Source organism: Streptomyces sp. NBC_01255, assembly GCF_036226445.1.
In the GTDB taxonomy this organism is placed as follows: domain Bacteria; phylum Actinomycetota; class Actinomycetes; order Streptomycetales; family Streptomycetaceae; genus Streptomyces.
The window spans coordinates 5,069,745-5,179,277 of sequence record NZ_CP108474.1; the positions used below are offsets into that span (position 1 = coordinate 5,069,745).

At 72.0% G+C, this 109,533-nt stretch carries 125 protein-coding genes and 1 tRNA gene (2 of these 126 running past the window's edge); 49 read left to right on the top strand and 77 right to left on the bottom strand.

Features of this window, described 5'->3' with window-relative positions:
• The 23 genes from OG357_RS22900 to OG357_RS23010 all read right to left on the bottom strand — a co-directional run.
• On the bottom strand, nt 1–351 hold the 5' portion of the coding sequence (locus OG357_RS22900; protein ID WP_329622917.1) for a hypothetical protein. Its footprint begins 2,343 nt before the window's first position; only the first 351 of its 2,694 coding nucleotides appear in the window; it begins with the start codon at nt 349–351; its stop codon lies off the left edge, out of view.
• 146 nt (nt 352–497) lie between these two features.
• A complete protein-coding gene (locus OG357_RS22905; protein WP_329622918.1) occupies nt 498–956 on the bottom strand; it encodes a hypothetical protein in 459 nt (152 codons plus the stop codon).
• A complete protein-coding gene (locus OG357_RS22910; RefSeq protein WP_329622919.1) occupies nt 953–1,429 on the bottom strand; it encodes a phage tail tube protein in 477 nt (158 codons plus the stop codon). Before OG357_RS22910 ends, OG357_RS22905 begins: the two co-directional genes overlap by 4 nt.
• Nucleotides 1,430–1,495: 66 nt before the next feature.
• Nucleotides 1,496–1,930 (bottom strand): minor capsid protein, encoded by a 435-nt coding sequence (locus OG357_RS22915; protein WP_329622920.1) that lies wholly within the window; start codon nt 1,928–1,930, stop codon nt 1,496–1,498.
• A complete protein-coding gene (locus tag OG357_RS22920) occupies nt 1,923–2,279 on the bottom strand; it encodes a hypothetical protein (RefSeq protein ID WP_329622921.1) in 357 nt (118 codons plus the stop codon). Before OG357_RS22920 ends, OG357_RS22915 begins: the two co-directional genes overlap by 8 nt.
• Complete coding sequence (locus OG357_RS22925; RefSeq protein WP_329622922.1) at nt 2,276–2,596, bottom strand: hypothetical protein; 321 nt, start codon at nt 2,594–2,596, stop codon at nt 2,276–2,278. The genes OG357_RS22920 and OG357_RS22925 overlap by 4 nt, the downstream gene beginning before the upstream one ends.
• A complete protein-coding gene (locus OG357_RS22930; RefSeq protein ID WP_329622923.1) occupies nt 2,590–3,012 on the bottom strand; it encodes a hypothetical protein in 423 nt (140 codons plus the stop codon). Before OG357_RS22930 ends, OG357_RS22925 begins: the two co-directional genes overlap by 7 nt.
• A gap of 16 nt (nt 3,013–3,028) precedes the next feature.
• Nucleotides 3,029–3,538 carry a hypothetical protein gene (locus OG357_RS22935; RefSeq protein WP_329622924.1) on the bottom strand — a complete coding sequence of 170 codons (510 nt, stop codon included), beginning with the start codon at nt 3,536–3,538 and terminating at the stop codon, nt 3,029–3,031.
• Nucleotides 3,522–3,815, bottom strand: coding sequence for a hypothetical protein (locus tag OG357_RS22940; protein WP_329622925.1), 294 nt, complete (start codon nt 3,813–3,815; stop codon nt 3,522–3,524). The genes OG357_RS22935 and OG357_RS22940 overlap by 17 nt, the downstream gene beginning before the upstream one ends.
• Before the next feature lie 6 nt (nt 3,816–3,821).
• Nucleotides 3,822–5,021 carry an SU10 major capsid protein gene (locus OG357_RS22945; protein ID WP_329622926.1) on the bottom strand — a complete coding sequence of 400 codons (1,200 nt, stop codon included), beginning with the start codon at nt 5,019–5,021 and terminating at the stop codon, nt 3,822–3,824.
• Nucleotides 5,022–5,035: 14 nt separating this feature from the next.
• Nucleotides 5,036–5,830 carry a hypothetical protein gene (locus OG357_RS22950; protein WP_329622927.1) on the bottom strand — a complete coding sequence of 265 codons (795 nt, stop codon included), beginning with the start codon at nt 5,828–5,830 and terminating at the stop codon, nt 5,036–5,038.
• Between the two features lie 106 nt (nt 5,831–5,936).
• Complete coding sequence (locus OG357_RS22955; RefSeq protein ID WP_329622928.1) at nt 5,937–6,188, bottom strand: Rmf/CrpP fold protein; 252 nt, start codon at nt 6,186–6,188, stop codon at nt 5,937–5,939.
• On the bottom strand, nt 6,106–7,173 hold the full coding sequence (locus OG357_RS22960; protein WP_329622929.1) for a hypothetical protein: 1,068 nt from the start codon (nt 7,171–7,173) through the stop codon (nt 6,106–6,108). Before OG357_RS22960 ends, OG357_RS22955 begins: the two co-directional genes overlap by 83 nt.
• Nucleotides 7,174–7,194: 21 nt before the next feature.
• Nucleotides 7,195–8,343, bottom strand: coding sequence for a phage minor capsid protein (locus tag OG357_RS22965; RefSeq protein ID WP_329622930.1), 1,149 nt, complete (start codon nt 8,341–8,343; stop codon nt 7,195–7,197).
• A 4-nt stretch (nt 8,344–8,347) separates the two neighbouring features.
• A complete protein-coding gene (locus OG357_RS22970; protein ID WP_329622931.1) occupies nt 8,348–9,892 on the bottom strand; it encodes a capsid protein in 1,545 nt (514 codons plus the stop codon).
• Nucleotides 9,892–10,083, bottom strand: coding sequence for a hypothetical protein (locus OG357_RS22975; protein ID WP_329622932.1), 192 nt, complete (start codon nt 10,081–10,083; stop codon nt 9,892–9,894). The genes OG357_RS22970 and OG357_RS22975 overlap by 1 nt, the downstream gene beginning before the upstream one ends.
• A gap of 15 nt (nt 10,084–10,098) precedes the next feature.
• The gene (locus OG357_RS22980) at nt 10,099–11,334 is read right to left on the bottom strand and encodes a PBSX family phage terminase large subunit (RefSeq protein WP_329625669.1); all 1,236 of its coding nucleotides are present in this window, start codon (nt 11,332–11,334) and stop codon (nt 10,099–10,101) included.
• On the bottom strand, nt 11,297–11,872 hold the full coding sequence (locus OG357_RS22985) for a helix-turn-helix domain-containing protein (protein ID WP_329622933.1): 576 nt from the start codon (nt 11,870–11,872) through the stop codon (nt 11,297–11,299). The genes OG357_RS22980 and OG357_RS22985 overlap by 38 nt, the downstream gene beginning before the upstream one ends.
• A 47-nt stretch (nt 11,873–11,919) precedes the next feature.
• The gene (locus OG357_RS22990) at nt 11,920–12,156 is read right to left on the bottom strand and encodes a hypothetical protein (protein ID WP_329622934.1); all 237 of its coding nucleotides are present in this window, start codon (nt 12,154–12,156) and stop codon (nt 11,920–11,922) included.
• Nucleotides 12,157–12,387: 231 nt separating this feature from the next.
• On the bottom strand, nt 12,388–13,044 hold the full coding sequence (locus OG357_RS22995) for a DUF4352 domain-containing protein (protein ID WP_329622935.1): 657 nt from the start codon (nt 13,042–13,044) through the stop codon (nt 12,388–12,390).
• 124 nt (nt 13,045–13,168) lie between these two features.
• A complete protein-coding gene (locus tag OG357_RS23000; protein ID WP_329622936.1) occupies nt 13,169–13,531 on the bottom strand; it encodes a helix-turn-helix domain-containing protein in 363 nt (120 codons plus the stop codon).
• A gap of 78 nt (nt 13,532–13,609) precedes the next feature.
• Nucleotides 13,610–14,188: a hypothetical protein gene (locus OG357_RS23005; RefSeq protein ID WP_329622937.1), complete on the bottom strand. Its 579-nt coding sequence runs from the start codon at nt 14,186–14,188 to the stop codon at nt 13,610–13,612.
• Nucleotides 14,189–14,285: 97 nt separating this feature from the next.
• Nucleotides 14,286–14,441 (bottom strand): hypothetical protein, encoded by a 156-nt coding sequence (locus OG357_RS23010; RefSeq protein ID WP_329622938.1) that lies wholly within the window; start codon nt 14,439–14,441, stop codon nt 14,286–14,288.
• A 113-nt stretch (nt 14,442–14,554) separates the two neighbouring features.
• Here OG357_RS23010 and OG357_RS23015 point away from each other — a divergent pair, with 113 nt between their 5' ends.
• Nucleotides 14,555–14,740, top strand: a complete 186-nt coding sequence (locus OG357_RS23015; protein WP_329622939.1) for a hypothetical protein — start codon at nt 14,555–14,557, stop codon at nt 14,738–14,740.
• Between the two features lies 1 nt (nt 14,741).
• Here the strand turns inward: OG357_RS23015 and OG357_RS23020 are convergent, their stop codons facing one another.
• The 23 genes from OG357_RS23020 to OG357_RS23130 all read right to left on the bottom strand — a co-directional run bounded on the left by OG357_RS23020 (nt 14,742) and on the right by OG357_RS23130 (nt 27,931).
• The gene (locus tag OG357_RS23020) at nt 14,742–15,548 is read right to left on the bottom strand and encodes a hypothetical protein (RefSeq protein ID WP_329622940.1); all 807 of its coding nucleotides are present in this window, start codon (nt 15,546–15,548) and stop codon (nt 14,742–14,744) included.
• Nucleotides 15,545–16,561 (bottom strand): hypothetical protein, encoded by a 1,017-nt coding sequence (locus OG357_RS23025; RefSeq protein ID WP_329622941.1) that lies wholly within the window; start codon nt 16,559–16,561, stop codon nt 15,545–15,547. Before OG357_RS23025 ends, OG357_RS23020 begins: the two co-directional genes overlap by 4 nt.
• Nucleotides 16,558–16,824: a hypothetical protein gene (locus OG357_RS23030; RefSeq protein ID WP_329622942.1), complete on the bottom strand. Its 267-nt coding sequence runs from the start codon at nt 16,822–16,824 to the stop codon at nt 16,558–16,560. The genes OG357_RS23025 and OG357_RS23030 overlap by 4 nt, the downstream gene beginning before the upstream one ends.
• A complete protein-coding gene (locus tag OG357_RS23035) occupies nt 16,821–17,162 on the bottom strand; it encodes a hypothetical protein (RefSeq protein WP_329622943.1) in 342 nt (113 codons plus the stop codon). Before OG357_RS23035 ends, OG357_RS23030 begins: the two co-directional genes overlap by 4 nt.
• A 20-nt stretch (nt 17,163–17,182) precedes the next feature.
• A complete protein-coding gene (locus OG357_RS23040) occupies nt 17,183–17,605 on the bottom strand; it encodes a hypothetical protein (RefSeq protein WP_329622944.1) in 423 nt (140 codons plus the stop codon).
• Between the two features lie 26 nt (nt 17,606–17,631).
• Nucleotides 17,632–18,645 (bottom strand): hypothetical protein, encoded by a 1,014-nt coding sequence (locus OG357_RS23045; RefSeq protein ID WP_329622945.1) that lies wholly within the window; start codon nt 18,643–18,645, stop codon nt 17,632–17,634.
• Nucleotides 18,642–19,442: a hypothetical protein gene (locus OG357_RS23050; protein WP_329622946.1), complete on the bottom strand. Its 801-nt coding sequence runs from the start codon at nt 19,440–19,442 to the stop codon at nt 18,642–18,644. Before OG357_RS23050 ends, OG357_RS23045 begins: the two co-directional genes overlap by 4 nt.
• On the bottom strand, nt 19,439–19,624 hold the full coding sequence (locus OG357_RS23055; RefSeq protein WP_329622947.1) for a zinc finger domain-containing protein: 186 nt from the start codon (nt 19,622–19,624) through the stop codon (nt 19,439–19,441). The genes OG357_RS23050 and OG357_RS23055 overlap by 4 nt, the downstream gene beginning before the upstream one ends.
• 85 nt (nt 19,625–19,709) lie before the next feature.
• Nucleotides 19,710–20,183 carry a single-stranded DNA-binding protein gene (locus OG357_RS23060; protein ID WP_329622948.1) on the bottom strand — a complete coding sequence of 158 codons (474 nt, stop codon included), beginning with the start codon at nt 20,181–20,183 and terminating at the stop codon, nt 19,710–19,712.
• Entirely contained in the window at nt 20,183–20,650 is a 468-nt protein-coding gene (locus OG357_RS23065) for an HNH endonuclease signature motif containing protein (protein WP_329622949.1), read from the bottom strand. Before OG357_RS23065 ends, OG357_RS23060 begins: the two co-directional genes overlap by 1 nt.
• 140 nt (nt 20,651–20,790) lie before the next feature.
• Nucleotides 20,791–20,979: a hypothetical protein gene (locus OG357_RS23070; RefSeq protein ID WP_329622950.1), complete on the bottom strand. Its 189-nt coding sequence runs from the start codon at nt 20,977–20,979 to the stop codon at nt 20,791–20,793.
• Nucleotides 20,976–21,515 (bottom strand): hypothetical protein, encoded by a 540-nt coding sequence (locus tag OG357_RS23075; protein WP_329622951.1) that lies wholly within the window; start codon nt 21,513–21,515, stop codon nt 20,976–20,978. Before OG357_RS23075 ends, OG357_RS23070 begins: the two co-directional genes overlap by 4 nt.
• Nucleotides 21,512–22,231, bottom strand: a complete 720-nt coding sequence (locus tag OG357_RS23080) for a zinc finger domain-containing protein (protein ID WP_329622952.1) — start codon at nt 22,229–22,231, stop codon at nt 21,512–21,514. The genes OG357_RS23075 and OG357_RS23080 overlap by 4 nt, the downstream gene beginning before the upstream one ends.
• 10 nt (nt 22,232–22,241) lie before the next feature.
• Nucleotides 22,242–22,592, bottom strand: a complete 351-nt coding sequence (locus tag OG357_RS23085) for a hypothetical protein (protein ID WP_329622953.1) — start codon at nt 22,590–22,592, stop codon at nt 22,242–22,244.
• A 608-nt stretch (nt 22,593–23,200) separates the two neighbouring features.
• Nucleotides 23,201–23,806: a hypothetical protein gene (locus OG357_RS23090; protein WP_329622954.1), complete on the bottom strand. Its 606-nt coding sequence runs from the start codon at nt 23,804–23,806 to the stop codon at nt 23,201–23,203.
• 205 nt (nt 23,807–24,011) lie between these two features.
• The gene (locus OG357_RS23095) at nt 24,012–24,551 is read right to left on the bottom strand and encodes a hypothetical protein (RefSeq protein WP_329622955.1); all 540 of its coding nucleotides are present in this window, start codon (nt 24,549–24,551) and stop codon (nt 24,012–24,014) included.
• 44 nt (nt 24,552–24,595) lie between these two features.
• Nucleotides 24,596–24,970, bottom strand: coding sequence for a hypothetical protein (locus OG357_RS23100; RefSeq protein ID WP_329622956.1), 375 nt, complete (start codon nt 24,968–24,970; stop codon nt 24,596–24,598).
• 65 nt (nt 24,971–25,035) lie between these two features.
• A complete protein-coding gene (locus OG357_RS23105) occupies nt 25,036–25,635 on the bottom strand; it encodes a hypothetical protein (RefSeq protein ID WP_329622957.1) in 600 nt (199 codons plus the stop codon).
• Complete coding sequence (locus OG357_RS23110) at nt 25,632–26,690, bottom strand: ERF family protein (protein WP_329622958.1); 1,059 nt, start codon at nt 26,688–26,690, stop codon at nt 25,632–25,634. The genes OG357_RS23105 and OG357_RS23110 overlap by 4 nt, the downstream gene beginning before the upstream one ends.
• Complete coding sequence (locus tag OG357_RS23115; protein WP_329622959.1) at nt 26,687–27,064, bottom strand: hypothetical protein; 378 nt, start codon at nt 27,062–27,064, stop codon at nt 26,687–26,689. The genes OG357_RS23110 and OG357_RS23115 overlap by 4 nt, the downstream gene beginning before the upstream one ends.
• The gene (locus OG357_RS23120; protein WP_329622960.1) at nt 27,061–27,456 is read right to left on the bottom strand and encodes a hypothetical protein; all 396 of its coding nucleotides are present in this window, start codon (nt 27,454–27,456) and stop codon (nt 27,061–27,063) included. Before OG357_RS23120 ends, OG357_RS23115 begins: the two co-directional genes overlap by 4 nt.
• 62 nt (nt 27,457–27,518) lie before the next feature.
• Nucleotides 27,519–27,707, bottom strand: coding sequence for a hypothetical protein (locus OG357_RS23125; RefSeq protein ID WP_329622961.1), 189 nt, complete (start codon nt 27,705–27,707; stop codon nt 27,519–27,521).
• Nucleotides 27,704–27,931 (bottom strand): helix-turn-helix transcriptional regulator, encoded by a 228-nt coding sequence (locus OG357_RS23130; protein ID WP_329622962.1) that lies wholly within the window; start codon nt 27,929–27,931, stop codon nt 27,704–27,706. The genes OG357_RS23125 and OG357_RS23130 overlap by 4 nt, the downstream gene beginning before the upstream one ends.
• 366 nt (nt 27,932–28,297) lie before the next feature.
• On the opposite strand from OG357_RS23130, the gene OG357_RS23135 reads away from it, so the two are divergent.
• From OG357_RS23135 to OG357_RS23150, 4 genes are read left to right on the top strand one after another with little or no spacing between them, the layout of a single operon-like run.
• Nucleotides 28,298–28,651, top strand: coding sequence for a helix-turn-helix domain-containing protein (locus OG357_RS23135; RefSeq protein ID WP_329622963.1), 354 nt, complete (start codon nt 28,298–28,300; stop codon nt 28,649–28,651).
• 17 nt (nt 28,652–28,668) lie between these two features.
• On the top strand, nt 28,669–29,058 hold the full coding sequence (locus tag OG357_RS23140) for a hypothetical protein (protein ID WP_329622964.1): 390 nt from the start codon (nt 28,669–28,671) through the stop codon (nt 29,056–29,058).
• Nucleotides 29,055–30,668, top strand: a complete 1,614-nt coding sequence (locus OG357_RS23145) for a recombinase family protein (RefSeq protein WP_329622965.1) — start codon at nt 29,055–29,057, stop codon at nt 30,666–30,668. The genes OG357_RS23140 and OG357_RS23145 overlap by 4 nt, the downstream gene beginning before the upstream one ends.
• 28 nt (nt 30,669–30,696) lie before the next feature.
• Complete coding sequence (locus OG357_RS23150; RefSeq protein ID WP_329622966.1) at nt 30,697–31,500, top strand: exodeoxyribonuclease III; 804 nt, start codon at nt 30,697–30,699, stop codon at nt 31,498–31,500.
• 11 nt (nt 31,501–31,511) lie between these two features.
• Here OG357_RS23150 and OG357_RS23155 read toward each other — a convergent pair whose 3' ends face one another.
• Nucleotides 31,512–32,135, bottom strand: coding sequence for a MerR family transcriptional regulator (locus OG357_RS23155; protein ID WP_329625670.1), 624 nt, complete (start codon nt 32,133–32,135; stop codon nt 31,512–31,514).
• Nucleotides 32,136–32,323: 188 nt separating this feature from the next.
• On the opposite strand from OG357_RS23155, the gene OG357_RS23160 reads away from it, so the two are divergent.
• The 4 genes from OG357_RS23160 to OG357_RS23175 all read left to right on the top strand — a co-directional run bounded on the left by OG357_RS23160 (nt 32,324) and on the right by OG357_RS23175 (nt 36,010).
• Entirely contained in the window at nt 32,324–33,886 is a 1,563-nt protein-coding gene (locus tag OG357_RS23160) for a flavin-containing monooxygenase (protein ID WP_329622967.1), read from the top strand.
• Entirely contained in the window at nt 33,883–34,788 is a 906-nt protein-coding gene (locus tag OG357_RS23165) for an alpha/beta fold hydrolase (protein ID WP_329622968.1), read from the top strand. Before OG357_RS23160 ends, OG357_RS23165 begins: the two co-directional genes overlap by 4 nt.
• Nucleotides 34,785–35,675, top strand: coding sequence for an SDR family oxidoreductase (locus OG357_RS23170; RefSeq protein ID WP_329622969.1), 891 nt, complete (start codon nt 34,785–34,787; stop codon nt 35,673–35,675). Before OG357_RS23165 ends, OG357_RS23170 begins: the two co-directional genes overlap by 4 nt.
• 149 nt (nt 35,676–35,824) lie before the next feature.
• A complete protein-coding gene (locus tag OG357_RS23175) occupies nt 35,825–36,010 on the top strand; it encodes a hypothetical protein (protein WP_329622970.1) in 186 nt (61 codons plus the stop codon).
• A 67-nt stretch (nt 36,011–36,077) separates the two neighbouring features.
• On the opposite strand, the gene OG357_RS23180 is transcribed toward OG357_RS23175, so the two are convergent.
• Entirely contained in the window at nt 36,078–36,863 is a 786-nt protein-coding gene (locus OG357_RS23180; RefSeq protein WP_329622971.1) for an IclR family transcriptional regulator, read from the bottom strand.
• Nucleotides 36,864–36,990: 127 nt separating this feature from the next.
• Here OG357_RS23180 and OG357_RS23185 point away from each other — a divergent pair, with 127 nt between their 5' ends.
• Complete coding sequence (locus OG357_RS23185) at nt 36,991–37,485, top strand: GNAT family N-acetyltransferase (RefSeq protein ID WP_329622972.1); 495 nt, start codon at nt 36,991–36,993, stop codon at nt 37,483–37,485.
• Nucleotides 37,486–37,500: 15 nt separating this feature from the next.
• Here the strand turns inward: OG357_RS23185 and OG357_RS23190 are convergent, their stop codons facing one another.
• Nucleotides 37,501–40,863, bottom strand: a complete 3,363-nt coding sequence (locus OG357_RS23190) for a S41 family peptidase (RefSeq protein WP_329622973.1) — start codon at nt 40,861–40,863, stop codon at nt 37,501–37,503.
• A 198-nt stretch (nt 40,864–41,061) separates the two neighbouring features.
• Between OG357_RS23190 and OG357_RS23195 the strand changes: the two genes are divergently transcribed.
• Together OG357_RS23195 and OG357_RS23200 are read left to right on the top strand one after the other, a co-directional pair.
• A complete protein-coding gene (locus OG357_RS23195; RefSeq protein ID WP_329622974.1) occupies nt 41,062–41,634 on the top strand; it encodes a TetR/AcrR family transcriptional regulator in 573 nt (190 codons plus the stop codon).
• A 97-nt stretch (nt 41,635–41,731) separates the two neighbouring features.
• Nucleotides 41,732–43,891, top strand: coding sequence for an MMPL family transporter (locus OG357_RS23200; RefSeq protein ID WP_329622975.1), 2,160 nt, complete (start codon nt 41,732–41,734; stop codon nt 43,889–43,891).
• Between the two features lie 47 nt (nt 43,892–43,938).
• Here the strand turns inward: OG357_RS23200 and OG357_RS23205 are convergent, their stop codons facing one another.
• Nucleotides 43,939–44,304: an SsgA family sporulation/cell division regulator gene (locus tag OG357_RS23205; protein WP_329622976.1), complete on the bottom strand. Its 366-nt coding sequence runs from the start codon at nt 44,302–44,304 to the stop codon at nt 43,939–43,941.
• Nucleotides 44,305–44,447: 143 nt separating this feature from the next.
• Here OG357_RS23205 and OG357_RS23210 point away from each other — a divergent pair, with 143 nt between their 5' ends.
• The 6 genes from OG357_RS23210 to OG357_RS23235 all read left to right on the top strand — a co-directional run bounded on the left by OG357_RS23210 (nt 44,448) and on the right by OG357_RS23235 (nt 49,955).
• Entirely contained in the window at nt 44,448–45,479 is a 1,032-nt protein-coding gene (locus OG357_RS23210; RefSeq protein ID WP_329622977.1) for an energy-coupling factor ABC transporter permease, read from the top strand.
• A 1-nt stretch (nt 45,480) separates the two neighbouring features.
• Nucleotides 45,481–46,242: a cobalt ECF transporter T component CbiQ gene (gene cbiQ / locus OG357_RS23215; protein WP_329622978.1), complete on the top strand. Its 762-nt coding sequence runs from the start codon at nt 45,481–45,483 to the stop codon at nt 46,240–46,242.
• Nucleotides 46,230–46,985 carry an energy-coupling factor ABC transporter ATP-binding protein gene (locus OG357_RS23220; protein WP_443066718.1) on the top strand — a complete coding sequence of 252 codons (756 nt, stop codon included), beginning with the start codon at nt 46,230–46,232 and terminating at the stop codon, nt 46,983–46,985. Before cbiQ ends, OG357_RS23220 begins: the two co-directional genes overlap by 13 nt.
• 36 nt (nt 46,986–47,021) lie before the next feature.
• The gene (locus OG357_RS23225) at nt 47,022–48,233 is read left to right on the top strand and encodes a serine hydrolase domain-containing protein (protein WP_329622980.1); all 1,212 of its coding nucleotides are present in this window, start codon (nt 47,022–47,024) and stop codon (nt 48,231–48,233) included.
• Nucleotides 48,234–48,399: 166 nt separating this feature from the next.
• Entirely contained in the window at nt 48,400–49,395 is a 996-nt protein-coding gene (locus OG357_RS23230; protein ID WP_329622981.1) for a helix-turn-helix domain-containing protein, read from the top strand.
• Between the two features lie 74 nt (nt 49,396–49,469).
• The gene (locus OG357_RS23235; protein ID WP_329622982.1) at nt 49,470–49,955 is read left to right on the top strand and encodes a YbaK/EbsC family protein; all 486 of its coding nucleotides are present in this window, start codon (nt 49,470–49,472) and stop codon (nt 49,953–49,955) included.
• Between the two features lie 79 nt (nt 49,956–50,034).
• On the opposite strand, the gene OG357_RS23240 is transcribed toward OG357_RS23235, so the two are convergent.
• Entirely contained in the window at nt 50,035–50,652 is a 618-nt protein-coding gene (locus tag OG357_RS23240) for a LysE family translocator (RefSeq protein ID WP_329622983.1), read from the bottom strand.
• A gap of 90 nt (nt 50,653–50,742) precedes the next feature.
• Nucleotides 50,743–51,483, bottom strand: coding sequence for a 2OG-Fe dioxygenase family protein (locus OG357_RS23245; protein WP_329622984.1), 741 nt, complete (start codon nt 51,481–51,483; stop codon nt 50,743–50,745).
• Nucleotides 51,484–51,661: 178 nt separating this feature from the next.
• On the opposite strand from OG357_RS23245, the gene OG357_RS23250 reads away from it, so the two are divergent.
• The 6 genes from OG357_RS23250 (at nt 51,662) to OG357_RS23275 (ending at nt 55,193) form a co-directional block, all read left to right on the top strand.
• Nucleotides 51,662–52,480, top strand: coding sequence for an SDR family NAD(P)-dependent oxidoreductase (locus tag OG357_RS23250; RefSeq protein WP_329622985.1), 819 nt, complete (start codon nt 51,662–51,664; stop codon nt 52,478–52,480).
• 133 nt (nt 52,481–52,613) lie between these two features.
• Complete coding sequence (locus OG357_RS23255; RefSeq protein ID WP_329622986.1) at nt 52,614–52,883, top strand: hypothetical protein; 270 nt, start codon at nt 52,614–52,616, stop codon at nt 52,881–52,883.
• Nucleotides 52,884–52,979: 96 nt separating this feature from the next.
• Complete coding sequence (locus OG357_RS23260; RefSeq protein ID WP_329622987.1) at nt 52,980–53,594, top strand: SigE family RNA polymerase sigma factor; 615 nt, start codon at nt 52,980–52,982, stop codon at nt 53,592–53,594.
• Entirely contained in the window at nt 53,591–53,944 is a 354-nt protein-coding gene (locus OG357_RS23265; RefSeq protein WP_329622988.1) for a hypothetical protein, read from the top strand. The genes OG357_RS23260 and OG357_RS23265 overlap by 4 nt, the downstream gene beginning before the upstream one ends.
• Nucleotides 53,945–54,108: 164 nt before the next feature.
• Entirely contained in the window at nt 54,109–54,762 is a 654-nt protein-coding gene (gene lepB, locus OG357_RS23270; protein WP_329622989.1) for a signal peptidase I, read from the top strand.
• Nucleotides 54,763–54,923: 161 nt separating this feature from the next.
• On the top strand, nt 54,924–55,193 hold the full coding sequence (locus tag OG357_RS23275; RefSeq protein ID WP_317596151.1) for a DUF7848 domain-containing protein: 270 nt from the start codon (nt 54,924–54,926) through the stop codon (nt 55,191–55,193).
• A 13-nt stretch (nt 55,194–55,206) separates the two neighbouring features.
• On the opposite strand, the gene OG357_RS23280 is transcribed toward OG357_RS23275, so the two are convergent.
• The 5 genes from OG357_RS23280 to OG357_RS23300 form a co-directional block, all read right to left on the bottom strand.
• A complete protein-coding gene (locus OG357_RS23280) occupies nt 55,207–56,058 on the bottom strand; it encodes a DMT family transporter (protein ID WP_329622990.1) in 852 nt (283 codons plus the stop codon).
• Complete coding sequence (locus tag OG357_RS23285) at nt 56,055–56,546, bottom strand: YbaK/EbsC family protein (RefSeq protein WP_329622991.1); 492 nt, start codon at nt 56,544–56,546, stop codon at nt 56,055–56,057. The genes OG357_RS23280 and OG357_RS23285 overlap by 4 nt, the downstream gene beginning before the upstream one ends.
• Nucleotides 56,547–56,617: 71 nt before the next feature.
• Entirely contained in the window at nt 56,618–58,258 is a 1,641-nt protein-coding gene (locus tag OG357_RS23290) for a penicillin-binding transpeptidase domain-containing protein (RefSeq protein WP_329622992.1), read from the bottom strand.
• 78 nt (nt 58,259–58,336) lie between these two features.
• Nucleotides 58,337–58,543 (bottom strand): hypothetical protein, encoded by a 207-nt coding sequence (locus OG357_RS23295; protein ID WP_329622993.1) that lies wholly within the window; start codon nt 58,541–58,543, stop codon nt 58,337–58,339.
• Between the two features lie 263 nt (nt 58,544–58,806).
• The gene (locus OG357_RS23300) at nt 58,807–60,555 is read right to left on the bottom strand and encodes a dolichyl-phosphate-mannose--protein mannosyltransferase (RefSeq protein ID WP_329622994.1); all 1,749 of its coding nucleotides are present in this window, start codon (nt 60,553–60,555) and stop codon (nt 58,807–58,809) included.
• A gap of 52 nt (nt 60,556–60,607) precedes the next feature.
• Between OG357_RS23300 and rsmI the strand changes: the two genes are divergently transcribed.
• The 7 genes from rsmI to OG357_RS23335 all read left to right on the top strand — a co-directional run bounded on the left by rsmI (nt 60,608) and on the right by OG357_RS23335 (nt 66,697).
• The gene (rsmI, locus tag OG357_RS23305; RefSeq protein WP_317596145.1) at nt 60,608–61,468 is read left to right on the top strand and encodes a 16S rRNA (cytidine(1402)-2'-O)-methyltransferase; all 861 of its coding nucleotides are present in this window, start codon (nt 60,608–60,610) and stop codon (nt 61,466–61,468) included.
• Nucleotides 61,469–61,643: 175 nt separating this feature from the next.
• Nucleotides 61,644–62,144 carry a hypothetical protein gene (locus OG357_RS23310; protein ID WP_329622995.1) on the top strand — a complete coding sequence of 167 codons (501 nt, stop codon included), beginning with the start codon at nt 61,644–61,646 and terminating at the stop codon, nt 62,142–62,144.
• 52 nt (nt 62,145–62,196) lie between these two features.
• Nucleotides 62,197–63,066, top strand: a complete 870-nt coding sequence (locus tag OG357_RS23315) for a TatD family hydrolase (RefSeq protein ID WP_317596141.1) — start codon at nt 62,197–62,199, stop codon at nt 63,064–63,066.
• Nucleotides 63,067–63,267: 201 nt separating this feature from the next.
• A complete protein-coding gene (locus OG357_RS23320; RefSeq protein ID WP_329622996.1) occupies nt 63,268–64,521 on the top strand; it encodes a ubiquitin-like domain-containing protein in 1,254 nt (417 codons plus the stop codon).
• Between the two features lie 40 nt (nt 64,522–64,561).
• Nucleotides 64,562–65,434 carry a 16S rRNA (adenine(1518)-N(6)/adenine(1519)-N(6))-dimethyltransferase RsmA gene (gene rsmA / locus OG357_RS23325; protein WP_329622997.1) on the top strand — a complete coding sequence of 291 codons (873 nt, stop codon included), beginning with the start codon at nt 64,562–64,564 and terminating at the stop codon, nt 65,432–65,434.
• Nucleotides 65,431–66,342 carry a 4-(cytidine 5'-diphospho)-2-C-methyl-D-erythritol kinase gene (locus OG357_RS23330; protein ID WP_329622998.1) on the top strand — a complete coding sequence of 304 codons (912 nt, stop codon included), beginning with the start codon at nt 65,431–65,433 and terminating at the stop codon, nt 66,340–66,342. Before rsmA ends, OG357_RS23330 begins: the two co-directional genes overlap by 4 nt.
• 67 nt (nt 66,343–66,409) lie before the next feature.
• Nucleotides 66,410–66,697 (top strand): hypothetical protein, encoded by a 288-nt coding sequence (locus OG357_RS23335; protein WP_329622999.1) that lies wholly within the window; start codon nt 66,410–66,412, stop codon nt 66,695–66,697.
• A 6-nt stretch (nt 66,698–66,703) separates the two neighbouring features.
• Here the strand turns inward: OG357_RS23335 and OG357_RS23340 are convergent, their stop codons facing one another.
• Nucleotides 66,704–67,678 (bottom strand): hypothetical protein, encoded by a 975-nt coding sequence (locus OG357_RS23340; RefSeq protein ID WP_329623000.1) that lies wholly within the window; start codon nt 67,676–67,678, stop codon nt 66,704–66,706.
• A gap of 219 nt (nt 67,679–67,897) precedes the next feature.
• Here OG357_RS23340 and OG357_RS23345 point away from each other — a divergent pair, with 219 nt between their 5' ends.
• A complete protein-coding gene (locus OG357_RS23345; RefSeq protein ID WP_329623001.1) occupies nt 67,898–69,199 on the top strand; it encodes an acyltransferase family protein in 1,302 nt (433 codons plus the stop codon).
• A 10-nt stretch (nt 69,200–69,209) separates the two neighbouring features.
• Here OG357_RS23345 and OG357_RS23350 read toward each other — a convergent pair whose 3' ends face one another.
• Both OG357_RS23350 and OG357_RS23355 read right to left on the bottom strand, forming a co-directional pair.
• Complete coding sequence (locus OG357_RS23350; protein ID WP_329623002.1) at nt 69,210–69,623, bottom strand: PIN domain-containing protein; 414 nt, start codon at nt 69,621–69,623, stop codon at nt 69,210–69,212.
• A complete protein-coding gene (locus OG357_RS23355; protein WP_329623003.1) occupies nt 69,620–69,892 on the bottom strand; it encodes a CopG family transcriptional regulator in 273 nt (90 codons plus the stop codon). The genes OG357_RS23350 and OG357_RS23355 overlap by 4 nt, the downstream gene beginning before the upstream one ends.
• Before the next feature lie 94 nt (nt 69,893–69,986).
• Between OG357_RS23355 and OG357_RS23360 the strand changes: the two genes are divergently transcribed.
• The 8 genes from OG357_RS23360 to OG357_RS23395 all read left to right on the top strand — a co-directional run bounded on the left by OG357_RS23360 (nt 69,987) and on the right by OG357_RS23395 (nt 80,999).
• Nucleotides 69,987–71,795 (top strand): ABC-F family ATP-binding cassette domain-containing protein, encoded by a 1,809-nt coding sequence (locus OG357_RS23360; protein ID WP_329623004.1) that lies wholly within the window; start codon nt 69,987–69,989, stop codon nt 71,793–71,795.
• A 136-nt stretch (nt 71,796–71,931) separates the two neighbouring features.
• Nucleotides 71,932–73,875 carry a hypothetical protein gene (locus tag OG357_RS23365; protein ID WP_329623005.1) on the top strand — a complete coding sequence of 648 codons (1,944 nt, stop codon included), beginning with the start codon at nt 71,932–71,934 and terminating at the stop codon, nt 73,873–73,875.
• Nucleotides 73,876–73,888: 13 nt separating this feature from the next.
• Nucleotides 73,889–75,721, top strand: a complete 1,833-nt coding sequence (locus OG357_RS23370) for an outer membrane protein assembly factor BamB family protein (protein WP_329623006.1) — start codon at nt 73,889–73,891, stop codon at nt 75,719–75,721.
• Between the two features lie 210 nt (nt 75,722–75,931).
• Nucleotides 75,932–76,618 (top strand): response regulator transcription factor, encoded by a 687-nt coding sequence (locus OG357_RS23375; protein WP_329625671.1) that lies wholly within the window; start codon nt 75,932–75,934, stop codon nt 76,616–76,618.
• Nucleotides 76,619–76,738: 120 nt separating this feature from the next.
• Nucleotides 76,739–77,782 (top strand): galactose-1-phosphate uridylyltransferase, encoded by a 1,044-nt coding sequence (gene galT / locus OG357_RS23380; protein ID WP_329623007.1) that lies wholly within the window; start codon nt 76,739–76,741, stop codon nt 77,780–77,782.
• Nucleotides 77,779–78,777 (top strand): UDP-glucose 4-epimerase GalE, encoded by a 999-nt coding sequence (galE, locus tag OG357_RS23385; RefSeq protein ID WP_329623008.1) that lies wholly within the window; start codon nt 77,779–77,781, stop codon nt 78,775–78,777. Before galT ends, galE begins: the two co-directional genes overlap by 4 nt.
• Nucleotides 78,774–79,913, top strand: coding sequence for a galactokinase (gene galK, locus OG357_RS23390; RefSeq protein WP_329623009.1), 1,140 nt, complete (start codon nt 78,774–78,776; stop codon nt 79,911–79,913). Before galE ends, galK begins: the two co-directional genes overlap by 4 nt.
• A gap of 261 nt (nt 79,914–80,174) precedes the next feature.
• Entirely contained in the window at nt 80,175–80,999 is an 825-nt protein-coding gene (locus OG357_RS23395) for a response regulator transcription factor (RefSeq protein ID WP_329623010.1), read from the top strand.
• On the opposite strand, the gene OG357_RS23400 is transcribed toward OG357_RS23395, so the two are convergent.
• Nucleotides 80,958–81,455, bottom strand: a complete 498-nt coding sequence (locus OG357_RS23400; protein WP_024754861.1) for a MarR family winged helix-turn-helix transcriptional regulator — start codon at nt 81,453–81,455, stop codon at nt 80,958–80,960. The two genes, OG357_RS23395 and OG357_RS23400, sit on opposite strands and share 42 nt — an antisense overlap.
• Before the next feature lie 163 nt (nt 81,456–81,618).
• On the opposite strand from OG357_RS23400, the gene OG357_RS23405 reads away from it, so the two are divergent.
• Nucleotides 81,619–82,452 (top strand): trans-aconitate 2-methyltransferase, encoded by an 834-nt coding sequence (locus tag OG357_RS23405; protein WP_329623011.1) that lies wholly within the window; start codon nt 81,619–81,621, stop codon nt 82,450–82,452.
• 82 nt (nt 82,453–82,534) lie between these two features.
• Here OG357_RS23405 and OG357_RS23410 read toward each other — a convergent pair whose 3' ends face one another.
• The 4 genes from OG357_RS23410 to OG357_RS23425 all read right to left on the bottom strand — a co-directional run bounded on the left by OG357_RS23410 (nt 82,535) and on the right by OG357_RS23425 (nt 87,921).
• Complete coding sequence (locus OG357_RS23410; protein ID WP_329623012.1) at nt 82,535–84,247, bottom strand: VCBS repeat-containing protein; 1,713 nt, start codon at nt 84,245–84,247, stop codon at nt 82,535–82,537.
• A gap of 70 nt (nt 84,248–84,317) precedes the next feature.
• Nucleotides 84,318–86,015: an FG-GAP repeat domain-containing protein gene (locus OG357_RS23415; RefSeq protein ID WP_329623013.1), complete on the bottom strand. Its 1,698-nt coding sequence runs from the start codon at nt 86,013–86,015 to the stop codon at nt 84,318–84,320.
• Between the two features lie 212 nt (nt 86,016–86,227).
• A complete protein-coding gene (locus OG357_RS23420; protein ID WP_329625672.1) occupies nt 86,228–86,929 on the bottom strand; it encodes a TetR/AcrR family transcriptional regulator in 702 nt (233 codons plus the stop codon).
• Nucleotides 86,929–87,921 carry an acyl-CoA desaturase gene (locus tag OG357_RS23425; protein ID WP_329623014.1) on the bottom strand — a complete coding sequence of 331 codons (993 nt, stop codon included), beginning with the start codon at nt 87,919–87,921 and terminating at the stop codon, nt 86,929–86,931. Before OG357_RS23425 ends, OG357_RS23420 begins: the two co-directional genes overlap by 1 nt.
• A 248-nt stretch (nt 87,922–88,169) precedes the next feature.
• Between OG357_RS23425 and ppc the strand changes: the two genes are divergently transcribed.
• Nucleotides 88,170–90,899, top strand: a complete 2,730-nt coding sequence (gene ppc, locus OG357_RS23430) for a phosphoenolpyruvate carboxylase (RefSeq protein WP_329623015.1) — start codon at nt 88,170–88,172, stop codon at nt 90,897–90,899.
• Between the two features lie 69 nt (nt 90,900–90,968).
• On the opposite strand, the gene OG357_RS23435 is transcribed toward ppc, so the two are convergent.
• The 5 genes from OG357_RS23435 to OG357_RS23455 form a co-directional block, all read right to left on the bottom strand.
• The gene (locus OG357_RS23435) at nt 90,969–91,748 is read right to left on the bottom strand and encodes an LPXTG cell wall anchor domain-containing protein (RefSeq protein ID WP_329623016.1); all 780 of its coding nucleotides are present in this window, start codon (nt 91,746–91,748) and stop codon (nt 90,969–90,971) included.
• Between the two features lie 122 nt (nt 91,749–91,870).
• On the bottom strand, nt 91,871–92,314 hold the full coding sequence (locus OG357_RS23440) for a hypothetical protein (protein ID WP_329623017.1): 444 nt from the start codon (nt 92,312–92,314) through the stop codon (nt 91,871–91,873).
• 42 nt (nt 92,315–92,356) lie between these two features.
• Nucleotides 92,357–92,953 (bottom strand): aminoacyl-tRNA hydrolase, encoded by a 597-nt coding sequence (gene pth, locus OG357_RS23445; RefSeq protein WP_329623018.1) that lies wholly within the window; start codon nt 92,951–92,953, stop codon nt 92,357–92,359.
• A gap of 94 nt (nt 92,954–93,047) precedes the next feature.
• The gene (locus OG357_RS23450) at nt 93,048–93,635 is read right to left on the bottom strand and encodes a 50S ribosomal protein L25/general stress protein Ctc (RefSeq protein ID WP_329623019.1); all 588 of its coding nucleotides are present in this window, start codon (nt 93,633–93,635) and stop codon (nt 93,048–93,050) included.
• A gap of 234 nt (nt 93,636–93,869) precedes the next feature.
• On the bottom strand, nt 93,870–95,492 hold the full coding sequence (locus OG357_RS23455; protein WP_329623020.1) for a penicillin-binding transpeptidase domain-containing protein: 1,623 nt from the start codon (nt 95,490–95,492) through the stop codon (nt 93,870–93,872).
• A gap of 86 nt (nt 95,493–95,578) precedes the next feature.
• Between OG357_RS23455 and OG357_RS23460 the strand changes: the two genes are divergently transcribed.
• Both OG357_RS23460 and OG357_RS23465 read left to right on the top strand, forming a co-directional pair.
• Nucleotides 95,579–96,526, top strand: coding sequence for a LysR family transcriptional regulator (locus OG357_RS23460; protein WP_329623021.1), 948 nt, complete (start codon nt 95,579–95,581; stop codon nt 96,524–96,526).
• Nucleotides 96,523–97,398, top strand: coding sequence for a serine hydrolase (locus OG357_RS23465; protein WP_329623022.1), 876 nt, complete (start codon nt 96,523–96,525; stop codon nt 97,396–97,398). Before OG357_RS23460 ends, OG357_RS23465 begins: the two co-directional genes overlap by 4 nt.
• A gap of 108 nt (nt 97,399–97,506) precedes the next feature.
• Here OG357_RS23465 and OG357_RS23470 read toward each other — a convergent pair whose 3' ends face one another.
• The 3 genes from OG357_RS23470 to OG357_RS23480 form a co-directional block, all read right to left on the bottom strand.
• Nucleotides 97,507–98,481, bottom strand: coding sequence for a ribose-phosphate diphosphokinase (locus OG357_RS23470; protein WP_056649212.1), 975 nt, complete (start codon nt 98,479–98,481; stop codon nt 97,507–97,509).
• A 121-nt stretch (nt 98,482–98,602) separates the two neighbouring features.
• Nucleotides 98,603–100,048, bottom strand: a complete 1,446-nt coding sequence (gene glmU, locus OG357_RS23475; RefSeq protein ID WP_329623023.1) for a bifunctional UDP-N-acetylglucosamine diphosphorylase/glucosamine-1-phosphate N-acetyltransferase GlmU — start codon at nt 100,046–100,048, stop codon at nt 98,603–98,605.
• A 109-nt stretch (nt 100,049–100,157) separates the two neighbouring features.
• Nucleotides 100,158–100,229, bottom strand: a tRNA-Gln gene (locus tag OG357_RS23480).
• Between the two features lie 160 nt (nt 100,230–100,389).
• On the opposite strand from OG357_RS23480, the gene OG357_RS23485 reads away from it, so the two are divergent.
• On the top strand, nt 100,390–101,715 hold the full coding sequence (locus tag OG357_RS23485) for a sensor histidine kinase (RefSeq protein ID WP_329623024.1): 1,326 nt from the start codon (nt 100,390–100,392) through the stop codon (nt 101,713–101,715).
• A 21-nt stretch (nt 101,716–101,736) separates the two neighbouring features.
• On the opposite strand, the gene OG357_RS23490 is transcribed toward OG357_RS23485, so the two are convergent.
• Both OG357_RS23490 and OG357_RS23495 read right to left on the bottom strand, forming a co-directional pair.
• Nucleotides 101,737–102,231: an SUKH-3 domain-containing protein gene (locus OG357_RS23490; RefSeq protein ID WP_317596084.1), complete on the bottom strand. Its 495-nt coding sequence runs from the start codon at nt 102,229–102,231 to the stop codon at nt 101,737–101,739.
• A gap of 10 nt (nt 102,232–102,241) precedes the next feature.
• Complete coding sequence (locus OG357_RS23495) at nt 102,242–102,754, bottom strand: YwqJ-related putative deaminase (protein WP_329623025.1); 513 nt, start codon at nt 102,752–102,754, stop codon at nt 102,242–102,244.
• A 263-nt stretch (nt 102,755–103,017) separates the two neighbouring features.
• Between OG357_RS23495 and OG357_RS23500 the strand changes: the two genes are divergently transcribed.
• The 3 genes from OG357_RS23500 (at nt 103,018) to OG357_RS23510 (ending at nt 107,525) form a co-directional block, all read left to right on the top strand.
• Complete coding sequence (locus OG357_RS23500; protein ID WP_329623026.1) at nt 103,018–104,016, top strand: SMI1/KNR4 family protein; 999 nt, start codon at nt 103,018–103,020, stop codon at nt 104,014–104,016.
• 7 nt (nt 104,017–104,023) lie between these two features.
• Complete coding sequence (locus tag OG357_RS23505; protein WP_329623027.1) at nt 104,024–106,486, top strand: SUKH-4 family immunity protein; 2,463 nt, start codon at nt 104,024–104,026, stop codon at nt 106,484–106,486.
• A gap of 124 nt (nt 106,487–106,610) precedes the next feature.
• Nucleotides 106,611–107,525 (top strand): cellulose-binding protein, encoded by a 915-nt coding sequence (locus OG357_RS23510; RefSeq protein ID WP_329623028.1) that lies wholly within the window; start codon nt 106,611–106,613, stop codon nt 107,523–107,525.
• A 74-nt stretch (nt 107,526–107,599) separates the two neighbouring features.
• On the opposite strand, the gene OG357_RS23515 is transcribed toward OG357_RS23510, so the two are convergent.
• Nucleotides 107,600–107,983, bottom strand: coding sequence for a VOC family protein (locus OG357_RS23515; RefSeq protein ID WP_329623029.1), 384 nt, complete (start codon nt 107,981–107,983; stop codon nt 107,600–107,602).
• Nucleotides 107,984–108,119: 136 nt separating this feature from the next.
• Here OG357_RS23515 and OG357_RS23520 point away from each other — a divergent pair, with 136 nt between their 5' ends.
• Nucleotides 108,120–108,293, top strand: coding sequence for a VOC family protein (locus OG357_RS23520; protein WP_329623030.1), 174 nt, complete (start codon nt 108,120–108,122; stop codon nt 108,291–108,293).
• Between the two features lie 856 nt (nt 108,294–109,149).
• Here the strand turns inward: OG357_RS23520 and OG357_RS23525 are convergent.
• Nucleotides 109,150–109,533, bottom strand: partial view of an alpha/beta fold hydrolase gene (locus tag OG357_RS23525; protein WP_329623031.1) — the end only. 447 nt of this gene lie beyond the right edge of the window; 384 of the gene's 831 nt are visible here — the last part of the coding sequence; its start codon lies off the right edge, out of view; the stop codon is at nt 109,150–109,152.

A 109,533-nucleotide genomic window follows, 5' to 3' on the forward strand; every position in this document is an offset into this window, starting at 1 on the left:
CCAGGCCTCGCGAACCTGGCTGAAGGAGCCGGAGAGCGACGACGCCACGCGGCGGCCGGCGGCCTGCATCCGCTCCATCCGGGCCTGGAAGGTCAGGGCCTGGGCGTCGGCCACGGAGGAGTAGACGGTGGTGATCCGCGTACCGGCCTGCTCGGCCTCGCTGAAGCTGTCCGAGAGCGCGCGCCCCATGACGGCCGTGTCGCGGACGAAACGGCCCCGAAGGTCCCGCAACTGTCCGTTGACGTCGAGGCGGAACCCCTGCATCTGAAGCTGGCCCCGGGCAAGGTTCCGCTCGAAGTCGCTGCCGTCGGCGCGGATGTAGCCGACAAGGTCGCCGATGGTCAGGGACATCTCAGACCCCCTTCAGTGTCAGGTGGATCGGAGAGCGGCCCGGATCTCGTCCGGGTCGTCGACGATGGCGATCTCCTCGCCTGCAAGGCGCCAGAAGATCGCCTCGGGTGAGAGGCCGCGGAGGAGGGTCTCGAAGCGGCGCTGGGTCAGTCGCGCGATGCCGCGGGGGTCGAGCCCGTACTCGCGGGCGTAGTCCGCCTCGACCGCCCACCAGTGGTTCTCGACCGCGCGCGCCGTTCGGCTCGGTTCTGGGGCGGGGCCAGCGCTTTTCCCGGGTCTTCGCTCGTGAGCGCGGCGTAGGCGTCCTGGAACGTGAAGTCGGTCTGGCCGGAGCCCTGCGCCATGCCCCAGGTGAGGATGGTCATCAGGCCCATGCTGCCGATGCCGGCCTCGATCCACTGGTCGAGCACTTCGGGGCCGAAGAGGGCGTCGACCAGGTCCTCCACGTCCTGGCGGTCCGAGGATGTGGAGAGGTCGGCGAGCCGGTCGCCGAAGCCGAACGGGAGGTCGCTCGGCACGCGAACGGTGACGCCTTCGATGTCCTCGGTGCGATTGCCGAACGCCTCGCGCTTGAAGTCGTCCCACGACGACCCAGCCGCGGTCACGCCTTCACCGCCGTGGTGGCGGCGCCGGAGCGGGTGACGGTGGCGGACCAGGAGACCTTGTCGTTGTTGCCGCCGCCCTGGTCGCCGAGCTGCCACGTGGCCTGCCAGACCTCCCACGTGGTGTCGCCGGGGGCCGCGAAGCGGAACCCGCACAGGCTGTCGTTGCCGAGGCGGCCGGCCTGGAGTTCGGCGAGCGCCATGGCGGGGTCGAGGGCGCCGGTCGTGGGGTCCTTCAGGCGGAAACCCTCCAGGCTCATCGACATGCCCTCCTGCATGTTCTGGGTCTCGGCCCGGCCGTTCGATCCGAAGGTCGTGGTGTCGGTGGCCTCGTACTCGAAGCTGCGGGAGAAGGTGTTGATGCCGCCCTCGCCCGAGCCCGCGTCCGCGGTACGGAACGCGACCCAGGTACCGGGGTTGAGGAAGTCCTCGATCTCGAACTCGCAGTCGCGAGCGTTGTACTTGCGGGGTGCCATGGGCTCCTCCTGGGCATGACGAAGAGCCCGCGGCCGGAGGGGCGCGGGCTCGGGAAGTGGGTGGGGTCAGGCGCGGTGCGCCGTGGGGCGGTGGATCTCCATACGGAAGTTCGCAACGTGCTCGTGCCGCTGGGTTTCGTCGACGCCCATGGACGCGGCGTCGCCCTGGGTGCAGACGGAGAGGATCAGGTCGGTCCCGTCCGGGAGTGTGACCGGGCCGAGGCCGTGGAGCGCCGACCGGATCGCGCGGCACCGGCGGCGGGACACTCGCGGGTCGGTCGTACCGCGCACCCGTACCTGAACGCGAGGTTCGTCGTACGGGAGCAGGGAGTCGGGCTCGGGCCCGTCGTACACGGTGAGGGCGACTGCCTCGTCCGGTTCGGGCGGCAGGAACTCCAGAAAGCAGGTGTCCGTGGGGTCGCCGCCGCTGGTGTAGGTGACGAGACCGCGCTCGGCCAGGTAGCGGGCGAGGCCGTCGAGGAGGTCAGGGCCGTCATCCACGGAGCCACCGCCGCATGTCCACGGCCATGAGCTGTAGGACGACGTCCCGCTCCGAGTTCATGGGCTTTTCCAGGTACTTCGCGGTCCGGCCGGGAAGGTGCTTCCAGGTCAGTTCCTCGTGCTGCCTGACTGCGTAGATGGTGTCGAAGACCACCGCGCCGTTCAGGCCGTCCCGGACGACGCGGCCGGACCGTTCGAGGGTGCCCTCGTCGAGCGGCACAATCTTGCGGGCCTCGGCGAGGACGTGTTCGAGGCCTCGTTGCAGCCCTTCGCCCGCGAGGCGCCGGCCGCGCACGGTCCACTGGGATCGCGCGTTCCCCGGGCGAAAGCGGGTGTACTGCGGGCTCATGAAAGCTGCACCTCCACGTGATCCGGGGTCGGCATGCCGCCGCCGGATCGTTCGAGGCGGACAATCACGGACGTCTTCCGGCCGGACGGCAGGGTGACGCGGGAGTCCGGCGGGCAGTCGAGACCGGGCCGGGCGTAGAACGTCGACGAGGACACGACCTCGCGGCCGTTCGGGTCCCGGACCGTGCGGGTCTGCTCGTCGACGAAGCACTGCACGGTCACGGCCGGGCCGTACCGGGGGCCCACGGAGGTACGCCCGAGGTACGGCTCGACGGTCACGGAGTGCCCAAGCAGGAACGAGGGGAGCGGCGTCAGCATGTGCCCACTGCCCCGATCACCAGGAGGTCTGGTGTCAGGTCGGGCGAGCGCAGTGCGTCCCACACGGCCGGGGCGATCTGTCGGCCGGGTGCTTCGTCGCCGCTGGTCGCGGTGACCGACCGGCTGAGTGTGGCTGAGCCGATGGTTACCGTTCCCCATCCGACTCCGGCGGCGCCGGTAGTGTCGCCGACGTCGATGCCCCACTCGACCTGTGCGCAGCACGCGTCAGCGAACGCGTCGAGCACCAGCTCGTTGGAGGGCATCCCGGTGTCGTCGACGTCGTACGCGCACAGCCGGAACACTTGGCTGTCGAGGAACGTAGAGGCGCGCCGGAGCCGGGCCGTAATGTCGGCCGGCGCCGGGGACGTCCCGGTGTACGCCTCGAACTGGGAGCTGGTCGCGTAGATGCGGGTCATGGCGACCACCCCCTCTCTACGCGGACGCGCCGATGACGACCAGGTCGTACGACACGGACGTCCCGGCACCGGAGTTGGCGATCTTGAGGAGGTCGGCCGTGCCCGGAGTGACCGCGTAGCCGGTCGCGTCGGCCGCGCCGGTCAGGAGCGCCACGGACGCCCCGGGGCGGAGCGTGAGCGTGCCTGCCGCGCCAAGCAGCGAGGCCCACGCGTTCGCCGCAGCCCCGCCAACGATGACGTTGTTCGTGTTCGCGGCCGACGCGGCGATGACCAGGCCCTTGATCCGGGCGAAGGTGAGCGTCGCCCCGAAGGAGTCGGTAAGGACGCCCGCGAGGTCGAGATCCTCCGTCGCCGACGCGACGAGCGTCCGCGTGTCGGTGAACCTGATGTCGGCCTTCCCGGCGCCCGTACCGGACTCCAGGTGAAGGCCCCGCCGCCACGCCAGCTTGTCCGCCGGCGTGGAGAGGTCGCCAGCCTTCGTCAGCGTGCCGGACACGCTGACGCCGAGGTCACTCGTCAGAGCCACCGCCGTCACCTCCGTATGTCGTAATCAGGTCGTCCTTCGTGGCGGCCTCGGCCTCGGCCTGCTCGGCACCCTGGGCGACCGCGTAGGCGACCCACTCGGCCTTGACCGCGGTCTTGGCCGGCGGCCCGACAGGCGCGGGCGACTTCTCGGCCACCGCGCGCCAGCCGGACTCGGGGTCGGCCGCGAGCTTCTCCAGCTCGACGGCCTCGGAGCTACCCTCGATGGGGCGCAGGGACTCGGCGACGTGGCCGCCGTTCGAACGCTGGTAGATGGTCACGGGCGATCAGACCTTCAGGCCGGTCATGGCCGCGTGGGCCTTCTCGTTGCCGTACTCCAGGCCGATTTCGCCGTAGAGCTGCACCTCGTCCGAGGCGCCCGTCTTGGCGAGCGGCTCCTCGAACATGACGCCCTTGCCCGGGACGTTCAGGAACACCGGCCGGCACTGCTCCAGGGAGGCGACGGTGATGGTGTCCTGCGGGGCGTGGCGGTCCATCATCACGTTGAGGGTGCCGAAGTCCGTGATGATCGTGTCGACCGCGACACCGCCGACAGTCCGGGACGTCTCGGTGAACTGGCCATACGCGGAGGCGAAGGCCTTCGTGACCGCGCGGCGCTGCGCCGAGTTGACGATCAGCGTCGCGGTCTCCTGCTCGCTGATGCCGCCGTTGTCGTAGGCGAGCTGGAGCAGGTCGGACACGTGGTCCGTCGTGAGAGCGGTCTCCCACGGGTTGGTGTACGCGATGCCCGTGGCGGTGCCGAGGGTGATCGCGGTGCCGCCGCTGGAGGTGGCCACCTTGAAGGTGTTCGCGTCGATGGCGTCGACGTAGTAGATCCGGCCGGCCACGATGCCGGTCGCGGTCGACGTCGCAGTGAACACGATCTTGTCGCCGTCGACCAGGCCGTGAGCGGTCGCCGTGATGGTGTCGGTGGCCGACGTCGCGCCGGTCGTGGTGACGCCCTTCGCGATCCGGTTGGACACGATCGCAGCGAGCAGACCGCGGGTCTTGCGGGCGGTCGCGTTCGTCGTCGGGTTGGCGTACGTCCCGTTGATGAACGACCAGTTGACGTCGAGAGCGATGCTCTTGAGCGCCTGGGCGACCTGCCAGTCGAGTTCGTTGCTCACCGGGTTGGAGCCGTCGGCACCCCGGAACGGCGCGGCGCCCGGGGTCGCAAGCATGCCCATGGCGGCCTGCTTGGTGTAGGAGACGGACACCTTCTCCTGGTGGATCTGAGCCACGTTCCGTACACCCGCCCTGATACGCCCCTCGGCGGTCGGCGCGGTCGCGCCCTCGACGCGGGTGCGCTGCGACGGGTCGCGCAGGTCGTAGGTCTGCCACTCGAACTCGACGCCGCCGGTCATGCCGCCGCCGGTGAGACCGCCGATCGCGGACAGGAACGGGGTGTCGGCGGGAGTGAGGGCGAACAGCTCGTTCGCATAGTTGGGGAGATCGAAGGTGGTGCCCATTCCGGTGATGCCGGCCATGAGGTTCTCCTAGGTCAGGTCGCGGCCTTCTGCCGCTTGAGTCGGATGACGGTTGCGAAGTCCCGTCGGGCGGTGGCTTCGGCGATCTGCTTGTCGATGGAGGGCTGATCTCCGGATCCCCCGGAGCCGCCCAGGTCGCCGCCGGAGCGGCCGGCGCCGCGGGCGCGAAGGCCCGGGTTGCGGTGCAGCGCGGCTTCGATGGCCTGCTGCACTGCCGCGTTGAACTGCTCGGGGGGCTGGGTCGGGTCAAGGGCGTCGACCGTGTCGCAGAACGTCCGGGAGTCGAGCAGTGCATCCGCGTCCGCACCCAGTCGGGACGCGGTCTTATAGACGTGCAGCTCGATACGGGCCGAGGCCGCGTCCTCCTGAGCTACGGTCCGTTCGGTGTGGGATTGGGTGAGCTGCTGTGTCAACTGCTCCGGCGTCGGCGGCGTGTCGCCGGCGTCGATCCCTACGGCCTTGCTGATCGTGGCGAGGAGCTCTCGACGGGCCTCCTCGGCCGCGTTCTGCTTGGCCACGGTGCGGGACTTGCCGGCCTCCTCGCGGGCGTCCCGGATGACCTTGGCGACCGGGTCGGGCAAGGAGTCGACCTTGCCGTCCCACTGGAAGCCGTCCCACGGGGAGCCGGATTGTCCGGACGGCTGCCCGCCCTGGTCACCGGCGGACTGTCCGCCGCTGCCCTGCTCGGCTCCGGAGCCGCCGCCGTCCCCTCCGTCGGCGTAGAACACCGGGGAGAACGGGGCACGGCCGTAGGGGTGTGCCCATCCGGCGCCGTCGAGACGCGTGCGGGCGAGGGTGGTGCGGTGCATGGCTGCCCTCCTGGGGCATAGGGGGTTGGGGCCCGCGCCAGGCGGGACCGTCGAACATGCGGAAGGCCCGCACAAGGCAGGCCTAGAGATCGGGAGCCGACAGCGACTACTCGCCCGGTAGGGGTCTGTTCTTGGCGAAGGCACGCAGCCAGGCAGAGCGCCGAAGGTCGCCACGCGGGTACGGGCAGGTCGTAGGCCGGTCACCGCGACGCCCGGCCGCAGCACCCTCGTTGAGCGCCTTCACAAGTTGCTCTCGTGGCCCCATGCCAGCCTCCTCAGAGTCGGTTCTGCTGGTCGTCGCGGCTCTTACGTGCCGTGTTGCCGGCCGCGGACCGCTGCCCGGTGACTTGCTCCTCATACTCGGCCAGGGTCGTACGCGGGTTGACCTGCCACCAGCGCTTGAGTTCCTCGGAAGCGCGGGCGTACGCGACATGTGAAGGGCCGGTGAACAGCGAAATGGGGTCGATGCCGTGGCGGTCGGCGTCTCGGCTCAGGAGCACGCCGCGGAGTTCATCCTCGGCAGTCAGGAACTGGGCGTAGACGTGCTCGCGGTACATCTCGCGAACCTGGCCGCGGGTGTAGGCACCCCGGGCGGACTCGGCTTCAGCTTCCCGTTCGGCAAGCCATCGCTCCGTGCCCGACATCCCCGCAAAGCGGTCGGGAACATCGTCGGCCAGGTGCGCCCACCCGTCTGGATCGGACCCAAGAAGCTGGTCCATCGCAGACCGGTCTGCGAACTGACCGGCAACGGTGCTTGCCCCGGCCGCAGGCGTCTGTGGCGTAGGGGGGTGTCGGCGGTCCATCTCGACAGCGATGCGGGACGCCTCGTCGGGCTGGGCGTAGCGCAGGGCCCAACCGAGGGTGTCCTCGTCCATTCCAGAAAGGTCGTCGGCAAGGGAGCCGTCGGGGAAGACCTCTCCGAGTTTTTGCCGCCGATCGGACTCCTCAGCGATAGCCGCGAGCTCCGAGCCGGACGCGCTGCCCGCCCTTTGACCCAGTTCCTCATCGGAGAGACCGATCAGGTCCGCGCGGGCGCCGGGAAGGCGCGCTGCGGTGTCACGGCGGTCCATCTCGACGGCGACGCGTGCTGAGTCCTGCGCGGATAGCTCCCGCAAGGCGCGGCCCAAGTCTCTATCGGAGAGGCCCGTGAGATCCCTGGACAGGCGCCCGAAGGGACGCACCCGGGTCATGATGCCGCGCTGCTCCTTGGCGTCGTCCCGGCCGGCTTGCGCCAGGCGTTGGAATGCTGCCTTGCCGTGCTTGTGCCGGCCGATCCAGGCGGCCAGCGCTTCCGGGTTACGGGCCCCCTGCCTCGCCAGCTTGGCGACGAACGCTTTCCCCATGGCTGCCTCCCTCCTCGCTGGTCAGCGGGCGCCGCCAATCTGCTCGCGCGCGGGCTTCCGTCGCAGGACGTCGTGAGCAGCCACGTGGGCGCGCTGGGCGGCCTGCCACTTCCGTACGAAGGCCCCGGCGCGGTGCCGTGCGGTGTCGTCCATCGCAGCGGCTTGGACGCGCTTCCACCTGCGGATGTTCCGCTCGATGGCGCGTTGCCGCTGCGTGTCCTCATACGTCGTGTTCGGGGTGGGGTGGTGCGGCGGCCGGGTGGTGACGCCCGGCAGGTACGCGGCCAGGGAGTGCCTGCAATTCGGGTGGAACAAGCCGCTCGCGCGAGCTTCGACGAGCGACCCGGCGACGTGCACCGCGACAGTCTCGGGCGGCCGGAGCTGCGCACGGAGCCCGGTCGGCTGTATGGCCTTCTCCGCCCGGATCGTGTGCGGCCCGGACTCCGGGCCGAGGGTGAGGATCTCGCCTTCCCACGGGCGGCAGAGCGGGCATTCGAGGGGGGCGTCGGACACGATGACCAGGCCGACGCGGATCTCGGCGAGGGCGTCGATGTGGCCCTCGACCGCCGCGCGCGCGGTCACGGACCGTACGGCCATCTCGGCGTACGAGGCCATCTCCCAGCGGCGGCCGGCGGAGTCGATGAACCCGGTGACGCCCTGCTGCGCGAACTGGTCGAGGGCGCGCTGCGAGGCCTGCCTGCGGGTCATGCCGGTGAGCAGCTGCGTGCCGGAGGCGCGGCCGATGATCCGCCGGTAGGTGTCGACGACGGCCCGGGTGATCCGCTGGTAGACGGGTCGGGTGTCCTCGGCCATGCTCGCGGCGAGCCGGTCGACGGCCGGCGCGTTCGGGACGGTGTCGCGGGCGACCAGCTCGCGGCCGATATCGAGGGCGCCGAGTTCGGCGACGGCGGCCTGACGCCCGCGGTTGTACGCGGTCACCAGGGCGCGCCGTACGGCACCGGTCGTGTCGGTCTGGAGCGCTGCCGCGACCTGCTCGACGGCCGTTCGCAGGTTGCCGATGCTGGCGAGCTTGAGTTCGGCCCAGCGGGGCGACTCGATGTCGGCCTCCAGGGCGCGCGCGAGCAGCTCCAGGAGCGCGCTCTCGGCGTCCCGGTACAGGGCGCCTACCTCATGGGCGAGGTCCTCCGCCATCGCTGGGGAAACCGGCATCGGGTCACTCCGCTCCGGTCTGGTCCGGGTCGGCGAGCGGGCCGATGCCGAACTCCTCGCGGATCTGCTTGGCTTCGGCGCCGACCTGCTTGTCGTCCCAGTCGGGATGCATCAGGCGTACGCGCGTGTCGACCGAGGCGGCAGCAGCACGGTTGATCACTTCGACGGTGGTCGCCAGTTCGCCGGCCGACTCGCTGATCGAGTCCTCGAACTCGACCCGCGGCGGTTCAGAGAGGTCGAGCCCCTGCGCTCGGAAGCGGAATCCGGCCTCGACCGCCAGGAGCGCGGCCGTGATGTCCGCCAGTGCCGGGCCCGCGTACAACGCCTTACGGGAGCGGGTGATGAGGGTGCGGCGCTGTCGGGCCCGGATCTCCGTCGCGGTCACGGCTGTGCCCTCGGAGGCCTCGCCGAACGTCGATGCGGAGTATCCGGCCTGTCGGGCGGCCTCGTTGACGAGGGCGGCGCACGTGTCGGCGTGCTCCTTGACGCGGATCGCGAACTGCACGACGTCGAGAGGGGCACGGGTGCCGCTCATATCGGGCGGCAGGTTCAACCCGGTGAAGACGCGCTTTTCCTCCTCCCACGTGGCGCCCTTGCCGGGGCCGGCGGACTGGAGCAGGGAGTCGGCGACGATCACGCGACCCTTGCCGTTCTGAATGTCGCGCATCCAGGAGGACCAGGACTCGTCGAGGGAGTCGAGGATGCCCTCGATGCCCTGGAAGTCGGACTGTCCCCAGTACGCCGCGCTCGGGACGTGGCGCCAGCCGCGCGAGGGGCGCACGTTGGGCATGTATGAGGCGGTCAGGTGGTCGGGCGCGCCGGTGTTGAGGCCGCCGGACGCGTCGACCTCGCCCGCAAGGGGCGCAGTGGCCGGGTGGTCGGCGAGCGGGCGCACGGCGCCGAGCGTGGTGCCAGTGCCCTCGTACAGGCCGTGGTAGATCCGGCCCTTCTCGTGCTTCTCCAGGTGCCGGAAAACCCGACGGTCGTCGATGCCGTCCGGGCCCGGCAGCACGGTCCAGAACGTGACCGCGAACAGCTTCCCGTATCGGAACTCAGGGACCGCGCGGTCGGCGGCGACGGTGTCGATCCAGGGCAGGTTGGATACCTCCTCGTCCCAGACGACGCGGAAGTAGGAGCCGCCGAGCGCGGCGCACAGTTCGCCGGCCTCAAGCAGGGTGGGGTGCAGGCCGCCGACGACGAGCTTGTCGAGGCGCTCCTGCGTCCCCTGGTGGTCGCTGATCAGCTTCGGCGGCTCGGAGAACAGCAGGCCCGAGCTGGTGCGCGCAATGTCGCCCGCGAGGGGAATGTGAAGCTTGTCCCGCTTCTCTCCGGCCGGGGTCGGCGCGCCCCAGAACCAGCGGGCGACGCGTCCGCGGACACCGCCGGCGTACTGCGACGGCCGGTTGGTCGCGCCAGCGGCACCGCGGTCGGCGTAGCGCTGCTCCAGGCGGTCAGGCTCGGCGGAGTACCAGGCGTCCCAGTCGGCGAGGTCGGACTGCACGACCGGGTCGATGGGCGGCCACGTGGTACCGGAGTCGGGGAGCGGCATCAGCTGCTCACCTCCCCTCGGGTCAGGGCGCGCCACATGGCCCACAGGCGGGCGCGGTAGGTGACGCGGGCGGCGACGATGACGTGCAGCTCGCGGCGGCTGGCGCCGAGGTCGGTGGGCAGCGGGCGGCGGGTGCTGATGACGACGTGGGCGCCGGTCCAGTGGGGGAACGGCGGCAGGGGTGCGCGCATGGCGGCGGGGCCTCCTTACGCGGCGAGGGTGAGTAGGTGGCGCCACTCGTGGGCGGTGGAGTGCACGGCGTACCGGAGCGCGTCGACGGAGTGGTCGGCGATCTTGACGGGCTTGTCCTCGCCCTTCTCGGAAGCCTTCTCGTCCCACACGTAGCCGGGCATCTCCTCGATGAGACCGGTGCAGGAGCGGTGGACGCGGAGCAGGCCGGCGGCGAGGAGGGAGGCCACGCTGCGGATGCCGTCGACGACCTCGTTATGGGCGCGCGCGATGTTCGGGAGCGACCGGTCGTCGAAGGCCTGGGCGATGAACGACGCGGCGGAGGGGTCGACGAATGACCACTCGGGTCTGACGCCCTGGTCGACGATCCAGGCGCCGATGGCTTCGGAGTACTGGGAGTCGGTCATCTGCCGCATGGCCTTGCGGGAGTCGTAGCGCCACTCTGCGCAGGCGTACAGCTTGTTGTCGTCGCCGAGGCCGAGGAGGATCACGGAGGTCGGGTTGACCGTGCCGTAGTCCATGCCGAGCCAGTAGCGGCGCATAGGCGGCAGCTCGTCGACGACGTGTTCGGCTTCGTCCCACGCTTCGTAGATCGCGCCCTCGGCCATGACCCACAGGCCCAAGATGTTTCTCTTGTAGAAGAGCCCGCGATACGAGGCCTTGGTGCGGGCCTTGTATGCGTCGGACAGGCCCGGGTTGTCGTCCATCTGGAAGTGCCACGACTTGAGCCGGGTCTCGCGGGGGCGCAACAGGTACTCCTGGCGCGCCCAGTGCTGCGGGTTGTCGGGGTTCGTGGTCGCGTAGATCTTCGATCCGGTGACGCTGCATCGTGCGTTGAGCTGGTCGTAAAAGGTGCGGGGGAGGGTGGTCAGCTCGTCGACGTAGGCGCCGGCGCAGGTGAGGCCGCGGACCTTCGGTTCGGCCTGGGCGTCGTTGGCGCCGAGGCAGTGGACGACGCGGCCGAGGACGTTCGCGGTGGGCGCGCCGTTGGTGTAGTGGATGTCGCGGGTGAGCGTGCCGAAGATCGTTGGGTCGGTGAGCGGCCCGAAGACGTTCCGGGCGAGGCTGTCGCGGGTGCGGCCGACCATGACCAGTTCGCCGCCGTCCGGGCGATCGGACACGAACCCGAGCCACGCGAGCAGGGACGCGATCGTCTTCCCGCTACGGACGCTGCCCTCCCAGATGTTCTGGAAGGCGCGGGCCTCGACGATCGAGTCAATCTGCTTCGGGGACAGTGCCTGCTTCGGCCGCATCATCGGTGTCCCCCTCTGGCTCGATGGGGTCGGTTGGTGGTGCGCCGTGGCGGGCGGTGTAGTCACCGACGAGGCCGGCGAGGAGGTCGCCGATGACCGAGCGGGACTCGGCGGCGCCGTCGTCCTTCGGAGGGACGAGCTTGAGGGAGCGGTCGAGGGCGGCGGATGCGGTCGCCATCATGGTGCGTCGGTCGGCCGGGGTCGGCTCGGGCTGCCACCGCTCGTCGTAGTCGTGCTCCTTGCCGCCCCACTCGAAGTAGAGCTGCGGTTGTGTCATCCGGGCGATCTCGCGCTCGGCGACGTCCTGGAGCGTCTCGGCCATGGTGGCGCGGCGGGCGGAGAGGTCGGCCTTGCGGGCGGTGGTGGCCGCGGCGACTTGGGCGGCACGGTCGAAGGACAGGCCCATGTCGGCGGCGAGCTTGGACACGGTCGAGGGGGAGCGGCTGATCTTGCGGGCGATGTCGTTGCGGGACATGCCCTCGGCGTGGAGTGCGCGGACCTGCTTCCGGTCCTTTTCGGTGATGGGTCGGGCGGCCACGACTCACCTCCTCGCCGAGGGCGGTCTCTGGGCGCCCCGGGGGAGCGTCAGGTGCGCTCGGGCCAGTGCCAGGAGCCGCCGAGCGTCGCGGTCTCGTCGTACTCCGAGCTGTTGAAGAACATGCCCGTGGGGTTGAGGACGGCGAGATTCGCGGTCGTGTCGGTCCAGACCTCGGTGACGAGCGCGGCGCGGCACTGGCTCTCGTGAACCTGGGTGCCGTCCGGCTGGACGGGGCTGCCGTGGCTGACGTAGTGGACGATCCGGCCAACGGTGGGCGGCTGCATGGCGGGCTCCTTCGGGCATGCGAACACCCCGCCACAGGGGGGTGTGTGGCGGGGTGTTGGGACGCGCGCAGCGTCCGGATCGTCAGCCGACTTGAGCCGCGCGAGGCGGGTGTCGAGGTTCCCCACGACAGGCGACCGTCCGATTCCGGGCACGCCGGGGTCGCCCCCGATTAGATCACGGAACGATAACGGCGTCCACCGGGCTTGAGCAGGGCTCCGACCGGGCGCCGGTCACTTCACCGCGACGCGATGGGAGTCGCCGATCAGGCCCTCGGTGAACGTCACGTACGCGGGCGTCCAGCTGCCCTCGCCGGTGATGGTGCCGGTGATTTTCTCGCCGGGTGCGAGGTCGGTGGTGCCGATCTGGCCTTCGTCCATGCCGAGGGTGGCGACGTGCTTCTCCCCGCTGCTGTCCGTGAGGCTGAAGTACAGCGGGTTGACGCTGAGCTTCTCGCTGCCGGTGTTGGTGATGGTGACCTTCACGCTGGTGTAGGCCCCGCTGCTGTGCAGGACGCTGGGCGTGAACGTGGCCTTCGACGCGACGACCTTGACCGCGCCGTCGACCGCGGGCTCCTGCTCCTCCTCCTTGGCCGGCGCCTTGCTCGGCGGTGCAGCCGTGGCGGGCGCGCTGGTCTTCTGTCCGGCGCGCGGCTTGTCCGTGGTCGTGCTGTCGCCGCCGGAGAGGAGTGCGACAAGGACGATCAGCAGCACCAGGCCAAGGACGATGACGCCGAAGATGATGCCGAGGATGGCGCCAACGCCGAGGCCCTTCTTGGGCGGCGGGGGGCCGTACGGGCCGCCGGGGCCGCCGGGGTACGGCTGGCCGGGCGGGGGTCCCCAGCCGGGCGGCGGGGTCTGCGGGGGGCCGTACTGGGGCGGCTGGGACATGGTGATCTCCGGTGGTTCGTGTGATGACCACGTGAACCTATCGGGCGGGGGCGGGTGCTGGGAGGGGTATGGGAAAGCCCGGCCGTGAGGGTGCGGCCGGGCTTCGGGGCGGGGTGTTGCGGGGTTAGGTCTGTTCGGCGGCGAGCTGGCGGAGTTGGTGTATCCAGGCGGCGCGGTGGCGGTCGGCAGCGGCATGAATGGCGCGCACCAGTGGCGCCGGGAGGTCGCCACTCTGCTTGTCGGCGATCACGTTCAGGTCCTGAACCAGCGTCGGGGGCAGGTTGAAAAGGATCCGTGGCGCTGAGGGGTCGCCGCTGGTCGGAACGGGTGGCGCAGCGGGCGGCGCGGGGGTGAGTTCCAGGTCGCGCGCCACGGTGCGGTGGTGGATACCGAGCTGGCGCGCAATGGCGCGGTTGGAGTGGCCATCGTCGGCGAGCTGGCGCGCGCGGGTGCGCCGTTCGGCGACGGATAGGGTGGGCGTAGCCATGACGGGGGTTGCTCCTGTCGCGGTGAGGGCCCGCTCGGCCGTCAGGAAGCCGGGCGGGCCCGTTCTGCGTTTCCGGGGTCAGACCGGCGAGGTGCCGGCGGTGGGCTGGTCGCCGATCCACTCGCCCCGCCAGGTGCCGTCGGTGGCCTCGGCCTCGGTGACCAACTCGGCGGCGTAGCGGGCCTCGATGTCGACGATGTCCTCCACGGCGGCGTTCTCGTCGCAGGTGGTGTAGCGCTGCAAGGCGCTGTCCACGTCGGCGGCGAGGAGGTCTCGCTCCCACTCGGTGAGCGCGGCCTCGGGGGCGACGGTCTCGGCGGGGCGGTGGGCGTGCAGGCAGAGGGACGTGCGGAGCATCGGTTCGACGGTCCAGCCCTCGCGGGTGAGGTGGTCGGCGAGGCGGTCGAGGGTGTTGCCGCGCCAGGTGTCGCGGCGGACGGCGCGGCCCTTCTCCAGCCAGTACACGGCGACGAGGTCGCCCGCTCGCGGCTCGACGATGTAGCCGCGTACGGCCTTCTCGTCGGGGGCGGGGTCGGTGATGTCATGGCGGTCGGTGATCTCGGCGGCGAGCTTGCCGCAGAGGGCGTGTCGTGCGGCGATGACGCTGGGGTGTGCCGAGTGGGCGGGGGTGCTGCCCGGGGTGGTGCGCTCGTTCATCGGGGGTTGCTCCCTTGGTGGGGCCGGGTCAGGAACCGGCGAAGGGTGTTCAGGTGGGGCGAAGGGGCCCGCCCCCGGGCGGGGGTGGGCGACGGGGCTACTTGTCCTTCAGGGACTTGAGGCGGCGCTCCCACCACCCGAGCTCCTGGGCGGCCCAGACGCGCTGGTCCTCCATGCCGCACGCCTCGTAGCGGCTCTGGTCGTTGGCGAGTCCGGCGATCATGTCCTCGGCGAACTTGATCTCGTTCTTCATGGGGGTTGCTCCCTTGGAGTGTGGTGACCGGGTCAGGACCGGTCAGGGGTGGCTTGCCACCCCAGAATGACACACCCTTTGACGGGTGGCAAGCCACCTGAGAGGATCAACCCATGGCGAACCAGCACAAGCACAAGCAGCGCGTAATCCGCGGCATCCCTGACGACCTCGTCGAGGCCTTCGACACAGCGGCGCGTACGGCCGGCAGCGACCGCTCGGCCGTCACCCGGCAGCTCTGGGCCTGGTACACCGGACAGCCGGACGCCGAGCTACCCCAGCGACCGGCCGACCAGGGCTGACCTACGCGGCTTTCGCCCGCGCGGAGTCGAGCGCGGCCCACAGGGCGGCGAGATCCGCACCCCGCCATACGCGCCGGCCCCGGTCGAGGGCGACGGGCGCGGTGCACGGCTCGCCGGTGTCGCACGTGACGGACGGTTCGCCGCCGGGCACGGTGCGGGCGAGAAGCAGGCCGCGGCACCAGGGGCACGGGTCGGCGAGGTCGGTGCGGCGGCCGGCGCGGGCGAGGGCCCGCTCAACGCGGCGCCGGGCCGTTCGGGCGACGTGGGCGATCTCGTGGAGCGCGCTGTCGTCGAGCGAGGAGAACAAGCCGTCGTGCTGCTCCCCCTTAGCGCGTCCCTCCAGCCACACAGCGGCCCAGTGCAGCCCGTACCGGCGGGATCCGGGGGCGAGCACGGCGCCCTGGGTCGTGACCGGGGTCCAGCGGTTCGGATCGTCGCGGTCGGCAGGGTCGGGCTGGTAGCGGTGGCGACCTCGCTGCGCGGTGGCGGTGAACCGCACGGGCCGCTGGTAGTAGGAGGCGATCGTGTCGCACGCGGTGAAGATCTCCCGCTCGGTCTCGACCGCGGCGTCGAGGGCGTCGAGGTTGGCCGGCGCGGGGTGCTGGCGGAGCACCAGGGGCAGGCGGCCGACGGACGGCTCGTCGTCGGTGACCGGGGCGGCGAGGACTTCGCGGATGTTGTCGACGGGCGGCCACTGGTCGGCGGGGCGCTGCTCGATGGCGTCGAGGAGGTCGCCCCACTGTTCGCGAATGGCGCGGAGGTCGGCGGCGGCCGTGAGGGCAGTGTCGGGAAGCGTCGGGGTGGTCACGGGGTCGGCTCCTGAGGCGGGATGGACAGGTCGCGGGTGCCCTTGGTGAGCCACGCGGACGGCTTCGTCTTGGCGGGCTGCTGGAGGTCGAGGAGGGCGGTCAGGTGCTCGGCGACCTCGTGGGCGGGACGGGTACCGAGGGCCGCGGTGGCACTGCGGACATCGACGAGCAGGGTGTCGAGACGGCGCCGGTGCTCCCACAGGCGCTGACTGGCCTTGATCGCGTACTTGCGCTCGCGGTTCCGCTCGGCCTCGACAGCGGTGAGGCGTTTCTCGGCCCGTTCGGCGCGCTCGCGGAGGGTCTTCGTGCGACGGTCCATGAGCCGTTTCGTCTCGGCGGTCACCGCGTCCGCCTTCTCGGCGCGGTCGTCGGCGATCCGCTCGTCGACGGTGCGGCGGGCACGGGCTTCCTGTCCGGCCTGCTCGGGGGTGAAGCCGTAGTACATGCCGAGGCGCGTCCACACGTCGACCCAGGTGCGGGCGTCGCGGACACTGCGCAGCACGGCCTCGACGCGGCCGGCACGCTGCTCGGCGCGGTTGGCGCGGTCGTCGGAGGTGCTGATGATCGTGTCGTAGACCTGCGCGCGGCGGCGGGCGCTGCGCCATGCGGCGTGGTGCCGGTCAGCGCGGGTGCGCACGTCAGCGACGTCTTCGACCACGCCCCGGGCGGGGCCCTCGCCGGTGCGGCCGGTGGCGGCAGCGTGCATCACGGCGATGGTGGTGCACGCGTTCAGGTAGTCGGCGCGCGCCTGGTCGCGGTCCTGCTCGGCCTCGACCATGGCGGCCTCGGCGGCGTCCACGCGGCGCTGCATGCGGTCGCGGGCGCGGTCGAGGCCGCGGCGAGCACGGGTGAGCTGGTCGGCCTCGGCAAGCTCGGCGTGCACGTACTCGCGGAGGAGAGCGGCCTCTGTGGGGGAGAGGCGGTCGACGCGGTTGAGGAGGACGAGGAGGGTCTCGCGGGCGGTGGCGCGGTCGTGGGCGCGGGCCTGACGGGCCGGGGAGCGGGTGTTCATGAGCGGGCCTCCTCGGCCATGCGGCGCAGCTCGTCGGCGGCGGCGTTCACGTCGTGCATGTGGTCGTCGGTCAGGTCGCGCAGCGTCTCGGACTCGTCGAGCGAGTCAGCGGCCTCAAGGAGGACAGCGGCCTGGTACGCGTCGAGGGCGTCTTGAACTTCGGGCGCGCTCCAGACGGTCATGTCGCCTCGGCTGGTGCGGACCATGGTTGCGAGGCGTTCGCGCGGGGTGATCTCGGGCCGCCTGGGGTTGGGCTGGGTCATCGGGTCTCGCCCTCCTCGTCACCGGGGAGCGGGTGGCCGGCGGCGCGCAGGCGGTCGGCCAGGTCGTTGCAGTCGAGGCCGCCGACGTCGTTGGACTCGACGACGTACTCGGCGACCATGCGCAGCACCTCGGCAAGCGGCTGCTCGCTGGGGCCCGCGAGGTCGTCGCGGAGAGCGGCGGTACGGGCGGTGTCCCGGGCTCCGGCGACCACGTCCGGCATCAGGTCAGCGGGGACGGCGCAACCCTGCGGGCCGGTCTCGATGAGGACGGCCGAGATGCCGGGCAGGGGCCGGATGCGGAGGAGGGCGCCGTCGGGGTCGCGGTACTCGAAGGTCATCGGGTGCTCCTGGGGCCTGGTCAGCTGAGGTCGGGGATGCAGAGCCAGGTGGGCTCTGCGAGGTCTCGGAGGTGGCCGTAGCCGAGGTGGTCGACTGCCGTACGGAGCTGCCGGTCCCAGTCGGCGCGCTGCTCCGGCGTCGACGGCATGACGCGGCCGTACTTGCCGAGGGCGATCTCGTCCGACTTGGTGACCAGGAACAACCTGTCGCGGTCGTAGTCGCCGGCGGTGAGGTGGCCGACTTCGGGGCACTGGTCCTTCACCGTGGCGAGGGCGGTGTCGATGCGGTCGGTCTCGGTCCACGGGTGGGCGTCGAGGGGGATGTGCAGGCCGTAGGCGAAGTAGGTCGAGTGGTAGTAGCCCATGGGGGTGCTCCTGGGGCGTCTGCGGGGGCGGGTGATGTGGCCGAGGAACACGGCCGCGCACAGGACGCTGAGCGCCACGTACGCGACCGTGCACAGGAAGCCGGTCACTCGGGGGCGAGGTCCGGGGCGATCGGGGCGTGCGGGCCCTTGTGCCCGTCGGGGCGGGCACAGTGGTAGCCCTTCTCGCCCTCGTCGACGGTGGCGCCGCAGTACCGGTACTCGTCGGCCGGGGGCTGCTCGGCGGTCTCCAGCTCGGTCGCGCGGCGGCGGAGGTACTCGGCGGCGTTGCCCCGGCCAGGGTCGGTCTCGTAGTCCTGGGGGAGTGCGTTGATCTCGTCGGCGGCGGCGCGGTAGGCCTGTGCGGTCGCGGCGACGGCCGGGTGCTGCTCCTTGGTGATGAGGGCCTTGATCGTGTCGTCGGCGATGCGGTCGCGCTGCCGGATCAGCTCGGCGCGTTCGGCGCGAAGCCGGGCGGCCACGGCCTTCGTGTCTTCCAGCTCGATGGCGGTACGGGCGTAGAGGCGGATGGCGTGGTCGGCGCGGGCTTCCCACGTGAGGCCGGCGGGCTGCTCGGCGGTGGTGTAGTGGTCGGCGAGGCGGCGGAGCTGCTGGGAGGCCTGGTGGAGGGCGCACGCCGCGCAGCGTTCGCAGTCGCAGACGGACGGACCGGGGTCGGCGAGGGCGTTGGCGGCGTCGAGGTAGGCGCCGCGGCGGATGGCGGCCTCGGTGAACTGGTCGCCGGTCGGGGCCGGGGTCGCCTTGGTGTCGCCGTCGGGCGTAGCGGGCGGGGTCTTGCCGCCGGCGCGGTGCCACTCGACCGTGAACACGTTCACCGGCTTAACCTCGGTCAGCTTGATCTCGCGCTCGTCGTTCCACACGTCGTGGTCCTCCTGGGTCTCGGTGAGGCCCTGGAAGTAGGTGACGCGGTACGTGCGGCCGTCGTCGGGGGCGCGGAACACAAGGTCGTTCTCGGAGGCCCAGCGGCGGCGTCCGGTGTCCTCGATGCGGGCGAGTTCGACGGCGAGGCTGGGGTGCTTGGGGTCGTCGGCGGGGTCGGCGAGGTCATCGGGGAGTCCCCAGGCGGCGGCCTGGTCGCGGGTGATGGCGCGGGTGCTCATCGGCCGGCCTCCAGCTCGGTCGCGGCGGCGCGGAGGTTGGCGGCCTCCATGCTGCGGGTCTGGCACGGCGGGCAGTCGGCGATGGCGGTGCAGTTGCTGTTGCGCGCCTCGATGTCCTTGGCGACTTCGCGGAGCAGCTGCGCCTTGGCCTTGGCGCGCAGCTGCTGACTGGCGGCGCGGAGCGGCGCGAGCGCCTCCTCGATGGTGTGGGCCATCTTCGACGTGTCGACGTTGACGTCGAGCCGGACCTTCGGCGGGCCGGGCGCCACGACCGGGATCGGAAAGACGGTGAAGGGGTGACGGCTGACCGCTCGCACCAGGGCCTCACGAACGGTCGAGGCCGGCAGGCCTTTTGTGGCGCCCGTGACGTGGACTTCACCGGTGCCGTCGTCGGCGGGGCGGACGACCACGTACGCAATGGCGCCGAGGGAGTCGAGCTGGTCGAGGGCGCGCTCGATGACCGCGGCCGGGGCGAGCAGGTCGGGCTCCGGGGCGTCGAGGACGTAGCACTTCCGGAACGCCGACTCGGGCATGGCGCTGTGGGTGGTGATCGGGCGGCCGCGGTAGTCGACGGTGGCGATGTCGTACGCGATCGTCCGCTCGTCCCCGGGGGCCGCGTCGTACACGGTGGCGACGGTGACCCGGTCCTCGGTCAGGCGGGCCTGGTTGTACTCGGTCGGCCGGTAGGTCTGGCCGACCTCGATCGGCTGCTCGGCGGCCGGGGCCAGCGGCTTGTGGCCGAGGGCCTCGCGGATCTCGCGCATCGTCATGGCGGGGCGGGAGGGGCGTTCGCTCATCGGGTCTGCTCCTGGTGTGCGGCAGTACGGGCCTGGTGGACGTCGTGGAAGCGGGGCCGGGTGCCGCTGTGCGAGGCGCACAGGATGTTGGGCTCCGACCCGCACGTCGGGCAGGCGACGGCGAGCGCCGGCAGGCGGGACATCATCGGGTGGTCATCCGCGAGGGGTGTGGGTTCGGGCATCAGGGGTGCTCCTGGTCTCGGTCAGGTCGAGGTGGTCATCGCGCGCGCGGCCGGCGGGGCGTCCGGTCGGCCGCGCGGTGGGGGTCTAGAACGGGGGCTCGTCGGTGTTGCGGGTGTTCCACTGGTCGTTCTGGGGCTGTTGGCGCTGCTGCTGGCTGTATCCGCCGCTGCTCTGCTGGGAGTTGCCCTGGCGGCCGGTGGACTTGGTGACGACAGTGGTCGCGGTCTTGAGGCTGGGGGCGACGTCGTCGGCCTCGATCTCGTAGACGGTGCGCTTGACGCCCTGGCCGTCCTCGTACGAGCGCTGCTTGAGGACGCCGGTGACGATGACGCGGGTGCCGCGCTGGAGGGACTCGGCGCAGTTCTCGCCGAGGGAGCGCCACGCGCTGACGGTGAGGAACAGGGGGTCGCCGTCCTTCCACTCCTGGGACTGCTTGTCGAAGGTGCGGGGGGTGCTGGCCACGCGGAATTTGGCGACTCCGTGTCCGGCGGGGGTGAATCGGAGTTCGGGGTCGTCGACGAGGTTTCCGGCGAGGGTGATGGTGGTTTCTCCGGCCATCAGGCGGCCTGCCTTTCGGTGGTGGGGCGTACGCGTTCGCAGGTGATGCAGCGGCGGGAGCCGTCGGTGCGTACGCGGGTGTTTTCGGGGGTGAAGGGGTGGCCGTGGATGCACGCGGTCTTGCGGGCGTTGAGCGCGGTGGGGCCGGTCGACCGGAGGGTGTTGGTGCGGTGGTCGACCAGTTCGAGGTGGGCGACGTTCACGCAGTTGCGGCGGTGGCAGCGGTGGTCGATTTCGGCGCCGGGCGGGATGGGGCCGTGGGCCTGCTCGTAGGCGTGCTGGTGGGCGCGGACGGTGCGGCCGTTGACGTGGAATGCCCCGTAGAACTCGCCGAACTGCCCTTGGTCGTGGGGGCGTTTGCTGCGGGCGCCGCCGGTCCAGAGGTGGCAGGGGCCGGGGGCGGCGCGGTTGAGGCTGATGGGGCCGGCGGGGTTGACCTTGGCGGCGAATCGCTCTGCGGGGGTCATGGGCTCTGGCCTCCTGCTCTGGGGGTCTGAGCGCAGAGCGCTCTCTGTTCCATCGGGGGAAGGATGTTCCTTCCGAGGTCGGAAGGTATCACGAAGGGGGCGGTGGTGGTGAGTTCCGTACCGCCCCCTTCGTGGAAGGGCTAGGTGTCCGTCTCCGGGGTGATCGCGGGGGGGATGACCCGGAGTTCCCATCCGGCAGCGCGGAGCTTCCTGGCGACGCGTTGGGCGGTTCGCTCGGGCCGGTACAGGAGGTCCGCCACGCCTTCGTCTTCGAGGACGGCGCGGATGATGGCGGTGGCGGCTGCGGGAAGCGGGGTGGGGGCGGTCATCGCTGGGCCCCGGTCATGTGGCGGGCGGCGCGGCGGTAGTCCGGCCGGGCCTCGGGCGGCGCGCTCATGAGCTGCCGGGAGGTGTTGGCGAGTTCGGCGGCGATCCGGCGTCGACGAGCGGCCTGCTCGGCAGCGAGGGCCTCGGCTTGGGCGCGGGCCTGGGCTCGGCGGTGCTCGGCGAGGCCCTGCTCGACGAGCCACGTGCGGTGGCGGTCGTCGGCGTCGGGCCGATAGCCGGTCGGGGCCGGCGGCCATGCGGCGGCGAGGGTGGCCTCGATGGCGTTCTGCTCGGCGACGATCGCGGGGCCGTCGAGTTCAAACCACGTCTCCCAGGCGCCGGTGGGGAGTAGTTCCTCGACGATGACGTACGCGCCCTTGGCGGCCATGCTGCGGGCGACCCTCTTGGTCTCCTTCGGGTCGCGGGTGATCCATCGTGCGGGCTCGTCGGGGTTGTTGTCCCACGAGCCGGTAATCGTGAAGCGGCGGATGTTGCGGGTGCGGTCGGTCGTGTTGCGGCGGCGGTGGCGGGCGCTCATGCGGCGGTCTCCTGGGCGTGCTGGCGGGCGGTGGCGGCGTCGAGGCGGGAGGGGTGCGGCGTGGTACGGCGGCGGTTCGCGGTGGCCTGGGTGGTGGGGTTGAGTCGCATGTCGCGGCAGGGCTGGCCGGTCTCGGCCTTGCACCAGGTGCAGGGGACGTCGAGGGCGTCGGGCTTTCCCTCGCGGGCGAGGCGTTCGCGTTCGGCGCGGACGGGCCGGAGAGGGGCGAGGGCGTCCTTGACGGTGCGGGGCATGTACGTGCCGAAGGCGGCGAGGCGCTCGGCGGCGAACTGGTCGCGCTGCTCGCGGGTGCCGCTCTCACCGGGAAGGAGCGCGCGGGGGGTGGCCACGGCGCGGCCGGTCTCAATGGCGTGGCGGTGGCCGGCGAGGGCGGCTCGGTAGGCGGCCTGGTCGTCGGGGTCGACGTTCGGGACCGGGTCCATGTGGCGACCGAGGACGTCGCGGCGGAACGCGGCCCACAGGCCTCCGACGTCGCTCGGCTTGATCGGGTAGGGGCTGGTGGCGATGTGGCGACGGACGGCCTGCGAGGCGTCCCAGTGGCGACCCTCGGGGTGGGGGGCGGTCGAGGCGACGTCGGCGAGGAGATCGGCCCACTGGGTGAGGCGTTCGGCGGCGGCTTCCTTGGTGGTGGGGGCGCGGGTGGGGTCGAGACGGTCGGCATAGGCGAGCAGGGCGGCGATTTCGCGGCGGTCCATGGCGGGGCTCCTAGACGAGGTCGGCGTACCAGTCGGCAGCCTGGGCGGCGCGGCCGGGCTGGGCGGGGCGGGCGCGGTCGAACGGGACGACGTTCGAGGCGGGACCGGTCGGGGCGGTGGCGGCGACGGTGCCGGGGGTGGCGGCCGGCGGGAGGGACTGCCAGGCGCGGAGGAAGTACCGGGCGTGGGCGATGTCTCGCTTCGAGGCGGCCTTGACGGCGACGCTGGCGAGCATGTCGACACCGGAGCGCTTGATCAGGGCATCGACGCGGAGCCACTCACCGGGGGTGAGGTTCCACTGCGGGTAGACCTGGGCGGCGGTGATCCGGGAAACCAGCTCCGAGGCGTAGTCGGGGATCACTGCTGACGGCGGGCCGTCTTCCCTCCCTCCTTCATTCACTCCCTCATTGGGTGAGTGATGTGGTCCGGATTCCGGACCACTAGCGGTCCGTGTCACGGACCACAAAGCGTCTTCGCCGGTGGGGTCTACCGGTCCGGATTCCGGACCGGTAGCGGGGGTGTTTGTGGTCTGGGATCCGGACCGCAAACCGTTTGTGGTCCGGGATCCGGACCGCTCGGCGGGAGCCGTTTCCGGTCCGGAATCCGGACCGGTACGGCGGGTGTAGCCGACGGCTCCGGGGAGGCGGTAGAGGGTTGCGCGGGACCCCTTGGCCTCCTGGGCGATGACCAGATCGCCGGACGCGACCGCGTCAAGGAGAGCCTTGACGGCCACTCCCTTACCGACTCCGCCGAGGCGGCGCATGGCGTCGGCCGTGCTCAGGTGGGCCTCGGCGTTCGGGCCGGTGGTTTTGTCGGCGACCGCGAGCACGGCCAGGCGCGCGTTCCCACGCGAGCGCGCGTTGCGCCATACCCAGTCGGTGGCGTCGAGGGTCACGGTGGTGCTCCTGTCGGGGTGGTACGCCCGGGGCGAGGGGATCGGGTCCGGCCTCGCCCCGGGCAGTGCGGGGGCTACTGCGGGATGGCGAGGGGGCGCCCGCACATGCAGGCAAGGAGGTCGCCGTCGGCGGCCGTGCGTCGGGGGTGCCGCCAGCGGTGGAACGGGCACGGCTTGAACAGGCCTTCGCCGGGCGGGTGCTGGACGATGCCGACGCGCGAGGCGTACGGACCGCCCATGGCCCGGACGGGGTGGGTATCCCGGCAGGCGAGGCACCGGCCGGTCGTACCGCCCGGGAGCGGCGCGTACAGGTCGGTCCTGCTGCCGGGGCAGTGCCGGGGCGGGGTCAGGTCCCGGGGCCCGAACACCAGCGGCGGGCGGCCGGCGGCCTGTTCGTCCTGTCCGGCGCCGACCGCGCGGCCCTCGCACGTCCCGCATACGGGCAGGTGGTCGAGCACGGTTTCTGCGGTCACCATCGGGCGAGCGGCGCGCAGGCTGCCGACCTGCTGCCCGCACCACACGGTGTAGGTGGTGCGCCCGTCCGGCCACCGGATACCGGTGCGGGGCCGGTGCCAGCGATTCATCCCGCCCGTCCGGACGTACCGGGGGCCGGTCGTGAGCGGCTCGGCGTCGATCGGACCGATGCCGTACGTGATCGGCGGGACCAGAGTGACGGTCACGGCACCTCCGGATGCGGGCGGGGAACGGGCTTGTGGGTCTCGCAGCGCCACCCGCACGGGTACGGGCGGGCCGGGACGGCGTGGCACCGGGGGCTGCCCGCGTCACACGTGTGCCGGGGCCGGTCGAGCGGGAGTTGCCCAGGAACCGGGGCAGGAGGCGCCATGTCGAGCAGGCGGCGGGCGCGGTCAAGCCGATCGCGTCCGGTCACGCGGCGGCGCGCCCAGCGGCCTTGGCCATGTCCTGGCACGTCCCGCAGTACGGGCTTCCGTTCGGGAGGTATCGGCGGTGCTCAGCGGCGGCGTGTCCCCGCACGCACGCCGTTCGGGTCGACTCCTGACCGGTGAGGGCGGCGAGTTGAGCGCGGAGGCGGTTCCGGCCGGGCTCGTCCTCGACGTGCTCGGGAGCGACGCAGCCCTCGTGGTCACATTCCGTCGTGACGTACCCCTCAGGGGCCCCGCCCCGGGCGAGCTGGAAGGCAACGGTTCGGGCGGTGACGGTTCGACCCGCGAAGGAAAACACGGGGGTCCCGCTGGACTTGGTGTGGCGCCCAACCCATTCCATGTGCCCGCCGTCAACAACGCGGACGAACTGGCGGAACTTCTCATCCAGGGTGAGCGTGCAGCGGTTCGGCGCCGACCGGGGCACCGGCGCCATGCCGAGGGCTGCGCGGTAGCGAGCGGGCGTCGCCTTGTCGAGGCCGAGTTCGCGGGCAATGGTGTGATTTGCCGCCCCGGACCGCAGCATGGTGATCACCTGCTCGCGGACAGCCGGGGGAAGCGGGCGGCCCTTCACAGCGGCACCGACTTACCGGCCTGCTCGGCCATACCGGCCGCGAGCATGGTCTTGCCGATCGGCTGGCCGGCCTTCGCGAGCGCGGCAAGGAGGTCGGCAGTGGTGGGGTCCTCGCCGTCGTCGGAGGCGGCCACGTGGCAGGCGATGGCGAGCTGGGTATCGGTGAGCGCGTCGAGGGCGGCGAGCAGCGCGCGAGCGGTGCCGAGGAGGTGCCGGGCGAGGACGTAGACCGTGCCGTTGTCCGGGGTCCGCTTCTCCAACACGGTCTGGGCGAGGGCGGCGGCGTTGACGGTCTCGTAGAACTGGGTGGCGGCGACGCGGCGGGTGTAGTGCTGCAAGTCCAGCCGGTCGGTCGTGTTGATCGGGTCCATGCGGTGCTCCTGGTCGAAGGGCCCGCCCCGGTCGGGGGAGGCGGGGCGGGCCGTCGTACGGAAGGTCAGCCCTGCTCGGGCGCGAGGGCGGGCAGCACGTGAGCGGCCAACTCGCCCCGGCGCCACGCCTGTGCGACCAGCTCGCGGCCGGTGAGCGCGGACGCCTTCGACCTCCGCGTGTACGTCATCCGGTGCGTGGCGGCGAGGGCCGGCCGGATCTCGACACCGGGGACGTCGTGGACCTCGGCGGTCTCCTCGTCGACGTACCGGGCCGTCCCGGCGGCGGTTGCCTCGGCGAGCACCTTCGCGGCGAACCCGGGCCGTACGCGGGTCTCCAGCCGCATCGGGATCATCTCGACCTCGAACTCGGTGGGGTACGTGTCGCGCACCCAGGCGGCGAACGCCTCGTCGTCGATGACCTGGGCGGCGCGCTCGCCTCCCTGCCGGGAGATGCTGCCGACCTTCGTGCCGTCCGGGAGTACCGCGTCAATCTTTGACGTGCCGGTCGTCTTGTACTGCGCTTCCAGGAGCGCGTGCGCCTCGGCTCGGGCGTCGTTGTACGCGGTCTTGACCTCTTCGAGCAGCGCTCCGAGGGAGGCCTGCCGGGTGATGGCGTCCCGGATCTCTCCGGTCGGGGCCGGCGGGGTGGTGGTCTGCTCGGTCACTGGGCGGCCCTCTCGATCATCGAGCGGAACGCGTGCAGCGTGGCGGGGTCGGCCTCGGCGATCGTGCGGCCGTGGGCGCGCTCGAAATCGGCGTCGAGCGTCTGGTAGCCGACGCGGGAAGCGGCGAGGCGGAGGGCCTCCTCGGCGGCGGCCCCGGTCTGGGCCTCGGTGGTCGTGGCGTCCGGCGCCGGGGTCGGGGCCGAGCGGGTGGGCCGCTCCTGCTGTCCGGCCACCCGCGGCTGCGGGGCGCGAGCGTCGGCGCGCTTTCCGTCCGCGATGGCGTCGAGCGCCGCGAGGTACTCCGCCGGGGCGCCGGCCTTCACGGCCTCGACGCGAACCTGCTCGAACTGGGCCTCGCTCGTAGCCGCGCGGGCCTCGGCCTTAAAGTCCCGGCGCTGCTGCTCCTGCTGGGATGCAGCCTCAGCCTGCTGCCCTTGGCGCGGCTGCTGCTGGCGCTGCCCGCGCTGCTGACCTCGCGGCTGCTGCTGGCGCCGCTGCTGCTCCTGGCGTTCGGCGCGGTGCTCCGTCGGCACCTCGGGGTGGTGCCGGTCGCCGTCGTCGATGCTGCGGCCATCCACGGGCAACATGAACAGGGTGAACAGGAGGTACTTCAGCGCGGCGGACTGAGCCTTGTTGGTGGCCTTGTCGGCAAAGTCGGACGCCTCGCCCGGGACGTCGGCGACCAGGCAGTCACCGGCCGGGCCGTAGATCCGGTACCGCATCCGGATCACCACGTGCGTCATCTTCTCGCCGCGCCGCTCGGCCTTGTGGCTGGCGACGCTGGGGAGGATGAACACGCCGTGGGCACGGAGGGGGCCCGCCATGGCCGACATGACATCGTCGATGCCCCGGAACTTGTAGTTCTGCTGGGTGTTCGTCTGGTTCTTTCCGACGGGCATCGCGTCCCGCATCACGGAGTTGATCGCGGCGAACACGCGGGGGGCGTCGACGGGGGCTCCGTTCGGCGCGGGCTCGTACGTGACATCGGCCGGGCCGGTCACGGGCGGCAGCGAGGGCTGCCCGGGGTGGGCGGTGGGCAGGGTGGTGACGGTCACGAGCGGTTCTCCTGTGCGGTGTTGCGGTGGCGGATGATCGCGGCCTGCTTCGTGAGCGAGGTCGCCAGACTGATCGCGTCGTCCGGCCCGAGCACGTCGTCGAGACGCTCGGCCGACTCCAGACCGCCGAGCAGCGCGTCGCGGGTGCCGTCGGCCTCGGCCGCACGCATCGCCCGCTCCCAGTCCGGCGTGTGGTCCGACACGACGGCGTGGTCGAGGGAGAGGACGGCGGCGGCGTGGGCGGCGAGCATCTGCCCGAACTCGGTGGGGTCGTCGGCGTAGGCGATGGCGAGTTCGTCGAGCAGGGGCACGACGGCGGCGGTGACGGGGAGGCGGACGGCGGTGCCGTCGGCGGTGAGGGTCGGACGGATCACGCGGTCACCTCCGGCGCGGTGTCGGTGCCGAGGGCGGCCGGGGCCGTGGGGACGTTGTCCATCAGGTAGCCGGTGCCCACGTTGTAGATGAGCGGCCGATCCCAGTCGGCGGCCGGGAAGGCGTCGACGAGCAGGCGCCGGGCGGCACGGTGCGCGCCGATGGGGGCCTCGACGGTGTAGCCGATGGAGTTGAGCAGGTTCACGAGGGTCTGCCGGCGGGGGGTGCCGTCGACGTCGGTCGTGACCGGGGTCAGGTGGACGCGGGCGATGCCGGGGGCGATGGTGTGCAGCTGCGTCGCGAGGTCGTCGCGGAACGCCATCTGACGGCGGTAGGCGCGGGCGCCCCGGAACGCCTCGGCGGCGCGGAGGAGGCGGGTACCCTGGTTCTGCATATTGATCTCCTTCGGGGGATGTGAGGGCCGTCCGGGCGCAATCCGGGCGGCCCTTCGCGGTTTCAGGCGGCGAGAGGCTGGGGGGAGGCCTGCTCGGCGTGCTGCTTCCGCAGCAGGCGGCGGACGGCCATTTCCCGCTCGGGGGAGAGGCGGCCGGCCGCGTAGTCGGCGGCGACCTCGGCGAGCGCGATGTCGAGGACCCGGCGCGCGTTAGCGAATGCCTGCTCGCGGGTGACGACTGGGGCGCTCATGCGGCGTCCGTGCGGATGAGGAGGTGCCGGGCCTTGATGCCGTAGTGGCGTTCGACCTTGGCGATCAGGGGGGCGCTCGGCGTGGAGCGTCCGTTGAGCAGGCGCCAGGCCGTGTTACGCGGGACTCCCAGGCGGCGGCCGACGGCGGCGGCGCTGAGGCGTCCGTTGAGCTTGGTGTCGCCTGCTCGGGCGGCAGCAGCGCGGAGCTTTGTGCGGTCGTACATGACGATGCCCTTCCGTAGACGGACGGTTGTTCCGTCTACGGAAGGAACACTACCATCAAGATTCCTCATTCCGTCCACGGTTGGAACATGGCGGGAGGGATGTGAAACGTGATGGACTGTGCGCCGTGTGTAGCGAAACTGATTGACACGCTCCGCTTGACGCATGAGAATCGTCCAGGTGTTCGAATGTGCCTCTACCGGCGAGGACGGCCCTCGGAAGGGTGTTCTGTGTGTGGATTTCGGTCAGATGCCAGAGGCCTGATGCCATGATCTTTCCGCGCGCGGTATGTTCCATCCATGGACGAAACAAGAGAGCGCAAGTTCGCGGACTGGCTAGAACGACGCTTCACACAAGCGGGCTATCGCTTGAGCGAACGCGGTGAACGCACACGTCTCTCGCGAGATAGCGGTATCCCTCCGGCCAGCCTGAACCGACTCCTCGCCGGCGGCGGCACCCCTACCATCGACTCCCTCGAACAGCTCGCCACCTTCTTCGGCGACCCTCTGAGCGTCGTACTCATGGGCGCCGGATGGCTCACCCCTGACGACATCAACCGCGTACGAACCGGTCCCCCTGCCGGTAGCGACCCCATCACCACCGACGTCGCCCTCGACGAACTCGGCATCACCGACCCCAGTGACCGCCGACTCATCGAGGCCGTCATCGACACCGTGAAGCGCAACCGAACCGCCGGCGACTCCGAAAGGACCGCCGAATAGCAAGGAGAGACCGTACGATGATCAGCTTCCGTCGCATTGCTCCCGCGCTCACAGGCGCCCTGTTCGTAACCGCTCTCGCCACCGGCGCGACCGGATGGGTCACCGGCACTGCCCCCCTCACAGATGCCGGAATGCTCGGGTTTCTCGCGGCGGTGCCGCTCATGTACTGGGTCCTCATCACCCGCACCCACGAACTCACCGACGAACAGCTGAACGCGGCTACGAAGCAGGGCTACATCAAGGCCCTCGATCACGTCGGCCAAGGTCTCGTCCACGTCCCCCGCCCGCCGTCCCCTGGACAGTGCGAGACCTGCGGACGCCACGAGTCCCCGGCCGACGTGATCAGCCTTGACGAGCACCGCCGGGCGGCCCCGCACATCACCGAGGAGAATCGAGCCGTGCCGTGACCAAACCCCTACCCGACACCTTCCGCGGTTCGCCCCCCGACGACGAGGGCGAGCCGTGGATCGGCTACATCCGGGTCTCGACCTGGAAAGAAGAGAAGATCAGCCCCGAGCTGCAAAAAGCGGCGCTCAACGCTTGGGCAGCTCGGACCGGCCGACGCATCGTCGACTTCATCACCGACCTCGACATGACCGGCCGCAACTTCAAGCGCAAGATCATGCGCGGCATCGAGCGCGTCGAGGCCGGCGAAGCACGCGGCATCGCCGTATGGAAGTACAGCCGGTTCGGCCGCAGCCGCGACGGCATCGCCATCAACCTCAAACGGCTCACGGATGCCGGGGGACAACTCGAATCCGCCACCGAGGAAGCCGATGCCCGCACGGCGACCGGTCGACTCCAGCGCGGCATCCTCTTCGAGTTCGCGGCCTACGAATCCGACGTGCGCGGCGAACAGTGGCGGGAGACGCACGAGCACCGCATCACGAAACTCAAGCTTCCCGCCACCGGCCGACCCCGCTTCGGCTACGTCTGGCACCCCAGGAGGGTCCCGGACCCCAAACACCCCGGGCTGTTCATCCTCCAGGACGAGAAATACGTCGCCCACCCCGAAACAGGCCCCGTCATGGCCGACCGGTACCGCCAGTACATCGACGGCGCCCCCTTCTACGCGCTGCTCGACGAACTCAACACGAACGGCCACCGCACCGTTCGAGGCGGCCTGTGGACTGCTCAGACCCTCATTCGCTACATGGACTCCGGCTTCTGCGCCGGCCTGCTCCGCGTCCACAACCCCGAATGCAAGTGCCCACCCGGGAAGCGCGGCAACTGCCCCAACGCGATCTTCGTTCCCGGGGCCCAGGAAGAGCTGATCGACCTCGACCTGTGGCAGCAGTACCAGGACCGGCGGCAGACCATGAGGAAGACCCCGCCACGGAGCCGTCAGCCGCTCCACCTGCTCACCGCGCTTGCCCGCTGCGGAGGTTGCCGGGGCACCGTCCCGCGCCAGAGCCGCATGCGCATGGTCGACGGCATTATGCAGAGCGTGAGAGGCCACCACTTCGCGTGCGGCCGGCGGGCCGTCACCGGAAAGCACGGATGTGAGGGCGTCTGGGTCCTACGTACCGACGTTGAGGACGACGTGCGCGACTGGGTTATGGACAAGGCGGCGCCTGGCATTGACGCAGCGCCCAGCGTGCCCACCCCGCGCACGCCGTTGTTCGATCAGCGGGCAACGGCCGCCCGGGAGCGGGCTCGCCTGGAGGCGGAGGAGAGGAAGCATCAGACCGCGCTCGCGAACCTACGTGCGGACCGTGCTGCGAATCCGGACGAGTACGGGCCCGGAGAGTACGAGGCTGCCCGCGACGTGATCAGGAAGCAGCAGGCCGCCACGGGTGCCGCCCTTGACCGGGTGGCCAAGGTCGAACTGACCCCGCACCAGGAGGACTACGAGCCGATCGTCGCCACGCTGGCCGACGGCTGGGAGGTACTGGACGACGGACAGCGCAACAGCCTGCTTCGGCAGCTCGCTCGCCGCGTAGTGCTCACGAGGAAGCCGGGAGGGGGAGCGACGGTCACGGTTCACCCCGTATGGGAACCTGACCCCTGGGCGTGATCTCTTCCTCCCAGTAAGAAGGCATGTTTTGTACACAGTGACCACCGTCAATGTCAATGGTCTCCGCGCCGCAGCCAAGAAGGGCTTCGTCGAGTGGCTGGCCGGCACCTCCGCCGACGTCGTCTGCCTGCAGGAGGTCCGCGCCGAGGAGGCCCAGCTGCCGGCCGAGGTCCGGGCGCCCGAGGGCTGGTTCACGGCCCACGCGCCCGCCGCCGCCAAGGGCCGCGCCGGCGTCTCCCTCTACACGCGCCGCGAGCCCGACGCCGTGCGCGTCGGCTTCGGGTCGAGCGAGTTCGACGGCAGCGGGCGGTACATCGAGGCCGACCTGCCCGGTGTGACCGTCGCCAGCCTCTACCTGCCCTCCGGCGAGGTCGGCACCGAGCGCCAGGACGAGAAGCTGCGGTTCATGGGCGAGTTCCTGCCGTATCTGAAGGAGCTCAGGACCCGGGCCGCCGCCGACGGGCGTGAGGTCGTCGTCTGCGGCGACTGGAACATCGCCCACCGCGAGGCCGACCTCAAGAACTGGAAGGCCAACAAGAAGAACGCCGGCTTCCTCCCCGAGGAGCGGGAGTGGCTCGGGCGGGTCCTCGACGAGAGCGACGGCGCGTACGTCGACGTCGTGCGGGCCCTCCACCCCGAGCAGGAAGGGCCCTACTCCTGGTGGTCCTACCGCGGCCGCGCCTTCGACAACGACAGCGGCTGGCGCATCGACTACCAGGTCGCCACCCCCGGCCTCGCCGCCAAGGCCGTCAAGGCCTACGTCGAGCGCGCCGCCACCCACGCCGAGCGGTGGAGCGACCACGCCCCCGTGACCGCCGTCTACGAGCTGTAGTCGACGGGACTTCAGGTGTTCTCGGGGCGCAGGCGCCGGTCGAGCGCCATCGACAGCTCCGCCTCGACGACGCTCTTCGCGAGCGGGCGCAGCCGCGACAGGTCGTCCTCGGCCGCGTGCGCGCGCAGCAGGTCGGTGAAGAGCTCCGCGAGGGCGTCGGCGTGTTCGCGGACGCGGGCGCCCGCCTTGAGGACCTCGGCGAGCGGGACGCCCTCCCGGACGAGTGCGGCCGAGACGTCGAGCAGGCGGCGGCTGATGTGGACGATCTCCTCGCCGTCGGTGACGAGGTAGCCGAGGTCGAGGGCGGCCGCGAGGTTCTCGGGGGTGACCTCGCCGGAGAAGTGGTCGGCGAGCTCCTCGGGGGTGAGGCGGACGGGCTCCTCCTCGGTGGGGGAGCCGAGGGCGAGGACCTCGCGGACGTTCCGGCCGCTCTCGAAGGCGGTGGTGAGGTCGGCGATGCCGTTGAGGGTGTGGCCGCGCTCCAGGAGGGCGGCGATGGTGCGCAGCCGGGCGAGGTGGTGCTCGTCGTACCAGGCGATCCTGCCCTCGCGGCGCGGTGGCGGGATCAGTCCGCGCTCGCGGTAGAAGCGCAGGGTGCGCACGGTGATGCCGGCGGCCGTCGCGAGCTCCTCCATGCGGTACTCGCGTACGGCTTCGTGTGCGCCCGTGTCGGGTCCTGATCCTTCTGCCACGCACGCCAGCCTATGTTGTACCGCCGGTAACTTTCCCTCGCCGTACCCCTACCGCTCGGTATGGAGCTGCTCTACAGTCCCGACTGTGCCAGTGATTGCTGGCGTGATCTGCCGGGCGTTCGGGAGGCGGCATGGCGAAGCACGAGCACGTACGGGTGGCGGTGATCGGATCGGGATTCGGTGGCCTGGGGGCCGCCGTCCGGCTGCGGCGCGAGGGAATCACCGACTTCGTCGTCCTGGAGCGGGCCGACTCCGTGGGCGGCACATGGCGCGACAACAGCTACCCCGGCTGTGCCTGCGACGTGCCCTCGCACCTCTACTCCTTCTCCTTCGCGCCCAACCCCGACTGGCCGCGGACCTTCTCCGGACAGCGCCACATCCGCGCGTACCTGGAGCATGTCACGGACACCTTCGGGATCCGCCCCCACCTGCGCCTGAACCACGAGGTGCGGCGGATGGCCTGGGACGCGGAGGCGCTCCGCTGGGAGATCGAGACGAGCCAGGGCTCCTTCAGCGCCGAGGTCGTCGTCTCCGCGACCGGACCGCTCTCCGACCCCAAGATCCCCGACATCCCGGGGCTCGCCGACTTCCCCGGCAAGGTCTTCCACTCGGCCCGCTGGGACCACGACTACGACCTCACCGGCAAGCGCGTCGCCATGATCGGCACCGGCGCCTCCGCCATCCAGATCGTGCCCGCGATCCAGCCCCTGGTCGGGAAGCTGACGCTCTTCCAGCGCACGCCCCCGTGGGTCATGCGCCGCATGGACCGCGCCATCAGCGGCCCCGAGCGCTGGCTCCACCGCGCCGTGCCCGTCACCGGCACCCTGCGCCGCGGCCTGCTCTGGGGCATCCGCGAACTCCAGGTCGGCGCCTTCACCAAGCACCCGGGTGAGCTGGGGCTCATCGAGAAGCTCGCCAAGGCCAACATCGCCAAGGCGATCAAGGACCCGGCACTGCGGGCCAAGCTGACGCCCTCGTACCGCATCGGCTGCAAGCGCATCCTGCTCTCCAGCACGTACTACCCGGCGGTCGCCCAGCCGAACGTCGACGTCGTCGCCTCCGGGCTGCGCGAGGTCCGCGGCTCGACCGTCGTCGCCGCGGACGGCACCGAGACCGAGGTCGACGCCATCGTCTTCGGTACCGGCTTCCACGTCACCGACATGCCGATCGCCGAGCGGGTCGTCGGAGCGGAGGGACAGACGCTCGCCGAGGCCTGGAAGGGCGGCATGGAGGCGCTGCGCGGCGCCACCGCCGCCGGCTTCCCCAACTTCATGACGGTCATCGGCCCCAACACCGGCCTCGGGAACTCCTCGATGATCCTGATGATCGAGTCCCAGCTGAACTACATGGCCGACTACCTGCGCCAGCTGAACATGCTGGGCGGGCGCGCCGCGCTCGCCGTCCGTCCCTCCGCCGTCGGCGCCTGGAACCGCAAGGTGCAGACCCGGATGGAGCGGACCGTCTGGAAGGCCGGCGGCTGCGAGAGCTGGTACCTCGACGCCAACGGCCGCAACACCACCCTGTGGCCGGGGACGACGGGAGAGTTCCGCAAGGAGACCCGGCAGGTCGACCTCTCCGAGTACGAGGTGCTGCGCGCGCCCAAGACGTCCACGACGTCCACGACGGCTTCGGCGGCCCCGGAGGCCTCTGCGGCGAAGAACCGTCCCTCCCGGAAGAAGGAGGCCGCCCAGTGAGCCGCCGCCTGATCTCGCTGCCCGCGTCCCGGGAGCTGACCGCCGTCTCCGCCGACGGTTCCCCGATCCACGTCGAGGTGTACGGCCCCGAGGGCGCCCCCGTCGTCGTCCTCGCCCACGGCTGGACCTGCTCCATCGCCTTCTGGGCCGAGCAGATACGGGTCCTCGCCGCCGACCACCGGGTCATCGCCTACGACCAGCGCGGCCACGGCCGTTCCCCGGCCCCCGCCGGACCCTCCGGATACTCGGTCCGGGCGCTCGCCGACGACCTCGAAGCCGTCCTCGCGGCCACCCTCGCCCCCGGCGAGAAGGCCGTCCTGGCCGGGCACTCCATGGGCGGCATGACCGTGATGGCGGCGGCCTCCCGCCCCGGCTTCCGGGAGCACGCGGCGGCCGTACTGCTCTGTTCCACCGGGCCCTCGCGGCTGACCGCCGAGGCCACCGTCGTACCGCTGCGCCCGAGCGACCGGCGCACCCGGCTGACCCGGAGCGTCCTCGGGGCGAAGGCCCCGCTCGGGCCGGTCACTCCCGTCTCGAAGAAGATCCTCAGGTACGCGACGATGGGACCGGGGTCGGCTCCCGAGCGGGTCGACACCTGCGCCCGGATCGTGCACGCCTGCCCGCGCGGGGCCCGCGTCGGCTGGTCCCGCGTCCTCTCCGAGATCGACGTCGAAGCGGGCGTACGGGAGCTGGACCTGCCGGTGGCCGTCCTCGTCGGCACCGCCGACCGGCTCACCCCGCCCGTCCACTCCCGGGCCATGGCCGAAGCGCTCCCGCAGTGCGTGGGGCTCCTCGAAGTCACCGGCGCCGGCCACATGACGCCGGTGGAGGCCCCCGAGGCCGTCACCGCCCGGATTCGCGAACTGGCGGACACCTACGTGGAAGTGAAGGAGAAGGCATGAGCCGGGTGAGCCTGGAAGGACAGGTCGCGGTCGTCACCGGAGGGGCCCGCGGCGTCGGCGAACTCCTCGCCCGCAAGCTCTCCGCGCGCGGCGCGAAGATCGCGCTCGTCGGCCTGGAGCCCGAGCAGCTCAAGGACGTCGCCGGGCGGCTGCACACCGAGGCCGACTGGTGGCACGCCGACGTCACCGACCACGAGGCCATGGCGAAGGTCGCGGCCGAGGTCAAGGAGCGGTTCGGGAAGGTCGACATCGTCGTCGCCAACGCCGGTGTCGCGGCCGGCGGTCCGTTCGCCGAGTCCGACCCCGACGCCTGGCGGCGGGTCATCGAGGTCAACCTGATCGGCGGCGCCGTGACCGGCCGGGCGTTCCTGCCCGTCCTCATGGAGTCCCGGGGCTACTTCCTCCAGATCGCCTCGCTCGCGGCGCTCACCCCGGCCCCGATGATGACGGCGTACTGCGCCTCCAAGTCGGGCGTCGAGGCCTTCGCGCACAGCCTGCGCGCCGAGGTCGCGTACAAGGGCGTGAAGGTCGGCGTCGGCTATCTGTCCTGGACCGACACCGACATGGTCAGGGGCGCCGACCAGGACGACGTGATGCGCGAGCTCCGGTCCCGGCTGCCGTGGCCCGCGAACCGCACGTACCCCCTCGGCCCGGCCGTCGACCGGATCGTCGCCGGCATCGAGCGGCGTTCCTCCCACGTGTACGCGCAGTGGTGGCTGCGCGGGATGCAGTCGGTCCGGGGCTATCTGCCCGGGATGATCGCGACGGTCGGACAGCGCGAGATGCGGCGCTTCGAGCCGCGCCTCGGCTCTGTCGCCAAGGGGCTCGTGGGCGCGGGCGGCGCGGCCGACGAGCAGGCGCGCGCGGGGGACACGGCCCGCCGGTGACGAAGGCTCCGTGACGGGGGCTCCGTGACCGGGAGTGAGGGGGGCGGGCTGATCGAAATGCGTGGGATGTGCGCCCGTGCAAGGCTGGTCGAGCCCGACGGGGCACGACGCCCCGTCCCCACCTCACACCCTTCTAGGAGTGACTCTTCATGGGCATGAAGGACCAGTTCAACGACAAGGCGGACGAGCTCAAGGAGCGGGCCAGGCAGGCCGCGGGCAAGGCGAAGGACGAGGCGTCCGAACGTGCTTCCCAGGGCCGCGACCGCTCCGACGACGAGACGCGCAAGGCCCAGCAGGAGGCCCAGGACCGTTTCGACCAGGACTACGACGCCTGACGTCCGGCCATCCCACGGTCGGCTGAGGAAGGCGCACCCGGGACGCCGGGTGCGCCTTCGCGTGTGTTCAAGGCTCCGGCCGGGGCGGGCGGGGAGTGACCGAGAAGGTGTGGTCGAGGAGGATGCTCTCGGCGCGGTTCTGGAGGCGGCGTGCGAGGGGCGCGAGGTCGGCGGCCTTCGTGGACGGCAGGGATATCGCGAGGGCGGCGGCCGAGGAGCCGACCGTGATGGGGACGGCGGCGCAGACGGTGCCGAGGGTGTACTCCTCGTACTCGAGGAGGGGCAGCTCGCGACGCTGGGAGGCGAGGCGGCGTTCGATGGCGGCGCGGCCGGCCACGGTGTGGCGGGTGAGCGGGGTCGCCGGGTGCAGGTCGAGGTGGTCGCCGCGCTCTTCGTCGCCGAGTTGGGCGAGGATCGCCTGGCCGGCGGCGTGCGCATGGCACGTGAGCCGGAATTCGGCCCACTCCGTGACGGGCGGGCAGTCGGGGTTGCGCGAGACGGCCGTGACCCGGAGGTCGCCCTCGCGGTAGATGACGAAGTAGACGGCGGCGTCGAGTTCCAGACTGAGGTGGTCCGCCCACTCCTGGGTGGGCAGTCCCTCGGGCGAGGAGGACTGCGGGACGGCGAGGCCGGCCGGGTCCGCGAGGGCGTATCCGTGGCGGTCCTTGCTCACCAGTCCCTCGTGGCAGAGGGTCCGCAGCAGGTGGTACGCGGTCGGAAGCGGCAGATCGGTGTCGCGCGCGAGCTGTTTCGCGCTCGCGACGCCGCCCCGGTGATTCAGCGCGCGCAGCAGATGGACGGCGCGCTGGACCGACTGGATGAGGGTCTGGCCGGTCGGGAGTCGATCGGGCATGCGTGTTCCTGTTCTGCATCTTCTGCATCCTGGACGGCGTGATCCGTCCGGCGGGATCCCGCCGTGACCGGCCCCTGGCCGCAGGATATTAGGGCCCTTTCCCGGGCGAGCGCATACCGTGCCCCCCATGCCTGAACTGCAGCGACTGCGCCCCGACCACGCGCCCGCCCTGCTCGCGTTCGAGCGGGACAACAGGGCCTACTTCGCCGCCTCCGTGCCGGACCGGGGCGACGCGTTCTTCGAGGAGTTCGAGGACCGGCACCGGGCGCTCCTGGCGGAGCAGGAGACCGGTGCGATCCACTTCCACGTCCTGGTCGGGGAGGGCGGGGAGATACTCGGCCGGTTCAACCTGGTGGACGCCGTCGACGGGGCCGCCGAGCTCGGCTACCGGGTCGCCGAGAAGGCGACCGGGCGGGGCGTGGCGACGGCCGGGGTGCGCGAGGTGTGCCGGCTGGCGCGGGAGGAGTACGGGCTGACCAGGCTGACCGCCGCCACGACCCTCGACAACACCGGGTCGAGGGCCGTGCTCGGGCGGGTCGGGTTCGGCGCCGTCGGGAGCGTGACGCTGGACGGCGAGCCGGGTACCTCCTACGAGCTGGACCTCGGCGCGGCGTACGCGTAGGTCGTCGCGGTTCCGCTACGGGGCGGACCTCGGCGGCAGTTTCGGGCGGGAGCGGTCGGGGACGGCCTCGTAGCCCGGGGGGCTGGCCGGCGGGGTCTCCGCGAGGAGCGAGAGGGCGACGTGCACGGCGTCGTCGAGCTGCGCGTGCCGGCCCTCGGCCCAGTCGAGGGGGGTGCGCAGGACCGCGAGGTCGGGTTCGACGCCGTGGTTCTCCAGGGACCAGCCGTACTCGGGGAACCAGGCCGCGTTCATCGGGACCGTGATCTGGGTGCCGTCGCCGAGCCGGTGGCGGCCGGTCATGCCGACGACGCCGCCCCAGGTGCGCTGGCCGACGACGGGCCCGAGGCCGAGGAGTTTGAAGGCGGCGGTGATCATGTCGCCGTCGGAGGAGGTGGCCTCGTCGGCGAGGGCGACGACGGGGCCGCGCGGGGCGTTGGAGGCGTACGAGACGGGCTGGGCGTTCCGGGTCAGGTCCCAGCCGAGGATCTTGCGGGTCAGTTTCTCTATGACGAGCTCGCTGATGTTGCCGCCGGCGTTGCCGCGGACGTCGACGATGAGCGCGGGCCGGGAGACCTCCATGCGCAGGTCGCGGTTGAACTGGGCCCAGCCGGAGCCGCCCATGTCGGGGATGTGGAGGTACCCGCAGCGGCCGCCGCTGAGCTCCCGGACGACGGCCCGGCGCTTGGCGACCCAGTCCTGGTAGCGCAGGGGCCGTTCGTCGACGAGCGGGACGACGGCGACGCGCCGGGAGCGGCCCTCGCCCTCGGCGGGGGTGAAGGTGAGCTCGACGGTGGTGCCGCCGGTGCCGGAGAGCAGCGGGTAGGGGCCGGTGACCGGGTCGACGGGCCGGCCGTCGACGTGGGTGAGGACGGCGCCCTCGCGGATGCCGGTGCCGGCGAGCGGGGAGCGGGCCTTGGAGTCGGAGGACTCGCCGGGCAGGATCCGCTTCACCGTCCAGCCGGCCTCCCGGGGCACGAGGTTGGCGCCGAGGAGGCCCATGGCGCGCTGGTAGTGCGGCGGGCCCTCGTTGCGGCGGGCGGGGGTCACGTACGCGTGGGAGGTGCCCAGTTCGCCGACGACCTCGCGGAGCAGGTCGGCGAACTCGTCGGGGGACGCGACCCGTTCGACGAGCGGCCGGTACTGGTCGAGGACCGCCGACCAGTCGACGCCGCCCATGCCGGGCTCCCAGAAGTAGGCGCGGACGATCCGGCCGGCCTCGTCGAAGGCCTGCCGCCACTCGGCGCCGGGGTCGACCTCGTGGAGGATGCGCCGCAGGTCCAGGTAGACGGTGGAGTCGCCGTCGCCGGACTCGGTGGCGGGCACGGCCCGCAGCTCGCCCTCGTCGGCGACGACGATCCGGGTGCCGTCGCCGCTGACCGCGAACCAGTCGAGGTCCTTGGCGAGTTCGCTCTTGCGGGCCTTGGTGATGGTGAAGTGTTCGAGGGAGGGGCGGCCGGAGGTGTCGGCCGGATTGGCGAAGGTCTCGCCGAGCGCGCCCGAGATGGGCCAGCGCAGCCAGACCAGGCCGCCGCCGCTGACGGGGTGCAGCGCGGAGTACTTGGAGGCGGTGACCGGGATGGGGGTGACCCGGTCGGGGAGCCCTTCGATCTCGACCGTGACGGTGCCGTCGCCGGTGTCCGTGTCGTCGTCGGCGGGGTCGAGGCCGCCGGCCGCCGGGCGCCCGTCGGGGAGCAGTGCGAAGGGGGAGGGCGTGGCGGAGGAGAGCGGTACGAGGTAGGGGCGGCAGCCGAGCGGGAAGGAGAGGTCGCCGGTGTGGACGTCGTACACCGGGTCGAAGCCGCGCCAGGAGAGGAAGGCGAGATAGCGGCCGTCCCGGGTGAAGACCGGGTTCTCGTCCTCGAAGCGGCCGTTGGTGACGTCGACGACGGTCCGGGCGCCGGGGCCGGAGATACGGGCCAGCTTGATGGAGCGCAGGGAGCGGCCGATGCCCGGGTGGGACCAGGTGAGCCAGTCGCCGTCGGGGGAGAACGCGAGGTCGCGTACGGGCCCGTTCACGGACCGGATCAGCTCGGTGACCTCGCCGTTGGAGTCCTCCGTCGCGTCGAGGAGGAGGAGCCGCCCGTCGTGGGAGGCGATGGCGAGCCGTTCGCCCTCCGGGTCGGCGATCAGCTCCTCGACCCGGCCGAGGCCGCCCGAGGCGAGCCGGCGCGGCGGCCGGTCGCCGCTGGCGCGCGGCAGGTAGGCGACCTCGACGGCGTCCTCGCCCTCGGCGTCGGTGACGTACGCGACCTGCCCGCCGCTGCCGAGCATCTCGGGCAGCCGGACGCGGACGCCCGGCGAGTCGATGATCGTGCGGGCCGGGCCGTCGCGGTGCGTGAGCCAGTACAGGCTGCCGCGTACGGAGACGGCGCTGGCCCGGCCGGTCTCGTCGACGGAGACCGCGTCGACGTGGTGGGCGGCGGGCACCTGGTAGGGGCGGCGGCCGACGCGCTGCCCGCCGAGCCGGACCTCCAGCTTCCGGGGGCGGGAGTCGGGGGTGAGCGCGTCGACGATCCACAGCTCGCCCGCGCACTGGTAGACGACCCGCCGTCCGTCGCTCGACGCGTGCCGGGCGTAGAAGGCGTCGTGGTCGGTGTGGCGGCGCAGGTCGGTGCCGTCGGGCAGGCAGGAGTAGAGGTTGCCGACGCCCTCGTGGTCGGAGAGGAAGGCGATCCGGCCGTCGACGGCCATGGCGCAGTCCAGATGGCCGCCGATGTCGGGCAGCAGCCGTTCGCCGTGCAGCCAGAGTCGTCCGGTGGCGCCGCCGAGGTACCTCTTCCAGGCGGCCGGCTCGTGCGGCGGCTTTCCGGTGAGGAGGAGGGTCCGGCGCTCTCCGCCGTGGCCGGTGGGGGCACTGTCACCGCTGAGGGCACTGTCGCCGGTGCGGACGCTGTCACCGGTGATGGCGGTGTCGTCGGTGACGGCGATGTCGGAGACCGGGCCCCAGGGCATGCGCATGCCGGGGGAGCCGTCGGTGGGGACGGTGTAGGCCCAGGAGTAGTACGAGAACGGTTGCCCGTGCGAGGAGACGGCGAGGATGTCCGAGCGGCCGTCCCGGTCGGGGTCGGGGGGCGTCCAGCCGCAGACCCGGGTGTCGGTGGAGCCCCAGTAGGTGAGGCGCCGGGCGGAGCCGCCGTCGATGGGGACGAGATGGATCTCCGGATCGAGGCTGCGCCAGTTCGTGTACGCGATGTGGCGGCCGTCCGGCGAGAAGCGCGGGTGGCCGACCCGGGTGCGGTCGACGGTCAGCCGCCAGGCCCGGCCGGGGCGGTGGCCCTCGGGGACGAGGGGGGCGATCCAGAGATCGTCCTCGGCCGCGAAGCACAGCAGGTCGTCGTGGAGGTGCGGAAACCGGAGATACGCGACGTCGTCACTCACCTGTACATGCTTTCCGCGCGGAGGGGGTGCGGCAACTCGTACGTGTATACGGGCGTCTCGTCATGGTGGGCCGGCGTGCGTGGGCCGTCGTGTGTGGGCCAGGACACGTACGAAACGGTTTCGTTTCGCTGAGGGGGTGGGTATCTTCGTACTGTACGAAACCGTTTCGTTCGCACAGCCGGATCGGAGGAGCCGTTCATGGCTCGCAGCAGACTCACTCCCGAGCGGGAGTCCGAGCTGTACACAGCCGTGCTCGACCTTCTCCGCGAGGTCGGCTACGACGCCCTCACCATGGACGCCGTCGCCGCCCGCACCCACTCCAGCAAGGCCACCCTCTACCGCCAGTGGGGGAGCAAGCCCGAGCTGGTCGCCCGGGCGCTGCGCGCCAACAAGCCCGCCGATCTCGCCGAGGTCGACACCGGCTCGCTGCGCGGCGACTTCCATGTGCTCATGGAGCGGACCGACGACTGCCAGATGGAGAAGGACTCCGCGCTGATGCGGGGTCTGGCCCATGCCGTCCACACCAACCCCGAACTGCACCGGGCGCTGCGCGAGCTGCTCATCGAACCCGAGATGAACGGCCTCGACGAACTGCTGCGCCGAGCGGTCCGCCGGGGAGAGGTCGCCGCCGACAACCCGGCGCTGAAGCTCCTCCCCCACATGCTGATCGGTGCGTTCATCGCCCGGCCGCTGATCGAGGATCAGCCGGTCGACCGCGCCTTCCTCAGTGCCTACGTCGACGCCGTCGTGCTCCCCTCACTCGGCGTCTGACCCACCCGCGTCACCCGCACCAACCGACCGCGCACCGCTCACGCCGTCGGGCCGGCTCCCCATGTCCTGTCCCGCCCCACAATGGGAGTACGCCCCCGTGGCCACGTTCCTCTACAAGCTGGGCCGTTCCGCCTTCCGGCGCCGACGGCTCGTCGCTCTCCTCTGGGTGGCGCTCCTGGCGGTCGCCGGTATCGGCGCCGCCACCGCGCCCGCCCCCACCTCCGGTTCCTTCTCGATACCGGGCACCGAGGCCCAGCGCGCCTTCGACCTGCTCGAAGAGCGCTTCCCCGGTGCCGGCGCCGACGGGGCCACCGCCCGTGTCGTCTTCAAGGCCCCCGAGGGCCAGAAGGTGACCGACACGGCCCACAAGGCCGTCGTCGAGGAGACCGTCGCCGCGCTGAAGTCCGGCTCCGACCAGATCGTCTCGGTCGCCGACCCGTACACCGCGCACGCCGTCTCGCAGGACGGCTCCACGGCCTACGTCTCCGTCGCCTACAAGGTCAACGCGATGGAGCTGACCGACGAGACCCGCGAGGCGCTCACCCAGGCCGGTCACAACGCGCAGGGCAAGGGGCTGACCGTCGAGGTCGGCGGTGACGCCCTCCAGACCATGCCCGCGACCGGCGCCGGCGAGATCGTCGGCGTGATCATCGCCGGCATCGTGCTCGTCATCACCTTCGGTTCGCTCGTCGCGGCGGGGCTCCCGCTGCTCACCGCGATCATCGGCGTCGGCATCGGCGTCTCCTCGATCGCGGCCCTCGCGAACGTTCTCGACCTGGGCTCCACCACCTCCACCCTCGCGATGATGATCGGCCTCGCGGTCGGCATCGACTACGCCCTCTTCATCGTCTCCCGCTACCGCGCGGAGCTCGCCGACGGGCGCGAGAAGGAGGAGGCCGCGGGCCGCGCGGTCGGCACGGCGGGCTCGGCGGTCGTCTTCGCCGGACTCACCGTCGTCATCGCCCTGGTCGGCCTGGCCGTCGTCAACATCCCGATGCTGACGAAGATGGGCTTCGCCGCCGCCGGCACGGTCGTCATCGCCGTACTCATCGCCCTCACCCTCATCCCGGCGCTCCTGGGCTTCGCGGGGGACAAGGTCGTCGGCCGCAAGCAGCGCAAGGGCACGGCGAAGGCGAGTGACAAGCCGAACGGCGGCACCCGCTGGGCCCGGTTCGTCATCCGCCGCCCCGTGATGGTGCTGCTCATCGGTGTCCTCGGGCTCGGCGCGATCGCCCTGCCCGCCGCCTCCCTGGAGATGGGCCTGCCGGACGACGGCGTGAAGCCGACCTCCACCACCGAGCGCCGGGCGTACGACACGCTGTCGGACGGCTTCGGCCCCGGCTTCAACGGCCCGCTGCTCGTCGTCGTCGACGGCGACAAGGCCACCGCGGACAAGACGGTCTCCACGATCAAGGGCCTCGAAGGCTGGGCGGCGGTCACCCCGGCGACCCCGAACAAGGCCGGCGACGCCGCGATGATCACGGTGGTCCCGAAGGACCGTCCGTCCTCCGTCGCCACCGAGGACCTGGTCCACGACATCCGGGACGCCACCGGCGACGAGGTCCTCGTCACCGGCGCCACCGCGATGAACATCGACTTCTCGCAGAAGATGAACGACGCGCTCGTGCCCTACCTGGCACTCGTCGTCGGCCTCGCCTTCCTGCTCCTGACGGTGGTCTTCCGGTCGATCCTGGTCCCGCTCAAGGCGGCTCTCGGCTTCCTGCTCTCGGTCGTCGCGGCCCTCGGCGCGGTCGTCGCGGTCTTCCAGTGGGGCTGGCTCGGCAGCCTGTTCGGGGTCGAGCAGACCGGCCCGATCATGTCGATGATGCCGATCTTCATGGTGGGTGTCGTCTTCGGTCTCGCGATGGACTACGAGGTCTTCCTCGTGACCCGGATGCGCGAGGCGTACGTGCACGGGGAGCGGCCCGGCGAGGCGATCGTGACCGGCTTCCGGCACAGCGCCCGGGTGGTCGTCGCCGCGGCGGTCATCATGATCGCGGTCTTCTCCGGCTTCATCGGCATGACGGACCAGATGATCAAGATGATCGGCTTCGGTCTCGCCGTCGCGGTCCTCTTCGACGCCTTCGTGGTCCGGATGGCGATCGTCCCGGCCGTGCTCGCGCTCCTCGGCCACAAGGCCTGGTGGCTGCCGAAGTGGCTCGACCGGATCCTGCCGAACGTGGACGTGGAGGGCGAGAGCCTCGCCGCGTCGACGGGTGAGGGCACGCCCGCGAAGCCGGACCTCGTCAAGGCCTGACCTTCGGCCCGATTTCCGGGATGACTCCGTACGCCGTCAGTGTGTCGTCATCGACGCGCTGACGGCGTCGGCGTACCCGCGGCGTACGTGTGGCGGAGGAACCGGAGCAGGGCGGCGGTGTCGAACTGGACGACGTCGACGCCGTCGTCCTTGTGGAACTCGACGACCGTCTGCACCCGGCCGCACGGCCACACCTCGATGTCGCCGCGGCGGGTCGGGGTGCGCAGGCCGTTCTCGAGGAGCGCGCGCGGGAAGGACCACTCGACCTCGCCGGGGAAGACGAAGCGGACGGTCGCGGGGGAGTAGTCGGCGTCGAAGCGAAGGGTCACGGGGACCGGCCGGGAGAGCGGGGCGTCGCTGATGATCCGCCCCTTGGCGTGGTCGTCGACTGCGTGGTCGGCTACGGCGGCCATCGCGGGCTCCTCACGTTTTGTCCTGCTATCAGTCAATGTGTCACTTGTTCCCGTCCCGTGCGAGGGTCATGCGTGGTCCACCCTGTGATCTGTGACCCATGCGCTCTTGCAAGTGGTTCGCAAGAAGGCTCATCATTCGGGACGTGCATGTACCTGACGGATTCATCAACGCCCCCGTATCGGCCGTGGCCGGTGTCGTCGCCGCCGGCGCCGTCGCCGTGAGCCTGCGCGGGGCCCGCCGCGAGTTGGACGAGCGGACGGCGCCGCTCGCGGGGCTCGTCGCGGCCTTCATCTTCGCCGTGCAGATGCTGAACTTCCCGGTCGCCGCCGGGACCAGCGGACACCTGCTCGGCGGCGCGCTCGCCGCGATACTCGTCGGCCCGTGGACCGGCGTCCTGTGCATCGCCGTCGTCCTGCTGATGCAGGGCATCCTCTTCGCCGACGGAGGCCTCACCGCCCTCGGCGTGAACATCACCGTCATGGGCGTCGTCACGGTCGTCGTCTCGTACGCGCTCTTCCGCGGCCTCGTCCTCGTGCTGCCGCGCACCCGCCGCTCGGTGACCGTGGCCTCGTTCATCGCCGCGCTCGTCTCCGTACCGGCCTCGGCCGCCGCCTTCACCCTGATCTACGCGATCGGCGGCACCACCGACGTGCCGATCGGCAAGGTCCTCACCGCCATGGTCGGCGTGCACGTCCTCATCGGCATCGGCGAGGCCGTCATCACCATGCTGACCGTCGGCGCGGTCGTCGCCGTCCGACCCGACCTGGTCTACGGCGCCCGCGGCCTTACCGCCCCGCTCAAGCTCCGGGTCGACGGCGAGCTGGTCGACGCGGAGACCCCGGCCGCCGTTCCGGTGGCCGCCGGATCCCCGAAGAAGGTGTGGATCGGCGGTGTCGTCACCGCGCTCGTCCTCGCCGGCTTCGTCTCCTTCTACGCCTCCGCCAGCCCCGACGGCCTGGAGAAGGTCGCCGCCGACAAGGGCTTCGACGCCAAGGTCGAGGAGCACGCCGCCGCCGGCTCGCCGCTCGCCGACTACGGCGTGAAGGACGTCGACAACGCCCGCCTCTCCGGCGGCCTCGCCGGCACGATCGGCGTGGGCGTGACCCTCGCCGTCGGCACCGGCGCCTTCTGGGTCGTCCGCCGACGCCGTACCGCGGTACCGGAAACCGTCTGACATGGGGTCCGGGCACGCCCACAAGCTCTACCGGCACGCGCACTCGCCGGTCCACGCGCTGCCCCCGCACACCAAACTCGCCGCCGTCCTCGGCTTCGTGGTGGTCGTCGTCTCGACGCCCCGCGAAGCCGTCTGGGCCTTCGCCCTCTACGCCCTGCTCCTCGCGGTCGTGGCGGCGAAGGCCCGGATCCCGGCCGGCTTCCTGCTGAAGCGGCTCCTCATCGAGGTGCCGTTCGTCGCGTTCGCACTGCTCATGCCGTTCGTCGTGCCCGGCGAGCAGAGAGAAGTCCTCGGGGTGTCGCTGAGCGTCCCCGGCCTGTGGGGCGCCTGGAACGTCCTCGCCAAGGGCACCCTCGGCGTCGCCGCCTCGGTGATCCTCGCCTCCACGACCGAGCTGCGCGCCCTGCTCCTCGGCCTCCAGCGGCTGAAGCTGCCCCCGATGCTCGTCCAGATCGCCTCGTTCATGATCCGGTACGGCGACGTCATCACCGACGAGATGCGCCGCATGTCCGTCGCCCGCCGCTCGCGCGGCTTCGAGGCGAGCGGTGTCCGCCACTGGGGCGTCCTCGCGAAGTCCGCGGGCGCGCTCTTCATCCGCTCGTACGAGCGCGGGGAACGGGTCCACCTGGCCATGGTCAGCCGCGGCTACACGGGCACCATGCCGGTCATCGACGAGGCGACCGCCACCCGCGCCCAGTGGACGTACGCCGCCGCGCTGCCGCTCACCGCACTGCTGATCTGCCTCCTCGGATGGACGCTATGACGACTCCCCCCTCGCTTGAAGTCCGTGGCCTCGCGTACGCCTACCCCGACGGCCACCAGGCCCTCTTCGGGGTGGACCTGGCCGTCGGGCGCGGCGAGCGGGTCGCCCTCCTCGGCCCCAACGGCGCCGGCAAGACCACCCTCGTCCTCCACCTCAACGGCATCCTCACCGGCGGCGCGGGCACGGTCACCGTCGCCGGGCTCCCGGTCGGGAAGAAGCACCTCGCGGAGATCAGGCGGAAGGTCGGGATCGTCTTCCAGGACCCCGACGACCAGCTCTTCATGCCGACCGTCCGCGAGGACGTGGCCTTCGGCCCGGCCGCGGCGGGCCTCCGGGGCGCGGAGCTCGACGCCGTGGTCGCGCGCGCCCTGGAGCGCGTCGGCATGGCGGAGTACGCGGACCGGCCGCCGCACCACCTCTCCTTCGGGCAGCGCCGCCGGGTCGCCGTGGCCACCGTCCTCGCCATGGAGCCGGAGATCCTCGTCCTCGACGAGCCGTCCTCCAACCTGGACCCGGCCTCGCGCCGCGAGCTCGCCGACATCCTCCGCTCCCTCGACGTCACCGTCCTCATGGTCACCCACGACCTGCCGTACGCCCTGGAGCTCTGCCCGCGCGCGGTCATCCTCAGCGAGGGCGCCATCGCCGCCGACGGACGGACCGGCGACATCCTCGCCGACGAGGAGCTCATGGCCCGGCACCGCCTGGAGCTGCCGTTCGGCTTCGTGCCGAGCTCCGTGGCCTGACCCCCGGAATCGGTCCCGCGCGGTGCGCGTTGCACCATGGGAGCCGGTCGTACAAAAGGGAGAGTGGGTCGGGTGGACGTCCAGGGCACGGTGGCGGCGGGCTGGGAGCCGGTCAGGGACGCGTTCCTGCGCAACTTCGAGCAGCGCGGCGAGCGCGGGGCGGCCCTCGCCGTCCACCGCGACGGCGAGCGGGTCGTCGACCTGTGGGCGGGCAGCCGAGACGTCGAGGGGACGGACCCGTGGACGGCCGACACCGCCCAGGTCGTCCGCTCGGCCACGAAGGGCGTCGCCGCCGCCGTACCGCTGCTCCTGCACCAGCGCGGGCTGCTCGACCTGGACGCCCCCGTCGCCACGTACTGGCCGGAGTTCAAGGCGGCCGGCAAGGACCGGGTGACCGTACGGCAGCTCCTCGCGCACCGGGCCGGCGTCCCCGTCCTGGACCGGCCGCTCACCCTCGCCGAGGCGATCGACCTGCCGACGGCGACCCGCGCAATCGCCGCCCAGGCCCCCGTCTGGGAGCCCGGCACCGCCCACGGCTACCACGCCCACACCTTCAGCTGGCTGCTCTCCGGCCTCGTCCACCGCGTCACCGGCCGCACCATCGGCCGCTGGGCCGCCGAGGAGATCACCGGCCCGCTCGGCCTCGACCTGTGGATCGGGCTCCCGGCGGCGGAGGCCCACCGGGTCGGCCGCCTCGGTCCCGTCGAGGAGATCGACCCGCCCGGCGGCGGCGCGCTGAAGCTCCGCCCCAAGCGCTCGGTCTCCGAGGCGTACAAGGACCCGGACTCCCTCACCCGGCGCGCCTTCGGCGTCATCGAGCCCAAGCCCGACGAGAACGACCCCGTCTACCGGGCCGCCGAGCTGCCCGGCTCGGCAGGCGTCGCCACCGCACGCGCGCTCGCCCGCTTCTACGCCGCGACCCTCGGCCCGGTCGACGGCGCCGAGCGCCTCTTCGCCCCGGCGACGCTCACCCTGGCCCGTACGGAGGAGTCGGCGGGACCGGACAAGGTGCTGCTCGTCGGCACCCGCTTCGGGCTCGGCCACATGCTGCACGGACCGGCCTCCCCGCTCCTCGGCCCGTCGTCCTTCGGCCACCCCGGCCGCGGCGGCTCCCTTGGCTTCGCCGATCCCGAGTCGGGGATCGCCTTCGGCTACGTCACCAACGGCATGCGGAAGACGGTCACGGCCGACCCCCGCGCCCAGGCCCTGGTGCGGGCCGTGAGGTCGGTTGTGGACCTGACATTCTGAGCCGTCGCCCGGCGGGTGCGGGGGTGCGTGGCCAGTACCGTGTGCGGGCCCACTGACCGACCGGTGGGCAGGCACGGGGGTGCAGGTGAGCGAGTTTCCGTCGCGACCGTCCGACGGCGTTTCGCCGTGCGGGACACAGGGTGTGACACACGGCGTCACGAACAGCGTGACGGTTCGGATCGCGAGCAGCAGGCTCTGGGAGATCTACGGCAGCATCGGGCTGCTCTCGGCCCACCGGGGCCTGGTCCCCTGGCCGTACGCGAACTGGGCCAAGGCCGCCCGCCGTTCGCTGAGCCGCTCCGACGTGACCATCCCGGGCTGGCTCGTCCACCTTTTCCGGACCGGCGGCGGGACCCTTCCGCCGTTCCTCCTCGCGGTCCCGCCCTCGGACGGGCCGGACCTGAGCGAGGAGCTCGCGCACCTCGTGACGGTCTGCCCGTCCCGGGTCCGCGCGGAGCTCGAACAGCGCTACCCGCAGGGCGTGCCCGCCGAGGTGCGCCCGCTGTACGCGGACCCGGCGGCCCGCGTCGCCGAACTCCGCGCCTTCCTCCCGCGCTACTGGTGGGCCGCGCTCGCCCCGTACGCGGCGACCCTGCGGGCGGCGACGGAGGAGGACATCCTGCGCCGCGCCCGCACGCTCGCCACCCAGGGCCCGGAGGCACTCCTGGACGCGGTGGGCGGGATCGCGGTGCCCGGCGGGGTCGCGGTGCCCGGCGTGATGGCGGTGTCGGGCGTCTCCCGACTCGTCCTCGTACCCCTGCTGTTCGGCCGCGGCGCGCCCTTCTGCGCCTCGGCCCCGGACGGCTCCGAGGCCGCCCTGTCCTACCCGGTCGAAGGGTCCGCCGTCCTCGTCGGGGAGGCCCCGCCCGAGCGGCGCGCCGACGCCGACGCGCCCGTGCGCGGCGACCGGCTGGAGATCCTGATCGGCCGCAGCCGGGCCGGCGTGGTCCGGGCCCTCGTGGCGCCCACGACGACCTCGGACCTCGCGGCGGCGCTCGGCCTCGCCCCGAGCACGGTCTCCCAGCACCTGACGGCGCTGGTCGCCGCGGGCGTGGTGCGACGGCGCAGGGCGGGCGTACGCGTGCTCTACGAACTGGACCACCCGGGCGTCGTGCTGCTCAGGCACCTGGACCACGCGCGCGGGCTCCCGGTGACCCGCTGACCGGCCAGTAGGGTCGACTTGCCGCACAACTCGCCGTACACGCACATCGGTTGTCACAGGAAAGAAGAGAACGCATGTCCCAGGAAACGTACGAGAAGCTGGTCGCCCTGCTCGACGAGCGCGGCGCCGCCTACCGGGTGATCGAGCACGCGCCCGAGGGCGCCACCGAGGCGGTCAGCGCCCTGCGGGGACACGAACTCGCCCAGGCGGCCAAGTGCATCATCGCGATGGTCAAGATCGGCAAGAAGGAGAAGCGGTTCGCGCTGGTCGTCGTCCCCGGTGACAAGCGGATCGACCTCGCGGCGGTGAAGGCGCTGTACGGCGGTACGTACGTCTCCTTCGCGTCCCCGGAGATCGCCGAGGAGCTCGCGGGCTCGGAGAGCGGCACCATCCTGCCGTTCTCCTTCGACGAGCGCCTCGAACTCCTCGTCGACCCGGACCTGCTGACGCACGAGGAGTTCTACTTCAACGCGGCGCGCCTCGACCGCTCGATCGCGCTCTCCGCCGAGGACTACCGGTCGATCGCCGAGCCGCGCGTGGAGCGGGTGTCGAGCGACTGAGCCACGCCGCGGCTGTCAGGCCACGGCCGGGTCAGGCCACGGCCGGGTCAGGCCATGGCCGGGTCAGGCCATGGCCGGGTCAGGCCACGGCCGGGGTCAGCGCGAGGACCATCCCGAGCCCGACGAGCACCGTCCCGATCACCTTGTTCAGCACGGTCTGCCGCTGGAGCAGCCGGGTGCGCAGGCTCTGCTGGGAGAAGAGGAGCGCGGCGAGCGCGAACCAGACCAGGTGGGCGAAGGACATGAAGAGGCCGTAGCCGACCTGCTGGAAGACGGGGGTGTCGGCGCTGACGACCTGCGTGTACGTGCTCAGCACGAAGAGCATCGTCTTCGGGTTGAGCGCGTTCGTCAGGAAGCCGGTACGCAGCGCGCCCGCCTTCGAAAGGCCGTCGCCGCTCGACAGGTCGACGTCCACCTGGGTCTTCGTGACGAACGTCTTGTACCCGATGTACACCAGATAGGCGGCGCCGATCAGTTTCATCGCCGTGAAAAGCATCGGGCTCCTGGAAACCAGAAGACCCACGCCCAGCATGGTGTACGTGACGTGGACGAGAACGCCCAGGGCAATTCCGACGGCGGCGAGAACACCGGCGGTCCGTCCGTACAGATAACTGTTGCGGACGGTCATCGCGAAATCCGCGCCGGGGCTGATGACAGCCAGAATGGTGATGACCGCCACGGCGATGAGCTGACCCATGTACCCGTCTTCCCGTCTTTCACTCAAGGGGTGCACGGGTGGGGGGCGGCGCGCCTTCGCGGACGCCGGCCCCCGCACCCGCGTCTGACATCAGGGCTTGTGACGGTAGGTCACGACCAGCACGTCGCGCGAGGCCGGGGCGGCGGAATCGATCTGCTCGATCGGCGTCACGCCGTGGTAGACCCGCTCGTCGTTGACGAGCGCCAGGTCGAGGGGGTCGGCCAGGGCGAACTTCTCCACCGGCTCCTTGTCCAGGTTGAAGACGGTGCTCTCGCCGCCGGCGGCGTTGGAGCGGCCGATCAACGCCATCAGGACGAAGGTGACACCGTCGCGGTGGACGCCCTCGGGCGTGGGCAGGCCGACCTCTTCGCCGTCGACCTCGATGCGGAACTGGTGGGCCTCGATGTGCCACGCGGAGTACGGGGCGAGCCGGCCGAAGATGTCGCAGCCGAGCGTGACCAGGCTGTTCATCGTGGCGCCGCGCAGGATCCGGTCCTCGAACGGCTCGTAGTGCCGGGCCACGCCGCCGTTGAGGGTGTTGTAGTCGAGCCCCTGGTAGTGCGGCTGGTGGGCCTCGACGCGGTAGTCGGCGCTCGCCCGGGGCGCGCTGAGCGTGGCGTGCCGGCGGCGGCGGTAGCGCCCGCCGTCCGCCATGTAGCTGTCGAGCGGCATCCCGCCCCAGCTGTCGCGGAAGGGCTCCAGGTCGTCGAGCGCGCTTTCGGAGCGCTGGAGGAGAAGCTGCCTGACCTTCTCACCGGAGCGAAGGTCAAAGCTCCGGGAAGAAAGAGACTCGCATATTTCCTCTACTCCGGATTCGTACGTCGAAGACATTGTTCCCCCTGTGTCCACACGGTCATCGGCGGACTCGATCGTGGTATTCGGAGAGGGGGCATGTCAAAGCCTTTCGGCCATGGCCGAATTGTCGGGCCTCACTTTTCTCCACTTTCCTCCCGCGTCATTTGTTAACGGAATGTTGCGGCCGGGTGGCGGGGTGGGTAGGGGCAGGCACATGGATCTCAGCGAACGACTGGAACCCGTGGAACCCCTGAAACCCCTGCAACGCTTCGACGGGTACGCGGTACTGATCACGGGCGCGGCGCGCGGCATCGGCGCGGCCACCGCGCGGCGCCTCGCGGCGGAGGGCGCGCGGGTGCTGGTCACGGACATCGACGAGGACGAGGCCGTACGGACGGCTGCCGAGCTGCCCGGGGCGGTGGCCCTGCGCTGCGACGTCGGGGACCGGGACTCGGTGGAGGCGGCCGTCGCGTACGCGGTGGAGACCTTCGGCGGCCTCGACGTCCTCGTCAACAACGCCCTCGCCCCCGTCGCCCCCGACCGGGACCGCTTCGAGGACGAACCGGACGGGGGCTGGGCGGGTCAGCTCGACGTGACGCTGATGGGCGCGGTCCGCTGCTCCCGGGCGGCGCTGCCGCACCTCGCGGCGGCGGGCGGGCGCGGGGCGATCGTCACGATCGGCTCGGTCAACGCCGAGGTGGACTTCGGCAACCACGCCTACAGCGCGGCCAAGGCGGGTCTCGCCTCGCTCACCCGGACGCTGGCGGGCGACGCGGCGCCGCGCGGCGTCCGCGTCAACCAGATCAACCCGGGGACGATCGCGACGACGGCCTGGGCGGGCAAGGAGGCCGAACTCGCGGCCCTGGCGGACCGCGTCTACCCGCTGGGCCGCGTGGGCACGCCGGATGACGTGGCCGCCGCCGTCGCGTTCCTCGCGTCGCGCGACGCGTCCTGGATCACGGGGACGGTCCTGCGGGTCGACGGCGGCCTGCTGGCGGTCAACTCGCACTTCGCGGAGGTACTGGCGGACTGAGGGGCCGGAGAACTTCTTCGCCCGAGAACTTCTTCGAACGGGGACGCAACCTCGGGAGGTGCCACACGTCTGGTGGGTTGAAGGCGCCCTTCACGTCACGTCCGACATCCCACCTCCTCACCTGGAGAGCCTTATGAACCGCAACCCCCGCCGCATCCTGGGTGCCGTCGCCGGCGCCGCGCTGCTCCTGGGCGGCGTCTTCACCGCGCAGGCCGTCGCCGACTCCGGCGCCACCCCGGCGCCGAAGGTCGTCACGCCCGGCGAGTCGGCCCCGAAGCCGGCGTCGAAGCCGGTCGTGGTGAAGCCGGGCACGGCCGCGTCCGACGCCGGCACGAAGGGCGTTCCGGCCACGAAGTCGGTGCCCGCGGAGAACGCGCCCCGCGTGATCGCCCCGGGCAAGTAACCCCGGAGCCAGGGCGGGCCGGCCCCACCAAGGGCCGGCCCGCCCCCGGCCACCCCCTCCCTTCCCCTCCCCACCCCGCAACGGATCGAGCGACACATGCAGTACGCGATGGCCGCGGCGCCGCCCTGGTGGTCCCGTCTGCTCGCCCGCGTGTCCGGCACGGAGGGCAGGGCGGTGGTACGGGAACTCCGCCCGCGCGCGCGGGTCACGCCGTACGAAGAGCGCCGGCCCACGCTGACCGACCTGTACAAGGCCCGCCGCCTCGACATGGTGAGGCTGGCGATCTTCCTCGTCGACGACCTGCACACGGCCGAGGACGTCGTCCAGGACGCGTTCGCGGCCGTGTGCAGGGCGTACGGCACGTCCCTCGACGGCCTCCAGGACCCGGGGGCGTACCTGCACACCGCCGTGGTCAACGCGGCCCGCTCCGTACTGCGCCGCCGCCGCACGGCCCGCGGCTACACCCCGCCCCACCAGCCGGCGAGTGCCCCGGTGGACGAGGGGCTCCTCCTCGCGGAGGAACACCGCACGGTCCTCGACGCGCTGGCCCGGCTCACCGCCCGTCAGCGTGAGGTCCTGGTCCTGCGCTACTGGTCGGAACTGACCGAGGCACAGATCGCCCAGACCCTCGGCCTCTCCCGTGGCACGGTGAAGTCCACGGCGAGCCGGGCCCTGGACGCCCTGGAGAAGAACCTGGAGGCGTCCCGATGACCGCCACCCCACCCGCCGAAGACCGCCACGCCACGACGGAGGCCCGCCTGAGAGCGGCCCTGACGGCCCGCGCGGCCCGGATCACCCACCGGGACCTCCGCCGCGAGGACCCGCCGCGGGGCCGCGCCTGGACGGTCCGCGCCCTGCGCGGCCCCGGCCTCGCCGCACTGGCCGCGGCGGCCATGGTGGCGGCCGTCTGCCTCCTGTACCTGCTCCCGGGCAGTCCCTTGGCCCCGGCCCCGGTCCAGCCGGCCCGCTCCCCGGGCATCAGCGACCCGGCACCGCCCACACCACCCGTGACGACCCCGTCGTCCGCCGGGACACCCAGAGTCGTACGGCCCTCGGACTGACGGAAGCCGAGCACGACCTCGGGAGCCGAGAGTGACCTCGGGGGGCGAGTGCGACCTCGGGAGCCGAGTGCGACCTCGGGGGGGGGCGACATGCGTCTCCGCCCTGACACCCCCTAACCTCTGCTGGTCCGCCCGGCCACGGGCGGTTCAGGAGAGGGGCGTTCATGCGGCAGCGGGGAGCGGGCACCGGGCTGAGAGTCGGGGCGCGGGTACTGGTGCCACTCGGGCTGGTCCTGGCCCTGGGAGGCCTCGGTGCCTTCTTCACGAACTACCAGGGGGCCACCGTCATGGGCGAGGCGATGACGCCAACGTACCGCCCGGGCGAGCGGCTGGTCGTCGAACGCGTCGACACGGGCGAGATACGCAGAGGCGATGTCGTCCTCGTCCGGGTGCCCGACCGCTATCAGGGCGGTCCGGTCCTGCAGCGGGTCATCGGGACGGGCGGCGATCACGTGACGTCCGACGGAGACCGGATCACGGTGAACGGGCAGCCGGTCGACGAACCGTATGTGACGAGCGGCGACATGGGCCCGACGACCGAACCGTACGACGTGCGGGTGCCGGACGGGCGGTTGTTCCTGCTGGGTGACAACCGGGGGAACGCGAGGGACTCGCGGTTCTTCCTCGACGAGCAGTCGGGCAGCGTCGCGGCCTCCGGGGTGCTCGGGCGCGTGCAGGACGGTGTCGCCGTGCCGGCGGCGTGGGGGGCGCTCGGGGTCCTCGGGGCCGTCCTGACCCTGGTCGGGGTCGGTCTGGGAATCGGCGGGTACGCGGCCGGGCGGAGCGCCCGGCGTCAGACCGCGTATCGACGTCCATGACGCCTCCGGACGGCCGCCGTCGACGGCACCGCCCGACACGGAAGGCGATGGCGGACGGGGGCTTCCCCTCGTCGGTGTTCTCGCTGTCAAGTGGGGTGTCTGCGACCGCCTCGGGCCGGGAAAGCTGGTGTGGGCGGAGCTTGCCGTGGAGGGGGATTCTGATGCGTCGTGAGGGAATCGCGGTCGGCCGGGTGGCCGGGCCGTATCACCGGGGTGCGCGGCGGGCGAAGCTCTGGGCGTTACGGGCCGACCGCTCCGGGAGCGGACTGATCACCGAGGCCGAGTGCACCACCTGCCTGGACGGTTCCGGCGCGGCGGACGACGGGCGCGGGCCCGCCGTGTGGTGCCTGGCCCACGCCGAGGAGACCGGGCACACCGGCTTCCGGCGCATCCGGACCGACTTCTTCCGGGCCTCCTGCGACGGCGCCTGAGCCGAGGGCGGGTTCAGCCCGCCTGGAGCATCAGCCCGATCCCGACGACCATCAGGCCCGCCGCCACGACCCGCGGGCCGCCGAAGCGTTCCTTGAAGAAGAGCGCGCCGATCGCCGCGCCCACGATGATCGAGGACTCGCGGAGCGCCGCGATCGGGGCCAGCGGGGCCTTCGTCTGGGCCCACAGGACGAGCGCGTACGCCGACACGGAGAGGACCGCGCCGAGGGCGCCCCGGGCCGCGTACGGGCGGAGCTGGGGGACGAGTGCGCCGCGCCGCCGCCACAGGGCGTACGCCGGGACCACCAGGCCCTGGAGGGCCACCAGCCACGCGATGTAGCCGAGCGCGGTGCCGGACGCGCGGACGCCCACGCCGTCGACGACGGTGTAGAGCGCGATGGACAGCCCCGTCGCGCCCGCCGCGAGCAGCGCCGGCCAGTGCGGGCGGGTGTCCTTGCCCCGGATGCCCCAGAGCGCGAGGCCCGTCAGGCCCGCGCACGCCACCGCCACCCCGAGCAACTGCCAGCCGCCCGGCACCTCGTCGAGGAACACCGCCGCGAGGACGGTCACGACGAGCGGGGCCGTACCGCGCGCGATCGGGTACATCTGCCCGAAGTCGCCCAGCGTGAACGAGCGCATGAGCAGGGCGTAGTAGCCGACGTGGAGGAGCGCCGAGGAGATCAGGTACGGCCAGGCGCCCGCTGCCGGGAGCGGTACGAAGACGGCCGTGACCAGGCCGAGCAGCGCCCCGCCGCCGGAGATCAGGGTGAAGGAGAGCAGCTGGTCCTTGATGTGGTGCGCGATGGCGTTCCAGCTGGCGTGCGTGACGGCGGCGACGATCACCGCGAGGGTGACGAGCGGGGTCACGCCGACGGCTCGCGCACGTCCACCAGGGTGGCGCCGGCGTGGGCGACCAGCGTCTTCGGGTCCAGCGCGAAGACGGTGTGCGGGGTGCCCGCCGCCGCCCACACCACGTCGTGGTCGAGGACGCCCCGGTCGGCGAGGACCCGGGTCCGGGTGCGGTGGCCGAAGGGCGGGACGCCCCCGATCGCGTACCCGGTGGTCTCCCGGACCGCCTTCGCGTCGGCCCGGGTGACCTTCCCGGCGCCCAGTTCCTGCCGTACCCGCTCGACGTCCACCCGCGAGGCGCCGTCCATCAGGACGAGGACCGGCACCCCGTCGGCGGCGAAGATCAGCGACTTCACGATCTCGGCGACCTCGCAGCCGATGGCGTCGGCGGCCTGCTGCGCGGTGCGGGTCTCGTCAGGGAAGCGCCGGACCTCGACGTCGAGGCCCAACTCCTGGAGAGCGGCGGCGAACTGGGGGTGCGCGGGGGAGTCGGCGTTAGCGGTCATGGCCCGCACGGTAGCGGTAGCTGTACGGGCCACGCGACCGCGTTCCGAGGGTCGGTCAGCCGGGCGACCGGTCAGCCGGCCTTCAGGACCTGCGCGACCACCGGGCCCGCCGCGTCGCCGCCGTGGCCGCCCTCGTCGACGACCGCCGCCGCCGCGAGGTCGCCCGAGTAGCCGGTGAACCAGCTGTTGGAGGTCTCCTGGTCGCCCACCTCGGCGGAGCCGGTCTTGGCGCCCCTGGGAGACGGGACACCTGCCATCGCCTTCGCCGCGGTGCCGTTCGTCGCCGCCGCGTTCATCATTCGGCGCAGCCCCGTGGCGACCTCGCGGGAGAGCGGTTCGGCCTTGGCGAACTCCCGGTCGCCGAGTTCCGCCGATACGAGGTACGGCTGGAGGAAGTGGCCGTTCTGCACGGTCGCGGAGAGCGAGGCGACGTTCAGAGCGCTCATCGTGATCTTGCCCTGGCCGATGTAGGAGGCGGCGGTCTCCACGCTGTCCGACGCGGGGACGCTGCCGTCCGCCGCGGGGACGCCGACCTGCCAGTTGAGGCCGATGCCGAAGGAGCGGGTGGCGGTGTCGCCGAGGGCCGTGTTGTGGATGCCCTTCTCCTTGAGCGGCGTGATCGCCTTGATGAAGGCGGTGTTGCAGGACTGGCTGAAGGCATCCGTGAGAGTGCCGTTGTCGATCTTGAAGTCCTTGAGGTTGTGGAACTTGTAGCCGTCCCAGAAGACGGTGGGTGGACACTCCACCGTGCTGCCCGGCCTGGCCACACCCTGCTGCATCATCATCGCCGCCGTGACGATCTTCATCGTCGAGCCGGGGGCCTGATTCCCCTGGAAGGCGGTGTTGTAGCCGGAGGCCGGACTGTTGGCGACCGCCCGTATCGCGCCGGTGGACGGCTCTATCGCGGTCACCGACGCCTTGCCGTACGCCTTGACCGCCTTCTCGGCCGCCGCCTGCACGCCCGGGTCGATGGTCGTCTTCAGCGTGCCCGCCTTGCCCTTCGACAGGACGAGCAGGGTGGAGTCGGGGACGGTCTCGCTGCCCGAGTCGATCCACGTCTCGACGCCGGTCGAGCCGCCGACCTCCGAGCCGTACCGACGACGCAGCTCGTCGATGATCGGGCCGAGCGAGGGGTACTTCTCCGCCGTCAGCTCCTTGCCGTTCCGGTCGACGGCCTTCACGGAGGCCGTCTTCGCGACGCCCGTCCGCAGCGTCGCCTCGGCGGTGAGCAGCTTCGGGTGAAGCACGGACGGCGCCCACTTCACCAGCGGCCGGCCGGTGGTCTGCCCCCGGACGACGGTCAGTTCGGAGGCGTACGACCAGGGCTTCGACACGCCCTCGTACGTGATCGTGGCCTTCACGGTGAACGGCACCTTCGCCCCGACGGGCGTCCCGGGCGTGATCTCGGCCTCCGAGACGCTCGCCCCCTCCCGGTAGGCCGCCACGGCGGGCCCCGCCGTGACCGGGTCGTTCGTCAGCTGTCCGGCCTTCTCCGGCTCCCCGGCGGCCCAGGCCGCGAGGAAGTCCCGTGCGGTCGTCGTCACCTCGTCGCCGGTGACGGGCCCGGTCTTCGGCGCGTTGCCGGAATTGGACTTCGTGGACGTGTCACCGCCCGTGATCCCGTTGTAGAGGTTGAGCCCCCCGTATCCGACACCGCCTGCCACGACGAGGAACACGCCCCCGACGATCGCGGTCTTGGCTCCACTGCGCATGACTGCGCTCCCCTCCCCAGGTGGCCGTCCAGTCAACCAGCGTCCCTTCGGTGTGTCGAGCAACTACCGCCACATCTGTCACGTACCCGCGTCGGGCGCCGCCGTCTGCTCGTTCGGCCCGTGGTCGCAGCCGGCGTCGTGCTCGTGCAGCTCCTGGGCCCAGGGGTGGCCGGCCTGGCGGAGCAGTTCGATGGCCGCCGCGTTGCCCGCGCCGGGCCGCGGCCCGGCCGGTGTCCGGTCCAGCTCTCCGCCGTTGCTGGTCGTGTCGTCGCTCGGGGTCCGCACGGGTACCTCATTCCTGGTCGCGGCCTGAGCCTCCTGGATACCCGCAGGCGGCCTGCCGGCCTGCGGCGCCCGGGGCAGAAGCCGGGGCAGCACCGGGGGGCCGATCGGGCAGCCTGGGCGGGCACCCACGCGGGAGGCCCCGGACATGCGGGAGGCCCCGGACATGCGGGAGGCCCCGGACATGCGGGAGGCCCCGGACATGCGGGAGGGGTGCGACCGGACCGGTCGCACCCCTCCCGCATGCCCTTCGTGTCTCTACATGGCTAGATCCACGTGTCGAGCCACATCCGGCCCCGCCATTGGTCTAGCGGAATCGGCGTGCCCGTGTAGATCGGCCAGAAATAGATGAAGTTCCAGACGATCAGCAGCACCAGACATCCGGCCGCCACCGCGCCGAATGTGCGGCGCCTTTCCGAGGAGCCGCGTGGGCCGATGATCGCGCCCAGCATCATGGCCACCGCCAGACACAGGAAAGGCACGAAGACGACCGCGTAGAAAAGGAAGATCGTGCGTTCCTGATAAAGGAACCAGGGGACCCAGCCCGCCGCGATGCCGCACGCGATCGCGCCCGCGCGCCAGTCGCGGCGGAAGGCCCAGCGCCACAGGACGTACAGGATGGCGAAGCAGGCGGCCCACCACAGGAGCGGGGTGCCGAGGGCCAGGACCTCCTGGGCGCACTTCTCCTTGGCCGTGGCCGGGCAGCCGTTGGTGCCGGGGGCCGGGGACTCGTAGAAGTACGAGACGGGGCGGCCGAGGACGATCCAGGACCAGGGGTTCGACTCGTACGTGTGCGGCGAGGTCAGGCCCACGTGGAACGAGTAGACCTCGGACTCGTAGTGCCAGAGGCTGCGCAGCCACTCCGGCAGCCAGCCCCAGAAGCTGTCCCCGCCGCCGGGGAGCTTGTCCTGGTCGGCGGCCCAGTGCCGGAAGTACCCCTTGTCGGAGACGATCCAGCCGGTCCAGGTCACCAGGTACGTGGCGATCGCCACCGGCACCACCGACACGAACGCCGGGAGCAGGTCCTTCTTGAGGACGGCGAGGTGCGGGCGGACGGCGCCGCCCGTGCGGCGGCCCGCCACGTCCCACAGGACCGTCATCAGACCGAACGCCGCCATGACGTACAGGCCGTTCCACTTCGTCGCCGCCGCGAGGCCCAGCATCACACCGGCCGCGAGCCGCCACGGCCGCCACCCCATGCGCAGGGTCTCCGCGATCTCCGCGTCCGGCCGCAGCACCCCCTCGTCGTCCTCGGGCAGCGCCGCCGCGAGCCGTTTCCGGTTGCGGTCGCGGTCGACGACGAGGCAGCCGAAGGAGGCGAGCACGAAGAACATCAGCACCTGGTCGAGGAGCGCCGTGCGGCTCATCACGAAGTGCAGTCCGTCGACGGCGAGCAGCAGGCCCGCCAGACAGCCGAGGAACGTCGAGCGGAAGAGCCGCCGGCCGATCCGGCACAGCATCAGCACCGACAGCGTGCCGAGCAGCGCCACCATGAAGCGCCAGCCGAAGGGCTCGAAGTCGAAGATCTTCTCGCCGAGACCGATGACCCATTTGCCCATCGGGGGATGGACGACGTAGCCCGGGTCGGTCGGGACGAGCACCGCGCCCGGGTCGTTCAGGATCGTCTTGTCGATGTCCTTGGGCCAGGCCCCCTCGTACCCCTGGTTGATCAGGGCCCAGGAGTCCTTGGCGTAATAGGTCTCGTCGAATATCACCGCGTGCGGCTTGCCCAGGTTCCAGAACCTCAGCAGGCCCGCGACCGCCGTGACCAGGAGCGGACCGCCCCAGGCCATCAGCCGCCACAGCCGCTCGGCCCGGACGGGGCCGATGCCGAGGAGCGACCACACGCGCGCCGAAGGACGGGCGTACGGGGGGTCGAGCCGCTCCCGCAGCCCGATGGGAGCGGGGTTCTCGGCGCGTGGCGCGTAGCCGAAGCGCCGCAGCCTCTGCTGCCACGAAGAGGGCTCTGCCACGGCGTGCCGGCCCTCCAGGGTCTCGGGTGCGGTACTGGTCACCGCGCCATCGTAGGGAACGCGCCTGTGCGCGTCGCCTGTCCGGGCTGGGAGGATGTCCCGTGTGACAGGAACGCTGGTACTCGCAGGGACCCCCATCGGTGACATCGCGGACGCTCCGCCCCGACTCGCCACCGAACTGGAGAACGCGGACATCGTGGCCGCCGAGGACACCCGGAGGCTGCGCGGCCTGACCCGGGCCCTCGGCATCCACACCTCGGGACGGGTCGTCTCGTACTTCGAGGGCAACGAGTCCGCCCGTACGCCCGAACTGGTCGAGGCGCTCGTCGGCGGCGCCCGTGTGCTGCTCGTCACCGACGCGGGCATGCCGTCCGTCTCGGACCCCGGCTACCGCCTGGTCGCCGCCGCCGTCGAGCAGGACATCAAGGTCACGGCCGTCCCCGGCCCGTCCGCCGTGCTCACCGCGCTCGCCCTCTCCGGGCTGCCCGTGGACCGGTTCTGCTTCGAGGGCTTCCTGCCGCGCAAGGCGGGCGAGCGGCTCGGGAAGCTGCGCGAGGTCGCCGACGAGCGCCGCACCCTCGTCTACTTCGAGGCCCCGCACCGGCTCGACGACACGCTCGCCGCGATGGCCGAGGTCTTCGGCGCCGAGCGCCGCGCCGCCGTCTGCCGCGAACTGACCAAGACGTACGAGGAGGTCAAGCGCGGCCCGCTCGCCGAGCTCGCGGCCTGGGCCGCCGAAGGCGTACGGGGCGAGATCACCGTCGTCGTCGAGGGCGCCCCGGAGACCGGACCCGGCGAGCTCGACGCCGCGGAGCTGGTGCGCAGGGTGCAGGTGCGCGAGGAGGCGGGGGAGCGGCGCAAGGAGGCGATCGTCGCGGTCGCCGCCGAGGCGGGGTTGCCCAAGCGCGAGGTGTTCGATGCGGTCGTCGCGGCAAAGAACGCGGCAAAGGGCTGACTGGAAGAGTCCTCGTACACGTAAAGGACTAATCTGAAAGGCAAAGCCGAACCCGGCGCCGGGACTCTTCGCAGGGCGCTTGGCAAGGGAAGAGCCAAAAGCCTTCCATGGTTCGTCTCCTGCTGATGCGCTCCGGCCCGAAAAGGCGTCCACTGATCAGTGGAGAGGAGCTGGCATGAGCGAGATCACCGGCACCGGCATATCCGTCGCCCATGAGGCGTACGCCTTCGCCTGCATGCGCTGTGGATACGGCTGGGAGCAGGCGTACGACATCGAGCACCACGTCGACGCCGCCGGCCAGGAATTCGTCGTCTACAAGGCCGACGGGGAGCGGGTCCCTTCCCCGCTGTCCAGTCCCACCTGCATGAACTGCGGCGGTCACGTCGTCCGGATCATGCGCGCGGGGCAGGTGTCGTCGGTGCTCGACCTGATCGCCGCGACGGAGAAGCACCAGCACGGGGCGAAGGCGACCAAGCCCGTCTCGATGGCCGGGCCGATCGGACAGGAACTGACCGTGGACCCCGAGGACGCCATGGCCACCGCGGGCGCGGCGGGCACCGTGGGTACGGCGGGCGCCTCGGACACCGCGGGACCGGAGACACCGCCGGTGCCGCATCACTGGCATCTCTCCGACCTCCTGCATCCCTTCCGCAACCGCGAAGACCGCGAAAGGTAAGCCGGGGGCAACCCCGCGCGCCGGTACTCGTGGCCCTCGTACGATCGGGGCCATGAGTGCCAAGGACGCCCCGCCGCCGCTGCCCGAACCCCTGCTCGTGGAGGTCGCGGACTCGCACACCCACCTGGACATGCAGTCCGGGACCGTCGAGGAGGCCCTGGTCAAGGCCGCCGCCGTCGGCGTGACCACGGTCGTCCAGGTCGGCTGCGACGTGAAGGGCTCGCAGTGGGCCGCCGAGACCGCCGCCGCCCACGCGAACGTGCACGCCGCCGTCGCCCTGCATCCGAACGAAGCCCCGCGGATCGTGCTCGGCGACCCCGACGGCTGGTCCCGGCAGGGCGCCCGCGAGGGTGGCGGCGACGCCGCCCTCGACGACGCGCTCGCCGAGATCGACCGGCTCGCCGCCCTGCCGTACGTCCTCGGCGTCGGCGAGACCGGCCTCGACTTCTTCCGTACGGGCCCCGAGGGCATCGCCGCGCAGGAGCGTTCCTTCCGCGCCCACATCGAGATCGCCAAGCGCCACGGCAAGGCGCTGGTGATCCACGACCGCGAGGCGCACGCCGACGTGCTGCGCGTCCTCGACGAGGAGGGCGCCCCCGAGCGGACCGTCTTCCACTGCTACTCCGGCGACGCCGCCATGGCCGAGATCTGCGCCGCCAAGGGCTACTACATGTCCTTCGCCGGCAACGTCACCTTCAAGAACGCCCAGCACCTCCGGGACGCGCTCGCCGTCGCCCCGCTGGAGCTCGTCCTCGTCGAGACCGACGCGCCCTTCCTCACCCCGGCGCCCTACCGGGGCCGCCCCAACGCCCCGTACCTCATCCCGGTCACCGTCCGCGCGATGGCGGCCGTGCGCGGGATCGGGGAGAACGACCTCGCCGAGGCGATCGCCGTGAACACGGCCCGCGCCTTCGATTACTGATCCTCGATCACCGATGGTTGCGAGGCGGCGTGATACGCTGCGCACCTGCTTCGGCAGCGGTCAGGGCTTGGCCGTCCTGCGCGACTTCGGTCGCAAGGGAGAAGCCCCCGCGTTCGCGAGGGGGAGGAGTCACAACGGTTACGTGTCGTAGCCGAGTCGTTCACGAGAGTAACCGGGGCTGGCGAGTAGGGTCCCGGCCTCGTGAGTACTTCCCAGGGCAGTCACCGAGCCGGACGGCGAGCGGCGACCCTGCCCGTCCACGAGCAGCCCACCCAAGAGGCCCAGCTCGTCGTCCCCGGTCAGGGGAGCTCCCCTGCCGGATCCCGGCGCGCCGCCCGCCGCCGCAAGGCCTCCGGCTCCCCCCGGGACGGCCTCCGGCGGCTCGTCCCGCAGGCCCTCGTCGTCGCCTTCCTCGCCGGCGGCACCAGCGCCTTCGTCGCCAACGACAAGGCGGTCCGGCTCTCCGTCGACGGCGTCCCGCGCAGCCTCCACACCTTCGCCGACGACGTCGACGAGCTCCTCGCCCACGAGGGCCTGACCGTCGGCTCCCACGACATCGTCGCCCCCGCCCCCGGCGAGGCCCTCGCCAACGGCGACGAGATCGTCGTCCGGTACGGGCGGCCGGTCGCCCTCACCCTCGACGGCCGGCGCCACACGATCTGGACCACCGCCAGGACCGTCGAGGGGGCGCTGCGCCAGCTCGGGGTTCGCGCGGAGGGCGCGTACCTCTCGGTCTCCCGCGCGGCCCCGATCACCCGCCAGGGCCTCGCCCTCGACGTCCGCACCGAGCGGACGGTCACCTTCCTCGCCGACGGCCGCGAGCGCGTCGTCCGCACCAACGCCGCCACCATCCGCGAGGCCCTCGCCGAGGCCGGGATCACCCTCTCGGGCCAGGACACCACCTCCGTCGCGGCCGGCTCGTACCCCCGCGACGGCCAGACGGTCACCGTGCTGCGCATCATCGGCTCCCGGCAGGTCCGGGAGGAGGCGATCCCGTACGCCGTCGAGAGGGTCCGCGACCCCGAGCTGTTCGCGGGCACCGAGGTCGTCGAACGGCAGGGCGTCGCGGGCGTCCGCCGTGTCACGTACGCCCTGCGCACGGTCAACGGCGTCAAGCAGAAGCCCCGCAGGACCGGCGAGGAGATCGTCCGCGAACCCGTCAGCCGCAAGGTGCGGATCGGCACCCGGGCCCTGCCCACCTCCGTCGCCGGCGCCGACGGCCTCGACTGGGCCGCCCTCGCCGCCTGCGAGTCCGGCGGCCGCCCGAACGCCGTCGACCCCTCGGGGACGTACGGCGGGCTCTACCAGTTCGACCCCGGCACCTGGCGCTCCCTCGGCGGCAAGGGCACCGCCCAGAACGCGCCCGCGGCCGAGCAGACGTTCCGGGCGAAGAAGCTGTACGTGCAGCGGGGCGCGAGCCCGTGGCCCCACTGCGGCAGGCGGCTCCACGGGTGAGCCGTCGGTCGGCTCCACCGGTGCCCCGTAGGCTGTACCGGTGAGCACCACCACCGGCCCCGAAAGCCCCGACGCCCTCCTCGGCCCCGCCGACATCCGTGAGCTGGCCGCCGCCCTCGGCGTGCGCCCCACGAAGCAGAAGGGCCAGAACTTCGTCATCGACGCCAACACCGTCCGGCGGATCGTCCGCACGGCCGAGGTGCGGCCCGACGACGTCGTCGTGGAGGTGGGGCCCGGACTCGGCTCCCTCACCCTGGCCCTCCTGGAGGCCGCGGACCGGGTGACGGCCGTCGAGATCGACGACGTGCTCGCCGCCGCGCTGCCCGCCACGATCGCCGCCCGCATGCCCGCGCGCGCCGACCGCTTCGCGCTCGTCCACTCCGACGCCATGCAGGTGCAGGAGCTCCCGGGCCCGCCGCCGACCGCGCTCGTCGCCAACCTGCCGTACAACGTCGCCGTGCCGGTCCTGCTCCACATGCTGGAGCGGTTCCCGACCATCGAGCGGACCCTCGTCATGGTCCAGGCCGAGGTCGCCGACCGGCTCGCCGCCAAGCCCGGCAACAAGGTCTACGGCGTCCCGTCGGTCAAGGCGAACTGGTACGCGGAGGTGAAGCGGGCCGGCTCCATCGGCCGCAACGTCTTCTGGCCCGCGCCGAACGTCGACTCGGGCCTCGTCTCCCTCGTCCGCCGCGCCGAGCCGCTCGCGACCACCGCCTCCCGCAAGGAGGTCTTCGCGGTCGTCGACGCGGCGTTCGCGCAGCGCCGCAAGACCCTGCGCGCGGCCCTCGCGACCTGGGCGGGCTCGCCCGCCGCGGCGGAGGAGGCCCTGGTCAAGGCCGGGATCTCGCCGCAGGCGCGCGGCGAGGCGCTGACGGTCGAGGAGTTCGCGAGGATCGCGGAGGCGAAGGCATGACCGTCTCCGGCAGCGTCACCGTCCGGGTCCCGGCGAAGGTCAACGTCCAGCTGGCCGTCGGCGCGGCCCGCCCCGACGGCTTCCACGACCTGGCCAACGTCTTCCTCGCCGTCTCCCTGTACGACGAGGTCACGGCCGCCCCGGCCGCCGAGCTGACGGTCACCTGCGAGGGCCCGGACGCCGACAAGGTGCCGCTGGACCGCACGAACCTCGCCGCGCGCGCCGCCGAGCTGCTCGCCGCCCGGCACGGCATCTCCCCGGACGTGCACCTGCACATCGCCAAGGACATCCCGGTCGCCGGCGGCATGGCCGGCGGCAGCGCGGACGGCGCGGGCGCGCTGCTCGCCTGCGATGCGCTCTGGGGTCTGAACACCCCGCGCGCCGACCTCCTGGAGATCTGCGCGGAACTGGGCTCCGACGTGCCGTTCAGCCTGGTCGGCGGGGCGGCGCTCGGCACCGGCCGCGGCGAGCAGCTCACGGAACTCCCGGTCGGCGGGACCTTCCACTGGGTGTTCGCCGTCGCCGACGGCGGTCTTTCGACCCCGGCGGTGTACGGGGAGTTCGACCGTCTCACCGAGGGCGTCGACGTCCCCGCCCCGACCGCCTCCCCGCTCCTCCTGGACGCCCTCCGCACCGGCGACACCACCGCCCTCGCGGGCGCCCTCGCCAACGACCTCCAGGCGGCGGCGCTCTCCCTGCGCCCGTCGCTCGCGGCGACCCTGACGGCCGGCACGGACGCGGGCGCGCTGGCCGCGCTGGTCTCCGGCTCGGGCCCGACGACGGCGTTCCTGGTGAAGGACGCGGAGGCGGCGGAGACCGTCGCCGCCGCCCTCATCGCCTCGGGCACGTGCAGGACGGCGCGGGTGGCGACCTCCCCGGCGCCCGGCGCGGCCGTCCTCCCGGCCTGACACCTTCCCTTCACCTTCGCCTGCCACCCTGGGCCGTCGGTTCGGACGAGCCCAGGGGGGGCATCGCGTGAAGGTGTGGCGGTGGTGGAAGGCGACGAAGGCGAGACACCGGCTGGTGCTGAAGCTGCTCGACGAATGCGGTCAGGTCGTCATGTTCAGCTGGCTGATCATCCTGAACCTCGTGTTCTGGGACTCCGGCGAGGCCGAGGACATCCTGTCCCCGCTCCCCGGCGGGGCCTGGTGGAGGTGGGTGGGGCTTGCGTTCGCCGTCCTCTTCCTCCCCGCCGCCTGCCGGGGTGCCGTGCACGCCTGGCGGGCGTGGCGCCGCGACCCGGACCGCGTCCGTGCCGGCTGAGCCTCCTCAGTGCTTGTTCTTGGAGATCCGGGCCAGGAGCAGGTTCGGGTCCGGGTTCTGTGTGTTGAAGAAGGCCGCGCTGTTCACATAGACGGTCTTGGCACGCACCGCCACGGAGGTCGGGTTGTCGAGGCCGTCCGCGCGGGTGAGCACGGTCTTGTGGGTGCCGTCGGGCCGCACGAGCTCCACCTCGTCGACCTGGTTCAGTGCGGCGAGGACCGTGTCGCCGTGCCCGGTGAAGGCGAAGTCGTCGATGGACGTGAGCCCGGTCGCCCGGGTCTCGATCGGACCCGCCGCGTGGTCGGGACCGGGGCCGATCGGGATGCGCAGCAGGGTCGCGTGGGCGGTGTTGGACACCCAGACGGCACCGTGGTGGATCTTGAGGCCGTTGGCGCCGAAGGGGATCTGCGCGGTGGGTTCGAGAGCGGCGCCGGTGGCCCAGGCCGTGGGCGTGCCGCCGGTCACCGGGAGGGACCACACCGTGCCGAGCTGCGTGTCGGCGGTGTAGAGGGTGCCGCACTTCTCGTCGAGGGCGAGCCCGTTGGGGAAGGAGTTCGCCGGGAAGAACCCGATCTGCTCCGGCTCGCGGCCGCCGGGCGCGATGCGCCAGACGCCGGTCTCCTCCGTCCCGGTGACGTAGGTGACGTAGAGGGTGCCGTCGTGGGCGCGGGCGATGCCCAGGGCGACCGCCCCGCCGACGGGCGTCTGCGCGTCCGGCACCTCGGGCAGGGTGGCGAGGATCGTTGTCCCGCCCTCCTTGGTGACGCGGGCGACCTGATGGGCGAAGGCGAAGGTGATGTCGGCGGAGCCGTCGGGTTCGAGGGCGATGTTCTCGGCGTTCTGCCCGGCGGCGAAGTCGAAGTGGGCGACGATGCGGGGATCGGACACGGTCGGATCGCCGCCCGACGCGGGGCCCGCCGCGAGCACGGCGAGGGCGGCGGTGGCGGTGGCGACGGCGGCGAGGCGTGGGTGTCTCGTCATGGGTGTCTCCTTCGAGGCGGCTTGGGGGCGGTGGCCCGAGGAGAACATGACGGGTCGTCAGTCGCGGGGTCCGGCAGCCGTGGCCGAGGGGTCGCCCGCGTGGTCGACGGCATGGGGCCGGTTGGCACTGCGCCCCGGGGGTCCGGGAGGCCCGTACTCACCCGCCGGTTGAGTATCCGCGCCCTGTCGGCGACCGCCCCCGTCCGGGACCGTACGAGCATGGGAATCAGCGCTCGTGAACTCGCCGCCGCGACACCCGCGACCCGGGACCGGTACGTGGATCTGCTCCGGGTCGCCTCGCTCGCCGTCGTCGTGCTCGGGCACTGGCTCATGGCGGCCGTCACCGAGGACGAGCAGATCGGGAACCTTCTCGCCGTCGTCCCCGAACTCCAGCTCGTGACCTGGGTCTTCCAGGTCATGCCGGTGTTCTTCTTCGTCGGCGGCTTCTCGCACGCCCTCGCCCACCGCTCCCGCCCCGCCTACGCGTCCTTCCTGCGGGCCCGGCTCCAGCGGCTGCTGCGGCCGACGATGGTCTTCGTCGCGGTGTGGGGTGCCGCCGCGCTCGTCCTCCAGCTGGCCGGGGCCGACGGTGGACTCACCGGGGTCGTGCTGCGTCTGGTCACCCAGCCGCTGTGGTTCATCGGGATCTACCTCGCGATGGTCGCCTTCACCCCGCCGCTGCTGCGGCTGCACGAGCGGTGGGGCTGGGGCGCGTTCGCCGTGCTCGCGGGCGGGGCGGTCGCGGTGGACGTGCTGCGGTTCGCCGCCGGGGTGCCGTTCGTCGAGTTCCTGAACTTCGCGTTCGTCTGGCTGGCGGTCCACCAGCTCGGCTTCCTGCGCGCCGACGGCATGATCCGCCGGCCCGCGCTGCTCGCCGGTGCGGGCCTCGTCGGTGCCGCCGCGCTCGTGGCCCTCGGCCCGTATCCGCTCTCGATGGTGGGAATGCCCGGGGAGAAGGTCTCGAACATGGCCCCGCCGACCCTCGCCCTGCTCTGCCACGGCCTGTGGCTGGTCGGCGCGGTGGAGCTGCTGCGGGGGCCGGGGGCGCGGCTCGTCGCCCGGGCCGGGGTGTGGCGGGCGGTGGTCGCCGCCAACGGGATCGCGATGACCGCGTTCCTCTGGCATCTGACGGCGATGCTCGGGGTGTACGGGGCGATGCTCGGGTTCGGCGTCACGCTGCCCGAGCCGGCGTCCGGTGCCTGGTGGGCGCAGGTGCCGCTGCGGATGGGCGTGGCGGTCGTCCTCACCGCCGGGCTCGTCGCCGTGTTCCGCCGCTTCGAGGCCCCGCCGCGGCCCGCCCCGCCGACCGCCTCGGGCGGCCCCGCCGCGGCCCTCGGCATCACTCTCGCGCTGCTTGGCGTGCTCGGTCTCTCGATGACGGGCTTCGCGGGGCTGCTGACCGGCCACTCGGCGACCCTGATCGCCGTCCCGGTCACGGCCCCGGCGGCCGTCGGCCTGGCCCTCGCGGGCTGGCTGCTGGTGGAGCGGGCGGGGCGGCGCCGGGCCGGGGGCGGTTCCTGAGGTCGTCGCCTCAGATCGCGATGACGGTCGCCCGCCCGGCACAGAGGACCATCAGGTCCTCCGGGTCCGAGGTGAGCACGGTGACCGGACCGGGCGCCGTGCGGGCCGTCGCGGCGACCATCGCGTCGATGGCGTACTTGTGGCCGTGCAGCCCGTTCTCCGCCAGCAGGGCCGCCGCACGCCGGGCGACGGCGTCCGTCACGGGCTCGACGACGAGGCGGGACAGGGTCCATTCCAGGGCCGCGCGGTTGATCCGCGGGTGCATCACCTCCACCAGGGTGGCGGCGCTCGTCACGACGCGCAGGTCGTCGGCGCGGGCGAGCGCGAGCCAGGTGGTGACCTCGCGGTCACGCAGGACGGCCTTGGCCAGTCCCTCGCCGTCGAGGACCAGGGTGCCGCCGGGGGCGGCCTCCGTACGGGTCACGCGGCGCTCGCCCCGGTCGGCTTCGCGTCGCCCTGCTGCTCGCGGGCCCGGCGCAGCTGTTCGCGCCGTGCCTGGATCTCCTCGTCCGTGACCGGTCCGTGCTCGGCCTCGGCGACCGCGATGAGCTCGTTGAGATCGTCCCGCTCTATCTGCCGGGCGACCGCGGCCGCGACGTAGGCGGAGAGTCCCGAGGGCCCGCTGCGGGCCCGTGCGGCCTCCGCGATGTCGCGCGGCATGCTGATCGAGTACTTCTGAGTGGGCTCGCTCATGCCCCTTATGCTACCGCCGATGCCACCCGTCGGTGGGGCGTACGAGGCGACGTACCCTGGGACGTCGATCGATCCCCGTACAGGAAGAGTCAACGTGGCCGTCAACCTGGTCAATGTCGAGGCTGTCACCAAGGTGTACGGCACCCGTGCCCTGCTCGACGGGGTCTCGCTCGGCGTCTCCGAAGGGGAGCGGATCGGGGTCGTCGGGCGCAACGGCGACGGCAAGACCACCCTCATCCGGATGCTCGCCAAGCTGGAGGAGGCCGACACCGGCCGCGTCACGCACAGCGGCGGGCTGCGGCTCGGCGTGCTCACGCAGCACGACTCGCTCGACCCGAAGGCCACCATCCGGCACGAGGTCATCGGCGTCATGGCCGACCACGAGTGGGCCGGCAGCGCCAAGATCCGCGACGTGCTCACCGGGCTCTTCGGCGGGCTCGACCTGCCCGGCTTCGAGCAGGGCCTCGACACCGTCATCGGTCCGCTCTCCGGTGGCGAGCGGCGCCGGATCGCGCTCGCCAAGCTCCTCATCGACGACCAGGACATGCTCGTCCTCGACGAGCCCACCAACCACCTCGACGTCGAGGGCATCGCCTGGCTCGCCAAGCACCTCCAGGAGCGCCGCTCCGCGCTCGTCTGCGTCACCCACGACCGCTGGTTCCTCGACCAGGTCTGCACCCGCATGTGGGACGTGCAGCGCGGTGACGTGCACGAGTACGAGGGCGGCTACTCCGACTACGTCTTCGCCCGCGCCGAGCGCGAGCGCATCGCGGCCACGGAGGAGACGAAGCGGCAGAACCTGATGCGCAAGGAGCTGGCCTGGCTGCGGCGCGGCGCCCCCGCCCGTACGTCCAAGCCGCGCTACCGCATCGAGGCCGCGAACGAGCTCATCGCCGACGTGCCGCCGCCGCGCGACACCAGCGAGCTGATGAAGTTCGCCAACGCCCGCCTCGGCAAGACGGTCTTCGACCTGGAGGACGTGACCGTCACCGCCGGTCCCAAGACCCTCCTCCAGCACCTCACCTGGCAGCTGGGCCCCGGTGACCGCATCGGTCTCGTCGGCGTCAACGGCGCGGGCAAGACCTCACTCCTGCGCGCGCTCGCCGACGCCGCCGTCTCCGACGGCGAGCAGCAGCCCGCCAAGGGCAAGGTCGTCGTCGGCAAGACCGTCCGCCTCGCCTACCTCTCGCAGGACGTCACCGAACTCCCGGGCTCGCTGCGCGTCCTGGAGGCCGTCCAGCAGATCCGCGACCGCGTCGACCTCGGCAAGGGCCGCGAGATGACGGCCGGCCAGCTCTGCGAGCAGTTCGGCTTCACCAAGGAGAAGCAGTGGACGCCGGTCGGCGACCTCTCCGGCGGTGAGCGCCGCCGCCTCCAGCTGCTGCGCCTGCTGATGGACGAGCCGAACGTCCTCTTCCTCGACGAGCCCACCAACGACCTCGACATCGAGACCCTGACGCAGTTGGAGGACCTCCTCGACGGCTGGCCGGGCTCCATGGTCGTCATCTCCCACGACCGGTTCTTCATCGAGCGCACCACCGACAAGACGCTCGCGCTGCTCGGCGACCAGACCCTGCGCATGCTGCCGCGTGGCATCGACGAGTACCTGGAGCGCCGCCGGAAGATGATCGAGGCGGCCGTCCCGACGCCCGCCGCCGCCGCGGCCGCGCCGCAGAAGCCCGGCGTCTCCGCGGCCGACGCCCGCGCCGCGAAGAAGGAGCTCCAGAAGGTCGAGCGACAGCTCGACAAGGTCTCCCAGAAGGAGGCGAAGCTGCACACGCAGATCGCCGACAACGCCACCGATTTCGAGAAGGTGGCGAAGCTCGACGCGGAGCTCCGGGAACTCGTCGGGGAGCGCGAGGAGTTGGAGATGCGCTGGCTCGAACTGGCCGAGGACGCGTAACCGGACAGGTAACGGCACGCATAACAAGGGCATCACGGGCCGGTCCTCCCTTGGGTACAAGGGGTGGACCGGTCGCTTTTGCGTCGCCGCGTGGGTGGTAGAAAGAAAACCCGCTCACGTCAAGGGGGAACCGCTGATGACCCAGCCGCCCAGCAACCAGCCGCCGGGGGGCTTCGGAGCCCCTCAGGACCCGAGCCAGGTCCCGGGCCAGGGCATGCCGCCCGTCCCGCCGGTCCCGCCGCAGTCACCGCCGGTGCCGCCGCAGGCCCCGCAGGCCGGCGCGCCCGGTCAGCCGGCCCAGCCCGGTCCGTACGGCCAGCCGCAGCAGCCGCCGCAGCAGCCCGGATACGGATACCCGCAGCAGCCCGGCCAGCCGGCCCAGCCCGGTCCGTACGGGCAGCCGGCCCAGCCCGGTCCGTACGGCTACCCGCAGCAGCCGCAGCAGCCCGGTCCGTACGGCCAGCAGCCGCAGCAGCCGGGCCCGTACGGCCAGCAGCCGCAGCAGCCGGGCCCGTACGGCCAGCAGCCGGGTCCGTACGGCCAGCAGCCCGGCCAGTACGGCGGCGGTTACCCCACGCAGCCCGTGTACCAGGGCGCCCCCACCCCGCCTGCCCCCGGCGGCGGTGGCCTCAAGGGCCGGACCGGTGTCGTCGCGGCCGTGGCCGCCGGAGCCGTCCTGATCGCCGCCGTCACGACCTGGGCGGTCGTCGGTGGCGGGGACGACGAGAAGGGCCCGATCGCCGGGCCGACCGCGACCGCGAGCGCCTCGACCTCGGCCACCGGCGCCCCCACGCCGACCGAGTCGGTGGACCAGGGCGACGGTTCGGGCGACGGCCGGGGCGGCGACGACGACCTCAACGCCGGCCGCAAGCCCGGCGAGGCGAAGGTCGACTGGCTGCTGAAGAACAACGTCGACCTGCCGCGCAACGGCTCCGACGTCATGGGCCCGTGGATCGTCGGCGACGTCGTCGTCAAGGCGATGTACAAGAGCATCGACGGCTACAGCCTGAGCGACGGCTCCCTGAAGTGGCACGTCGACGTGCCGTTCGAGCTGTGCGCGGCCCCGCCGCAGCCCTCCACCGGCGGCTTCATGGTCTTCGGGCACAACGACAGCGCCAAGGACGGCGCCAAGTGCCTCGGGCTCCAGCAGGTGAACCTCAAGACCGGCAAGGTGGGCTGGAAGAAGTCCGTCCCCAAGCCGACCGGCTTCTTCGCCTTCTCCGACAACACCCTGTCCATCAGCGGCAACACGGTCACCGCGGCCGGCTCCAGCACCGCCTACGGCTTCTCCCTCACCGACGGGAAGCAGCTCTTCAAGGGCGCGACCTCCGGCTGCAAGCCCTTCGCGTACGCGGGCGGCAGCAAGCTGATCGCCGCCATGGACTGCCCCTCGGGCAGCACGACCAAGAAGATCCAGGCGGTCGGCGAGGTCAACCCCGCCACGGGCAAGCCCAAGTACACCTTCCAGCTGGAGGCGAACTGGGAGGTCGACAAGGTCTACTCGGTCGACCCGCTGGTCGTCTCCGCCACCCAGCGCGAGCAGAAGAAGTGGACCATCTTCGCGCTCGACGCCAAGGGCAAGCTCCGCTCGCAGATCCAGGGCGGCAAGGACAAGTTCGCCCCGTCCTGCGGCGGCAGCTTCGTCGTCTTCGGCAAGAACCTCCAGGGCTGCACCGGAGTCGCCGCCGACGCCAACACCTTCTACATGGCCACCGAGACCTCGTACGGCAAGCCCAACGAGGTCGTCGCCTTCGACCTGAAGAACGGCAAGCCCAAGTGGCGTTCCAAGGCGCCGGGTGAGCAGCAGATGATCCCGCTGCGCATGGACGGCGGGCAGGTCCTGGTCTACGTCGACCCGTCGTACGACAAGGGCGGCGCCGTCGCGACCATCGCCCCGACCGGCGGTGCGCCGAAGATCCTGCTCCAGCACCCGGCCTCGACGTCCGAGATCGAGAACAGCTTCTACGACCCGGGGTTCGCCTACGGCAGTGGCACCTTCGTCGTGACGAGCGGACGTGTCTCCGCGACGAACGACAAGGAAGAGAAGGAAGTCAAGACGATGATGGCGTTCAGCAAGTGAGGGATTCGGACCGATGACGCAGCCACCTCCGCCCCCGCCGAACCAGCCCCCGGATCCCCAGGGCGGCTTCGGCGCCCCCACGCCCCCGCAGCAGCCGCCGGGTTACGGCTACCCCCAGCAGCCGGAGCCGGGTTACGGCTATCCGCAGCAGCCGCCGGCCCCGCAGCCCGAGCCCGGTTACGGCTACCCGCAGCAGCAGCAGCAGCCGACGGCCCCGCAGCAGTCCCCGTACGGCTATCCGACGCCCCCGCAGCAGCCGGGCCAGCAGCCGGTCCCGCCCCCGTACGGCTACCCGGCCCAGCCGCAGCAGCCCTACGGCGGCTACCCGCAGACCGCCCCGGTCCCGGCCGTGGCGCCTGGCGGAAAGAAGCTGTCGGCGCAGCTCCAGATCGTGATCGCGGCGGCCGTCGCCGTCGTCCTGATCGTCGGTGTCGGCATCTGGTACGCCAACTCCGGGAGCGGCGGCGACGACAAGAACCCCGTCAGCTCGGCCGGCACCTCCCAGGGCACCGGCGGACAGACCGGCGGGTCCGGCGGTTCGAACGGTGTGGGCGGCGACGGCAAGGAGAAGGCCCCGGCGGTCACCCAGTCGAAGGAGGTCTTCCGCATCGGTCTGCCGAAGGTCCCCGACACCACCGACGTCTCCGGTTCCTGGGTCACCGACAAGGCGTTCGTGAAGACCGGCGTGAACTCCGTCGTCGGCTACGACCTCGACAAGGGCACGGTCCTGTGGACGCTCCCGCTGACCGGACAGGTCTGCGGCGCGTCCCGGCACACGACCGCCGACCACAAGGTGGCGATCCTCTTCGAGGCCACCAAGCGGGTCGCGCCGCGCTACTACCAGCCCTGCACCGAGGTCGGCATGGTCGACCTCGGCACCGGCAAGCTGCTGTGGTCGAGCTCCGTCACCGGCGGTTCCGCGGGTGACGCGAAGGCCCGGTTCAGCGAGGTCACGCTCAGCGGGCAGACCGTCGCGGCCGGCGGCACCGACGGAGGCGCGGCCTTCGACGCCGCCAACGGCAACCCGCGCTGGAAGCCGCAGGCCAACGACCAGGACTGCTTCGACCTGGGCTACGGCGGCGGCGCGGGCCTCGTCGCGGTCCGCAAGTGCGGTCCGTTCGAGAGCCAGTACGTGCTGATCCAGAACCTCAACCCGACCACGGGCGCCCCGCTCTCGCAGTACAAGATGCCGACCGGCGTGAAGTACGCGGCGGTCGTCTCCACCAAGCCGCTGGTCGTCGCGGCCGACGTCGGCGACAGCGCCGGTGACGGCAGCGGCATCTCGGACTTCTTCTCGATCGACGAGAAGACCGGCAAGCTGAAGGCGAAGATCACGGCGGACGCCGACCAGTACGGGGCCCGCTGCCGTTCGACCAAGGTCGAGGCCTGCACGCAGGCGCTCGTCGGCAACGGCCGGCTCTACGTACCGACCGAGGAGCACGAGGGCTCCACCGGCGAGTACGGGGACGAGACGAACGAGATCATCGCCTTCGACCTGGCCACCGGCAGGACGGTGCCGGAGAAGGCGGACGCGGGCGACACGTACACGCTGGTCCCGCTGCGCATGGACGGCGGCGACCTGATCGCGTACAAGGTTCCCCCGTACGACAAGGGCGGTCGGGTCGTGTCCGTCAACGGGGGCACGATGAAGGAGACCGTCCTCCTGGAGAACCCGTCGGAGAAGTCGACGCGGGAGACGGAGCGGAGCTTCGGCGTGACCGGTAGCGAGTACCTCTACGCCGACGGCCGGTTCTTCGTCTCGAAGACGTACGTCAGCAAGACCAGTGACGGCGGCTCCTCGGCCACCGGGGAGTACCTCGCCGTCTCGTACGGCACCAAGGGCTGACGGCTGCGGACGGACAGATACAGGTGCGGGCCCCTCCGGTATGCCGGAGGGGCCCGTTCCGTCCGGACGCCACCATGCGGCGCGAGAGCGTGCGGTGACGGCCCGTCGACCGGCGGAACGGGGTTGGGCCGACATGGGGTGGGGAGCGTGTACCTTGCCGGGTCTGGCCTGCCGGGTGACGGTGGGCCCGGAGGATGGGGGATGACCGGGATGGGCGTACGGCTCGTGGTCGTGGACGACCACCGACTGCTCGCCGAGGCGCTGGCCTCGGCGCTGAAGCTGCGCGGGCACCGGGTGCTCGCGGCGGCGGCGCCGGTGGCCGGGGCGGCGGAGCTCGTGGTGGCCCGGGCGCCGGAGGTGTGCCTGCTGGGCACCGCAGCCCCGGCCGAGCCGGGCGCCTTCGACGTGATCGCCCGGATCAAGCGGGAGCGGCCGCAGGTGGCCGTGGTGGTGCTGGGTCCCGTGCCGTCGCCGCGCGGGATCGCGGCGGCCTTCGCGGCCGGGGCCTCGGGGTACGTCCGGCACGACGAGCGCATCGAGGGCGTCGAGCGCGCGCTCGTGAAGGCCCGGGCGGGGGAGACGGCGGTGGCGCCGCAGCTGCTCCAGTCGGCCTTCGCGGAGCTGCTCAACCCCTCGGTGCGGCAGGACGACGAGGGGCAGCGGCTGCTGCGGCTGCTCACCCAGCGGGAGGTGGAGGTCCTCGTCCGGGTCGCGGAGGGGGAGGACACCCGGCTGATCGCGGCGGGGATGCGGATCGCGCCGAGCACGGCGCGGACGCATGTGCAGCGGGTCCTGATGAAGCTGGGTGTCGGTTCGCGTCTGGAGGCGGCGGCGCTCGCGGCCCGCACCGGGCTCCTCGACCGGGCGGTGCCGGTCCAGCGGGGCACCTCCTCGTAATCCTTCGATCAGCCGTTCGTCCGTCCGTGTGCGCGGGTGGCGGGCTTCGGCATTGACGGTGATGTGCGAATGTGATTCTTTGTGCGTGGTTCTGTTTGATCCCGCCCGGAGGGCACCCCCGTGAAGAAGACCGTCACCACGCTCGCCGACGGGCGCGAGCTCATCTACTACGACTCGCGCGACGACGCCGTCCGCGACGCCGTCGACCCGCGCCCCCTCACCCCCGTCGTCTCCCGCTCCGAGATCCGGTACGACGAGCTCACCGGCGACCCCGTCGCCGTCGCCTCGCACCGCCAGGCCCGCACCTACCAGCCGCCGGCGGACGCCTGCCCGCTCTGCCCCGGCCGGGACGGGCGCGAGAGCGAGATCCCCGCCGCGGGCTACGAGGTGGCGGTCTTCGAGAACCGCTTCCCCTCCCTCTCCGGCGGCTTCGGCCGCTGCGAGGTCGTCTGCTTCACCGAGGACCACACCGCCTCCTTCGCCGACCTCACCGAGGAGCAGGCCCGGCTCGTCCTCGACGCCTGGACCGACCGGACCGCCGAGCTCTCCGCGCTGCCCGGCATCGAGCAGGTCTACTGCTTCGAGAACCGCGGCCAGGAGATCGGCGTCACCCTGCCCCACTCGCACGGCCAGATCTACGCCTTCCCGTACGTCACGCCCCGCACGGCCCGGATGCGGAGCCGGCTCGACGAGCACCGGGCGGCGACCGGACGGAACCTCTTCGACGACGTCGTCGCCCGCGAGCGGACCGACGGCGAGCGGGTCGTCCTGGAGACCGAGCACTGGATCGCGTTCGTGCCGTACGCCGCCCACTGGCCGTACGAGGTGCACCTGTACCCCACGCGCCGGGTGCCCGACCTGCTCGCCCTCGACGAGGCCGCCCGCACAGAGTTCGCACAGGTCTACCTGGAACTCTTGAGGCGCTTCGACCGGCTCTTCGGCCCGGACGAGCCGCCGACGCCCTACATCGCCGCCTGGCACCAGGCGCCGTTCACGGACGAGCGGCGCGAGGACTTCGGACTGCACCTGGAGCTTTTCACCGTCCGACGGGCCTCTGGCAAGCTGAAGTTCCTCGCGGGCACCGAGTCCGGCATGGGCGCGTTCATGAACGACGTACGGCCGGAGGACGCGGCCCGACGCATCCGAGAGGTGGCCACCGCATGACCACGACCGCGAAGAAGTACCTGGTGACGGGAGGGGCCGGGTACGTGGGCAGCGTCGTCGCCGCCCACCTCCTGGAGCGGGGCCACCGCGTCACCGTCCTCGACGACCTCTCCACCGGCTTCGCCGAAGGCGTCCCGGAAGGCGCCGAGTTCATCGAGGGCCGCATCCAGGACGCCGCGCGGTGGCTGGACTCCGGCTACGACGGCGTCCTGCACTTCGCCGCCTTCTCCCAGGTCGGCGAGTCCGTCGCCAAGCCCGAGAAGTACTGGGAGAACAACGTCGGCGGCACCATGGCCCTGCTCGCCGCCATGCGCGCGGCCGGGGTCCGCAAGCTCGTCTTCTCCTCCACCGCCGCGACCTACGGCGAGCCCGAGTCCGTCCCGATCACCGAGACCGCGCCGACCGCGCCCACCAGCCCGTACGGGGCGAGCAAGCTGGCCGTCGACCACATGATCGGCGGGGAGTGCGCCGCGCACGGCCTGGCCGCCGTCTCGCTGCGCTACTTCAACGTCGCCGGGGCGTACGGCGCGCTCGGCGAGCGCCACGCGCCCGAGTCGCACCTGATCCCGCTCGTCCTCCAGGTCGCCCTGGGCGAGCGCGAGGCCATCTCCGTGTACGGCGAGGACTACCCGACCGCGGACGGCACCTGCGTCCGCGACTACATCCACGTCGCCGACCTCGCCGAGGCCCACGTCCTGGCGCTCGACGCGATGACCGCCGGCGGGGTGACGGCGGGCGAGCATCTCGTCTGCAACCTCGGCAACGGCAACGGCTTCTCCGTCCGCGAGGTCGTCGAGACCGTACGGAAGGTCACCGGCCACCCGATCCCGGAGGTCACCGCCGCCCGCCGTCCCGGCGACCCGGCCGCCCTGGTCGCCTCCGCCGCGGCCGCCCGCGACCGGCTCGGCTGGACGCCGTCCCGCCCGGACCTGGCGGACGTCGTCGCCGACGCCTGGGCCTTCGCCCGGCACCGCGCGGGGGAGGGGCGTTCGTGAGCGTCGCCGCCGGCTTCGAGGCGCTGTACGGCGCCGCTCCCGACGGGGTGTGGGCCGCCCCGGGGCGGGTCAACCTCATCGGTGAGTACACCGACTTCAACGACGGCTTCGTGCTGCCGCTCGCACTGCCGCACACCGCCGTCGCCGCCGTCTCCCGCCGGGACGACGGCATCCTCCGTCTGCACTCCGCCGACATCGACGGCGGGATCGTCCAGTTGGCGGTCGAGGACCTTCAGCCGCTCTCCGGCGGCGGCTGGGCGGCCTACCCGGCCGGTGTCGTCTGGGCGCTGCGGGAGGCCGGGCACCCGGTGACGGGCGCGGACGTCCACCTTGCCTCGACCGTGCCGACGGGCGCGGGGCTCTCCTCCTCGGCGGCCCTGGAGGTCGTCACGGCGCTCGCGCTGAACGACCTCTTCGGCCTCGGGCTCACCCGGCCCGAGCTCGCGCGGCTCGCCCAGCGCGCGGAGAACGCCTTCGTCGGCGTCCCCTGCGGCGTCATGGACCAGATGGCCTCCGCCTGCGCGGAGGAGGGCCACGCCCTCCATCTGGACACCCGGGACCTCTCGTACCGTCAGGTCCCCTTCGACCTGGCCCGCGAGGGGCTGCGGCTGCTCGTCGTCGACACCCGCGTGAAGCACGCGCTCGGGGACGGCGCGTACGCGGAGCGGCGCGCCGGTTGTGAAGCGGGTGCGCGGGCGCTCGGCGTGCGGGCCCTGCGCGATGTGAGCGCCGCGCACCTACCCGAATCCCTCGCACTCCTGAGCGACGAGACGGTTCTGCGCTATGTCCGGCACGTCGTCACGGACAACGCCCGGGTGGAGCGCGTGATCGCGCTCCTCGACGCCGGGGACCCCCGGGCCGTCGGTCCGGTCCTCACCGAGGGCCACGCCTCCCTCCGGGACGACCTGCGCGTCTCCTGCCCCGAACTGGACCTCGTCGTCGCGGCGGCGAACGCGGCCGGGGCGCTCGGCGCCCGGATGACCGGCGGCGGCTTCGGCGGCTCGGCCGTCGTCCTCGTCGAGTCCGACCGGGCGGAGGAGGTCGCCGCCGCCGTCGCGAAGGCCTTCGCCGAGGCCGGGTACGCGGCCCCCGGGATCTTCCCGGCCGTCCCCGCGGAGGGCGCGCGCAGGCTCTGAACCCGGCCGTACGTACGGGCGATCCGGCCATACGTACGGACGACTTCGCACAGTTCCGCCAAACGGCCCCCGCCGCGACGCCACGCCCCTACCCTGAGGGGCAGCGCCGGTGGGGGCCGGTGCTGTTCAGGGGTCGAGACCTGCCGGGTACGGCGCCGCTAGCGGGGTAACAGTCAACGCACGGCGGCGGCCGTGCAACGGACGGACCCGCCTCCGGCGCCGTGCCCGCGCCGGTCCGTTCCTCGACACTTGGGGGTGTCCGTGGCACGTATCCGGGTCCTGGTGGTGGACGACCACCGCATCTTCGCCGAATCGCTCGCCGCCGCTCTCGCGGCGGAGCCCGACGTCGACGTCTCCGCCGCGGGCAGCGGCCCGGCCGCCTTGCGCTGCCTGGACCGCGGGGTCGCGGAGGGGCGCAGGTTCGACGTGCTGCTCGTCGACGCCGAGCTGGGAGCGGGCCCCGCGGCGGCGGCCGCCGCGCGCACGGTGCCGGACCACACCGAGCCGGTGGTCGACGGGATCTCCCTGGTCGCGGGCGTGCGCCGGGCCCAGCCCGCCGTCCGTACCGTCGTCCTCGCCGAGAAGGACGACCCGCGCAGGGCGGCGCTCGCCCTCCAGGCCGGGGCCTCGGGATGGGTGGCGAAGGACTGCTCGCTCCAGCGTCTCCTCGCGGTGGTCCGGGGGGTGTTGCGGGACGAGACGCATCTGCCGCCCGCGCTGCTCACCGGGGTCCTGCGGGAGCTGACGGCGGCCCGCAAGCACCGCACGGACAGCGAGCGGCTCGTGGAGGCGCTGACCCCGCGCGAGCGGGAGGTGCTGCGCTGCATGGTCGCGGGCCTGGGCCGCAAGGCGGTCGCCGAGCGGCTCTTCCTCTCCCCGCACACCGTCCGTACGCATATGCAGAACGTGCTGGGGAAGCTGGGGGTCCACTCGACCCTGGCGGCGGTGGCACTGGCCCGCCGCGCGGGCGTGGGCCCGGCGCCGCTGGACGCGGAGGGGCTACCCGCTCAAGCCCTGCCGGCTCAGGTGCTGCCGACTCAGGCGCTAGCCGGGGACGTTGTCGAACGGGGCGGTCAGCCGGCGTAGCAGCGCGGCCAGTTCGCCGCGCTGGGCGCGGGAGAGCTGGGCCAGGATGGCGCGCTCCTGGGCGAGGAGCCCGGCGAGCGCCTCGTCGGCGCGGTCGCGGCCCTCGGGGGTGAGCCGGACGAGGACCCCGCGCCGGTCGCTGGGGTCGGGGAGCCGCTCGACCAGGCCCTTCTTGGTGAGCCGGTCGATGCGGTTGGTCATGGTGCCCGAGGTGACCAGAGTCTGTGTCAGGAGCTGCCCGGGGGAGAGCTGGTAGGGCGCGCCGGCCCGGCGGAGCGAGGTGAGGACGTCGAACTCCCAGGGCTCCAGCTGGTGCTCGGAGAAGGCGAGCCGACGGGCGCGGTCGAGGTGCCGGGCGAGCCGCGAGACGCGGCTGAGCACCTCGAGCGGTTCCACGTCGAGGTCGGGGCGCTCGCGGCGCCATGCTGCGACCAGTCGGTCGACCTCGTCCTCCATGGCGATCAGTGTAGAGGGTCTGTTGACATAAAGTCTCTTGTGTTCAAGTTTCTCGACATCAAGAATCTTGGTTACGAGATATATTTCAGTGGTGTGTGGGGAAGGGACCGGGCCGGAACACCATTCCGCTTCGGTCGCTCGTTCCAGCAAGGGGGCTTCGAACATGCATTCCGTGGAATCCGCCGCACCAACCTGGGATCCGCAGCAGTACCTCCGTCACTCCGGCCACCGCACCCGGCCCTTCCTCGACATGCTCGCCCGAATACCACGCCTCCCGGCCCAGGACCGGCCGGCCCGCATCGCCGACCTCGGCTGCGGCCCCGGGAACATGACGGCGCTCCTCGCCGACCACTGGGCCGACGCCCACATCACCGGCTTCGACCTCTCACCCGACATGCTGGAACGCGCCGAGAAGGACTGGTCCGGCACCACCCGGGGCGGCGGCTGGCTCGACTTCCGGCCCGCCGACGCCGCGCACTGGACCCCCGCCGAGCCGTACGACCTGATCGTCTCCAGCGCGGCCCTCCAGTGGGTGCCCAACCACCCCGAGTCCTTCGCCGCGTGGGTCGACGGCCTCCGCCCCGGCGGCACCCTCGCCTTCCAGGTCCCCGCCAACTTCACCTCGCCCAGCCACGCCCTGCTCGGCGAACTCTGCGACACCCCCGAGTGGCGCTCCCGCCTCGGCGACCAGGGCCGCCGCTTCGTCCACATCCTCGACGCGGCCGAGTACCTCACCCGGCTCACGGACCTCGGCTGCGAGACCGAGGTCTGGGAGACCACGTACTGCCGGCTCCTCCAGGGCGAGGACCCCGTCCTGGACTGGGTGATGGGCACGGCGCTGCGGCCCGTCCTCACGACCCTGGGCGACGACCAGGAGGCGGTCGACGCGTTCCTCGCGCAGTACCGCGCACGGCTCCGGCAGGCCTACCCGCCGGGCCGGCACGGCACGGTCTTCCCCTTCCGCCGCGTCTTCGCCGTCGCACGCAAGCCGGCGTGAGTGCCTTAACGCACGGGAGCCCCGCACCGGAGTTCCGGCGCGGGGCTCCCGTGAGCGCCTGCTGATACGGGCTGCCGTAGGTCTAGTACAGGTTGCCGTAGGTCTGGAAGCCGTGACCGATCTCCGCCCGGCGGGTGAGGGTGGCGCTCGTGCCGGTACCGAGGTACCGGAACAGGGCGCCCGCCGCGTTCACCGCGACCAGGTCGGCCCTGCCGTCGCCGTTCAGGTCGCCCGGCGCCGCCAGCTTGTTGTACGTACCCCAGCCCCCGCCGAGGTTCTTGCGCCCGGCGAACGGGGTGGTCTCGGAGCCGGTGCCCCGGTACAGCCACAGGTTGCCCGCGCGGTCGCGCGCCAGCAGGTCCGTACGGCCGTCGCCCGAGAAGTCGCCCGCGCCCAGGATGCGGTCGTACGCGCTCCAGCCGTCACCGACCCGGATCCGCGAGGCCAGTGCCGTGCCGTTGCCGTTGCCCTTGTACAGGTAGAGGACGCCGGAACGGTCCCGGGCGAGCAGGTCGGCCTTGCCGTCGCCGCTCAGGTCGCCGGGGCCGACGAGCGTGTCGTAGATCTGCCAGCCGCCGCCGAGGTCGGCCTTGCCGTTGTTGTACAGGTGGCCTTCGTAGACCTCCAGAAGGTCGGCGACCGGGCCCGTGTCCAGCGCGGAGACGTACGAGATGTTCGAACCCGCCCAGCCCCCGGTGCTGCCGAACTGTTCGCGCGCGGTGAAGGTGCCGTTGTTCAGGCCGCCGTACCAGAAGAGCGTCCCGGCCTTGTCGCGGGCGAGGAACGAGCTCTTGCCGGCGGTGGGGATGTTGCCCGCCCCGGCGAACTGGTCCACGTTGTTCCAGGTGCCGGAGAGCTTCACGCGCGTCGCGTACGAGCCGTTGCCGAGACCGCTGTAGGCCCAGAGGACACCGGCCTGGTCACGGGCGAGCAGATCGGCCTTGCCGTCACCGTTGCGGTCGTCGGGGGCCACGATCTGGTTGTACGTGTTCCAGCCCTGGCCGAGCTCCCTGCGGGGCTTGAACGGCGACCTCGGGTCGCCGGTGCTGCCGTAGAAGTACAGCCGGCCGTCCGTCGCGCGAGCCACGACGTCGCCTCGGCCGTCGCCGCTGTTGTCACCGATGCCCACGAGCTGGTCGTAGGCGTCCCAGCCGGGGCCGACCTTCGCGGGGCCGGCGAACGGCGCCGTCATCACGCCGGTCGCCCGGTAGTAGTAGAGGTCGCCGTTGTACCGGCGGGCCAGCAGGTCGGCCTTGCCGTCGCCGCTGATGTCGCCGGGCGAGAACACCTTGTTGTAGATGTTCCAGCCCTTGCCCGTCCAGGCGAGCGAGCCGGAGGTCGGGGTGGCCTCCTTGTACAGCCGGAGCGCGCCGTCCTCGGTGAGCGAGAGCAGCTCGGGCTTGCCCGTGCCGTTCTGGTCGCCGAGCGGAACGAGGTCGAGGTCCACGGGGGAGCCCGCGGTCTCGAACACGGTGGCGTCCGCCGTCGAGGACGGCGCGACGTACGTCCAGCCGTTCCACTTGCGGTGGATCAGATCGGTCTTGCCGTCACCGTTCACGTCGAAGCGGGGCGGCACGACGGCCGTGGCCCCGGCGATACGGGCCGTGCCGGTCTCGACGGCCGGCTGCGACATGTCCAGCTTCGGCGTCGTCGTGTCACCGCGCTGCGGCTCCTCCACGACGGGCCGGGGGCCGGACTCGGCGACGGCGGGCGACGCCAGCAGCATGCCGGCGGACAGGGCGAGCGCGGTGCAGGTGCTGACACGACGAGCACGCCCGAAGAATGCGGAACGCAAGAATCCCCCCTGGGATCGAGGTGGCCCGCACGGGAACTCCGGTGCGGGCCGGTCACGAACGGCGAAGCCGTTACGACATGGAGTTGTAGACCTGGAAGCCGTGGCCGATCTTGACGCGCGTCGAGAACTTCGACGGGCTGGTGTTCAGGTAGCGGTACAGGTCGCCGGTCGAGGTCACCCCCAGGACGTCGGCCTTGCCGTCGGCGTTCAGGTCGCCGGGGGCGGTCAGGTGCTTGTACGTGTTCCAGCCGCTGCCGATGCTCACGCGCGCCTTGAACGGCGTGGTGGCGTTGCCGCTTCCCGGGTACAGGAAGAGCTCGCCGCCCGTTGTGCGGGCGAGCAGGTCGGCCCGTCCGTCGCCGGTGTAGTCGCCCGCGCCGAGGAGCTCGTTGAAGCCGCCCCAGCCGCCGCCGACCCGGATCCGGCCGGCGAACGCGGTGCCCTGGCCGTTGCCCTTGTACAGGTACAGGACACCGGAACGGTCCCGCGCGAGCAGGTCGGCCTTGCCGTCGCCGCTCAGGTCACCGGGGCCGACGAGGGCGTTGTAGACGCCCCAGCCGTTGCCGATGGGGGAGGTGCCGATCCAGAGCTGGCCGTTGTTCCAGTCCCAGATCTCGGCGATGTCGGAGAAGTTGTCCGAGTTGAACGAGGACGTGTTGACGAAGTCGATGCCGTCGTACTCGCCCGGGCCGCTGGCCTCGTAGCGCGGGGACAGTTGCCCGTTGGTCATGGCGAAGTACCCGTAGAGCGTGCCGCTGCTGTCCCGCCCGACGACGGTGTCCTTGCCCGTGTGAGGGTTGCTGCCGCCGCCGGCGAGCTGCGCGATGCCGATGCCGTCGCCCTCGTTGCCGTGCTGCTGGGGCGCGGCCAGGGTGCCGTTGGCCTCGACGTAGTAGGTGTAGAAGGTGCCCGCGTTCGTCCGGGCGAGGAGCGTGGCCTCGCCGAAGTTCACGATCTGGTTGTAGACACCCCAGCCGCCACCGATCCGCTTCGAGCCGGAGAACGGAGTGCTCGTGTTGCCCGTGCCGGAGTAGAAGTACAGGTTGCCGGCGGTGTCGCGGGCGTACAGGTCGGCCTGACCGTCGCCGGTCACGTCACCCGCGCCCACGAGCTGGTCGTACACGCCCCAGCCGCCGCCGATGAGGATCCGGCCGCCCAGCGGCCTTTCCAGGTCGCCGGTGGCCAGATACAGGTACAGCTGGCCGTCCTTGGTGCGGGCGACCACGTCGGCGAGGCCGTCGTTGTTCACGTCACCGGGCGACACGATCTTGTTGTAGACCTGCCAGCCGCCACCCACCACGTACGCGTACGGCGTGCCCGTCGTCTCGGCGTCGGCGTACAGCGTCAGCGTGCCGTTCTCGGAGAGGACCAGCACCTCGGGGTGGGAGTCGTAACCGCCCTGGTCGCCGATCGGGATGATGTCCTTGGCGACGTCGTCGTAGCGGTACAGGTCGAAGACGTCGTCCGACGCGTTGGAGTGGAGCTCCCCGTCGATCGACCGGAAGATGATGTCGTCGTAGAAGTCGCCGTCCAGGTCGGAGAGCGGCAGCGCCGCCGCCGTCCCGGCCGCAGCCGCCCCGGCGCGCGCCGAGTCCTTCTTCGGGTGCGTCAGCTGCGGCGGCGTGAAGGAACGCTCCACCTTCTTGACCGACGGACGCGGCGCCGGAGTGTCGGCGGAGGCCGTGCCCGTGAGGAGCATGCCCGCGGAGAGGGCGAGAGCGGTGCAGGCCGTGACGCGGCGGGCACGCTTGGAGCGCAGGAAGAACAAGAAGATCCCCCCAGGGAATCAGAGGTTCAAAGGAACCAAACAGGGGGGCTCGTACGGCATCGAACGGCGTCAGCGCAGGCCAGTGGGCGTGCGGAGACGGCTTCGCTCGAAGGTCGGAACACCCCCCCCGGATGTTGAACGCGATTCTACCCACGGGGGCGCCCTACGCCAGAGCTTTACTCAGTGAGACTGCCAGAATCGAACCTTCCGGTTCAGTTCTTGCGATGCCCTATCAACCGCGGCTTCTGCTCCAGACCGTCGAGCCCGTGCCACGCCAGGTTCACCAGGTGCGCCGCGACCTCCGCCTTGTCCGGCTTGCGCACGTCCAGCCACCACTGACCCGTCAGCGCCACACTGCCCACCAGCGCCTGCGCGTACAGCGGGGCCAACTTCGGGTCGAAGCCGCGGTTCTTGAACTCCATCCCGAGGATGTCCTCGACCTGCGTGGCGATGTCGCTGATCAGCGAGGCGAACGTGCCCGTCGACTGCGCCACCGGCGAATCCCGCACCAGGATCCGGAAGCCGTCCGTGTAGTTCTCGATGTAGTCGAGCAGCGCGAACGCCGCCTGCTCCAGGAGCTCCCGCGGGTGGCCCGCCGTGAGCGCCCCCGTCACGCCTTCCAGGAGCTGCCGCATCTCCCGGTCGACGACGACCGCGTACAGCCCCTCCTTGCCGCCGAAGTGCTCGTACACCACCGGCTTGGAGACCCCGGCCTTCGCCGCGATCTCCTCCACCGACGTGCCCTCGAAGCCCTTCTCGGCGAACAGCGTGCGGCCGATGTCGAGGAGCTGTTCCCGGCGCTCCGCGCCCGTCATCCTCACCCGGCGGCCACGCCGGGGCTTCCGCTCGCCGCTGTCGGTGCTGTCGGTGCTGCCGGTACCACTGGAACTGCCGTCGATCGCCACGTCTTCCATCATGCCGCTTCTGCGGACGGGTTCTGCCGCCGGGCTTCGATGCGCTCCTTCGCCGGCCAGCGCACGTCCGACGCCCAGCCCGCCAGCTCGAACCAGCGGATCAGCCGCGCGCTGGAGTCGACCTGGCCGCGCAGCACCCCGTGCCGCGCCGAGGTCGGGTCCGCGTGGTGCAGGTTGTGCCAGGACTCGCCGCAGGACAGCACCGCGAGCCACCACACGTTGCCCGAGCGGTCACGCGACTTGAAGGGGCGCTTGCCCACCGCGTGGCAGATCGAGTTGATCGACCAGGTCACGTGGTGCAGCAGCGCCACCCGGACCAGCGAGCCCCAGAAGAACGCGGTGAACGCGCCCCACCACGACATCGTCACCAGACCGCCCACCAGTGGCGGAATCGCCAGGGACAGGATCGTCCAGGAGAGGAAGTGGCGGGAGATCGCGCGGAGCGCCGGGTCCTTGATCAGATCGGGCGCGTACTTGTGCTGCGGAGTCCGCTCCTCGTCGAACATCCAGCCGATGTGCGCCCACCACAGGCCCTTCATCAGCGCCGGGACCGTCTCCCCGAAACGCCACGGCGAATGCGGGTCGCCCTCCGCGTCCGAGAACTTGTGGTGCTTGCGGTGGTCCGCCACCCAGCGCACCAGCGGACCCTCCACGGCCAGCGACCCCATGATCGCGAGCGCGATCCGCAGCGGCCGCTTCGCCTTGAAGGAACCGTGCGTGAAGTAACGGTGGAAACCGATCGTGATCCCGTGGCAGCCGATGTAGTACATCGCCACCATCAGGCCGAGATCCAGCCAGCTCACCCCCCAGCCCCAGGCCAGCGGCACCGCCGCGAGCAGCGCCACGAACGGCACCGTGATGAACAGGCCCAAGGTGATCTGCTCGATCGAACCCTTGGTGTCACCACCCAGCGTGGCGGAGGGCAGGGCCGTGGCGCCGGCGGGCGCCTCGGGTGCCTCGGGCGCCGAGGTCACCTCGGGGCTAGTGGTCATGGGTGTCCCCTGGGGATGAGGGTGAGGGTGAAAGGTCAACGAAGAAGCGGAAACCTGCGCCGTGGCTACGCCTCCGTAACCTACGGCGTCGTAAGTATGGCAGCGCCGTGACGCGCGGCAAGAGGGCACGAGAGGGGCGTTGGCCACGCCGCCACGGCGGACACCTATCCTGGGTGCGTCGGACAGCGCGGTCCGCAAGCCTCCAGTACCCCTCCAGACGTGCTCAAACACTGCAAGGAGCCGCACCTGTGAGCAGTGCCGACCAGACCCCCACCGCCAGCGCCGAGCTGCGCGCCGACATCCGCCGACTGGGCGACCTGCTGGGCGAGACCCTCGTCCGGCAGGAGGGCCACGAGCTCCTCGACCTCGTCGAGCAGGTCCGCAGCCTCACCCGCGAGAACGGCGAGGCCGCCGCCGAGCTGCTCCGTGGCGTCGAACTGGAGACCGCCGCCAAGCTGGTGCGCGCCTTCTCCACCTACTTCCACCTGGCGAACGTCACCGAGCAGGTCCACCGCGGCCGCGAGATGCGCGAGAAGCGCGCCGCCGAGGGCGGCCTCCTCGCCCGCACCGCCGACATGCTCAAGGACGGCGACCCCGAGCACGTCCGCGAGACGGTCAAGAACCTCAACGTGCGGCCGGTCTTCACCGCGCACCCCACCGAGGCCGCCCGCCGCTCCGTCCTCAACAAGCTGCGCCGGATCGCCGCCCTCCTGGAGACCCCGGTCATCGAGGCCGACCGGCGCCGCCACGACCTGCGGCTCGCCGAGAACATCGACCTCATCTGGCAGACCGACGAGCTCCGGGTCGTCCGGCCCGAGCCCGCCGACGAGGCCCGCAACGCCATCTACTACCTCGACGAGCTGCACGCCAACGCCGTCGGTGACGTCCTGGAGGACCTCGCCGCCGAGCTGGAGCGCGTCGGCGTCGAGCTGCCCGCCGGCACGCGCCCGCTGACCTTCGGCACCTGGATCGGCGGCGACCGCGACGGCAACCCCAACGTCACCCCGCAGGTGACCTGGGACGTCCTGATCCTCCAGCACGAGCACGGGATCACCGACGCCCTCGAACTCGTCGACTTCCTGCGCGGACTCCTCTCCAACTCCATCCGCTACACCGGAGCCACCCAGGAACTCCTGGACTCCCTCCAGCGCGACCTGGAGCTCCTCCCGGAGATCAGCCCCCGCTACAAGCGCCTCAACGCCGAGGAGCCGTACCGGCTCAAGGCCACCTGCATCCGGCAGAAGCTCGTCAACACCCGCGAGCGCCTCGCCTCCGGCACCCCGCACCAGGACGGCCGCGACTACCTCGGCACCGCCGAGCTGATCCACGACCTCACCCTCGTGCAGACGTCGCTGCGCGAGCACCGCGGCGGCCTCTTCGCCGACGGCCGGATGGACCGCACCATCCGCACCCTCTCGGCCTTCGGCCTCCAGCTCGCCACCATGGACGTCCGCGAGCACGCCGACGCGCACCACCACGCCCTCGGCCAGCTCTTCGACCGCCTCGGCGAGGAGTCCTGGCGGTACACGGACATGCCGCGCGACTACCGGCAGAAGCTGCTCGCCAAGGAGCTGCGCTCGCGCCGCCCGCTCGCCCCGACCCCGGCCCCGCTGGACGCTGCCGGCGAGAAGACCCTCGGCGTCTTCCACACCATCAAGCAGGCCTTCGAGCGCTTCGGCCCCGAGGTCATCGAGTCGTACATCATCTCGATGTGCCAGGGCGCCGACGACGTCTTCGCCGCCGCCGTCCTCGCCCGCGAGGCCGGTCTGATCGACCTGCACGCTGGCTGGGCCAAGATCGGCATCGTGCCGCTCCTGGAGACCACCGACGAGCTCAAGGCCGCCGACGTCATCCTCAACGACATGCTGGCCGACCCCTCCTACCGGCGCCTCGTCTCGCTCCGCGGCGACGTCCAGGAGGTCATGCTCGGCTACTCGGACTCCTCCAAGTTCGGCGGCATCACCACCTCCCAGTGGGAGATCCACCGCGCCCAGCGCAGGCTCCGCGACGTCGCCCACCGCTACGGCGTACGGCTCCGCCTCTTCCACGGCCGCGGCGGCACCGTCGGCCGCGGCGGCGGCCCCTCGCACACCGCGATCCTCGCGCAGCCCTGGGGCACCCTGGAGGGCGAGATCAAGGTGACCGAGCAGGGCGAGGTCATCTCCGACAAGTACCTGATCCCGTCCCTCGCGAGGGAGAACCTGGAGCTGACGGTCGCCGCCACCCTCCAGGCCTCCGCCCTGCACACCTCCCCGCGCCAGTCCGACGAGGCCCTCGCCCGCTGGGACGCGGCCATGGACACCGTCTCGGACGCCGCCCACACCGCGTACCGCAAGCTCGTCGAGGACCCCGGCCTGCCGGCGTACTTCCTCGCCTCCACCCCCGTCGACCAGCTCGCCGACCTGCACCTGGGCTCACGGCCCTCTCGCCGCCCCGGCTCCGGCGTCTCCCTCGACGGACTCCGCGCCATCCCGTGGGTGTTCGGCTGGACGCAGTCCCGGCAGATCGTCCCCGGCTGGTTCGGCGTCGGCTCGGGCCTGAAGGCCCTGCGCGAGGCCGGACTCGACGCGGTGCTCGGCGAGATGTACGAGAGGTGGGGCTTCTTCGGCAACTTCCTCTCCAACGTCGAGATGACGCTCGCGAAGACCGACCTGCGGATCGCCCGTCACTACGTCGACACCCTCGTCCCCGACGAGCTGAAGCACGTCTTCGAGACCATCGAGGCCGAGCACGCGCTGACGGTCGCCGAGGTCCTCAAGGTCACCGGCGGCGAGACGCTGCTCGACTCCAACCCGGTCCTCCAGCAGACCTTCGCCATCCGCGACGCCTACCTGGACCCGATCTCCTACCTCCAGGTCGCCCTCCTCGCCCGCCAGCGCGCGGCCGCCGAGCGCGGCGAGGACCCGGACCCGCTGCTCGCACGGGCCCTGCTCCTCACGGTGAACGGTGTCGCGGCGGGCCTGCGCAACACCGGCTGATCCGACCCCTGTCCATGACTGTGCCCCCGCCGGAATCCGACGGGGGCACAGTCATGCGTACGGGGTACGTCAGTGCTGCTGCGCCTTGCGGCGGCGGGTCACCAGGAACGCGCCGGCACCCGCGAGGGCCACGGCGACGGCGGCGAGGACGCCGACGGGGGCGCTGGAGCCCGTCTCGGCGAGGTCACCCTCACCCTTTGTGTCGGTGGAGCCGGTGGCGTCGGTGGAGTCCGTGCCACCGGTACCGGCGGTCTCGCTCTCGCCGGCCGGGACGGTCACGGACGGGGTCGCGGAGGGAGCCGGGGACTCGGTGCCGCCGGGCGTCGTCTCGGACGGTGCGGGGGACTCGGTGCCGGGGGTCTCCGTGCCCGGAGTCTCGGTGCCGGGGGTGCCGGGGGTCTCCGTGCCGGGCGTCTCGGTGCCGGGGTTCCCCGTACCGGGCTCGTCCTCGCAGTCGATCCAGAAGACCTTCTGCTTGGCCTCGCCGTTCTCGCCCTTGAAGTTCCAGTCCAGCTTGTAGTGGCCGTCGGGGAGCTTGATGTCGTCGGTACGCCCGTTGCCGGAAGCGTCCAGCGTCAGCGTGCCCGAGGTGCCCTCGAGATCGGCGGTCGGCGGGTGGCCGTCGATGACCCAGGAGATCTCCTGAGCGCTGTCGAACTTGAAGCCGTCGAGGTAGAACTCGCAGACGTGAGGCTGGTTGGCCTTGATCTCCTGGTCGGTCTTCGACTCGTGGATCTTGACCGTGCCGTTGTCGCCGGGGCCTTCCGAAGCGAAGGCGGCGGGGGCCAGCACGAGGGAGCCTGCCACGGCCGCGACGAGCGCGCCGGAGGAAATGAGGGTACGTCGCATGTGCAGTCGTCCGTCTCGGGATGAGGATGCCGTGGGGGATGGCGGACGCAGACTATCCGTCGCTTTAAGTCAGCCTTAACCCAGCGGCCCATAACGATCGCGCCATGAAAGGCGAAATCCGATCAGAGCGTCAGGAACGCCGCCACCAGCAGCGCCCCGCCCGCTCCCGCGAGCGACCACGCCGTCCGGGTCAGCCGCAGCCCGCCGCCGACCACCGGCGCCGCGAGCAGCAGCGCGCCGCCCAGCGGCAGCCACGCGTGCAGACCGCCGCCCCACCCCGTCCGTACGCCCTCGTCCGTGCCCGGCTTCACCACCACCGGGATCGTCACGCCCTTCTCCGCCGCGACCGAGGCCTCGATCGTCAGCGTCCGCCGCGGCGACGACGGGTCCTCGGCGGCGTACGTCCCGCTGCACGTGTCCTCCGTGCAGCCGGTCACCGTCAGCGTCCCGTGCTCGCGGCCCTTGGCGAGCAGGACGTGCTGGGCGGAATCCCACGACGCCCACGCACCCCCGACGACGAGGAGCAGGGTGACCAGGGCCATGGCGGCGTTACGGACGTGCGTCATGACCCGCGATCGTACAGTCGTACGTTCCCGGGGCCGGGAGCCCTACGAGTTGTACGCGGACTGCGCCCGCTCCAGGCCCTCCGCCACCAGGCACTCCACCGAGTCCGCCGCCCGGTCCACGAACCAGTCGAGGTCCTTGCGCTCCGTCGACGAGAAGTCCTTCAGGACGAAGTCCGCGACCTGCATCCGGCCCGGCGGACGCCCGATCCCGCACCGCACGCGGTGGTACTCGGGACCCATCGCCTTCGTCATCGACTTCAGACCGTTGTGGCCGTTGTCGCCGCCGCCGATCTTCAGCCGCAGCACCGCGTAGTCGATGTCCAGCTCGTCGTGGATCGCCACGATGTGCGCCGTCGGCACCTTGTAGAAGTCGCGCAGCGCCGTCACCGGACCGCCCGACAGGTTCATGTACGACATCGGCTTCGCGAGGATCACCCGGCGGTTCTCCGGGCCGGGGGGACCCATCCGGCCCTCGACGACCTGCGCCTGGGTCTTCTGCGCCCGCTTGAACGAGCCGCGGATCCGCTCGGCCAGCAGGTCCACGACCATGAAGCCGATGTTGTGGCGGTTGGCCGCGTACTCGGGCCCCGGGTTGCCGAGGCCGACGATCAGCCAGGGGGCGTTGGCGTCGTCCGTCATCGCGTCAGGTCTCCTCATGAGCATGCAGGAACAGAGAAACGGGGTGACAGGCCGTACGGCCCGTCACCCCGTCACGTCAGGCAGAGCCTACGGCTCAGGCCTCGGCACCCTCGGTGGCCTCGGCCTCGGCCGACGGCTCCTCGGCCTGCGCGGCCAGGACCTGGAGGACGACGGCGTCGGCGTCGGTCACCAGGGTGGAGCCGGCCGGGAGGGTGATGTCCTTGGCGAGGACGGAGGCACCGGCCTCCAGGCCCTCCACGGAGACCGTGACGGCCTCGGGAAGGTGGGTGGCCTCGGCCTCGACGGAAAGGGTGTTGAGCACGTGCTCCAGCAGGTTGCCACCGGCGGCGAGCTCGCCCTCGGCCTGCACGGGGATCTCGACGGTGACCTTCTCGCCGCGCTTCACGAGGATGAGGTCGACGTGGACGAGGGAGCCCTTGATGGCGTCACGCTGGACGGCCTTCGGGATCGCCAGCTCGTTGGCGCCGTTGATGTCCAGGGAGAGCAGGACGTTCGGCGTACGCAGCGCCAGGCCGAGCTCGTGGGCCGGGAGGGAGATGTGGACCGGGTCCGTGCCGTGGCCGTAGAGGACCGTGGGGACCAGGGAGGCGCGACGGAGCTGGCGCGAGGCGCCCTTGCCGAACTCCGAGCGGACGGTGGCGGCGAGCTTGACCTCGGACATGTTGCACTCCTCGTAGATGGTGACGAAACACAAGTGGTCACCCGGCCACGACTGGCGATGGCCTGCTACGAAGAGCGCGTCGATAACGGACCGCCGTGACCCTGTACATCCGTACGGGTACGGCCTCCCTCGCCGAGCAACTACGGCAGTCTACCCGCCGTCACCTGGCCGCCCAAATGGATCAACCGAGACCCCTCCGACCTGCGGCGCCGTCCTGGTCCTCGCTGGCCCCCGTCAGCCCGCCGCGCCGCCCCCGGCCGACTCCGCGAGCAGGTCGCGCAGGACAGGCCCGGCCGATCCCGAACCGCTCTCCGCCCCCTCCACCACGCACGCCACCGCGATCTCGTCGTCGTACGCCACGAGCCAGCCGTTGTTGTTCCCGTCCTCCGTCACCTCGGCCGTCCCCGTCTTCGCCCCCACCTGGCCCGGCACCCCCGCGAGCACCTTCGCCGACCCGTCCGTCACCGTGTCCCGCATCAGCGACCGCAGCTGCTTCACCACCCCCGAAGGCAGCGGCTTCGTCGCCACCGCCGGCTGCTCCGTCCCCTTCACCAGCAGCGGCTGGTGGAACGTCCCCGACACCGCCGTAGCCGTCGCCGACGCCATCGCCAGCGGATTCGTCCGCAGCCTCCCCTGCCCGAACAGCGCCGCCGCCTTCTCCGTCTCGCTCGCGGGCACCGGCACCTCGGCGTCCACCGAACCCACACCCGTCTTCCACTCCGGCCCGATCCCGAAGTAGTCCTTCGCGAACACGGTCATCTCGTCGTTCGCGAGACGCCCCCGCAGCGCCACGAACGCCGTGTTGCACGAATGGATGAAGTCCTCACGGAACGTCGCCCCCGGAATCTCCGAGGTCTCCACGTTGTGGAACTGCTTCCCGACCGTCAGGTACTTCGGACAGTCCACGCGCGACTCCGGCGTCACCGCCCCCTTCGCCAGCAGCGCCGCGGTCGTCACCACCTTCCACGTCGACCCCGGCGCGTACGTGCCCTGGAAGGCCCGGTTGAAGCCGCCGGCCGGCCCGTTCGCCACCGCCACCACCTCGCCGCTGTCGATCCGTACCGCCACCAGACCCGCGTTCCGCCCGTCGGCGTGCCGGGCGAGCGCCTTCTCCGCCGCCCGCTGGATCCGCGCGTCGATCGTCGTCCGCAGCGGACCGCCGCCCTCCCCGGGATCCGGCCCGAACCGCACCGCCGTCGACCTCGTCTCGCCCGTGATCCGGTCCACGACCTGCACCTCGCCCCGCGGCTTCCCGCCGCCCAGGCCCAGCACCGAGACCAGCGACGGATGCTCCGCCGCCGAGATCGCCTTCCCGTCCCGGTCCACCGCCGCGAGCTCCGCCGACTCCTCCTCCACCAGCTTGAACCGCTGCTTGTCGTTCAGCTGGGGATGGATCAGCGGCAGCTCCCACCGCACCCGCCACCCCGACTCCGTACGCGCCACCGCGAGCTCCGAGCCGTACGACCACGTCCCCAGCTCCGCCACCGGCATCTTCGCCCGGTACGGCACACGGGCCCCGGCGCCCGCCTCGCCGTCCACCCGGGCCGCGCCCGCCGTCAGCACCGGCTTCGTGATCTCCAGCCCCGCCGTGAAGTTCCGCAGCGTCTCCTCGGCCTTCGCCGGCGCATCCGTCAGCCGCGCCGCCGCCTGCAGATCCCCCGCCGCCCACCTGCTCAGGAACGCCTGAGCCGTCCGCACCGCCTCCGGATCGGCCGTCCTCGGCGGCTCCTCGCCCTTCTTCAGCGGGCCGTACGCGACCGCCCACCCGGCGGCCCCCGCCACCAGCGCACCTGTCACCGCCACCGCCGGCCAGCGCCGCCGCCTCGCCCGCCCCACCCCTGCTCGATGTGTCGTCATACCGGCAGCGAAACAGACACGCGTGCGACCAGTCCAAGACTCATATCGCCATGCAAGACATAGCCGAACGCCTATCCTTGCTGGTCATGGACCTGCTCCTGCATCTGCGGTACTTCAGGACCGTCGCCGAGGAACAACACTTCGGACGGGCCGCCGCCCGCCTGCGCATGGCCCAGCCCTCCCTCTCCCAACGCATCCAGCGCCTCGAACGCGAACTCGGCGTCCGACTCCTCGACCGCGGGGCCCGCGGCGCCACCCTCACCCCCGCCGGCCGCCTCGTCCTCACCGAGGCCGAGCACGTCCTCGCCGCCGCCGACCGGCTCACCGCCACCGTCGCCCGCGTCCACAGCGGCGCCGCCGGCACCCTCCGCGCCGCCGTACCACCCGGCCTCGGAGCCACCGCCGTCGGCGCCCTCCTCACCGCCTTCCGCGAACGCTCACCCGGCGCCACCCTCGAACTCCGCGAACTCCCCACCGCCGCACAGACCGCCGAACTCACCGCCGGCACCCTCGACGTCGGCATCGTCCGCCACCCCTGCCCCGCCCCCGGCCTCGCCTTCGGCCCCACCCTCCACCAACCCCTCGGCGCCCTCCTCGCCGCCGACGACCCGCTCGCCACCCCGCCCGAACTCCCCGCCGCCGCCCTCACCGGCCGCGACCTCGTCCTCTTCCCCCGCGCCGAGGCCCCCGCCCTCCACGACGAGACCCTCACCGCCTGCGCCCGCCACGGCTGCACCCCCGCCACCGTCCTCGCCGCCACCGGACCCGACTTCACCCGCGGCCTCGTCCTCTCCGGCGGCGCCGTCGCCCTCGTCCCCCGCACCCCCGACGAGGCCGGCACCGTCTGGCGCCCCCTCCACGGCGCCACCGTCACCTGGCGCACCTCCACCGCCTGGCCCGAGGGCAAGGACAGCCCCGCCGTACGCCTCTTCGCCGACACCGCCCATACGGTCCTCCGCGCACACGCGGACATGCGCCCCGCCCCGTCGGCGAGGATGGTCTTCCCCCGCCCCGCATCGGAGTTCCCCCTGTGACCGCGCACGCCGCCGCCCGCCGCCGCATCGCCGCGGCCTTCGACGACGCGGGCGTCACCGGCCGGCTCCACGCCGTCGACATCGACACGGGCACCGCACTCGGCACCGGCTCCGACACCCTCGTACCGACCGCCAGCGTCCACAAACTCTGCCTCGTCGCCACCCTCTACCGGCAGGCGTCACTCGGCCTCGTCGACCCGACCCGCCCCGTCGACATCCCCGCCGAGGGCCGCGCCCCCGGCGCCACCGGCCTCTCCGTCATGCGCGACGCCGCCCGGCTCTCCCTCCGCGACCTCGCGAGCCTCGCCGTCGCCGTCAGCGACAACACCGCCGCCGACCTCCTCTGGGACGCCCTCGGCCTCGATACCGTCAACGCCACCATGACGGGCCTCGGACTGACCAGGACCCACGCCGTCCAGACCATGCGGGAACTCTTCGCGTCCGTCCGCGAGGACGCCCACGGCGACCCCGCCGCACTCACCGACCCCGCCGTCGTCGCCCGGCTCCGCGCCCTCGACCCGACCCGTACGAACCGCTCGACGCCCCGGGAGATCACCGCCCTGCTCACCGCCGTCTGGCGCGACGAGGTCTGCCCGGGGGAGTACGGCGAGGAGCTGCGGGCCCTCCTCGGCCTCCAGGCCTGGAGCCACCGGCTCGCCGCCGGCTTCCCCTTCGACGACGTCCGCGTCAGCGGGAAGACCGGCTCCCTGCCCACCCTCCGGCACGAGGCGGGCGTCGTCGAATACCCCGACGGCGGACGGTACGCCGTGGCCGTCTTCACCCGCGCGGCCTCCACGGACGTCACGCTGCCGGCGGCGGACGCGGCGATCGGCGCGGCGGCACGGATCGCGGTGGACGCGCTCAGGGCATGAGCTCAGGGCATGAGCTCAGGGCATGAGTTCGGGGCATGAGTTCGGGGCATGAGGAAGGGCCGCTCCCCCAACCGGGGGAAGCGGCCCTTCCTGGGTACTGCTACGGACTCAGTGCTCCTCGAAGAGGCTCGTCACGGAGCCGTCCTCGAAGACCTCGCGCACGGCGCGAGCGATCGTCGGCGCGATCGACAGGACCGTGATCTTGTCGAGCTCAAGGGCGCCGGGAACCGGCAGCGTGTCCGTGAACACGAACTCGCTGACCTTGGAGTTCTTCAGACGGTCGGCGGCCGGGCCCGACAGGATGCCGTGCGTGGCCGTCACGATGACGTCCTCGGCACCGTGCGCGAACAGGGCGTCCGCGGCGGCGCAGATCGTGCCACCGGTGTCGACCATGTCGTCCACCAGGACACAGACGCGGCCCTTCACGTCACCGACGACCTCGTGGACGGTGACCTGGTTGGCGACGTCCTTGTCGCGGCGCTTGTGCACGATCGCCAGCGGCGCGTCGAGACGGTCGCACCAGCGGTCGGCGACACGCACACGGCCGGCGTCCGGGGAGACGATCGTCAGCTTCGCGCGGTCGACCTTCGCACCCACGTAGTCCGCGAGGACCGGCAGCGCCGACAGGTGGTCCACCGGGCCGTCGAAGAAGCCCTGGATCTGGTCGGTGTGCAGGTCGACGGTCAGGATGCGGTCCGCACCCGCCGTCTCCAGCAGGTCCGCGACCAGACGGGCCGAGATCGGCTCACGGCCGCGGTGCTTCTTGTCCTGACGGGCGTAGCCGTACGACGGGATGATCACGGTGATGCTGCGGGCCGAGGCCCGCTTCAGCGCATCGACCATGATCAGCTGCTCCATGATCCACTTGTTGATCGGAGCCGTGTGGCTCTGGATCAGGAAGCAGTCCGCGCCGCGGGCCGACTCCTGGAAGCGGACGTAGATCTCACCGTTGGCGAAGTCGAACGCCTTGGTGGGAACGAGACCGACGCCCAGCTGGTGCGCGACCTCCTCGGCCAGCTCGGGGTGGGCGCGGCCGGAGAAGAGCATCAGCTTCTTCTCGCCGGTCGTCTTGATCCCGGTCACAGCACTGTCTCCTCAGACGTGTTCTCTGGCCGCGATCCCGCGCCCTGCGAGCGCGTGTGCGAACCAGCCGAATTTGTGTGCACGTATCACGGTACGCCGAGTTCGACGCACCCGTTTCCGGTCAGCTTTCGCTTGCGGAGTCCTCCGAAGCGACCTGGGCGGCCTGCGCGGCAGCGCTGCCGGGCCGCTTCCGGGCCACCCAACCCTCGATATTCCGCTGCTGGCCCCGGGCCACGGCCAGTGCGCCGGCCGGGACGTCCTTCGTGATCACGGACCCGGCGGCGGTGTAGGCGCCGTCCCCGATGGTGACGGGAGCCACAAACATGTTGTCCGAGCCGGTCTTGCAGTGGGAGCCGACCGTGGTGTGGTGCTTGGCCTCGCCGTCGTAGTTCACGAAGACGCTCGCGGCGCCGATGTTCGTGTACTCGCCGATGGTCGCGTCGCCCACGTACGACAGGTGGGGGACCTTCGTGCCCTCGCCGATCGTCGCGTTCTTCATCTCGACGTACGTGCCGGCCTTGGCCTTGGCGCCGAGGTTCGTGCCCGGACGGAGGTACGCGTACGGCCCCACGGAGGCGCCCTCGCCGACGACGGCGGTGTCGGAGACGGTGTTGTCCACCCGGGCGCCCTTGCCGACGCGGGTGTCCTTCAGCCGGCTGTTCGGGCCGACGACGGCGTCCTCGGCGATGTGCGTGGCGCCGAGCAGCTGCGTACCGGGCAGGACGACGGCGTCGGCCTCGAAGGTCACGGTCACGTCGATGAACACGGAGGCGGGGTCGACGACGGTGACGCCGCCCATCATGGCCCGCTCCAGGAGCCGCTGGTTCAGCAGGGCGCGGGCCTCGGCGAGCTGCACGCGGTTGTTGATCCCGAGGATCTCGCGGTGGTCACCGGCGACGGAGGCACCGACGCGGTGGCCGGCCTCGCGCAGGATCGACAGCACGTCGGTGAGGTACTCCTCGCCCTGGCTGTTGTCCGTCCGCACCTGACCGAGCGCCTCGGCCAGCAGCTTCCCGTCGAACGCGAACACACCGGAGTTGATCTCGCGGATGGCGAGCTGCTCGGCGGAGGCGTCCTTGTGCTCGACGATCGCGGTGACGGCACCGGCGGCGTCGCGCACGATCCGTCCGTAGCCGGTGGAGTCCGGCACCTCGGCGGTCAGGACGGTCACGGCGTTGCCGTCGGCGGCGTGCGTGCCGGCCAGGGCCTTCAGGGTCTCGCCGGAGAGCAGCGGGGTGTCGCCGCAGACGACGACGACGGTGCCGTCGGGCGTCTTCCCCAGCTCCTCCAGGGCCATGCGCACGGCGTGCCCCGTGCCGTTCTGCTCCTCCTGCACGGCGGTCCGGGTCCCGGTGTAGTGCGCCTCCAGGTGACCCTTCACCTGCTCACGGGCGTGCCCGACGACCACGACGAGGTGCTCGGGCTCCAGCTCGCGGGCGGCGGACACGACGTGCCCGACGAGCGAACGTCCGGCGATCTCGTGCAGGACCTTGGGGGTCTTCGACTTCATGCGGGTGCCCTCACCCGCTGCGAGGACGACGACGGCTGCCGGGCGGTTGGCGCTCACGGGAATGCCCTTCGGCTTTGGGTGGTGGACGCACGAAGGATACCGGGGGGTGGGGGCCCGGACATGAGCGCGGGTCCTGACCGTGACGGTCAGGACCCGAGTGAAGAAGCTCCCCCGCCAGGACTCGAACCCGGACATAAGGCACCAAAAGCCTCAGTGCTGCCAATTACACCACAGGGGATGGTATATGGGGCTGAAACGGACAGGCCGTCAGTCGTGTGCCCCGGCGGCATCCACTATGCCGTACCAGGCGCCTTCCATGCGACGGTAAAGCTCCGCGCGCTCATGGATGTACTTGCGGCGCACTCGACGATGTGCGGCGCGCCCGTAGGGTGGAGGGCATGACCGCGACGGGGGCAGACCGGGACGCTGTGGGCGTTCGTTCGGGGAGTTGGTGGTGGTGGGGGAAACGGCGGAGTGTCGCTCTTGATGTGGGGCTCGCTCTCCTCTCCGCGCTGGAGTGCGGGTTTCAGGGCATCGGGTTCGCCGAGAAGGCCGGGCTGCCCGTGCCCGTCGGGGTGCTGTTCGGGCTGATCGTCGGGTCGACGCTGCTCGTGCGGCGCCGGTGGCCCATCGCCGTCGTGCTCGTCTCCATGGCCGTCACGCCCGCCGAGATGGGCTACCTCATGGGGATCGTCGGGCTGTACACGCTCGCCGCCTCCGAGGTGCCGCGCCGCATCACCGCCGTCCTGGCCTCGATGTCGACCGTCGCCGTGTTCGTGGTGACCTTCGTGCGGCTGCGCCAGGACGTCGCCCAGGCCGATGTCGGGCAGCCGGACATCGACCCGAGCGGCTGGTACGTGCCAGTCGTCTCGCTCTTCATGACCCTCGGGCTCAACGCGCCGCCGGTGCTCTTCGGCCTCTACATAGGGGCCCGTCGCCGGCTCATGGAGAGTCTGCGCGAGCGGGCCGACAGTCTGGAGCAGGAGCTGTCGCTCCTCGCCGACCGGGCCGAGCAGCGGGCGCAGTGGGCGCGGCAGGAGGAGCGGACGCGGATCGCCCGGGAGATGCACGACGTCGTCGCGCACCGGGTGTCGCTGATGGTGGTGCACGCGGCGGCGCTCCAGGCGGTGGCCCTGAAGGACCCGCAGAAGGCCGTGCGGAACGCCGCCCTGGTCGGTGACATGGGGCGGCAGGCGTTGACGGAGCTGCGGGAGATGCTGGGGGTCCTGAGGAAGGAGGCCGCGCCGGTCGTTCCGGCCGCGGTGCCGCTGGCCGCCGTGGGGCGTGCCGCTGCCGCCGCCGCGGAGGCCGCCGCGGACGACGGTCCGCGCCTCGACGTCCTGGAGGCGCTGTGCGAGCAGTCGCGGCTCGCGGGGGCGGTCGTGGAGCTCGTGGTGCTGGGGGAGGTGCGCGCGTATCCGCCGGGAGTGGAGCGCACGGCGTACCGGGTGGTGCAGGAGGCGCTGACCAACGTCCACAAGCACGCGGCGGGCGCCAAGGTCGTGGTGCGGCTCGCGCACCGGGAGGCCGAGGTCGCGGTCCAGGTGGAGAACGGGCCCTGCCCGTCGGACGCCGGGGGTTCCGACGCGCGGCTGCCGAGCGGGGGGAACGGGCTCGTCGGGATGCGGGAGCGGGTCTCCCGGCTCGGTGGTGTGTTCGTGGCGGGTGCGACGGACGCGGGCGGGTTCAGGGTGTCGGCGGTGCTGCCGGCGACGGGGGAGTAGAGGGTCTACTGCCCCGTCGTTCTACTGCCCCGTCGTCAGACGGTTCGGCTGTACGCCGTTGATCAGCGTCGACAGCGCCGCGTCGATGTCCTTGCCGAGGTACCAGTCGCCCGCGTGGTCGAGGCTGTAGACCCGCCCCTCGACATCCATCGCCAGGACGGCCTGGTGCTCGCCCTCCTCGCCGAGCGGCGCGAGCTCGCTCTCCAGGGCGCGTCCCAGGTCGGCGAGGGTGCGCGCCAGGTGGAGTCCGGCGAGCGGGTCGAAGCGGACGGTCGTGGGCGCTATCTGCCGCCCGTGCCCGGGCGACGTGATCCGCAGGCCGCCGAACTCCGCCCACGCCTCGACGGCGGCGGGGAAGACGCTGTGCCGGTGGCCGGCGGGGGAGACGTGGGCGCGCAGGGCGTCGGCCCACTCCTCGGCGAGCTTGATGTCCCAGCGGCCGGGCTGCCAGCCGGCCTCGCGGAGGGCGGCGTCGACGTTGACCGGGAAGCGTGTCGTGCTGAGGTGGTCGGGCATGGGTGTGCGGTCAGCCGTTCTCGACAGGTGTCGTGGGGTCGACGGTGCGGACACCGAAGTGGGCGAGCATCGCCGTACAGGAGCGGCAGGGTGCCGCGTAGCTGCCGTGGAGCGGGTCGCCGTCCTCCCGGATGCGCCGGGCGGTGAGCTTGGCGTGTTTGAGGGACCGGCGGGCCTCGCCGGGGGTGAGGGGCTTGCGCTGGGCGCGCTTGGAGCGGCCGTTCTCGGTGGCGGTGAGGTGCCGGGAGAGCAGGATCGCCTCGGGGCAGCGCCCGGTGAAGCGTTCCCGCTGGTTGCCGGTGAGGGTGTCCAGGAAGTCCTGGACGAGCGCGTGCAGGAGGGGCGGGCGGTCGCCGCGGCCCGCGGTGCACGTGAGGGTCTCTCCGCGTACGGAGAGGGCGGCCCCGACGGTGGGAAGGATGCCGTCGCGGCGGTGACGCAGTAAGGGCGCGCGTGTGGCTTCGGCGCTGCTGCTCCAGTTGAGGCGTGGGTCACCCTGTGTGGGCGTCGTTGCTGCTTGCATGGTGCGTGTCGTCCCCTCCTGCAATCCCCCGAGTTGCGTGCACAGCCTGCCAAATAGGGAGCCATATGGGGAAGCTGGGGGCGCGAACGGTGGGGCCGGTGTGTCGGAATCATGGTGCAACTGTCATGGCGTCGTGACACTTGGTCACCGTCGGGCGGGGGCCGTTCGGGCTCTTGTGGCAGCGCATAGGCTGTGCCAGATCAGTCGGTAGCAGCAGTAGCAGCTAGCAGCAGTCAGCGACGCCAGTGCAGGGGGCAACCGCCATGACGACAGGTCGGCTCGGGCAGGACACCGCGCCACCGAACGCGGCCTATGCCGGGCAGGTCGTGCATTTTCCGGACCCGGTCCGCGCCGCCCGTCACCCCAGAGGGGTACGGATCGACGAGCACGGCCACCCGGACTTCTCGCCGTACGCGCGTGCGGCGGCGGAGATCGCCGATCCTCCGGAGGGCTTCGGCGTCGACGAGCTGCGTCTCACGGACTACGTGTCGGCGAACGCGGCGATGGCGGCGACCGGTCATGAGCTGTGGGACACGATCCCGCCGGTGGCGACCCCGCACGGCTGGACCTGGCACCACGTGGCGCGCAGTCGCCGGATGGAGCTGGTGCCGGTCGAGGTGAAGGCGCTGCTGCGGCACCACGGCGGTGTGGCGACGGCCGCCGTCGATCACGCCAAGCGTGGCACGCGGCCGCTCCAGGAGACCCGTCCCGCGCACTTCGGCCTGCCGAAGACGCTCGTGTCGGTGTCGGAGTCGCAGCTCCAGGGTGTCGAGGAGGACCTCGGCTACCGGCTGCCCGGCGCGTACCGCTCGTTCCTGAAGGCGGCGGGCGGGTGCGCGCCGGTGGGCGCGGCGCTCGACGCGGAGCTGGGGCTCCTGGTCGACCAGCCGTTCTTCACGGTGCGGGAGCAGGCGGGGGTCAACGACCTCGTCTACGTCAACAAGTGTCTGCGTGACCATCTGACGAAGGACTATCTGGGCGTCGCCTTCGTCCAGGGCGGTCTGGTCGCGGTGAAGGTGCGGGGCGACGCGATCGGCTCGGTGTGGTTCTGCGCGTACGACGACGCGCGGGATTCCGGGCCGGAGGCGGGCGCCTGGTCGGTGGCCGAGCGGGTGGAGCGGCTGCTGCTGCCCTGCGGCGAGGACTTCGACGTCTTCCTCCAGCGCCTCGCCGGCAATCCGCCGGAGCTGGAGACGGTGGCGAACCTGATGGTGGACGGCGGCTTCGCGCGCGCCGTGCCCGTGGTCCCGGTAGGGGAGTGAGCTGGCTGTGGTGACGTTCGCGCAGGCGCAGGAGCGCGCCGAGGAATGGATCAACGGCGACCTGCCGGCGTACCAGCACCGTGAGGTGCGGGTACGGGAGTTCGAGCTGGGCTTCGTGGTGTGGTCGGAGGACCGGCAGGGCGGTCCCGTCTCGGACGGCGGCCGGCAGCGGCTGGTGATCGCGCGGGACAGCGGCGAGGCCACGCTGTGGCCGGGGCTGCCGGTGGGCGAGGTGATCCGCCGGTACGAGGAGGAGTACGGGTCGCAGGAGGAGGCGGCCGCTCCGGCGGCGCCGCAGGCGGCCCGGATCGATCTGAACCAGACGTCGTTCCTGCTGAGCCCGCCGGAGTGGCTCCAGGACGCGGCGGACCGGATCGGGCTGCCGCAGGGGCCGAACGCGTCGCAGGAGGGCGGGAGTTCGTCCGCGCCGGTGGACGACGCGTCGGATTCGGTGTCTTCGCAGGCTTCGGTTTCGGTGGCGTCGTCGGCTGGTGTGGGGGCGGACGAGCCGACGGCTCCGGCCGCGGCCGCTCCGGTGGTTCCGCCGGTTGCGCCTGCACCCGTACCCAGTCCCGCGCCTGTATCCACCCCCACCCCGACCCCCGCTCCCGCTCCCGCTCCCGCGGCGAGTCCGTGGGCGGACGCGAACGCGAGTTCCGGTGGTGTGGACGGGGCGGTGCCGTTGCCCGCGACCGTGTTCGCGCCGCCGTTGTCGGGGACGGACGACGAGGACACGCCGCCCCCGTTGGTGGGTGCCGACGCGCCGACCGCCCTGATGAAGGGGGGCAGCGCGCTGCCGCCGACCGCGGTGGCCCCGCGCCTCGACCCGTCGGCGCCGCCGCCGTCGGCTCCGGTGGCGCCTCCTGTCCAGCCCGCGCCTCCCGGTCCTCCGGTTCCGGCGGCCGGGCCCGGCATGACGCCGCCTCCGCCGCCGCCCGCGCCGCGGGTGCCGGGTGCCGGGGACATCGCGGACGCCGCGACGAGCAAGGCCGCGCTGCCGCCGAAGAGCGGGCGCGGTCCGGCGACGCCGCCTCCGCCGCCGGGCGCGCCGGGTGTGCCCGGTGTGCCTGGTGGGTCGCAGGGGGGTGCCCCCGCGTACGTACCGACGCAGCTGGTGTCGCAGCTCGGGCCCGAGGGGCTCACGCCGCCGCAGCCCGCCCCGCCGGGTCCGCCCGGTGCGCCGGCCCCTCCCGGTCCTCCCGGTCCGCCGACCCCGCCGCAGCCTGTGCACCAGGCGGCGACGATGCTGGCGCACCCGAGTCAGGGTGGTCAGGGTGCGCCTCCGCCGCCCCCGCCGCCGCCGGGTGCGCCCGGCGGTACGCCCGCGGGTGGCGTGGCGCACGCCGCGACGATGCTGGCGCACCCCGGTCCGGGTGGCCCGTCGGTGCCGCCGCCTCCGGGGCCGCCGGCTCCGCCGCCGCCGGTGCACGGCGGGCACGCGCCGCCGCCCGGCCCCGGGCCCGTACCGCCCGCGTACGGGTATCCGCAGGCCGCGGGTCAGCCGACGGTCGGCCCCGGCTACCAGGCGGTGCTGCGCTACCGGGCGCCCGACGGTTCCGAGGCGCAGATCATCCGGCGTTCGGCGCCGGGCACCCCGCATCCGGAGTGGCAGATCCTGCACGAGCTGCGGGCGATGAACGTGCCGCCGCAGCAGGTGCTCGAACTGCACACGGAGCTGGAGTCCTGTGAGCTGCCGGGCGGTTACTGCGCGCGGATGATCCGGGAGACGTGGCCGCAGGCGCGGATCACGAGCATCGCCCCGTACGGTCGCGACCACACGGGCCGGCAGCAGGGCATGCGGCAACTTCTCACCCATCAGGGTGAGTTGCATCAGGTCGCGGACGGCCCGGCGCGTCCGGCGCCGGTGCGGGCGCCGCTGCCGCAGGTGCAGCCGGCGCCGCCGGTCCCGCCGGAGGCGATCGCGCAGGAGCTGGCCGGGGCGTTCGGCCCGGGCATCCTCCGCTTCGACCAGCACGCGGTGTCGCGTCAGGGTGTGCCGGAGCTGGTGGCGCGGACGTTGATGTGGGCGGGGCTGCCGGCGGACTTCGGTCCGTTCTTCTGGGCGCAGCCGGCCGTGCCGGTGGTGCCGACGCTTGCTGAGCTGGCGGCTCAGCGGCAGGTGCAGCCGGCGCCGGACGCGAGTTCGTACCTGGTGCTCGGCTCGGACTTCGGGCGGGCGATCTGCGTCCAGTACGGGACCGCGCACATCGTGGCGGTGCCGGTGGAGGCCGGTCCGGGCGGGCAGTCGGTGCCGCCGCAGTTCGTGAACACCGGGCTGCCGGAGTTCGCGCGCTCGATGGCGCTGCTCGGCCGGATGTGGCGGCTGCGCTTCGGGCTCAACCCGGAGCAGGCGGGGCGCTGGACGGTCGACTTCCAGGCGCAGTTGGTGATGCTGGATCCGGCGGCGTTGTCGTCGCCGGAGAACTGGTGGTCCGTGCTGCTCGAGCAGATGTGGGACGGTCTCCTGTAGGCACAGATGGACAGAATGTGACGAAAGGCGCTTGACGTGTATCCACGTTGGGCGCCTTTTGTCCGTTCTGATGGCGCATCCTGGACGTTCGGGCCGTTGGGGTCACAGGGAAGGGGCGTCAGGGATGAATTTCGCTGTCGGACGGGGGCGCGGATACCGCCCCGAGCAGGTCGACCGCCACCTCGCGGCGCTCTCCGAGGAGCGCGACGGGGCGTGGGAGCGGGCGGCGCGGCTCACCGTCCTCGCGAAAGACATGGAGGCGGAGGCGGTACGCCTGCGCGAGGCCGTCGAGGCGCTCGCGCCGCAGCGGTACGAGGCGCTGAGCGACCGGGCCCGGAAGATCCTGGAGATGGCCGAGCAGGAGGACGAGACGCTCGTCCGTGCCGCGGAGGCCGAGGCGCAGTCCCTCGCGGAGGCGGCCGATGCGGCGGGCCGGGAGGCGGCGGAGTCGGCCCGGGCGTACGCGGAGGGCGTCCGGACGGCGGCCGAGTCGGCGGCCCGCGCCACCCTGACGACCGCGCGCGAGCGGGCCGAGGAGCTGGCGACGGACGCGGGCCGCGAGGCGGAGGAGCAGCGGTCCGCGGCGCGGGAGGTCTTCGAGGAGACCGAGCACCGGGCGACGGAGCTCCTCGAAGAGCAGCGGGCCGAGCAGACGGCCGTACGGGACGAGGCCGAGCGTACGGCGGAGGGCAAGGCGGCCGACCTGGACGCGCGCCACGAGGAGCTGGTGGCCCGCGCGGAGGAGCGGCTCGCGGAGGCGCAGCGCGCCCTGGCGGAGACCGAGGAGCAGGCCCGGCACGGCCAGGAGGACGCGGAGGCGCGGGCGGAGGAGATCCTCGCGGAGGCCCGGATGAAGGGGGAGCGGGCCGAGCGCGAGACGGAGCGGGTGCTGCGGGAGCACGACGAGGCGCGGGACGAGATCCACGGGCACATGGAGCACATCCGCAACTCGCTGGCGGCGCTGACGGGGCGGGTGGCGCCGCCGGCGGAGGAGACCGAGAAGACCGAGAAGACCGAGGAGGGCGAGCAGGAGGCCTAGGGGACGCGGGCCAAGAGGCTTCCGCCGCGCGGAAGCCTCTTCAAGGGAGCCTCTTCAAAGCCGGCGCCCTGCCCTCAGTCCAGGCAGAACTCGTTGCCCTCCGGGTCGGCCATGGCGATCATTCCCTCGTCCACGCCGTCGGCGTCGAGCCGGTACAGCCGCTTCGCGCCCAGCTTCTCCAGCCTGGTGCACTCGTCCTCCAGCACGGTCATCCGCTCGTCCCCGGTCAGGCCGGGTGCCGCGCGCACGTCCAGGTGCAGGCGGTTCTTCACCGTCTTGCCCTCCGGCACCTTCTGGAAGTAGATGCGCGGTCCCTTGCCGTCCGGATCCGTGATGGCCGCCCGGAGGTTCGGCTCCTCGGGCGGCGGCGGGAGTCGGTAGCCCAGCGCCTGAGCCCAGAACGTCGCCTGTGCGCCCGGATCGGCACAGTCGTACGTCACCTGGAATTCCTTGGCCATGCTGCCTCCGACTGCTCGAATCTGCTCATGTCCTCGCCCCGGTCATCTCCGGAACGCGCCGACATCCTCGCACCGCCCCCGGTCGGTCCGCTCGTCGATTTCGGCGCGCAGGGGCGTGAGTTGAAGGGCTAGCCTCATGAGGATCGACGCGTACCAGGCTCCGACCTGTCCCGAGGGGACGGTGCCGCAGCAGAGCCACCTCTGCTTCGACGTCGACGACCTGGACGAGGCGGAGACCGAGCTTCTCGCGCTGGGCGCGACCCTCCCCGCCGACCAGCCCCGCCCGGACCTGTGGCGGGTCCTGGGGTAGGTCCTGGGGGTGGGCCGGGGTCACGCCAGGGGCCGGGCAGCGGCGGGGGGCGGAGAGCGCCCGCCGGCCCGGTGGGTGGGGGCTTGGCTCGTAGTCGGGGCGGGTGGGCACCTGGCGGTCGGTCCGGGGTGCGCGGCTGTTGAATGGGGCAGTCGGGCGGCGCTTGGCGGGTCACGGCCGGTGGGCGGTGGGGATTCAGGCCCCGCTGGTCACTCCCGGTGGGCGGTGAGAGCATCCTGCCCCCGGGCGAACTTCACACCGAAACTGCCCAGTTGATCGCCATGCCCGACCGCGGCAGGAGAGTGGGGGCGAGTCATTCGTGCAGATCGATCTTCGAGGGAGGGGTAAATGTCTGCCTTGGGGCTTTCTCGTCGCCTGTTACCCGGAGTAGCTGCGGGTTAGTCACGCATCCACCCGCCGGGAGTGACCAGCGGGGCCTGAATCCCGGCCCAGGGGCGGACGTTCGCCGCTTGGCCAAGCTCGGCTGCCCCATTCAACGGCCGCGTACCCCGAACCGAGCGGAAGGGGCCGACTCGCCTCCGCTGCGAACCCAGCCCCCACCCACCGGGCTGTCAGGCGCCGTCCGACCCCAGATACTGCCCGGGACCCCGGCGACCCCGGCCCCCGGACCGCCCTCCGAGAGGTCTTTCGCTCCTGGAGCCGCCGGGTCAAGGGTGGCCGTAGGCCATCGGCGGAGCCGACTTGCCCTTGACGCGGTGGTGGAAGGTGCGACTCTCGGAAAGAGGGCGGTCCCACCAGAAGCCCGCCGGACACGTCCACCCGTGGGGCCTGAGCGACCCGCGCCGTTCCTGATGCCGTTCCTGATGCCGTCTGCCGTGCCGTGCCGTGCCACGGCTCAGGCGGCCTGGTGGTCGGCGGCGGTGGCGATTTCGCGGGTGGTGTCGGCGATGGCGCGGTAGTCCTTGCGGAGGATTTTGGAGTGGTTGCTGGGGACCTTCGTGCTGATCTGGATGTTCGGGTTGCGGGTGGTGGCGGGGGTGAGGTCGGCGCGGATCTTTTCCATCAGGGCGGGGTCGCCGCCGAGGTTGCCGCCGGTGGCCAGGACGTAGCGGGTGGGGGCGGTGATGCGGTCGAAGACCGGGTCGAGGTGGGTGGGTGCGCAGAGTTCGTTGACCTCGATGTTGATCTCGGCGTGCTGTTCGGCGCTCATGCGGGCGGCCATGCCGAGCCGGCGGGCGAGGGGGAAGACGGGGCTGAGGCGGCGGAACAGTTTGCGGAC

Coding starts and splice junctions, on each gene's coding strand:
- OG357_RS23250 (WP_329622985.1), top strand. CDS start 51,662: ATGGATCTCAGCGAACGACTGGAACCCGTGGAACCCCTGAAACCCCTG.
- OG357_RS23515 (WP_329623029.1), bottom strand. CDS start 107,983: ATGGCCAAGGAATTCCAGGTGACGTACGACTGTGCCGATCCGGGCGCA.
- OG357_RS22910 (WP_329622919.1), bottom strand. CDS start 1,429: ATGGCACCCCGCAAGTACAACGCTCGCGACTGCGAGTTCGAGATCGAG.
- OG357_RS22950 (WP_329622927.1), bottom strand. CDS start 5,830: ATGCACCGCACCACCCTCGCCCGCACGCGTCTCGACGGCGCCGGATGG.
- OG357_RS23275 (WP_317596151.1), top strand. CDS start 54,924: ATGCGTCGTGAGGGAATCGCGGTCGGCCGGGTGGCCGGGCCGTATCAC.
- OG357_RS23015 (WP_329622939.1), top strand. CDS start 14,555: ATGGCGAACCAGCACAAGCACAAGCAGCGCGTAATCCGCGGCATCCCT.
- OG357_RS22930 (WP_329622923.1), bottom strand. CDS start 3,012: ATGACCCGCATCTACGCGACCAGCTCCCAGTTCGAGGCGTACACCGGG.
- OG357_RS23245 (WP_329622984.1), bottom strand. CDS start 51,483: ATGTCTTCGACGTACGAATCCGGAGTAGAGGAAATATGCGAGTCTCTT.
- OG357_RS23120 (WP_329622960.1), bottom strand. CDS start 27,456: ATGCAGAACCAGGGTACCCGCCTCCTCCGCGCCGCCGAGGCGTTCCGG.
- OG357_RS23365 (WP_329623005.1), top strand. CDS start 71,932: ATGACCCAGCCGCCCAGCAACCAGCCGCCGGGGGGCTTCGGAGCCCCT.
- OG357_RS23140 (WP_329622964.1), top strand. CDS start 28,669: ATGATCAGCTTCCGTCGCATTGCTCCCGCGCTCACAGGCGCCCTGTTC.
- OG357_RS23375 (WP_329625671.1), top strand. CDS start 75,932: ATGGGCGTACGGCTCGTGGTCGTGGACGACCACCGACTGCTCGCCGAG.
- OG357_RS22965 (WP_329622930.1), bottom strand. CDS start 8,343: ATGCCGGTTTCCCCAGCGATGGCGGAGGACCTCGCCCATGAGGTAGGC.
- OG357_RS23010 (WP_329622938.1), bottom strand. CDS start 14,441: ATGAAGAACGAGATCAAGTTCGCCGAGGACATGATCGCCGGACTCGCC.
- OG357_RS23025 (WP_329622941.1), bottom strand. CDS start 16,561: ATGAACACCCGCTCCCCGGCCCGTCAGGCCCGCGCCCACGACCGCGCC.
- OG357_RS23180 (WP_329622971.1), bottom strand. CDS start 36,863: ATGCCCGATCGACTCCCGACCGGCCAGACCCTCATCCAGTCGGTCCAG.
- OG357_RS23255 (WP_329622986.1), top strand. CDS start 52,614: ATGAACCGCAACCCCCGCCGCATCCTGGGTGCCGTCGCCGGCGCCGCG.
- OG357_RS23425 (WP_329623014.1), bottom strand. CDS start 87,921: ATGACCACTAGCCCCGAGGTGACCTCGGCGCCCGAGGCACCCGAGGCG.
- OG357_RS22945 (WP_329622926.1), bottom strand. CDS start 5,021: ATGGCCGGCATCACCGGAATGGGCACCACCTTCGATCTCCCCAACTAT.
- OG357_RS22970 (WP_329622931.1), bottom strand. CDS start 9,892: ATGCCGCTCCCCGACTCCGGTACCACGTGGCCGCCCATCGACCCGGTC.
- OG357_RS22925 (WP_329622922.1), bottom strand. CDS start 2,596: ATGCTGACGCCGCTCCCCTCGTTCCTGCTTGGGCACTCCGTGACCGTC.
- OG357_RS23345 (WP_329623001.1), top strand. CDS start 67,898: ATGGGAATCAGCGCTCGTGAACTCGCCGCCGCGACACCCGCGACCCGG.
- OG357_RS23420 (WP_329625672.1), bottom strand. CDS start 86,929: ATGGAAGACGTGGCGATCGACGGCAGTTCCAGTGGTACCGGCAGCACC.
- OG357_RS23125 (WP_329622961.1), bottom strand. CDS start 27,707: ATGAGCGCCCCAGTCGTCACCCGCGAGCAGGCATTCGCTAACGCGCGC.
- OG357_RS22980 (WP_329625669.1), bottom strand. CDS start 11,334: ATGCGGCCGAAGCAGGCACTGTCCCCGAAGCAGATTGACTCGATCGTC.
- OG357_RS23240 (WP_329622983.1), bottom strand. CDS start 50,652: ATGGGTCAGCTCATCGCCGTGGCGGTCATCACCATTCTGGCTGTCATC.
- cbiQ (WP_329622978.1), top strand. CDS start 45,481: ATGGGGTCCGGGCACGCCCACAAGCTCTACCGGCACGCGCACTCGCCG.
- OG357_RS23340 (WP_329623000.1), bottom strand. CDS start 67,678: ATGACGAGACACCCACGCCTCGCCGCCGTCGCCACCGCCACCGCCGCC.
- galE (WP_329623008.1), top strand. CDS start 77,779: ATGACCACGACCGCGAAGAAGTACCTGGTGACGGGAGGGGCCGGGTAC.
- OG357_RS22975 (WP_329622932.1), bottom strand. CDS start 10,083: ATGCGCGCACCCCTGCCGCCGTTCCCCCACTGGACCGGCGCCCACGTC.
- OG357_RS23355 (WP_329623003.1), bottom strand. CDS start 69,892: ATGAGCGAGCCCACTCAGAAGTACTCGATCAGCATGCCGCGCGACATC.
- OG357_RS23510 (WP_329623028.1), top strand. CDS start 106,611: ATGAATTTCGCTGTCGGACGGGGGCGCGGATACCGCCCCGAGCAGGTC.
- OG357_RS23170 (WP_329622969.1), top strand. CDS start 34,785: ATGAGCCGGGTGAGCCTGGAAGGACAGGTCGCGGTCGTCACCGGAGGG.
- OG357_RS23235 (WP_329622982.1), top strand. CDS start 49,470: ATGTCCCAGGAAACGTACGAGAAGCTGGTCGCCCTGCTCGACGAGCGC.
- OG357_RS23405 (WP_329623011.1), top strand. CDS start 81,619: ATGCATTCCGTGGAATCCGCCGCACCAACCTGGGATCCGCAGCAGTAC.
- OG357_RS23095 (WP_329622955.1), bottom strand. CDS start 24,551: ATGCTGCGGTCCGGGGCGGCAAATCACACCATTGCCCGCGAACTCGGC.
- OG357_RS22995 (WP_329622935.1), bottom strand. CDS start 13,044: ATGTCCCAGCCGCCCCAGTACGGCCCCCCGCAGACCCCGCCGCCCGGC.
- OG357_RS23500 (WP_329623026.1), top strand. CDS start 103,018: ATGACGACAGGTCGGCTCGGGCAGGACACCGCGCCACCGAACGCGGCC.
- OG357_RS23310 (WP_329622995.1), top strand. CDS start 61,644: ATGAGCGAGATCACCGGCACCGGCATATCCGTCGCCCATGAGGCGTAC.
- OG357_RS23450 (WP_329623019.1), bottom strand. CDS start 93,635: ATGTCCGAGGTCAAGCTCGCCGCCACCGTCCGCTCGGAGTTCGGCAAG.
- OG357_RS23030 (WP_329622942.1), bottom strand. CDS start 16,824: ATGACCCAGCCCAACCCCAGGCGGCCCGAGATCACCCCGCGCGAACGC.
- lepB (WP_329622989.1), top strand. CDS start 54,109: ATGCGGCAGCGGGGAGCGGGCACCGGGCTGAGAGTCGGGGCGCGGGTA.
- OG357_RS23225 (WP_329622980.1), top strand. CDS start 47,022: ATGGGAGCCGGTCGTACAAAAGGGAGAGTGGGTCGGGTGGACGTCCAG.
- OG357_RS23005 (WP_329622937.1), bottom strand. CDS start 14,188: ATGAACGAGCGCACCACCCCGGGCAGCACCCCCGCCCACTCGGCACAC.
- OG357_RS22960 (WP_329622929.1), bottom strand. CDS start 7,173: ATGGGGAAAGCGTTCGTCGCCAAGCTGGCGAGGCAGGGGGCCCGTAAC.
- OG357_RS23400 (WP_024754861.1), bottom strand. CDS start 81,455: ATGGAGGACGAGGTCGACCGACTGGTCGCAGCATGGCGCCGCGAGCGC.
- OG357_RS23330 (WP_329622998.1), top strand. CDS start 65,431: ATGACCGTCTCCGGCAGCGTCACCGTCCGGGTCCCGGCGAAGGTCAAC.
- OG357_RS23060 (WP_329622948.1), bottom strand. CDS start 20,183: ATGGCCGGAGAAACCACCATCACCCTCGCCGGAAACCTCGTCGACGAC.
- OG357_RS23050 (WP_329622946.1), bottom strand. CDS start 19,442: ATGAGCGAACGCCCCTCCCGCCCCGCCATGACGATGCGCGAGATCCGC.
- OG357_RS23370 (WP_329623006.1), top strand. CDS start 73,889: ATGACGCAGCCACCTCCGCCCCCGCCGAACCAGCCCCCGGATCCCCAG.
- OG357_RS23460 (WP_329623021.1), top strand. CDS start 95,579: ATGGACCTGCTCCTGCATCTGCGGTACTTCAGGACCGTCGCCGAGGAA.
- OG357_RS23495 (WP_329623025.1), bottom strand. CDS start 102,754: ATGCAAGCAGCAACGACGCCCACACAGGGTGACCCACGCCTCAACTGG.
- OG357_RS23290 (WP_329622992.1), bottom strand. CDS start 58,258: ATGCGCAGTGGAGCCAAGACCGCGATCGTCGGGGGCGTGTTCCTCGTC.
- rsmI (WP_317596145.1), top strand. CDS start 60,608: ATGTCCCGTGTGACAGGAACGCTGGTACTCGCAGGGACCCCCATCGGT.
- OG357_RS23440 (WP_329623017.1), bottom strand. CDS start 92,314: ATGACGCACGTCCGTAACGCCGCCATGGCCCTGGTCACCCTGCTCCTC.
- OG357_RS22955 (WP_329622928.1), bottom strand. CDS start 6,188: ATGAGGAGCAAGTCACCGGGCAGCGGTCCGCGGCCGGCAACACGGCAC.
- pth (WP_329623018.1), bottom strand. CDS start 92,953: ATGACGGACGACGCCAACGCCCCCTGGCTGATCGTCGGCCTCGGCAAC.
- OG357_RS23100 (WP_329622956.1), bottom strand. CDS start 24,970: ATGGACCCGATCAACACGACCGACCGGCTGGACTTGCAGCACTACACC.
- OG357_RS23175 (WP_329622970.1), top strand. CDS start 35,825: ATGGGCATGAAGGACCAGTTCAACGACAAGGCGGACGAGCTCAAGGAG.
- OG357_RS23065 (WP_329622949.1), bottom strand. CDS start 20,650: ATGACCCCCGCAGAGCGATTCGCCGCCAAGGTCAACCCCGCCGGCCCC.
- OG357_RS23315 (WP_317596141.1), top strand. CDS start 62,197: ATGAGTGCCAAGGACGCCCCGCCGCCGCTGCCCGAACCCCTGCTCGTG.
- OG357_RS23055 (WP_329622947.1), bottom strand. CDS start 19,624: ATGCCCGAACCCACACCCCTCGCGGATGACCACCCGATGATGTCCCGC.
- OG357_RS23185 (WP_329622972.1), top strand. CDS start 36,991: ATGCCTGAACTGCAGCGACTGCGCCCCGACCACGCGCCCGCCCTGCTC.
- OG357_RS23485 (WP_329623024.1), top strand. CDS start 100,390: ATGACCGCGACGGGGGCAGACCGGGACGCTGTGGGCGTTCGTTCGGGG.
- OG357_RS23080 (WP_329622952.1), bottom strand. CDS start 22,231: ATGGACCGCCGCGAAATCGCCGCCCTGCTCGCCTATGCCGACCGTCTC.
- OG357_RS23160 (WP_329622967.1), top strand. CDS start 32,324: ATGGCGAAGCACGAGCACGTACGGGTGGCGGTGATCGGATCGGGATTC.
- OG357_RS22990 (WP_329622934.1), bottom strand. CDS start 12,156: ATGCAGCCGCCCACCGTTGGCCGGATCGTCCACTACGTCAGCCACGGC.
- OG357_RS23220 (WP_443066718.1), top strand. CDS start 46,230: ATGGACGCTATGACGACTCCCCCCTCGCTTGAAGTCCGTGGCCTCGCG.
- OG357_RS23035 (WP_329622943.1), bottom strand. CDS start 17,162: ATGACCTTCGAGTACCGCGACCCCGACGGCGCCCTCCTCCGCATCCGG.
- OG357_RS23205 (WP_329622976.1), bottom strand. CDS start 44,304: ATGGCCGCCGTAGCCGACCACGCAGTCGACGACCACGCCAAGGGGCGG.
- OG357_RS23435 (WP_329623016.1), bottom strand. CDS start 91,748: ATGCGACGTACCCTCATTTCCTCCGGCGCGCTCGTCGCGGCCGTGGCA.
- OG357_RS23455 (WP_329623020.1), bottom strand. CDS start 95,492: ATGACGACACATCGAGCAGGGGTGGGGCGGGCGAGGCGGCGGCGCTGG.
- OG357_RS23265 (WP_329622988.1), top strand. CDS start 53,591: ATGACCGCCACCCCACCCGCCGAAGACCGCCACGCCACGACGGAGGCC.
- OG357_RS23260 (WP_329622987.1), top strand. CDS start 52,980: ATGCAGTACGCGATGGCCGCGGCGCCGCCCTGGTGGTCCCGTCTGCTC.
- OG357_RS23130 (WP_329622962.1), bottom strand. CDS start 27,931: ATGTACGACCGCACAAAGCTCCGCGCTGCTGCCGCCCGAGCAGGCGAC.
- OG357_RS23490 (WP_317596084.1), bottom strand. CDS start 102,231: ATGCCCGACCACCTCAGCACGACACGCTTCCCGGTCAACGTCGACGCC.
- OG357_RS23070 (WP_329622950.1), bottom strand. CDS start 20,979: ATGACCGCCCCCACCCCGCTTCCCGCAGCCGCCACCGCCATCATCCGC.
- OG357_RS22920 (WP_329622921.1), bottom strand. CDS start 2,279: ATGAGCCCGCAGTACACCCGCTTTCGCCCGGGGAACGCGCGATCCCAG.
- OG357_RS23195 (WP_329622974.1), top strand. CDS start 41,062: ATGGCTCGCAGCAGACTCACTCCCGAGCGGGAGTCCGAGCTGTACACA.
- OG357_RS23045 (WP_329622945.1), bottom strand. CDS start 18,645: ATGAGCACCCGCGCCATCACCCGCGACCAGGCCGCCGCCTGGGGACTC.
- OG357_RS23155 (WP_329625670.1), bottom strand. CDS start 32,135: ATGGAGGAGCTCGCGACGGCCGCCGGCATCACCGTGCGCACCCTGCGC.
- OG357_RS23075 (WP_329622951.1), bottom strand. CDS start 21,515: ATGAGCGCCCGCCACCGCCGCCGCAACACGACCGACCGCACCCGCAAC.
- OG357_RS23285 (WP_329622991.1), bottom strand. CDS start 56,546: ATGACCGCTAACGCCGACTCCCCCGCGCACCCCCAGTTCGCCGCCGCT.
- OG357_RS23520 (WP_329623030.1), top strand. CDS start 108,120: ATGAGGATCGACGCGTACCAGGCTCCGACCTGTCCCGAGGGGACGGTG.
- OG357_RS23000 (WP_329622936.1), bottom strand. CDS start 13,531: ATGGCTACGCCCACCCTATCCGTCGCCGAACGGCGCACCCGCGCGCGC.